This is a genomic window from Streptomyces griseocarneus, assembly GCF_014655595.1.
Lineage (GTDB): Bacteria > Actinomycetota > Actinomycetes > Streptomycetales > Streptomycetaceae > Streptomyces > Streptomyces griseocarneus.
Genome location: NZ_BNBL01000007.1, coordinates 15,909 through 131,251 on the forward strand (window position 1 = coordinate 15,909; position 115,343 = coordinate 131,251).

Annotated in this window: 97 protein-coding genes (1 of these 97 only partly in view); 63 read left to right on the forward strand and 34 right to left on the reverse strand. The window is 73.8% G+C overall.

The annotated features are described in order from the left end of the window. Nucleotides 1–245 precede the first annotated feature (245 nt). Nucleotides 246–992, forward strand: coding sequence for a hypothetical protein (locus tag IE295_RS18740; protein ID WP_190064844.1), 747 nt, complete (start codon nt 246–248; stop codon nt 990–992). Between the two features lie 135 nt (nt 993–1,127). After that, nucleotides 1,128–2,246, forward strand: a complete 1,119-nt coding sequence (locus tag IE295_RS18745) for a glycosyltransferase family 4 protein (RefSeq protein ID WP_190064845.1) — start codon at nt 1,128–1,130, stop codon at nt 2,244–2,246. A gap of 369 nt (nt 2,247–2,615) precedes the next feature. Here IE295_RS18745 and IE295_RS18750 read toward each other — a convergent pair whose 3' ends face one another. After that, nucleotides 2,616–4,280 carry a PucR family transcriptional regulator gene (locus tag IE295_RS18750; RefSeq protein WP_190064846.1) on the reverse strand — a complete coding sequence of 555 codons (1,665 nt, stop codon included), beginning with the start codon at nt 4,278–4,280 and terminating at the stop codon, nt 2,616–2,618. 73 nt (nt 4,281–4,353) lie between these two features. After that, a complete protein-coding gene (locus IE295_RS18755; RefSeq protein WP_190064847.1) occupies nt 4,354–6,156 on the reverse strand; it encodes a glycoside hydrolase family 15 protein in 1,803 nt (600 codons plus the stop codon). A gap of 449 nt (nt 6,157–6,605) precedes the next feature. Between IE295_RS18755 and pyrG the strand changes: the two genes are divergently transcribed. From pyrG to IE295_RS18800, 9 genes are all read left to right on the forward strand, one after another. Continuing rightward, complete coding sequence (gene pyrG / locus IE295_RS18760; protein ID WP_263453598.1) at nt 6,606–8,258, forward strand: CTP synthase; 1,653 nt, start codon at nt 6,606–6,608, stop codon at nt 8,256–8,258. Between the two features lie 75 nt (nt 8,259–8,333). Then, entirely contained in the window at nt 8,334–8,963 is a 630-nt protein-coding gene (locus IE295_RS18765; RefSeq protein WP_190064848.1) for an NUDIX domain-containing protein, read from the forward strand. A gap of 219 nt (nt 8,964–9,182) precedes the next feature. After that, entirely contained in the window at nt 9,183–11,312 is a 2,130-nt protein-coding gene (locus tag IE295_RS18770; RefSeq protein WP_224323195.1) for a tetratricopeptide repeat protein, read from the forward strand. 176 nt (nt 11,313–11,488) lie between these two features. Further along, a complete protein-coding gene (ald, locus tag IE295_RS18775; RefSeq protein WP_190065138.1) occupies nt 11,489–12,604 on the forward strand; it encodes an alanine dehydrogenase in 1,116 nt (371 codons plus the stop codon). Nucleotides 12,605–12,936: 332 nt separating this feature from the next. Beyond that, on the forward strand, nt 12,937–14,064 hold the full coding sequence (locus tag IE295_RS18780; protein ID WP_190064850.1) for a ParA family protein: 1,128 nt from the start codon (nt 12,937–12,939) through the stop codon (nt 14,062–14,064). Then, on the forward strand, nt 14,049–14,591 hold the full coding sequence (locus IE295_RS18785) for a hypothetical protein (protein ID WP_190064851.1): 543 nt from the start codon (nt 14,049–14,051) through the stop codon (nt 14,589–14,591). The genes IE295_RS18780 and IE295_RS18785 overlap by 16 nt, the downstream gene beginning before the upstream one ends. A gap of 84 nt (nt 14,592–14,675) precedes the next feature. Continuing rightward, nucleotides 14,676–15,599, forward strand: coding sequence for a segregation and condensation protein A (locus IE295_RS18790; protein WP_190064852.1), 924 nt, complete (start codon nt 14,676–14,678; stop codon nt 15,597–15,599). Then, nucleotides 15,596–16,255 (forward strand): SMC-Scp complex subunit ScpB, encoded by a 660-nt coding sequence (gene scpB, locus IE295_RS18795; RefSeq protein WP_190064853.1) that lies wholly within the window; start codon nt 15,596–15,598, stop codon nt 16,253–16,255. The genes IE295_RS18790 and scpB overlap by 4 nt, the downstream gene beginning before the upstream one ends. Beyond that, a complete protein-coding gene (locus IE295_RS18800; RefSeq protein ID WP_190064854.1) occupies nt 16,255–17,598 on the forward strand; it encodes a pseudouridine synthase in 1,344 nt (447 codons plus the stop codon). Before scpB ends, IE295_RS18800 begins: the two co-directional genes overlap by 1 nt. A 40-nt stretch (nt 17,599–17,638) precedes the next feature. On the opposite strand, the gene IE295_RS18805 is transcribed toward IE295_RS18800, so the two are convergent. Beyond that, nucleotides 17,639–18,001 (reverse strand): DUF952 domain-containing protein, encoded by a 363-nt coding sequence (locus IE295_RS18805; protein WP_190064855.1) that lies wholly within the window; start codon nt 17,999–18,001, stop codon nt 17,639–17,641. Between the two features lie 32 nt (nt 18,002–18,033). On the opposite strand from IE295_RS18805, the gene IE295_RS18810 reads away from it, so the two are divergent. From IE295_RS18810 to der, 4 genes are all read left to right on the forward strand, one after another. After that, nucleotides 18,034–19,119 carry a prephenate dehydrogenase gene (locus IE295_RS18810; RefSeq protein WP_190064856.1) on the forward strand — a complete coding sequence of 362 codons (1,086 nt, stop codon included), beginning with the start codon at nt 18,034–18,036 and terminating at the stop codon, nt 19,117–19,119. Nucleotides 19,120–19,213: 94 nt separating this feature from the next. Beyond that, nucleotides 19,214–19,927, forward strand: a complete 714-nt coding sequence (gene cmk, locus IE295_RS18815; protein WP_190064857.1) for a (d)CMP kinase — start codon at nt 19,214–19,216, stop codon at nt 19,925–19,927. Between the two features lie 44 nt (nt 19,928–19,971). Further along, nucleotides 19,972–20,559, forward strand: coding sequence for a lysophospholipid acyltransferase family protein (locus IE295_RS18820; protein WP_190065139.1), 588 nt, complete (start codon nt 19,972–19,974; stop codon nt 20,557–20,559). Nucleotides 20,560–20,647: 88 nt separating this feature from the next. Beyond that, a complete protein-coding gene (der, locus tag IE295_RS18825; RefSeq protein ID WP_190064858.1) occupies nt 20,648–22,108 on the forward strand; it encodes a ribosome biogenesis GTPase Der in 1,461 nt (486 codons plus the stop codon). 95 nt (nt 22,109–22,203) lie between these two features. On the opposite strand, the gene IE295_RS18830 is transcribed toward der, so the two are convergent. Next, on the reverse strand, nt 22,204–22,683 hold the full coding sequence (locus tag IE295_RS18830; protein WP_190064859.1) for a hypothetical protein: 480 nt from the start codon (nt 22,681–22,683) through the stop codon (nt 22,204–22,206). Next, complete coding sequence (locus IE295_RS18835; protein WP_190064860.1) at nt 22,680–23,456, reverse strand: DUF8842 C-terminal domain-containing protein; 777 nt, start codon at nt 23,454–23,456, stop codon at nt 22,680–22,682. The genes IE295_RS18830 and IE295_RS18835 overlap by 4 nt, the downstream gene beginning before the upstream one ends. Nucleotides 23,457–23,709: 253 nt before the next feature. Here IE295_RS18835 and IE295_RS18840 point away from each other — a divergent pair, with 253 nt between their 5' ends. Together IE295_RS18840 and IE295_RS18845 are read left to right on the forward strand one after the other, a co-directional pair. Then, on the forward strand, nt 23,710–24,960 hold the full coding sequence (locus tag IE295_RS18840) for a glycosyltransferase family 4 protein (protein ID WP_190064861.1): 1,251 nt from the start codon (nt 23,710–23,712) through the stop codon (nt 24,958–24,960). After that, nucleotides 24,957–25,943 carry a hypothetical protein gene (locus IE295_RS18845; RefSeq protein ID WP_224323194.1) on the forward strand — a complete coding sequence of 329 codons (987 nt, stop codon included), beginning with the start codon at nt 24,957–24,959 and terminating at the stop codon, nt 25,941–25,943. Before IE295_RS18840 ends, IE295_RS18845 begins: the two co-directional genes overlap by 4 nt. A 15-nt stretch (nt 25,944–25,958) precedes the next feature. On the opposite strand, the gene ctaD is transcribed toward IE295_RS18845, so the two are convergent. Then, nucleotides 25,959–27,638, reverse strand: coding sequence for an aa3-type cytochrome oxidase subunit I (gene ctaD, locus IE295_RS18850; RefSeq protein ID WP_190064862.1), 1,680 nt, complete (start codon nt 27,636–27,638; stop codon nt 25,959–25,961). 489 nt (nt 27,639–28,127) lie between these two features. Between ctaD and IE295_RS18855 the strand changes: the two genes are divergently transcribed. After that, on the forward strand, nt 28,128–28,343 hold the full coding sequence (locus IE295_RS18855) for an I78 family peptidase inhibitor (RefSeq protein ID WP_190064863.1): 216 nt from the start codon (nt 28,128–28,130) through the stop codon (nt 28,341–28,343). 70 nt (nt 28,344–28,413) lie between these two features. On the opposite strand, the gene IE295_RS18860 is transcribed toward IE295_RS18855, so the two are convergent. Next, nucleotides 28,414–29,445 (reverse strand): phosphatase PAP2 family protein, encoded by a 1,032-nt coding sequence (locus IE295_RS18860; protein ID WP_190064864.1) that lies wholly within the window; start codon nt 29,443–29,445, stop codon nt 28,414–28,416. A 260-nt stretch (nt 29,446–29,705) separates the two neighbouring features. Next, nucleotides 29,706–30,869: a glycosyltransferase family 39 protein gene (locus IE295_RS18865; RefSeq protein WP_190064865.1), complete on the reverse strand. Its 1,164-nt coding sequence runs from the start codon at nt 30,867–30,869 to the stop codon at nt 29,706–29,708. Between the two features lie 169 nt (nt 30,870–31,038). Here IE295_RS18865 and IE295_RS18870 point away from each other — a divergent pair, with 169 nt between their 5' ends. Then, nucleotides 31,039–32,631, forward strand: a complete 1,593-nt coding sequence (locus IE295_RS18870; protein ID WP_190064866.1) for an MFS transporter — start codon at nt 31,039–31,041, stop codon at nt 32,629–32,631. A 90-nt stretch (nt 32,632–32,721) separates the two neighbouring features. Continuing rightward, on the forward strand, nt 32,722–33,906 hold the full coding sequence (locus tag IE295_RS18875; RefSeq protein ID WP_190064867.1) for an acyl-CoA dehydrogenase family protein: 1,185 nt from the start codon (nt 32,722–32,724) through the stop codon (nt 33,904–33,906). 82 nt (nt 33,907–33,988) lie between these two features. On the opposite strand, the gene IE295_RS18880 is transcribed toward IE295_RS18875, so the two are convergent. Continuing rightward, nucleotides 33,989–34,426: a cell division protein SepF gene (locus tag IE295_RS18880; RefSeq protein ID WP_190064868.1), complete on the reverse strand. Its 438-nt coding sequence runs from the start codon at nt 34,424–34,426 to the stop codon at nt 33,989–33,991. Nucleotides 34,427–34,701: 275 nt separating this feature from the next. Between IE295_RS18880 and IE295_RS18885 the strand changes: the two genes are divergently transcribed. The 7 genes from IE295_RS18885 to IE295_RS18915 all read left to right on the forward strand — a co-directional run bounded on the left by IE295_RS18885 (nt 34,702) and on the right by IE295_RS18915 (nt 44,541). After that, nucleotides 34,702–35,961, forward strand: a complete 1,260-nt coding sequence (locus IE295_RS18885) for a DUF5685 family protein (protein WP_190064869.1) — start codon at nt 34,702–34,704, stop codon at nt 35,959–35,961. A gap of 379 nt (nt 35,962–36,340) precedes the next feature. After that, nucleotides 36,341–38,245: an FAD/NAD(P)-binding protein gene (locus IE295_RS18890; RefSeq protein WP_190064870.1), complete on the forward strand. Its 1,905-nt coding sequence runs from the start codon at nt 36,341–36,343 to the stop codon at nt 38,243–38,245. Between the two features lie 159 nt (nt 38,246–38,404). Beyond that, nucleotides 38,405–39,442, forward strand: a complete 1,038-nt coding sequence (locus IE295_RS18895) for an LLM class flavin-dependent oxidoreductase (protein ID WP_190064871.1) — start codon at nt 38,405–38,407, stop codon at nt 39,440–39,442. Next, nucleotides 39,439–40,797, forward strand: a complete 1,359-nt coding sequence (locus IE295_RS18900; protein ID WP_190064872.1) for an NtaA/DmoA family FMN-dependent monooxygenase — start codon at nt 39,439–39,441, stop codon at nt 40,795–40,797. The genes IE295_RS18895 and IE295_RS18900 overlap by 4 nt, the downstream gene beginning before the upstream one ends. 363 nt (nt 40,798–41,160) lie before the next feature. Next, nucleotides 41,161–42,075 carry a S1 family peptidase gene (locus IE295_RS18905; protein WP_190064873.1) on the forward strand — a complete coding sequence of 305 codons (915 nt, stop codon included), beginning with the start codon at nt 41,161–41,163 and terminating at the stop codon, nt 42,073–42,075. Between the two features lie 226 nt (nt 42,076–42,301). After that, nucleotides 42,302–43,294, forward strand: coding sequence for a slipin family protein (locus IE295_RS18910; protein ID WP_190064874.1), 993 nt, complete (start codon nt 42,302–42,304; stop codon nt 43,292–43,294). A 278-nt stretch (nt 43,295–43,572) separates the two neighbouring features. Beyond that, nucleotides 43,573–44,541 (forward strand): S1 family peptidase, encoded by a 969-nt coding sequence (locus IE295_RS18915; protein WP_190064875.1) that lies wholly within the window; start codon nt 43,573–43,575, stop codon nt 44,539–44,541. Between the two features lie 92 nt (nt 44,542–44,633). Here IE295_RS18915 and IE295_RS18920 read toward each other — a convergent pair whose 3' ends face one another. Further along, entirely contained in the window at nt 44,634–45,083 is a 450-nt protein-coding gene (locus IE295_RS18920; protein ID WP_190064876.1) for a subtilase-type protease inhibitor, read from the reverse strand. A 423-nt stretch (nt 45,084–45,506) separates the two neighbouring features. On the opposite strand from IE295_RS18920, the gene IE295_RS18925 reads away from it, so the two are divergent. Genes IE295_RS18925 through IE295_RS18940 form a run of 4 tightly spaced genes read left to right on the forward strand, consistent with a single transcriptional unit; the run spans nt 45,507 to nt 50,948 of the window. Beyond that, on the forward strand, nt 45,507–46,478 hold the full coding sequence (locus tag IE295_RS18925; RefSeq protein WP_190064877.1) for an ABC transporter permease: 972 nt from the start codon (nt 45,507–45,509) through the stop codon (nt 46,476–46,478). Nucleotides 46,479–46,515: 37 nt separating this feature from the next. Beyond that, nucleotides 46,516–48,297, forward strand: a complete 1,782-nt coding sequence (locus IE295_RS18930; RefSeq protein WP_190064878.1) for an ABC transporter substrate-binding protein — start codon at nt 46,516–46,518, stop codon at nt 48,295–48,297. A gap of 6 nt (nt 48,298–48,303) precedes the next feature. Then, complete coding sequence (locus IE295_RS18935; RefSeq protein WP_190064879.1) at nt 48,304–49,296, forward strand: ABC transporter permease; 993 nt, start codon at nt 48,304–48,306, stop codon at nt 49,294–49,296. Further along, nucleotides 49,293–50,948 (forward strand): dipeptide ABC transporter ATP-binding protein, encoded by a 1,656-nt coding sequence (locus IE295_RS18940; protein WP_224323193.1) that lies wholly within the window; start codon nt 49,293–49,295, stop codon nt 50,946–50,948. Before IE295_RS18935 ends, IE295_RS18940 begins: the two co-directional genes overlap by 4 nt. Nucleotides 50,949–51,028: 80 nt before the next feature. Here the strand turns inward: IE295_RS18940 and IE295_RS18945 are convergent, their stop codons facing one another. Then, nucleotides 51,029–52,066, reverse strand: coding sequence for a YhgE/Pip domain-containing protein (locus IE295_RS18945; protein ID WP_190064880.1), 1,038 nt, complete (start codon nt 52,064–52,066; stop codon nt 51,029–51,031). Nucleotides 52,067–52,222: 156 nt separating this feature from the next. On the opposite strand from IE295_RS18945, the gene IE295_RS18950 reads away from it, so the two are divergent. The 3 genes from IE295_RS18950 (at nt 52,223) to IE295_RS18960 (ending at nt 57,754) form a co-directional block, all read left to right on the forward strand. Continuing rightward, nucleotides 52,223–55,696 carry a DNA polymerase III subunit alpha gene (locus IE295_RS18950; RefSeq protein WP_190064881.1) on the forward strand — a complete coding sequence of 1,158 codons (3,474 nt, stop codon included), beginning with the start codon at nt 52,223–52,225 and terminating at the stop codon, nt 55,694–55,696. After that, the gene (locus IE295_RS18955; protein ID WP_190064882.1) at nt 55,693–56,718 is read left to right on the forward strand and encodes a DNA polymerase Y family protein; all 1,026 of its coding nucleotides are present in this window, start codon (nt 55,693–55,695) and stop codon (nt 56,716–56,718) included. The genes IE295_RS18950 and IE295_RS18955 overlap by 4 nt, the downstream gene beginning before the upstream one ends. 154 nt (nt 56,719–56,872) lie before the next feature. Next, nucleotides 56,873–57,754, forward strand: coding sequence for an esterase/lipase family protein (locus IE295_RS18960; protein WP_190064883.1), 882 nt, complete (start codon nt 56,873–56,875; stop codon nt 57,752–57,754). Nucleotides 57,755–57,775: 21 nt separating this feature from the next. Here IE295_RS18960 and IE295_RS18965 read toward each other — a convergent pair whose 3' ends face one another. Then, nucleotides 57,776–58,996, reverse strand: coding sequence for a cytochrome P450 (locus tag IE295_RS18965; protein ID WP_190064884.1), 1,221 nt, complete (start codon nt 58,994–58,996; stop codon nt 57,776–57,778). Between the two features lie 235 nt (nt 58,997–59,231). Between IE295_RS18965 and IE295_RS18970 the strand changes: the two genes are divergently transcribed. The 16 genes from IE295_RS18970 to IE295_RS19045 all read left to right on the forward strand — a co-directional run bounded on the left by IE295_RS18970 (nt 59,232) and on the right by IE295_RS19045 (nt 77,542). After that, nucleotides 59,232–59,732: a ribonuclease FAU-1 family protein gene (locus IE295_RS18970; protein ID WP_190064885.1), complete on the forward strand. Its 501-nt coding sequence runs from the start codon at nt 59,232–59,234 to the stop codon at nt 59,730–59,732. A 12-nt stretch (nt 59,733–59,744) separates the two neighbouring features. Further along, nucleotides 59,745–61,289, forward strand: a complete 1,545-nt coding sequence (locus tag IE295_RS18975) for a carboxyl transferase domain-containing protein (RefSeq protein ID WP_190064886.1) — start codon at nt 59,745–59,747, stop codon at nt 61,287–61,289. A gap of 81 nt (nt 61,290–61,370) precedes the next feature. Further along, nucleotides 61,371–62,405 (forward strand): FecCD family ABC transporter permease, encoded by a 1,035-nt coding sequence (locus tag IE295_RS18980; protein WP_372478917.1) that lies wholly within the window; start codon nt 61,371–61,373, stop codon nt 62,403–62,405. Further along, nucleotides 62,402–63,460, forward strand: a complete 1,059-nt coding sequence (locus tag IE295_RS18985) for a FecCD family ABC transporter permease (protein ID WP_190064887.1) — start codon at nt 62,402–62,404, stop codon at nt 63,458–63,460. The genes IE295_RS18980 and IE295_RS18985 overlap by 4 nt, the downstream gene beginning before the upstream one ends. Next, nucleotides 63,457–64,281, forward strand: coding sequence for an ABC transporter ATP-binding protein (locus tag IE295_RS18990; RefSeq protein ID WP_190064888.1), 825 nt, complete (start codon nt 63,457–63,459; stop codon nt 64,279–64,281). Before IE295_RS18985 ends, IE295_RS18990 begins: the two co-directional genes overlap by 4 nt. Before the next feature lie 41 nt (nt 64,282–64,322). Continuing rightward, complete coding sequence (locus IE295_RS18995) at nt 64,323–65,333, forward strand: ABC transporter substrate-binding protein (RefSeq protein ID WP_190064889.1); 1,011 nt, start codon at nt 64,323–64,325, stop codon at nt 65,331–65,333. Nucleotides 65,334–65,461: 128 nt separating this feature from the next. After that, nucleotides 65,462–66,685 carry an ATP-grasp domain-containing protein gene (locus IE295_RS19000; protein WP_190064890.1) on the forward strand — a complete coding sequence of 408 codons (1,224 nt, stop codon included), beginning with the start codon at nt 65,462–65,464 and terminating at the stop codon, nt 66,683–66,685. Then, nucleotides 66,682–68,436 carry an IucA/IucC family protein gene (locus IE295_RS19005; protein WP_190064891.1) on the forward strand — a complete coding sequence of 585 codons (1,755 nt, stop codon included), beginning with the start codon at nt 66,682–66,684 and terminating at the stop codon, nt 68,434–68,436. The genes IE295_RS19000 and IE295_RS19005 overlap by 4 nt, the downstream gene beginning before the upstream one ends. Then, nucleotides 68,433–69,674 (forward strand): MFS transporter, encoded by a 1,242-nt coding sequence (locus IE295_RS19010; RefSeq protein ID WP_224323192.1) that lies wholly within the window; start codon nt 68,433–68,435, stop codon nt 69,672–69,674. Before IE295_RS19005 ends, IE295_RS19010 begins: the two co-directional genes overlap by 4 nt. 1 nt (nt 69,675) lies before the next feature. Further along, nucleotides 69,676–71,442, forward strand: a complete 1,767-nt coding sequence (locus IE295_RS19015) for an IucA/IucC family protein (RefSeq protein ID WP_190064892.1) — start codon at nt 69,676–69,678, stop codon at nt 71,440–71,442. After that, complete coding sequence (locus tag IE295_RS19020) at nt 71,439–72,626, forward strand: type III PLP-dependent enzyme (protein WP_224323191.1); 1,188 nt, start codon at nt 71,439–71,441, stop codon at nt 72,624–72,626. The genes IE295_RS19015 and IE295_RS19020 overlap by 4 nt, the downstream gene beginning before the upstream one ends. A 181-nt stretch (nt 72,627–72,807) precedes the next feature. After that, a complete protein-coding gene (gene asnB, locus IE295_RS19025) occupies nt 72,808–74,664 on the forward strand; it encodes an asparagine synthase (glutamine-hydrolyzing) (protein WP_190064893.1) in 1,857 nt (618 codons plus the stop codon). Between the two features lie 81 nt (nt 74,665–74,745). Further along, nucleotides 74,746–75,120, forward strand: a complete 375-nt coding sequence (locus tag IE295_RS19030; protein WP_190064894.1) for a GntR family transcriptional regulator — start codon at nt 74,746–74,748, stop codon at nt 75,118–75,120. 84 nt (nt 75,121–75,204) lie between these two features. Continuing rightward, nucleotides 75,205–76,596, forward strand: a complete 1,392-nt coding sequence (locus IE295_RS19035; RefSeq protein WP_224323190.1) for a GH39 family glycosyl hydrolase — start codon at nt 75,205–75,207, stop codon at nt 76,594–76,596. A gap of 56 nt (nt 76,597–76,652) precedes the next feature. Continuing rightward, entirely contained in the window at nt 76,653–76,907 is a 255-nt protein-coding gene (locus IE295_RS19040; RefSeq protein WP_190064895.1) for a hypothetical protein, read from the forward strand. Then, nucleotides 76,907–77,542, forward strand: coding sequence for a hypothetical protein (locus tag IE295_RS19045; protein WP_190064896.1), 636 nt, complete (start codon nt 76,907–76,909; stop codon nt 77,540–77,542). Before IE295_RS19040 ends, IE295_RS19045 begins: the two co-directional genes overlap by 1 nt. A 34-nt stretch (nt 77,543–77,576) precedes the next feature. Here IE295_RS19045 and IE295_RS19050 read toward each other — a convergent pair whose 3' ends face one another. From IE295_RS19050 to IE295_RS19075, 6 genes are all read right to left on the reverse strand, one after another. Beyond that, nucleotides 77,577–81,080 (reverse strand): lipopolysaccharide biosynthesis protein, encoded by a 3,504-nt coding sequence (locus IE295_RS19050; protein ID WP_224323202.1) that lies wholly within the window; start codon nt 81,078–81,080, stop codon nt 77,577–77,579. Nucleotides 81,081–81,186: 106 nt separating this feature from the next. After that, on the reverse strand, nt 81,187–82,002 hold the full coding sequence (locus IE295_RS19055) for a polysaccharide deacetylase family protein (protein WP_190064898.1): 816 nt from the start codon (nt 82,000–82,002) through the stop codon (nt 81,187–81,189). After that, nucleotides 81,999–83,045, reverse strand: coding sequence for a glycosyltransferase family 2 protein (locus IE295_RS19060; RefSeq protein ID WP_190065146.1), 1,047 nt, complete (start codon nt 83,043–83,045; stop codon nt 81,999–82,001). The genes IE295_RS19055 and IE295_RS19060 overlap by 4 nt, the downstream gene beginning before the upstream one ends. Before the next feature lie 26 nt (nt 83,046–83,071). After that, entirely contained in the window at nt 83,072–83,896 is an 825-nt protein-coding gene (locus IE295_RS19065) for a glycosyltransferase family 2 protein (protein ID WP_190064899.1), read from the reverse strand. A gap of 435 nt (nt 83,897–84,331) precedes the next feature. Continuing rightward, complete coding sequence (locus IE295_RS19070) at nt 84,332–85,426, reverse strand: GNAT family N-acetyltransferase (RefSeq protein ID WP_190064900.1); 1,095 nt, start codon at nt 85,424–85,426, stop codon at nt 84,332–84,334. A 1-nt stretch (nt 85,427) separates the two neighbouring features. Next, on the reverse strand, nt 85,428–85,772 hold the full coding sequence (locus IE295_RS19075) for a hypothetical protein (RefSeq protein WP_224323189.1): 345 nt from the start codon (nt 85,770–85,772) through the stop codon (nt 85,428–85,430). A 472-nt stretch (nt 85,773–86,244) separates the two neighbouring features. Here IE295_RS19075 and IE295_RS19080 point away from each other — a divergent pair, with 472 nt between their 5' ends. Next, the gene (locus tag IE295_RS19080; RefSeq protein WP_190064902.1) at nt 86,245–87,048 is read left to right on the forward strand and encodes an SGNH/GDSL hydrolase family protein; all 804 of its coding nucleotides are present in this window, start codon (nt 86,245–86,247) and stop codon (nt 87,046–87,048) included. Here the strand turns inward: IE295_RS19080 and IE295_RS19085 are convergent. Then, nucleotides 87,045–88,670, reverse strand: coding sequence for a serine/threonine-protein kinase (locus IE295_RS19085; protein WP_190064903.1), 1,626 nt, complete (start codon nt 88,668–88,670; stop codon nt 87,045–87,047). The two genes, IE295_RS19080 and IE295_RS19085, sit on opposite strands and share 4 nt — an antisense overlap. Nucleotides 88,671–88,908: 238 nt before the next feature. Between IE295_RS19085 and IE295_RS19090 the strand changes: the two genes are divergently transcribed. Continuing rightward, nucleotides 88,909–89,205 carry a hypothetical protein gene (locus tag IE295_RS19090; RefSeq protein ID WP_190064904.1) on the forward strand — a complete coding sequence of 99 codons (297 nt, stop codon included), beginning with the start codon at nt 88,909–88,911 and terminating at the stop codon, nt 89,203–89,205. A gap of 145 nt (nt 89,206–89,350) precedes the next feature. On the opposite strand, the gene IE295_RS19095 is transcribed toward IE295_RS19090, so the two are convergent. The 3 genes from IE295_RS19095 to IE295_RS19105 all read right to left on the reverse strand — a co-directional run bounded on the left by IE295_RS19095 (nt 89,351) and on the right by IE295_RS19105 (nt 92,168). Continuing rightward, nucleotides 89,351–90,100 carry a GntR family transcriptional regulator gene (locus tag IE295_RS19095; protein ID WP_190064905.1) on the reverse strand — a complete coding sequence of 250 codons (750 nt, stop codon included), beginning with the start codon at nt 90,098–90,100 and terminating at the stop codon, nt 89,351–89,353. A 55-nt stretch (nt 90,101–90,155) separates the two neighbouring features. Continuing rightward, nucleotides 90,156–91,487, reverse strand: coding sequence for a homogentisate 1,2-dioxygenase (gene hmgA, locus IE295_RS19100; RefSeq protein WP_190064906.1), 1,332 nt, complete (start codon nt 91,485–91,487; stop codon nt 90,156–90,158). 156 nt (nt 91,488–91,643) lie between these two features. After that, nucleotides 91,644–92,168 carry a DUF2165 domain-containing protein gene (locus IE295_RS19105; RefSeq protein ID WP_190064907.1) on the reverse strand — a complete coding sequence of 175 codons (525 nt, stop codon included), beginning with the start codon at nt 92,166–92,168 and terminating at the stop codon, nt 91,644–91,646. Between the two features lie 130 nt (nt 92,169–92,298). Between IE295_RS19105 and IE295_RS19110 the strand changes: the two genes are divergently transcribed. After that, nucleotides 92,299–92,919, forward strand: coding sequence for a TetR/AcrR family transcriptional regulator (locus IE295_RS19110; protein ID WP_190064908.1), 621 nt, complete (start codon nt 92,299–92,301; stop codon nt 92,917–92,919). A 15-nt stretch (nt 92,920–92,934) separates the two neighbouring features. Continuing rightward, nucleotides 92,935–93,384: a redox-sensitive transcriptional activator SoxR gene (gene soxR, locus IE295_RS19115; protein ID WP_190064909.1), complete on the forward strand. Its 450-nt coding sequence runs from the start codon at nt 92,935–92,937 to the stop codon at nt 93,382–93,384. 60 nt (nt 93,385–93,444) lie between these two features. On the opposite strand, the gene IE295_RS19120 is transcribed toward soxR, so the two are convergent. Both IE295_RS19120 and IE295_RS19125 read right to left on the reverse strand, forming a co-directional pair. Then, nucleotides 93,445–94,056: a hypothetical protein gene (locus IE295_RS19120; RefSeq protein WP_190064910.1), complete on the reverse strand. Its 612-nt coding sequence runs from the start codon at nt 94,054–94,056 to the stop codon at nt 93,445–93,447. Nucleotides 94,057–94,254: 198 nt separating this feature from the next. Next, a complete protein-coding gene (locus IE295_RS19125; RefSeq protein WP_190064911.1) occupies nt 94,255–95,607 on the reverse strand; it encodes a serine-threonine protein kinase in 1,353 nt (450 codons plus the stop codon). Between the two features lie 224 nt (nt 95,608–95,831). On the opposite strand from IE295_RS19125, the gene IE295_RS19130 reads away from it, so the two are divergent. Beyond that, nucleotides 95,832–96,641: an SDR family oxidoreductase gene (locus IE295_RS19130; protein ID WP_224323188.1), complete on the forward strand. Its 810-nt coding sequence runs from the start codon at nt 95,832–95,834 to the stop codon at nt 96,639–96,641. Nucleotides 96,642–96,690: 49 nt separating this feature from the next. After that, the gene (locus IE295_RS19135; RefSeq protein ID WP_190064913.1) at nt 96,691–97,302 is read left to right on the forward strand and encodes a TetR/AcrR family transcriptional regulator; all 612 of its coding nucleotides are present in this window, start codon (nt 96,691–96,693) and stop codon (nt 97,300–97,302) included. A gap of 72 nt (nt 97,303–97,374) precedes the next feature. On the opposite strand, the gene IE295_RS19140 is transcribed toward IE295_RS19135, so the two are convergent. The 5 genes from IE295_RS19140 to IE295_RS19160 form a co-directional block, all read right to left on the reverse strand. Then, the gene (locus IE295_RS19140) at nt 97,375–98,607 is read right to left on the reverse strand and encodes an acyl-CoA dehydrogenase family protein (protein WP_190064914.1); all 1,233 of its coding nucleotides are present in this window, start codon (nt 98,605–98,607) and stop codon (nt 97,375–97,377) included. A gap of 5 nt (nt 98,608–98,612) precedes the next feature. Further along, a complete protein-coding gene (locus IE295_RS19145) occupies nt 98,613–99,635 on the reverse strand; it encodes a phosphotransferase family protein (RefSeq protein WP_190064915.1) in 1,023 nt (340 codons plus the stop codon). A 45-nt stretch (nt 99,636–99,680) separates the two neighbouring features. Beyond that, on the reverse strand, nt 99,681–100,919 hold the full coding sequence (locus IE295_RS19150) for a Shedu anti-phage system protein SduA domain-containing protein (RefSeq protein ID WP_190064916.1): 1,239 nt from the start codon (nt 100,917–100,919) through the stop codon (nt 99,681–99,683). Between the two features lie 46 nt (nt 100,920–100,965). Beyond that, nucleotides 100,966–101,913, reverse strand: coding sequence for an MBL fold metallo-hydrolase (locus tag IE295_RS19155; RefSeq protein ID WP_190064917.1), 948 nt, complete (start codon nt 101,911–101,913; stop codon nt 100,966–100,968). A gap of 78 nt (nt 101,914–101,991) precedes the next feature. Then, nucleotides 101,992–102,432: a MarR family winged helix-turn-helix transcriptional regulator gene (locus IE295_RS19160; RefSeq protein ID WP_190064918.1), complete on the reverse strand. Its 441-nt coding sequence runs from the start codon at nt 102,430–102,432 to the stop codon at nt 101,992–101,994. A gap of 150 nt (nt 102,433–102,582) precedes the next feature. Here IE295_RS19160 and IE295_RS19165 point away from each other — a divergent pair, with 150 nt between their 5' ends. Both IE295_RS19165 and IE295_RS19170 read left to right on the forward strand, forming a co-directional pair. Continuing rightward, nucleotides 102,583–104,133, forward strand: coding sequence for an MFS transporter (locus IE295_RS19165; RefSeq protein ID WP_190064919.1), 1,551 nt, complete (start codon nt 102,583–102,585; stop codon nt 104,131–104,133). Beyond that, nucleotides 104,130–105,047, forward strand: a complete 918-nt coding sequence (locus IE295_RS19170; RefSeq protein ID WP_190064920.1) for an NADP-dependent oxidoreductase — start codon at nt 104,130–104,132, stop codon at nt 105,045–105,047. Before IE295_RS19165 ends, IE295_RS19170 begins: the two co-directional genes overlap by 4 nt. 42 nt (nt 105,048–105,089) lie before the next feature. On the opposite strand, the gene IE295_RS19175 is transcribed toward IE295_RS19170, so the two are convergent. After that, a complete protein-coding gene (locus tag IE295_RS19175; RefSeq protein ID WP_190064921.1) occupies nt 105,090–105,620 on the reverse strand; it encodes an NUDIX hydrolase in 531 nt (176 codons plus the stop codon). A 45-nt stretch (nt 105,621–105,665) separates the two neighbouring features. Then, nucleotides 105,666–106,550: a DMT family transporter gene (locus IE295_RS19180; RefSeq protein ID WP_190064922.1), complete on the reverse strand. Its 885-nt coding sequence runs from the start codon at nt 106,548–106,550 to the stop codon at nt 105,666–105,668. Between the two features lie 382 nt (nt 106,551–106,932). On the opposite strand from IE295_RS19180, the gene IE295_RS19185 reads away from it, so the two are divergent. From IE295_RS19185 to IE295_RS19195, 3 genes are read left to right on the forward strand one after another with little or no spacing between them, the layout of a single operon-like run. Further along, a complete protein-coding gene (locus tag IE295_RS19185) occupies nt 106,933–107,889 on the forward strand; it encodes a hypothetical protein (RefSeq protein WP_190064923.1) in 957 nt (318 codons plus the stop codon). Nucleotides 107,890–107,924: 35 nt separating this feature from the next. After that, nucleotides 107,925–109,475, forward strand: a complete 1,551-nt coding sequence (locus tag IE295_RS19190) for an APC family permease (protein ID WP_190064924.1) — start codon at nt 107,925–107,927, stop codon at nt 109,473–109,475. After that, nucleotides 109,472–111,415 carry a primary-amine oxidase gene (locus IE295_RS19195; protein ID WP_190064925.1) on the forward strand — a complete coding sequence of 648 codons (1,944 nt, stop codon included), beginning with the start codon at nt 109,472–109,474 and terminating at the stop codon, nt 111,413–111,415. The genes IE295_RS19190 and IE295_RS19195 overlap by 4 nt, the downstream gene beginning before the upstream one ends. A 30-nt stretch (nt 111,416–111,445) precedes the next feature. Here IE295_RS19195 and IE295_RS19200 read toward each other — a convergent pair whose 3' ends face one another. From IE295_RS19200 to IE295_RS19210, 3 genes are all read right to left on the reverse strand, one after another. Then, nucleotides 111,446–111,850, reverse strand: a complete 405-nt coding sequence (locus IE295_RS19200) for a (2Fe-2S) ferredoxin domain-containing protein (protein ID WP_190064926.1) — start codon at nt 111,848–111,850, stop codon at nt 111,446–111,448. A 59-nt stretch (nt 111,851–111,909) separates the two neighbouring features. Continuing rightward, entirely contained in the window at nt 111,910–112,698 is a 789-nt protein-coding gene (locus tag IE295_RS19205; protein ID WP_190064927.1) for a ferritin-like domain-containing protein, read from the reverse strand. 213 nt (nt 112,699–112,911) lie between these two features. Further along, nucleotides 112,912–113,961 carry an LLM class F420-dependent oxidoreductase gene (locus IE295_RS19210; RefSeq protein WP_190064928.1) on the reverse strand — a complete coding sequence of 350 codons (1,050 nt, stop codon included), beginning with the start codon at nt 113,959–113,961 and terminating at the stop codon, nt 112,912–112,914. 149 nt (nt 113,962–114,110) lie between these two features. Here IE295_RS19210 and IE295_RS19215 point away from each other — a divergent pair, with 149 nt between their 5' ends. Both IE295_RS19215 and IE295_RS19220 read left to right on the forward strand, forming a co-directional pair. Then, nucleotides 114,111–115,094 carry an aldo/keto reductase gene (locus tag IE295_RS19215; protein ID WP_190064929.1) on the forward strand — a complete coding sequence of 328 codons (984 nt, stop codon included), beginning with the start codon at nt 114,111–114,113 and terminating at the stop codon, nt 115,092–115,094. Then, nucleotides 115,091–115,343, forward strand: the 5' portion of a protein-coding gene (locus IE295_RS19220; RefSeq protein ID WP_372478890.1) for a helix-hairpin-helix domain-containing protein. 1,850 nt of this gene lie beyond the right edge of the window; the window shows 253 of its 2,103 coding nt (coding positions 1–253); the start codon lies at nt 115,091–115,093; the stop codon falls past the right edge of the window. Before IE295_RS19215 ends, IE295_RS19220 begins: the two co-directional genes overlap by 4 nt.

The following is a 115,343-nucleotide window of genomic DNA, read 5'->3' on the forward strand; positions in this document are numbered from 1 at the left end:
GGATTATTTACGGCCCGGAGCCGTCAACCGGATGCGGTGCCCCGGACTTGGGCCGCAAATAACCCTGACGCCCCTACCAGGGCCCGGCCCCTCCCACCCCGGCCCCTCCGGTGGACGGCCGACTACCGCCGCCCTGTTTGTGGGCAGTCGTTCCGCTGGGCTGGGGGCACCTCCCAGCGGTAGCTGGGGGAGGGTGGGCACAAACCCGACCACCGGGCCGCACCCTGGCCACGTACAGTCCCCCTATGGGGATGGGGACGGCCGCGCTGTTGGCGCGGGGAACATACGAGGCGTTGCGGCGCACCCGGCCCGGAGGGGCCGCTCGGTGGGACCGGAAGAACCGAACGGGGCGGACCGTTGATTTGTGCGCCGGACCCGCCGCGGTGATCGGTACGGCGGTGGCCGTAGCGACGGCGCCCGCGCTGCCGGCCCGGCAACGGGCTGCCGGGGCGGTGGCGGTGCTCGTGGCCGGTGGGTGCGGGGCGTACGACGACCATGCCGGCGCCGGGGACCCCCGGCGGGGATTCCGGGCGCATCTGTCGGCGCTGCGGCGGGGGGACGTGACCAGCGGGGCGGTGAAGCTGCTGGGGATCGGGGCGGCGGGGATCGCGGCCGGGGTCGTGCTGAAGGAGCGGCCGCTCGACCGGTTGCTGGCCGGGGTCGTGATCGCCGGTGCGGCGCACGCGGTCAATCTGCTCGACGTGCGGCCGGGCAGGGCCGGTGCGGCGGTGCTCGTGCTCGGTACGGGCGGGATGCTGCGCGGCAGGGCGGCCGGGCAGGTGGCGGCCGGCCCGGTGGGTGCGGCGGCGGCCCTGATCGCCGACGACCTCGGCGAGCGGACGATGCTCGGCGACGCGGGCGCGCACGCGCTCGGCGCCGGCCTCGGGCTCGCCGTGGTGGCGGGCAACGGCCGGGCCGGGCTGGCCGTGCACGCCGCCGTGTTGACCCTCGCGGCGGTCGTGGCGGACGCGGGGAATCCCCAAAGTGGGTGAATCCGGAGATCTGTTAGCGAGGTGGGACGGGCCGACCTCGGAACGGTGGTGCCGGGATGTCAGTGGAGGCTGGCATCCTGGCCTCAGCACCTCGCCGTACGCCCCGCCCGACGTCGACCCAGGAGCTTCCCCCGCGTGAGCAGCACACCCGGCCCCTCGCACGGGCGGCCGCCCCTGCACGCTGTTCAGGTCCTGGGCAGCGGGAGCGCGGGGAGCGGGGCACATGTGCGGTCGCTGGCCGACGGGCTCGTGGCACGCGGGCTGCGGGTGACGGTGTGCGGGCCGTGGGGGACGGGCGAGAGATACGAATTCACGGACACGGGTGCGGCCTTCACCCCCCTGGGCACGGGGACGGGCGCCCTGACCGTCGCCGAGATCCGGGCCGCGAGCGCCGGCGCCGACGTGGTGCACGCGCACGGCCTGCGGTCCGGCGCCCTGGCCGCGCTGGCGCTGCGGGGCCGTGCGACGCCGCTGGTGGTCACCTGGCACGCCCGGGTACGGGCCGAGGGGGCGCGGTCCCATCTCGTACGGCTGATGGAACGCCAGGCCGCGCGGACGGCGGCCGTTCTGCTCGGCACCTCGTCCGACCTGGTCGATCAGGCGCGGCGGCGGGGCGCGCGGGACGCCCGGCTGGCCCCGGTGGCGTTGCCGGCGCCGCGCACGCGGCCGGACGAGGACGAGTGTGTACGGCTCAAGGCCCGGGCCGAACTGGGCGCGGTGGCCAGGCCGTTGATCGTCACCGTGGGACGGCTCGAGCCCGGCCAGGGGCACGGGTTCCTGCTGGACGCCGCACGGCTCTGGCGGGAGCTGGACCCCGAACCCCTGCTGATCATGGCGGGCGAGGGCAGCGGACGGGCCGCGCTCCAGCGCCGGATCGAGGACGAGCAGCTGCCGGTCCTGCTGGTGGGGCGCCGCGACGACGTCCCGGAACTGCTGGCGGCGGCGGACGTGGCGGTCCTGCCGAGCCGCTGGGAGGCGCGGTCCCTGCTGGCCCAGGAGGCCTTGCACGCGGGCGTGCCGCTGGTCGCCACCGCTGTCGGCGGGGTGCCGGAGCTTGTCGGCGACGCGGCGGAACTCGTCCCCTACGGGGACGCGGCGGCGTTGGCGGGGGCGGTGGCTCGTCTGCTGGATGATCCGGTGCGGTGTGCGGAGCTTGTGGGGGCGGGGTGGGCTCAGGCGGCCACGTGGCCGTCCGAGGACGACACTGTGGCTCATGTTTTGAGCGTGTACGACGAGCTCAGTCAGAGGAGTTGACGACCGGGCGGTGGGGGGGCGGCGGTTGCGGTGCGGGTGCGGCCCGGTGGGCCGGGTTTGTGCCCACCCTCCCCCAGCTACCGCTGGGAGGTGCCCCCAGCCCAGCGGAACGACTGCCCACAAACAGGCCGGCGGGGCGATTGCCCACCCCGCCACCCCACCCACCCACCCGCCCACCCACCGGCCGTCGGTCGGCTGACGGCGGGAGGGGCCGGGGTGGGAGGGGCCGGGCCCTGGTAGGGGCGTCAGGGTTATTTGCGGCCCAAGTCCGGGGCACCGCATCCGGTTGACGGCTCCGGGCCGTAAATAATCCAGCCCCGGAAGGGCCCGGCCCCTCCCGCCCCGGCCCCGCCCCACGCAACGAACACCTCACCCCACATGCCGCCGAGCCCGCAACGCCAGCCCCAGCGCCAGCACCGCCTCCGGATCCTCCAGGTCCGTACCGAGCAGCCGCCCGATCCGCCCCAGCCGGTCGTACAGCGTCTGCCGGTTCAGGTGCAGCTCCCGCGCCGTCTCCGCCTTGCGGCCCGCATGGGCCAGGTAGGCCTCGAGCGTCGGCAGCAACGCCGGCCGCGAGGCCGCGTCGTGTGCCAGCAGGGGTCCGATCACCCGCTGCACGAACGCCGCCAGGTCCCCGTGCGAGCGCAGTCGCCACAGCAGCACGTCCACGTCCAGCCGCCGCACGTCGTACCAAGACGTGCCCCCCGGCTCCCCCGGCTCCGCGGCCTGCGCCGCTTCCGCCGCGTGCCGCAGCCCCGCCCCCGCCGTCTCCCACGTGGCCGGTGCGCCCACGACCACCACAGGCGGCCGGAAGCCCGCCCGCCCGGCCCCCGCCCGTAGCGCCTCGGCCACCCGGTCCGCCACCGCCGGCCGGTCCTCCTCGCCGCGCAGCCCCACCAGCAGCGGCACGCGGCCCTCCGGCAGCCGGACGCCCAGCAGTACGGGGGCGCCCACGCCCGCCAGCTCTTCCTGCAGGGCCGCCGCCAGTACGGCCCAACTCTCGGCGGGGACGAGGTCGTTGGCCGTCCGCATCACCACCGGCAGCAGGGGCCCCGGCCCCGGCCGGAAGCCGAGCACGCGGGCCAGGGCCGCCGCGTCGGACGCGCCGGACGCGTCCACGGCGTCCAGCCGTCCCTCGGCGAGGTCGGTGAGGAAGTCGCCGCGGCCCCGGGCGGCCAGCTCCTCCTCCTGCCGGGCCCGCATCAGGACGACGGCCAGCAGCCCGGCAGCGCGGTCGGCGGCGATCCGGTGGACGGGCGCCAGCGGCCCGTGCACCGGCAGCACGACCAGCCGGGCCCGCACCGCGTCCGTGCCACCCCCCGCAGCACCCCCCGCACCACCCCCCAGGCGGCCAGGGCCGCCCGGAATGTCGGCGAGGACGCTCCCCGGCAGCCCGGCGGCCGAGGCGCGCAGCCCGGCCCAGACCTGCAGCGGGTCGGCGGTGCCCGGGGCGGGCGGGGGCGTGTGCGGCCCGGCCGCGTAGAGCAGGCGGCCGTCCGGGGTCTCGAGGAAGACGGGGTTGCCCGCGAAGTCGGCGAAGAGCCGCAGCACCTCCGGCACCCCGCCGCCGCCCAGCAGCACCTCCGTGCAGCGCCGGTGGACGTCCTCGGCGCGGCGCAGCAGGGCGTAGTGGGCGTTGACGAGCTCGGTGTGGATCTCTTCGGTCACGGCCACGAAGGGGACCTCCCGGTGCAGCTGCACCAGGGGCAGTCCGCACGAGCGGGCGGTGTCGGCGACCGCGGCCGGGAGGGTGGTGAAGCGGGAGCCGAGCTCGACGACGAGGGCGGCGATGCCGCGGTCGGCCAGGCCCCGGACGAAGGCGCGCTGTTCGGCGGGCCGGCTGCCCAGGCCCAGGCCGGTGGTGAGGAGCAGCTCGCCGCCCTTGAGCAGGGCGGCGATGTTGGGTGCCTCGCCGGCGTGGACCCAGCGCACGGGGCGCCGCAGCGCGTCGCCGCCGACGAGCACCTCGGGGAGGCCGCGCCGCAGGGTGGGCAGCGCCAGGGCTTCCGCCACGGTGATCGTGCCTTGTTCCATGGCGGGGAACCTAACAGGGCGGCGTGCCGCCCCCGGGGCGCGGCCGACGGCGGACGGCGGCGGACGGCGGCGGCTAGCCGCCGAACGCGCTGGAGGCGGTGAGCCGCAGCGCGGTGTCGATGAGCGGCACGTGGCTGAAGGCCTGCGGGAAGTTGCCGACCTGCCGCTGGAGGCGGGAGTCCCACTCCTCCGCGAGCAGTCCCAGGTCGTTGCGCAGGCCCAGCAGCTTCTCGAAGAGCTGGCGGGCCTCGTCGACGCGGCCGATCATCGCCAGGTCGTCGGCGAGCCAGAAGGAGCAGGCCAGGAAGGCCCCCTCGTCGCCCTCGAGCCCGTCCACGCCCGCGTCAGTGCCGGCGGTGGGGTAGCGCAGCACGAAGCCGTCGGGGGTCGACAGCTCGCGCTGGATCGCCTCGATGGTGCCGATGACGCGCTTGTCGTCGGGCGGCAGGAAGCCCATCTGCGGGATGAGCAGCAGGGAGGCGTCGAGCTCCTTGGAGCCGTAGGACTGGGTGAAGGTGTTGCGCTCCTTGTCGTAGCCCTTCTCGCAGACGTCCCGGTGGATGTCGTCGCGCAGCTCGCGCCAGCGCTCGAGGGGGCCGTCGACGTCGCCGGACTCGATGAGCTTGATGGTGCGGTCGACGGCGACCCAGGCCATGACCTTGGAGTGGACGAAGTGGCGGCGCGGGCCGCGCACCTCCCAGATGCCCTCGTCGGGCTCGTTCCAGTGGTCCTCGAGGTAGCCGATGAGGCGCAGCTGGAGTACGGAGGCGTAGTCGTTGCGGGCGAGCCCGGTCATGTGGGCCAGGTGGAGGGCCTCGATCATCTCGCCGTAGACGTCGAGCTGGAGCTGGCCGGCGGCGCCGTTGCCGACGCGGACGGGGGTGGAGTTCTCGTAGCCGGGCAGCCAGGGCAGCTCGGCCTCGCCGAGCTCGCGCTCGCCGGCGATGCCGTACATGATCTGCAGGTTCTCGGGGTCGCCGGCGACGGCGCGCAGCAGCCATTCGCGCCAGGCGCGGGCCTCCTCGCGGTAGCCGGTGCGCAGCAGCGAGGAGAGGGTGATGGCGGCGTCGCGCAGCCAGGTGTAGCGGTAGTCCCAGTTGCGGACGCCGCCGATCTCCTCGGGCAGGGAGGTGGTGGGGGCGGCGACGATGCCGCCGGTGGGGGCGTAGGTGAGGGCCTTGAGGGTGATCAGCGAGCGGATCACGGCGTCCCGGTAGGGGCCGTGGTACGTACAGTGGCTGACCCACTCCCGCCAGAACTCCTCGGTGGCCTCCAGGGACCCCTCCGGGTCGGGGAACGCGGGCGGCTCGCCGTGCGAGGGCTGCCAGCTGATGGTGAAGGCGACGCGCTCGCCGGGGGAAACGGTGAAGTCCGAGTAGGTGGTCAGGTCCTTGCCGAAGGTGTCGGCGGTGGTGTCGAGCCAGACCGAGTCGGGGCCGGCGACGGCGACGGTGCGGTCGCCCACCTTGTGCACCCAGGGCACGACCCGCCCGTAGGAGAAGCGCATGCGCAGGGCGGAGCGCATCGGTACCCGGCCGCTGACGCCCTCGACGATCCGGATCAGCTGGGGCGCCCCGTCGCGCGGGGGCATGAAGTCGATGATCCGGACGGTGCCGCGCGGGGTGTCCCACTCGGATTCGAGCACGAGGGAGTCCCCCCGGTAGCGGCGGCGGTCCGCGCGTGGTGGCGCCGCCCCCGAGGGGTGCGCCGGGCCGATCCGCCAGAAGCCGTGTTCCTCCGTGCCGAGCAGGCCCGCGAACGCCGCGTGGGAATCGAATCGGGGCAGGCACAGCCAGTCGGCCGTGCCGTCCCGGCAGACCAGGGCAGCGGTCTGCATATCGCCGATGAGTGCGTAATCCTCGATACGCCCGGCCACGTCATCTCCAGTCGAACGGCATCCAGGACCCCTTCAGGGGTCGAACGGCATCCAGGACCCTGCGGGGCCCTTTGCTGGTCAAGCGATCTTCGACGAGCTCTGCTGCCGGAGTGGGGGCCCTTCCCAGAGGTAGCTGGGGGAGGGCGGGATGGTGTCGTGCCGGCCGGCTCGCTGCGTGTGTCCGAGCAGGATACGACGCCCAGTTGGCAGACGCGCGACGGTTGGCCGGGGAACTTGTGCCGAATGGGTGGCCTGTGACGACCCGCCGTGACGCAGGGTCGGCCGGGTCGTCGCGCCGCGTCACAGGAAGCGTCCGGGCCCGGGCGCTGATACCCTGGTACCCCGTGGACCGGTGGGCGCAAGACCCCCCAACCGCAGCGACGGCACCCCCGAAAACAACCGGGTGATCGCCGGAACGCACCCTCACTCGCGACCACGGGAGCCCCCCTTTGGCCATTGCCGCAAAGCCCACGACGACCAAGCACATCTTCGTCACCGGGGGTGTCGCCTCCTCGCTCGGCAAGGGACTGACCGCCTCCAGCCTGGGCGCGCTGCTCAAGGCGCGGGGCCTGCGGGTGACGATGCAGAAGCTCGACCCGTACCTGAACGTCGACCCGGGCACGATGAACCCGTTCCAGCACGGCGAGGTGTTCGTCACCAACGACGGCGCCGAGACCGACCTGGACATCGGCCACTACGAGCGCTTCCTCGACGTCGACCTCGACGGCTCGGCGAACGTCACCACCGGCCAGGTCTACTCCACCGTGATCGCCAAGGAGCGCCGCGGCGAGTACCTGGGTGACACCGTGCAGGTCATCCCGCACATCACCAACGAGATCAAGCACCGCATCCGCCGCATGGCGACCGACGACGTCGACGTCGTGATCACCGAGGTCGGCGGCACGGTGGGCGACATCGAGTCGCTGCCCTTCCTGGAGACCGTGCGCCAGGTGCGCCACGAGGTCGGCCGCGACAACGTCTTCGTCGTGCACATCTCGCTGCTGCCCTACATCGGCCCGTCCGGCGAGCTGAAGACCAAGCCCACCCAGCACAGCGTGGCGGCCCTGCGCAACATCGGCATCCAGCCCGACGCGATCGTGCTGCGCGCCGACCGCGACGTGCCCACCGCCATCAAGCGCAAGATCTCGCTGATGTGCGACGTGGACGAGGCCGCCGTGGTCGCCGCGATCGACGCCCGCTCGATCTACGACATCCCCAAGGTCCTGCACACCGAGGGCCTGGACGCCTACGTGGTGCGCAAGCTGGACCTGCCCTTCCGCGACGTGAACTGGACCCAGTGGGAGGACCTGCTGGACCGCGTCCACAACCCCGACCACGAGGTCACCGTGGCGCTGGTGGGCAAGTACATCGACCTGCCCGACGCCTACCTGTCGGTGACCGAGGCCATCCGTGCCGGCGGCTTCGCCAACCGCGCCAAGGTCAAGGTCAAGTGGGTCGCCTCCGACGACTGCAAGACGCCGGCGGGCGCCCAGGAGCAGCTGGGTGACGTGGACGCGATCTGCATCCCGGGCGGCTTCGGCGACCGCGGTGTCAACGGCAAGGTCGGCGCGATCACCTACGCCCGCGAGAACAAGGTCCCGCTGCTGGGCCTGTGCCTGGGCCTGCAGTGCGTGGTCATCGAGGCCGCCCGCAACCTGGCCGGCATCGAGGGCGCCAACTCCACCGAGTTCGACCCCGCCACCGCCCACCCGGTGATCTCCACGATGGCCGAGCAGATGGACATCGTCGCCGGTGAGGGCGACATGGGCGGCACGATGCGACTGGGCATGTACCCGGCCAAGCTCGCCGAGGGCTCCATCGTCCGCGAGGTCTACGGCGACCAGCCGTACGTGGAGGAGCGCCACCGCCACCGCTACGAGGTCAACAACGCCTACCGTTCGGAGCTCGAGAAGAAGGCGGGCATCCTCTTCTCCGGCACCTCCCCGGACAACAAGCTCGTCGAGTACGTCGAGTACCCCCGTGACGTCCACCCCTACCTGGTGGCCACCCAGGCCCACCCGGAGCTGCGCTCCCGGCCGACCCGCCCCCACCCGCTCTTCGCGGGCCTGGTCAAGGCGGCCGTCGAGCGCCTTCAGGGCTGATCTGTACGGTTGACCGGGGTGAGGGCCTCCGCTACGGCGGCCCTCACCCCGGTTTCGTATTTCTGGAGGACGCAGATGGACAGCATCACGGACACCCCCGCCGAGTGGCGCGTCAAGGCGAGCGCCACGCCGTTCCGGGGCAACAAGACCAGCGTGCGCACGGACGAGGTGGTCATGCCCGACGGCACCACCGTCACCCGTGACTACCAGGTCCACCCCGGTTCCGTGGCCGTCCTCGCCCTCGACGACCAGGACCGGGTGCTGGTCCTCAGCCAGTACCGCCACCCCGTGCGGCAGCGGCTGTGGGAGATCCCGGCGGGCCTGCTGGACGTGCCCGGCGAGAACCCGCTGCGCGCCGCGCAGCGCGAGCTCTACGAGGAGGCGCACGTCAAGGCCGAGGACTGGCGGGTGCTGACCGACGTCTACACCACCCCGGGCGGCTGCGACGAGGCCGTGCGCATCTTCCTGGCGCGCGGCATCTCCGACGTCGAGGGCGAGCGCTTCGAGGTCGAGGACGAGGAGCTGGACATGGAGCTGGCCCGGGTTCCGCTGGCGCTGCTGGGGCGCGGAATCCTCAAGGGCGAGCTCCACAACAACTGCCTGGTCGTCGGCGTCCTGTCGGTCATGGCCGCGCTGGCGGGGGACGGCCTGGACGCGCTGCGCCCGGCCGACGCCCCCTGGCCGGCCCGCCCCTTCGAGGCGTGAGCGCCGGATGAGTTCCGGGCACCCCGCGGCGCGCGAGAAGGCCGCCGCGGGGTGCCCCCGGACGGGTGTCGCGGTCCGGTCATCGGTCAACCCGAAGAGGTGATCTTCGGCATGGCGGGTCGGCGTTACCCGGAGTGCGGCGGGCGGTGAACTAGGCTCGATATGTTCCCGCCGCGGCCGCGGCGGGCTCGCGCGTGCAGGTGGAACGGGAGTGGACCCGTGGCGGAGCGGACGGTGGAGACCGGCGGACCGGCGGCGGCCCCGCCCGAGCGGCGGCTGCCCGCCCCCGGAATGAGCCCCCGTCAGACGGCCGTCGCCGCGCCGTCCCTGGCGGACCGTCCGTTCGTCGGCCGGCAGCGCGAGCTCAAGGAGCTGCGCGCCGACATCATCCGCACCGGCCTGGACACCCTCTCCGGCCGCAAGCAGCCGCGCGGCCGGGTCCTGCTCATCGCCGGCCGGCCCGGTTCCGGCCGCACCGCCCTCGCCGAGCAGCTGGCCCGCCAGCTCACCGGGGAATACCCGGACGGAGTACTGCGCGCCCGCCTCACGGGCACCGACGGCTCACCCGTACCCACCGAGCGCACCGCCCGCGCCCTGCTCGCCGCGCTCGGCGCGCCCGTGCCGGCCGGGGCCGAGGAGGACGAGCTGACGGCGGCGCTGCGGGCCGCGCTCGACGGCAAGCGGGCGTTGCTGCTGCTGGACGACGCGGCGGGCGCCGAGCAGGTGGACCCGCTGCTGCCGGACGAGCCGGAGTGCCTGGTCGTCGCCGTCTCCCGGGGGCCGTTGACGGGGGTGCCGGACGTACGGCCGTGCGCGCTCGGCGGCCTGGACAAGGCGGCCGCCGTCGACCTGCTGGAGTGGTACGCGGGCCCCACGAGGATCACCTGCGACCCGGTGGCCGCCGGCGCCGTCGTCGAGGAGTGCGGCGGCCAGCCGGCCGCGCTGGTGCTCGTCGGCGGCTGGCTGGCCGCCCACCCGAAGATGTCGGTGGTGGACGCGGCCAAGCGGCTGCGGGAGCCGCCGCCCACCGGGCGGACCGAGAGCGCGGCCCGGCCGCTGGCGCGGGCGTTCTCACTGGCGTACGAGGCCCTGCCGCCCACCGCCGCCCGCACCCTGCACCTGCTGGCGCTGGCCCCGGCCGGGCTGGCCGACGCGCACGTCGCCTCCGCGCTGGCGGGCTGCTCGCTGACCACCGCCCAGTCCGTGCTGGAGGACCTGACGGCCCGTGGCCTGCTGCGGCTGGAGTCCCCGGAGGGCGAGGGCGGCGTGCTGCCCGCGCAGTACCGGGTGCCCGGCTGCCTGGCGCCCATCCTCACGGCGCTGCTGCAGGCACAGGAGCGGCCCGCCGAGACGGAGCTGGCCCGGGCCCGGATGCTGGAGCGGACGGTGCGGCAGCTGTACTCCTGCCGCGCGGTCACCGAGCGGAACGATCCGGCGGTCCGCCGCAGGATCGAGCAGCTGCCCAGACCCCTGCGCTTCCCCTCGCCCCGCGCCGCCGGGGAGTGGCTGCGGGCCCGGCTGCCCGCCCTGCTCGCCGCGGCCCGGCTGGCGGTGGAGGACGGCCGGCTCGACACCCTGGCCCGCCGGCTGGTCTCCGCGCTGACCCGGGCGCTGACGGCCCATCTGGGCCCGGAGGCCGCCGCGCCCGAGCTCTACGGTCTGCACCAGCTGGTCCTCGACGTGGCCCGGCGCTGCGAGATGCCGCTGGAGAAGGCTGCGGCGCTGCTCAACCTCGGCGACCTGGACGCCCGGGCCGGGCGCACCGCGGAGGCCCTCGAGCGCTACCGCCAGGCGCTGGACTCGGCGCGGGAGGCGGGCGATCCGTACGCCGTCAGCCGGGCGCTGGAGTCGGTCGGCGCCGCGCACCAGGAGCTGGGGGACTGGCAGCGGGCCGCCGACTGGTACCGGCGCGGCCTGGAGCTGCGGCTGACCCGGGGGGAGCTCGCCGACGAGGCGCGGCTGTACGGGCGGCTGGGCGCGGTGCACGCCTACGCGGGCCAGTGGACGGAGGCGCTGCGCGACTGGCGGGCCGCGGCCGCGGCGTGCCGCCGGCTGCGGGACGTGCCCGGGCACGCGCGGGCGCTGAGCGAGGCGGCGCGGGTGCTGGAGCACGCGGGGCGGCCGAGGGAGGCGCTGCGCACGTTCCAGGAGGCGGTGGAGTGCGCGCAGCAGGCGGGCGACGCCCGGCTGGAGGCCGCGGTGCGGACGCGGCTGGCGGACACCCTGGAGCGGGCGGGCGACGTCCCGGGCGCGGGGGCGCAGCGGCAGGCGGCCGAGCGGCTGCTGGAGCAGGCGGGTCGCGTCCCGTCGCAGGACGCCGCGTCACCCATAGGGGGCAACGCAGGGTAACCGATCACCGACCTAAGAAACAGATGGCGTAACGCTCAAAGATTGGTGCATTGCAAGGCTAGACAGCGGGGGATCCTTCATTAGACTGGCAACGCCGCGATCGACGCGGTCTGCACTGGTGTGCCCGGGCATATCAGGAATAGCCTGTCATTCTCTGAACAAGGACCGTGATCGACGTGAAGGTCGGCATCCCCCGCGAGGTCAAGAACAACGAATTCCGCGTGGCCATCACCCCCGCCGGGGTGCTCGAGCTCGTGCGCAACGGCCACCAGGTCTTCGTGGAGAAGGGAGCCGGTCTCGGCTCCTCCATCACCGACGCCGAGTACGTCGGCGCCGGTGCCGCCATCCTGGACACCGCTGACGACGTCTGGGCCACGGCCGACCTGCTGCTGAAGGTCAAGGAGCCGATCGCGGAGGAGTACCACCGCCTCCGCAAGGGCCAGACGCTCTTCACCTACCTGCACCTGGCCGCCTCCCGCGAGTGCACGGACGCCCTGCTGGAGTCCGGCACCACCGCCATCGCGTACGAGACCGTGGAGCTCGCCAACCGCGCGCTGCCGCTGCTCGCCCCGATGTCCGAGGTCGCGGGCCGGCTGGCCCCGCAGGTCGGCGCCTACCACCTGATGCGCTCGGCCGGCGGCCGCGGCGTGCTGCCGGGCGGCGTCCCGGGCACCCACGCGGGCAAGGCCGTCGTCATCGGCGGCGGCGTCTCCGGCTGGAACGCCGCGCAGATCGCCGTCGGCATGGGCTTCCACGTCACCCTGCTCGACCGTGACATCAACAAGCTCCGCGAGGCGGACAAGGTCTTCGGCACCAAGGTGCAGACGATCGTCTCCAACGCCTACGAGCTGGAGAAGGCCGTCGTCGAGGCCGACCTGGTCATCGGCGCCGTCCTCATCCCGGGCGCCAAGGCCCCCAAGCTGGTCACCAACGAGCTCGTCGCCAAGATGAAGCCCGGAAGTGTACTTGTCGACATTGCGATCGACCAGGGCGGCTGCTTCGAGGACTCCCGTCCCACCACCCACGCGGAGCCGACCTTCCAGGTCCACGACTCCGTCTTCTACTGCGTCGCCAACATGCCGGGCGCGGTGCCGAACACCTCCACCTACGCGCTGACCAACGCCACGCTGCCCTACATCGTGGAGCTGGCCAACCGCGGCTGGCAGGAGGCGCTGCGCCGTGACGCCGCGCTGGCCAAGGGTCTCAACACCCATGAGGGTCAGGTCGTTTACGGCCCCGTCGCCGAGGCGCACGGCCTGCCGCACGTCGAACTGAGCACCCTCCTCGGCTGAGTCGGCGCACGCCGTCGGCAGTCGACGAAAGAACAGCACTTACCCGGCCGGGCCTTGTCGAGCAAGGCCCGGCCGGGGTGTTTCGCCATGGTTTCGCCCGACCGTGATTCTTCCGGGTTAGGGGCCGTACACCCTTGACAGAAGCCTGTTCGATTGCCGACACATCGTGCCGTCTCCGGCGGATTGTGTTGCTGCGGACCGCCGACACGCCATAGAGTCGCCAACCGTCGGCATGGTGCCACGCTGACCTATCTAGATGTTTCCTGGTCACCAAGGAGGTAGGACGACTTGTGAATGAGTCGACATTTGCTCCCGGGGGTGGTCACCCAGGAATGCCTGCGCTGGGCCAGAGTCCCGTGGGACTCCAAGCTGTCGGCTCCGTCGCTGTCCACACCTTCGCAGCCCACCAGAACATCCAGAGCATGACGACAGCCCACCAGAGCATGGACGGTCAACACGTGAACGCCATGGCCGGCAACCGGGGCGGGGCGGAATCCACCCGTCTCGCCGAGTACGAGGAAGTGCCGGACGGTCACTTCTACGACCCCGACGCGGAGTACGAGCCCGACCCCGAGTACGCGGCGACCCTCGCGCCCGACGCCGCCCGCCAGCGCCGCGAGCGCATCGGCCCCACCGGGCGTCCCCTGCCGTACTTCCCCATCCCCGGTCCGCTGGCCGACCACGGCCCGGCGAAGATCATCGCGATGTGCAACCAGAAGGGCGGGGTCGGCAAGACCACCTCGACCATCAACCTGGGTGCCGCGCTCGCGGAGTACGGGCGCCGGGTGCTGCTCGTCGACTTCGACCCGCAGGGCGCGCTGTCCGTCGGGCTCGGAGTCAACCCGATGGAGCTGGACCTGACGGTCTACAACCTGCTCATGGAGCGGGGCATGCAGGCCGACGAGGTGCTCCTGAAGACGGCCGTGCCGAACATGGACCTGCTGCCCAGCAATATCGATTTGTCAGCGGCCGAGGTCCAGCTCGTCAGTGAGGTCGCCCGCGAGTCCACCCTCCAGCGGGCCCTGAAGCCCCTGATGGCGGACTACGACTACATCGTCATCGACTGCCAGCCCTCGCTCGGCCTGCTCACCGTCAACGCCCTGACGGCCGCTCACAAGGTGATCGTGCCGCTGGAATGCGAGTTCTTCGCGCTGCGCGGCGTGGCCCTGCTCACCGAGACCATCGAGAAGGTCCAGGAGCGGCTCAACCCCGAGCTCGAGCTCGACGGCATCCTCGCCACGATGTACGACTCGCGCACCGTGCACAGCCGCGAGGTGCTCGCGCGCGTGGTCGAGGCGTTCGACGATCACGTCTACCACACGGTCATCGGCCGTACGGTCCGCTTCCCCGAGACCACGGTCGCGGGCGAGCCGATCACCACGTACGCGTCCAACTCCGTGGGCGCCGCCGCCTACCGTCAGCTGGCCAGGGAGGTGCTCGCCCGGTGTCACGCCGAGTGAGTCTGCCCGGCGCCGACGAACTGTTCCGCACCACCGGCGGCATGGGGCTGCAGTCCTCCTCCCCCCGCCGGAAGGCGAACGGCGAGACGCCGCCGAGGGTGCCGGGGCCGGGCGACGGCCCCGACGGCGAGCGTCCGGGCAAGGCGGCGGAACGGGACGGGCGCGCCCCGGCGGCCCCCGCCGCGGCCGGCCCGGAGCAGGACGGCGAGCGGCGCCCCGCCCCGCCGGAGCGCGACCGCACCGGCGCGACCGCCCGTACGGCCGCCGAGCCCGCCACGGGCAAGCGGCGGGGCCGCGGCGCCGGCCGCCGGCCCAGCGGCCGCGAGCGGCACGACGAGAAGATCACCGTCTATGTCTCCGCCGAGGAGCTCATGGACCTCGAGCACGCCCGGCTGGTGCTGCGCGGCGAGCACGGGCTCGCGGTGGACCGGGGCAGGATCGTCCGGGAGGCCGTCGCCGTCGTCCTGGCCGACCTGGAGCAGCGCGGCGACGCGAGCATCCTCGTACGGCGCCTGCGCGGCCGCTGAGCGGCTCCGCCGCGCTAGCCTCCTGCCGTACGCCCCTTCGGTCCGTACGGCCCCTTCCGCACCCGCACCACCTGGAAAACGTCGATGCCCGCAGTCCCCGCCACCCCGGTCCGCCGTGCCCTGGGCCACGGCCCGGACGGGCCGCCGCCCCCGCCGGAGCGGGAGCCGGAGGAGACCGGGGAGGCCGGGAGCGAGGCCGGTGACGGCCGGTTCACGGTGCGGCTGGACAACTTCGAAGGGCCGTTCGACCTCCTGCTGCAGCTCATCGCCAGGCACAAGATGGACGTCACCGAGGTCGCCCTGTCCAAGGTCACCGACGAGTTCATGGCGCACATCCGCGCGATGGGTCCGGACTTCGACCTGGACCAGACGACCGAGTTCCTCGTCGTCGCCGCGACCCTCCTCGACCTCAAGGCCGCCCGGCTGCTGCCCGCCGCCGAGGTCGAGGACGAGGCGGACCTCGCCCTACTGGAGGCCCGCGACCTGCTGTTCGCGCGGCTGCTGCAGTACCGGGCGTACAAGCGCATCGCGGAGATCTTCAGCGACCGGCTGGCCGCCGAGGACCGCCGCCGGCCCCGCACGGTCGGCCTGGAGCCGCACCACGCAGAGCTGCTGCCGGAGGTCGTCCTCGGCATCGGCCCCGAGCGCCTGGCCGAGCTGGCCGTCAGGGCGATGCGGCCCCGGCCGGCGCCGCAGGTCTACGTCGACCACATCCACGCGCCGCTGGTCAGCGTCCGCGAACAGGCGGAGGTCGTCGTCGCCCGGCTGCGCGCGGAGGGCGAGGCGGCCTTCGGCCGGCTCATCGAGGACGCCCCGGACACCCTGACCGTCGTGGCGCGCTTCCTGGCCCTCCTGGAGCTCTACCGCGAGCGCGTGGTGGTCCTGGACCAGGACGAGGCGCTGGGGGCCCTGATGGTCCGCTGGACGGGCGCGGAGGATGCCGCCCCGCTGGTGACCGACGAGTTCGACCGGGAGCCGGAGACCGAGCCCGAGGAGGGAACGGCGTGAACGAAGAGACACCAGCGACCGGGGAGGCGCCCGCGGGGGCGCCGGCCGTGGCGCTGCTCGACCTGAGGCCGGCCCTGGAGGCCGTGCTCATGATCGTCGACGAGCCCGCCACCGAGGAACACCTCGCCGAGGTCCTCCAGCGGCCCCGCCGGGAGGTCGCCGCCGCCCTGCGCGAGTTGTCCGGCGACTACACCGCCCAGGGCCGGGGCTTCGACCTGCGGCAGGTGGCCGGGGGCTGGCGCTTCTTCACCCGCGCCGAGTACGCCGACGCCGTGGAGGCCTTCGTCCTCGACGGGCAGCAGACCCGCCTCACCCAGGCCGCGCTGGAGACCCTGGCCGTGGTCGCGTACCGTCAGCCGGTCAGCCGTTCGCGGGTCTCGGCCGTCCGCGGAGTGAACTGCGACGGCGTCATGCGCACCCTCCTCCAGCGCGGTCTGGTGGAGGAGGCGGGGACGGAACCCGAAACAGGTGCGATCCTGTACAGGACGACGAATTACTTTCTGGAGCGCATGGGCCTGCGCGGCCTGGACGAGCTCCCGGAGCTCGCCCCCTTCCTCCCCGAGGCGGAAGCGATCGAGGGCGACACTCAGGAAGGTGTGCCGTCGTTCGATCCGGACGCACCGGACACCGACGCAGACGACAAGACGGAACTTTGATGCGAAGCAGCGGCAGGAACAGCGGAAGCGGCAACCGGGACGACCGGGGCGGTCGGGCAGGGTCTTCCCGCCCGGCGTCCGGGGGCGGGCGCGCGGGCGGCGGCCGTTCCGGCGGCGGACGCCCCGAGAGCGGCGGCCGCTCCGGTGGCGGGAGCTACGGCGGCGGTCGCTCCGGCGGCGGCAGCTACGGCGGCGGCGGTCGCTCCGGCGGTGGCGGCTACGGCGGCCGCTCCGAGGGCGGTCGTTACGAGGACCGTCGCGGCGGGGACCGGCGCGACGACCGCCGGGACGACCGGCAGCAGGAGCGTCCGCGCCGTCCGCGCCCCGAGGAGCGCCGTTACGACGTGGGCCCGGACGCCGAGCGCACCCGCGGCGGCGCCACCAGCGGCCGCCAGAGCGGTCCCACGAGCGGCCGCGGCGCGGCGGCCCGCGGCGGTGCCAAGGGCGGCCCCAAGCGCAGCTCCACGGCCGGCTCCGGCGGCCGCAGCAGCGGGCCCGCCCGCGGCCACGGCTACGCCCCCTCCCGCCCGCGCGAGCTCGATGCCAAGATCGAGGAGCGCAACCGGGAGCGGCACAACAAGCCGCAGGTCAAGACCCCCAAGACCTTCCCCGGCGCCGAGCAGGAGGGCGAGCGCCTGCAGAAGGTGCTGGCCCGGGCCGGCATGGGCTCGCGGCGTGCCTGCGAAGAGCTCATCGAGATGGCGCGCGTCGAGGTCAACGGCGAGATCGTCACCGAGCAGGGCCTGCGCGTGGACCCGGAGAAGGACGAGATCAAGGTCGACGGCCTGACGGTCGCCACCCAGTCGTACCTCTTCTTCGCGCTCAACAAGCCGGCCGGCGTCGTCTCCACCATGGAGGACCCCGACGGCCGCCAGTGCCTCGGCGACTACGTCACCAACCGCGACACCCGGCTCTTCCACGTCGGCCGTCTCGACACGGAGACCGAGGGCATCATCCTGCTCACCAACCACGGTGAGCTGGCCCACCGCCTCACGCACCCCAAGTACGGCGTGCAGAAGACGTACCTGGCGGCCATCACGGGCCCGCTGCCGCGTGACATCGGCAAGCAGCTCAAGAGCGGCATCCAGCTGGAGGACGGCTGGGCCCGCGCCGACAACTTCCGGGTCATCCAGCAGACCGGCAAGAACTACCTCGTCGAGGTGACCCTCCACGAGGGCCGCAAGCACATCGTGCGCCGCATGCTCGCCGAGGCCGGCTTCCCGGTCGAGAAGCTGGTCCGCACCGGCTTCGGCCCGATCCCCCTGGGCGACCAGAAGTCGGGCTGGCTGCGCCGCCTGACCAACACCGAGGTCGGCATGCTGATGCGCGAGGTGGAGCTCTAGCAGGCCCCTCCCGGGGCTCCGGCCCCGGGAGCCGGCCCGGCTACGACCAGAGGGCCAGCCCCGTCGCCCGGCCCTCCTCGTCCCGTTCGATCTCCATCATCCCCTCGACCGCGTCGCGGGTGATGCGCCCGAAGACGTGCGGGAAGAGGGTGCCGGGGTCCACCCCCGGCGGCGGGGCCGGGTCCGCGCTCTCCCAGCGGACCATCACGTCGAGCTTGTGCTCGTCGATCAGCAGGACCATCAGCGGCCCCGGCACGTCGCGGTAGAACGCCGTCGCCACCGCCAGCGTGGTCGCCTCGTCGGGCGAGCAGTGGACGAAACCCTCCTCGGCCAGGGACGCGGGGGAGTAGGGGCGGTCGGGCACGGCAAGCCAGTCGTCCAGGGGAACCACGTGAAAGATCATGGGAAGGTTCTACCCCGACTAGGCTGGCCGGTGTGAGAACCGCCCTTGTGATCGGAACCGGACTGATCGGCACGTCCGCCGCCCTCGCCCTCGCCGGCCGCGGCGTCCAGGTGCACCTCGTCGACCACGACCCCGCCCAGGCCCGTACGGCCGCCGCCCGCGGCGCCGGCACGGACCAGGCGCCCGAGGGACGCGTGGACCTCGCCGTCGTCGCCGTACCACCCGCGCACGTCGCCGACACGCTCGCCGAGGCCATCCGGGGCGGGCTCGCCCGCGCCTATCTGGACGTCGCCAGCGTCAAGGGCGGCCCCCGCCGCGAGCTCGAGGCGATGGGCTGCGACCTCACCGGCTACCTCGGCACCCACCCGATGGCCGGGCGCGAGCGCTCCGGCCCCATGGCGGCCACCGCCGACCTCTTCGAGGGCCGGCCGTGGGTGCTCACCCCGACCCACGAGACCGACACCGAGGTCCTCAACCTCGCCCTCGAGCTCGTCGCGCTGTGCCGCGCGGTCCCCGTCGTCATGGACGCCGACGCCCACGACCGGGCCGTGGCGCTCGTCTCGCACACCCCGCAGCTGGTCTCCAGCCTCGTCGCCGCCCGCCTGCAGGACGCCGACGAGACGGCCGTGCGCCTGTGCGGCCAGGGCATCCGCGACGTGACCCGGATCGCGGCCTCCGACCCGCGCATGTGGATCGACATCCTCTCCGCCAACCCCGGGCCCGTCGCCGACGTCCTCGCCGGCATCGCCGCCGACCTCGACGAGACCGTCACCGCCCTGCGCGCCCTGGAGTCCGCGGACGAGGACCAGCGGCTGGGCGGCGCGACCGGCATCGAGGACGTGCTGCGCCGCGGCAACGCGGGCCGCTCCCGCGTGCCGGGCAAGCACGGCCAGGCCCCGGCGGCCTACGAGACGGTGACCGTCCTCATCGGCGACCAGCCGGGCGAGCTGGCCCGGATCTTCGCCGACGCCGGCCGGGCGGGCGTCAACATCGAGGACGTCCGCATCGAGCACGCCACCGGCCAGCAGGCGGGCCTGATCCAGCTCATGGTCGAGCCCCGCGCGGTGGCCGGTCTCACGGCGGCCCTGCGCGACCGGGGGTGGGCGGTGCGGCAGTAGCCCGGCCGCCCGCCGGTCCGGGCCGGTCCGGCGAGACAGTAACCTTGTGTGAGCTGATATGGATCGCTATTTCTCCACCCCGTGCACAAGGAAGGTGTCTGACACCGTGGAAACCGCCGCCCGGACCGCCCCGGCAGCTGTCATCGTCGGCATCGACGGCCCCTCCGGCACGGGGAAGTCCAGCACCTCCAAGGCCGTCGCCGCCAAGCTCGGCATGCGCTACCTGGACACCGGCGCCCAGTACCGGGCGATCACCTGGTGGATGCTGAGCAACGGCATCGACGTCAACGACGCCGCCGCCGTGGCCGACGCCGCCGGCAAGCCCGAGATCGTCTCCGGCACGGACCCGTCCGCCCCGGCCATCACGGTCGACGGCGCGGACGCCTCCGGGCCGATCCGCACCCAGCAGGTCACCTCCGCCGTGAGCGCGGTCAGCGCCGTGCCGGAGGTGCGCACCCGGATGACCGAGCTGCAGCGGGCCATCGCCGCCGGCGCCCCGGAGGGCATCGTCGTCGAGGGCCGCGACATCGGCACCACCGTCCTTCCGGACGCCGACGTCAAGATCTTCCTGACCGCCTCGCCGGAGGCCCGTGCCGCCCGCCGCAGCGGCGAGCTCAAGGGCAAGGAGGCCACCGACCTGGCCGCCACCCAGGCCGCCCTCGTCCGGCGGGACGCGGCCGACTCCGGCCGCAAGACCTCGCCGCTGGCCAAGGCCGCCGACGCCGTCGAGGTGGACACCACCGAGCTCACGCTGGAGCAGGTCATCGAGTGCGTCGTGACGCTCGTAGAGGAGAAGCGGTCGGCGTGACCCTCTCCGGTGCCGCCGTCGGGCGGCGGATCGGCATCGGCCTGATGTACGGGCTGTGGAAGCCGCGTGTGCTGGGCGCCTGGCGGGTGCCCGCCGCGGGGCCCTGCATCCTGGCCGTCAACCACACCCACAACATCGACGGCCCGATGCTGATGGGCACCGCGCCCCGGCCCGTGCACTTCCTGATCAAGAAGGAGGTGTTCGTGGGTCCGCTCGGCCCGTTCCTGCGCGGGATCGGCCAGCTCGAGGTGGACCGCACGGGCGCCGACCGCGCCGCGATCACGGGCGCGCTGAAGGTCCTCGAGGACGGCGGCGTGCTGGGCATCTTCCCCGAGGGCACCCGGGGCGAGGGCGACTTCGCCTCGCTGCGCGCGGGCCTGGCCTACTTCGCCGTACGGTCGGGGGCACCGATCGTGCCGGTGGCGGTATTGGGGAGCGCCGAGAAGGCCGGACGTGTCATAAAGGGTCTGCCGCCGCTGCGCAGCGGGGTCGACGTGGTCTTCGGCGATCCCTTCGCGGCCGGCGACGGCAGCGGCCGCCGTACGCGCAAGGCGCTGGACGAGGCGACCGTGCGCATCCAGGAGCACCTGGGCGCGCACCTGGCGGACGCCAAGCGGCTGACCGGCCGCTGAACGAGACTTTCAGTAGCGGACCGCAGGGTCCGCCGATGACGAACCACGCGGCGGCAGCCGCATATGGAAGACGTGAGGAACCGACTTCATGAACGACCAGATCCACTCCGGCGACGAGCACGGTGAGCTTGGCGACGCCGAGTACGCGGAGTTCATGGAGCTCGCGGCGCAGGAGGGCTTCGACGCCGAGGAGGTCGAGAGCGAGCTCGCCGCCGCCGGCCACGGCCCGCTGCCCGTGCTCGCCGTCGTCGGCCGCCCCAACGTCGGCAAGTCGACGCTGGTGAACCGCATCATCGGCCGCCGCGAGGCCGTCGTCGAGGACAAGCCCGGCGTCACCCGCGACCGCGTCACCTACGAGGCCGAGTGGGCCGGCCGCCGCTTCAAGGTCGTCGACACCGGCGGCTGGGAGCAGGACGTCCTCGGCATCGACGCCTCGGTCGCCGCCCAGGCCGAGTACGCCATCGAGGCCGCCGACGCCGTGGTCTTCGTGGTGGACGCCACCGTCGGCGCCACCGACACCGACGAGGCCGTCGTCAAGCTGCTGCGCCGGGCGGGCAAGCCCGTCGTGCTGTGCGCCAACAAGGTCGACGGCCCCTCGGCCGAGGCCGACGCCGCCATGCTGTGGTCGCTGGGCCTCGGCGAGCCGATGCCGGTCTCCGCGCTGCACGGCCGCGGCACCGGCGACATGCTGGACGAGGTGCTCAAGGCGCTGCCCGAGGCCCCCGCCCAGACCTTCGGCAACGCCGTCGGCGGGCCGCGCCGCATCGCGCTGATCGGCCGCCCGAACGTCGGCAAGTCCTCCCTGCTGAACAAGGTCGCGGGCGAGGAGCGGGTCGTCGTCAACGAGCTGGCCGGCACCACCCGCGACCCGGTCGACGAGCTGATCGAGCTCGGCGGGGTCACCTGGAAGTTCGTGGACACCGCGGGCATCCGCAAGCGCGTCCACCTCCAGGAGGGCGCGGACTACTACGCCTCCCTGCGCACCGCCGCCGCGGTCGAGAAGGCCGAGGTCGCGGTCATCCTCATCGACTCGAGCGAGAGCATCTCGGTCCAGGACCAGCGCATCATCACCATGGCCGTCGAGGCCGGGCGCGCCATCGTCATCGCCTACAACAAGTGGGACAACCTCGACGAGGAGCGCCGCTACTACCTCGAGCGCGAGATCGAGACCGAGCTCCAGCAGATCGCCTGGGCCCCCCGGGTCAACGTCTCGGCGCGCACGGGCCGGCACATGGAGAAGCTGGTCCCGGCGATCGAGACGGCGCTGGCGGGCTGGGAGACGCGGGTGCCGACCGGGCGCCTGAACGCCTTCCTCGGCGAGCTGGTGGCCGCCCACCCGCACCCGATCCGCGGCGGAAAGCAGCCCCGCATCCTCTTCGGCACCCAGGCGGGCACCAAGCCGCCGCGCTTCGTGCTCTTCGCCTCGGGCTTCCTCGAGGCGGGCTACCGCCGCTTCGTCGAGCGCCGGCTGCGCGAGGAGTTCGGCTTCGAGGGCACGCCGATCCACATCTCGGTGCGGGTCCGCGAGAAGCGCGGCCGCAAGAAGTAGCGGGAACCGCCGACGGCGGTCACCGGCCGGTCAAGCCCCGGGCCCGCATGCGGGGTCCGGGGCTCCGTCGTAAGCGATTACGGCGGGAGCCGCGGCTAGAAGCCGCGCGTACGGCCGTCGCGCTGGCCGGGCGGCAGGGCGGGCAGCGCGCTGCCGCGCCGGCCGCCGTAGTAGGAGTCCCAGACGGCGTTGTAGCCCGAGGAGCCCTGGTAGGGGGAGTTCCCCGGGGAGAGCTGGCCGGCGTGGCCGCCGTACCCGCCCGGCCGGGGGCCGAAGTCCTTGAACCGCAGCTCCTCCTCGCCCGAACGGTCCCCGGGCAGGGCCCGGAACGACCGGCGGTACTCGGAGCACAGAGCGTCGTAGATCGGGGTTACCGAGCCGGGGTGACCGTCCGGGGAGGCGTCGCGGGGTGGCCGCATGCCGGGGATGTAGTTCTGGTACGAGGTCCGGGCGGGTTCGTATGAGTACACATCCCTGCCAACGACCTCGAGGCCCGTCGGATGCGGTCCCGGACGCGAATGGCCCGCCAGGACGATGTCCGTGGAGTGCACGGTGCGCGTGCCGTCGTCGTTCATGTGCCCGCCAGCGGCATGGTGCCGCCCACCAGCCGGCCCGTCGCCGCGGCCCGGTCCAGGGCGGCGCGCAGCAGGTCCTCGCGCGGCTGGGCGCCGATCGTGCCGGCCGGGGCGGCGAAGACCAGCACCCTGCCGGACTTGTTGACGGCGGCCCGCCATTCGTCGGCGACCTGCATCGGGCGGTGCGCCTGCCACCAGGCCTGCGCCGGGGCACCGGCGACGGCCGGCTGGAGGACCGCGTGCAGCTTGCCCAGGGCCACCAGCACCGACCAGCCCGGCAGCTGGGCGGGGAGCTGGTTGACGTCGGCCACGGGGGCGAAGCCCTGCTCGCGCAGCAGGTCCAGGAAGACGTCGACGGGACCGGTGGTGCCGGGGCGGGCGATCGGGCCGAGCGGCTCGACGACCAGGGCCGGGTGGACGTCCCCGCCGGCCAGCACCAGGCCGCTGGTCACGCCGAGCTCGGCCTGCAGCGGCACCTCGGCCTCCACCCCGCCGCCCTCGCCGGTGATGGACCGCACGGCGCCCTGGAGCTGCTCCTCCGAGACCGGGACGACCTGGGAGGGGATGCAGGCGGCGTGGGCGAAGGCCAGCACCGCGGTCTCGTCACCGACGAACAGCACCGTGCTGGTGCGCTCCCGCTCGGTGTTCCCGGGCGTGCGGCAGGAGGTGCAGTCGTAAAGGCCCGGGGCGTTGTTGCCGCCCAGCAGGCGCTCCGCCTCTTCGTCGCCGATCTCGGCGCGTACTTCGTCGCTGACATCGAGCATGCGCGGCACGGGGGCTCCTCGAACTCGGGGTGTTGTGCTTCGGTGCGGGGGCGCCGGGTGCGTCCCGGCTCCTCTGGAGACAACGGAGGACCCCTGGCCGGGGTCACGCCCCGGAAAAGTTCCCGGATCCGCTACCGATTCCTCATCGCTTGGGGAACGAGTTGGCGATCAAGGCCAACCCGGCGGCCCGCGCCACGGTCTAACCTCTCAGTGGAGGCGGGCTACCGGGAATGTCCGCGGCACACCGGCTGCATGGGGACGAATGCACATCTCATTCCTGATTCACAACGCGTACGGGATCGGCGGCACGATCCGCACCACGTACAACCTCGCGGGCACCCTCGCCGAGCACCACGACGTGGAGATCGTCTCCGTCTTCCGGCACCGTGACGAGCCCGTCTTCGCCCCCAGCGGCAAGGTGCGGCTGCGCCACCTGGTGGACCTGCGCAAGGGCAGCCCCGACTACGACGGCGACGACCTCGAGTACCGCACGCCCGCCTCCTTCTTCCCCGCCACCGAGGGCCGCTACAAGCAGTACAGCCGGCTCACCGACCGGCGGATCGCGGAGCACCTGCGGAACCTGGACTGCGATGTGGTCGTCGGGACCCGGCCCGGCCTCAATGTGCACATCGCCCAGCAGGCGCGCCGCGGCCCGGCCCGCGTCGGCCAGGAGCACCTGACACTGAGCACCCACTCGTCGCAGCTGAAGCTGACGCTGCGCACCCACTACCCCCGCCTCGACGCGGTCACCACCGTCACCGAGGCCGACGCCCGCACCTACCGCAAGCTGATGCGGCTGCCGGGCGTGCGGGTCGAGGCCGTGCCCAACAGCATCCCCGCCCCGGCGCTGGCCCCCGCCGACGGCAGCGGCAAGTGGGTCGTCGCCGCCGGCCGGCTCGCGCCCGCCAAGCGCTACGACGTCCTCATCCGCGCGTTCGAGAAGGTCGTCGCCGAGCGTCCCGACTGGCGGCTGAGGATCTACGGCGCCGGGGCAGAGCGCGGCAAGCTGCGCGCCCTGATCGACAAGCGCGGCCTCTACAACCACGTCTACCTCATGGGCCCCGCCACTCCGCTGGAGCCGGAGTGGGTCAAGGGCTCCATCGGCGCCGTCACCTCCAGCCTGGAGTCGTTCGGCATGACGATCGTCGAGGCCATGCGCTGCGGCCTGCCCGTGGTCTCCACCGACTGCCCGCACGGCCCCGGCGAGATCATCGACGACGGCGTCGACGGCCTGCTCGTCCCCGTCGGCAAGGTCGACGCCATCGCGGCGGGACTGCTGAAACTCATCAACGACGACGACCTGCGCCGGCGGATGGGCGCCAAGGCCCTGGAGAACTCCGCGCGCTTCGACCCCGGCGAGGTCGCCGGCCGCTACGAGAGCCTCTTCGCCGACCTCACCGGCCGCGGCGGCCTGCGCGGCTCGCTGCACCGCACCCGGGGCGCCCTGCTCAGCAGCGCCTTCCAGGCCAAGGACAGAAGCCGCTCCGCCCTGCGAAGGGTGCGTGCCGCATGACCCCTTCCACCGCGCCCGGCGACGCCGGCGACGGCCTGCCCGCAGCGGCCCCCACGACGGGCCGTCCGATCCCCACCTCCGAGGAGTGCGCCACCGTGTCTGCCCCTCCCCTGGCCTTCGGCGCGGGGAACCCCAGCGCCGACTGCATCGCGGACTCCGCGGGCGGACTCACCTTCGACCTCGACGTTCCCGGACAGTCCGCCGCCGACGCCGCGCACTGGTCCGCGGCGCTGGTGCTGCGCCGCCGGGACGCCGGCGACGCCGAGAGCCCCGAGGAGGAGGTGCGGCTGCCGCTCACGCCCAACGGCGAGGGCCGGCTGCGCGCCGTGCTGCCCAGCACGGTCGCCCTGCCCGAGGGCCGCTGGGACGTGCACGTCGCCTGCGGTGAGGCCCCCGCCCAGCGCCTGGTGCCCGGCATCGCCGACCTGCGCTCCCTGGTCGACCGCAGACCCGGCCCGAGCACCTCGCCGCTCGCGGTCCGCATCCCGTACGCGACCAAGCACGGCAACCTCTCGCTGCGCAGCTGGCTGCGCGGCCCGCACGCCGAGGCCGGGGACCTGCGCGTGGAGGCCACCGGGATAACCGGCCGGGGCACCCTCCACCGCGTCGAGCACCCCGGGGCGTGGCTCGCCGGCGCGGTCCTCGAGGCCCGCTGCCGCCGCGCCCCGGAGCTGGTGCGCACCGTGCCGGTGACCGCCGACGGGCCGGACTTCTCCTTCACCCTCCCCTTCGCCGCGCTGTGCGAGGAGTGGCGGGGCGGGCCGGAGGTCTGGGACCTGTGGCTGCGCGGCGGCCCGGAGGGCGCCGAGGAGGTCCGCGTGGCGCGGATCCTCGACGACGTCGCCGACAAGAAGCAGATCTTCACCTACCCGGCGCGGGACGTCGCCGCCTCCTACGCCCCCGCCCAGGTGGGGCCGTACTACACCGTCGACAACGACCTCTCGGTCCGGATCGACGAACGGCCGCCGGTGGGCGGCAAGTAGACGGAGCGGGGAGGATCAGCCGGCGGGCCCGGCCGCCACCGGCGGCTCGGCCCGCCGCACCGTCTCGGGGTGGTGCAGGTCGAAGGCCGGCGACTCCGAGCGGATGCGGGGGATGGCGGTGAAGTTGTGGCGGGGCGGCGGGCAGGAGGTCGCCCACTCCAGCGAGCGGCCGTAGCCCCAGGGGTCCTCGACCTCGACCCGCCTGCCGTAGCGGGCGGTCTTCCAGATGTTGTAGAAGAACGGCAGGTTGGACAGGCCCAGCAGGAACGCGCCGATCGAGGACACGGTGTTGAGAGCGGTGAAGCCGTCGGCCGCCAGGTAGTCGGAGTAGCGGCGGGGCATGCCCTCGGCGCCCAGCCAGTGCTGGACGAGGAACGTGGTGTGGAAGCCCGTGAAGAGCGTCCAGAAGTGCATCTTGCCCAGCCGCTCGTCCAGCATCTTGCCGGTGAACTTCGGCCACCAGAAGTAGAAGCCGGCGAACGTCGCGAACACCACGGTCCCGAACACCACGTAGTGGAAGTGCGCGACGACGAAGTAGGTGTCGGTGACGTGGAAGTCCAGCGGCGGCGAGGCCAGGATCACCCCGGTCAGCCCGCCGAAGAGGAAGCTCACCAGGAAGCCCACCGCCCACAGCATGGGCGTCTCGAAGGACAGCGATCCCTTCCACATCGTGCCGATCCAGTTGAAGAACTTCACCCCGGTGGGCACCGCGATGAGGAACGACAGGAACGAGAAGAACGGCAGCAGCACCGCGCCCGTGGCGAACATGTGGTGGGCCCAGACCACCAGCGACAGCGCCGTGATGGTCATGGTCGCGCCGATCAGCGTCAGGTAGCCGAAGATCGGCTTCCTGGAGAAGACCGGGATGATCTCGGTGATGATGCCGAAGAACGGCAGCGCGATGATGTAGACCTCGGGGTGGCCGAAGAACCAGAACAGGTGCTGCCACAGCAGCGCCCCGCCCCACTGGGCCTCGAAGACCACGGCCCCGAACCGCCGGTCGGCCTCCAGGCACAGCAGCGCGGCGGCGAGCACGGGGAAGGCCAGCAGGATCAGGATCGAGGTGAACAGCACGTTCCAGGTGAAGACGGGCATCCGGAACATCGTCATCCCGGGCGCGCGCATGCCGATGACGGTGGTGAGGAAGTTGACCGCGCCGAGGATCGTGCCGAAGCCGGACAGGGCCAGCCCCAGGATCCACATGTCGGTGCCGATGCCGGGTGAGCGGACCATGCTGCTGAGCGGGGCGTAGCCGGTCCAGCCGAAGGTCGCGCCGCCCTGGGGCATCAGCAGGCTCGCGACGACGATCAGGCCGCCGAAGAGGTAGAGCCAGTACGAGAGCATGTTCAGCCGGGGGAACGCCACGTCCGGCGAGCCGATCTGCAGCGGCATGATCGCGTTGGCGAAGCCGGCGAAGGCCGGGGTGGCGAACAGCAGCAGCATGATCGTGCCGTGGGCGGTGAAGGCCTCGTTGAACCGCTCGTTGGTCAGTAGCTGCAGGCCGGGACGGGCCAGCTCGGCGCGCATCACCATCGCGAGCAGGCCCGCGACGAGGAAGAAGCCGAACGAGGTGATCAGGTAGAGGTGCCCGATCTTCTTGTGGTCGGTGGTCGTCAGCCAGTCCACGATGATCCGGCCGGGACGCCGTGCCCGGGCCGGGCCTGCCGTGGCGGCCTGCGCGGTGTCGGTCCCCATCCCTGCCCCCTCGCTGTCGGCTCGCACGGGCTGCCCCGCCGTGGTGCGCGCGGAGGCAGTCGGGCACCCGCCATGATGCTCGCCGCGGGGCACTCCGCGCGAGAGTGCCTCGCGGACGGGCCGTCGAATCCGGCGCCCGGGGCCGGGGCCGATGTTCCCGGAATTTTATATTCCGGCCGGTGTGCGGGGACGGAAGCGGAAGGACCGTCAATTCCCGGGGCGCGCCGTGGCGTACGGCCGGGACATCGAATTCACCGGGAGTTTCCGTCGAACGCCGGCGAAACGCGGGAAAAGCGCGAGGAATTCACCGCAGGGGTATTGCGAAGACTTCGGCGGGGGTGCGGAAAGGCACGTATGAGTGATGCGCGGCGCGGCAAACCCCGACGAGTTCACTGTGACAGAAGTGTGACCAGTGGCGGACCGGGCGGGGACGGAAGTGTGCGGGGGCCCGGCTTCCGCGCCGGCGCCGCGGCGCCTACGGTGGCTGCCATGGCACCTCTTCCCGATCTCCCCGCAGAGCCGGACGACGACCTCGACGCCTACGTCGGCCTCGACGCCGAGGCCGCCGCCGACCGGGCCCGCGCCCGGGGCTGGACGGACGTACGGACGCTCGCGCCCGGCACGATCATCACCCTGCAGTACGTCTTCGGCCGGCTGAACTTCGAGGTGGAGGCCGGTACGGTGCGGCGCTGCTGGAAGGGCTGAGGCACCGGCGCCCGTACGCGAAGGCGGCCCCGGACGGTGTCCGGGGCCGCCTTCGGCGTGTGCGTCCGGGTCAGCCGCCCGCGGTGCCCGCCGTGCGGCCGCGGCCCGTCGCCGGGCCGAGCGGCGTGGTGCGGGGCACGCGGTCGGCATGCGGCGGGCGGCGGCTGCCGGTCGGGGTGACCGGGGTCCGCTCGGAGCGGATGGTGTGCGTCCGGGGGGACAGGTGCGGCCGGCCGTCCGTGACGCGGGACGGCGTCCCGCCCGGCCGGCCGCCGGCGCCCACCGGCTCGCGGACGGGCAGTTCGTCGTCGGCCGGAGTGCGCGGCGCGCCCAGCGCGACGGCCGCCGGGACCGGGACCGGGGCGAGGGTGACGCGGCGCTCGCGCAGCCGCCGCCACAGGGCCAGCAGCGTCGCCTCGGCGCGGGCCATCAGCGGCTCGAACCAGGGCAGGACCAGCAGCACCATCAGGCCCGCGGTCCAGCCGAGGGTCACGTCGCTCATCCAGTGCGTGCCCAGGTAGACGGTCGTCATCCCCACGCCCAGCGCCAGCAGCGCGGCGATCACCGAGGCGATCCGGCGGGTGTGCGGGGTGGTGGCCAGGTAGGCGAGGACGCCCCAGGTCACCACCGCGTTCGCGGTGTGGCCCGAGGGGAATATGTCGCCGCCGGCGAACATCTCGTTGGAGCCGATCGAGGTGGCGTAGTGCGGGCCGAGCCGGCCCATGCCGATCTTCGCGGCGCCCACGGTCGCGTTGAGCAGCAGCAACGACGTCCCCAGCACCAGCAGCGGGCGCAGGGTCTTCTGCTTGTGCGTGCACCAGCCCAGCCACGCGGCGACCGCCACGGCGGTCGGGCCGCGCTGGCCCAGCACCACGAAGTAGTCCAGGAAGGTGTGGATCTCCGGCCACTGCTTGTACGGCCGGAAGAGCATGACCTGCCAGTCGAACCGCACCGGCCAGGACGTGGTGAGCACGCCGACCACGATCGCCACATAGACCACGGAGGTCGCCACGAAGATCCCCAGGCGGGTCCGGGTCATCCGTGGTCGCACGGGATCGGTCGGGCGCTCCTCCGCTGGGACGAGCTCGTCGTTGGTACGCACTCAATCGACGTTACATTGCGTGACGGGAAGCTTCGGCCGATCGAGGCTCTTTGTGATGACGATGTGATGTGGAATGCGTCTCAATCGTGGCGCACCGCAGGTTTGAAGCCGCGGAATAAGAAACGGCTAAAGGTGCGTCAGCAACGCCTTAGGTCATTGCCCGGCCGTTTAATTCTTTTATGTACGGCGGAGTTTATCGGTGATTGGCCGGGCGGTTCCGCCGCGTTTCCCGCCGGCGGCCGCCCCGCGCCGAATTACGATCATGGCGGGCCGGAGCCGTGCAGCCAGAACGCTCCGTAGACGGCCGAGACGAGTGCCACCGCCGACACCACCGCCGCCGCGCGTACGGTGCGTAGCCGGGCCAGGGCCACCGCCAGGGGCAGCAGCAGCGGGAAGGCAGGCATCATCAGGCGCGGCTTGGAGCCGAAGTACCCCTTCGCCGTCAGCGCCAGCAGCAGTACCGTGCCGCCGTAGACCAGCAGCGGCAGCGGCTGTCCCTGCCGCACACCGGCCCAGTACAGCCGCAGCACCAGGGCGACGCCGATCAGCAGGCCCACCCCGGCCGGGAACGCCGGGGACGCCAGCATCTTCCCGACGAAGGAGCCGAACGCCAGCCCGCCGTCGAAGCCGTTGCCCCAGCCGCCCTGGACGTCCAGATAGCCCGTCGGGCTGCCGGTCCGCACGCCGACCCAGACGAAGTACGCGAGCCAGCCCAGCGGCGCCAGCGCCACGCCGAGCAGCAGCCGGGCCGTGGGGGGCCGTTCCCCGCCCCGGCGCGCCCGGACCAGGGCCGCGGCCGCGGTGATCCATACGGCCGCGACCACCGCCGCGCCCACCGGCCGGGTCAGCCCGGCCAGCGCCGCGAAGGCGCCCGCCCACACCCAGCGGCCGCTGATCACGGCGTACACGCTCCACGCCGCCAGCGCCGTGAAGAGCGACTCGGAGTAGGCCATCGACTGCACGACGCCGACCGGCAGCGCCGCCCACAGCACGACGAGCAGGACGCCGGCCCGCCGCCCGTAGAGCCGCTCGCCGACCGCGAAGATCCCCCAGGCGGCGAACAGCGAGGCCACGCCCGCGACCACCAGGCCCGCGTCGTTCGCCGAGAGCGGCACGAGCGCCGACAGCGCCCGCTCCAGCCACGGCAGCAGCGGGAAGAACGCCAGGTCGGAGTGGACCTTGCCGCCCGCCAGATGGAGGGTGTAGCCGTAGCCGTCCTCGGCGATGCGGGCGTACCAGAGGGAATCCCAGCGCGCCGACAGCAGCCGGTGCGCGCTCTTGCCGTCCGCCAGGCCCCACAGGGCCAGCGCCACGATGCCCAGCACCCGCACCGCCGCGTACAGCAGCAGGGCGGGGGCGGCCCGGCGCAGGGCCCGGCCCCGGGGCGGGGCGGCCGTGCCGGCGGGGGTGGCGAGAGTGGTCATCCGTCGATTGTCCCAGCACCGGCGACGTGCGATGTCGTGTGAGAGCTGCCACGTGGGTTCCGGCGGGACTCGCGTACTCTGTCGACTCACTCGCCCCTCGACACCGCCGGGGCCCCAGTTCCCCCCAGGCCGGCGAGCGGCCGCGAGCGCATGACACGGAGGTGTGTGGATGTCCGGGACGACCACGGCCGGACCCCGTCGGCCGGTCGGCGTTCCCCGGCAGCGGCTCCGGCCGCGCCGCACGGAGGGCCACGGCGTCCCCGGGGTGAGCCGGTGGACCGTGCTCGTCGTCCTGTGCGTCAGCCTGCTGCTCGTCGCCGTCGACGCCACCGTGCTGCACGTCGCGGTGCCGGCCGTCACCGAGGACCTGCGGCCGGGCGCCATCCAGCTGCTGTGGATCGTCGACGTCTACCCCCTGGTCTGCGCGGCCCTGCTCATCCTCTTCGGCACCCTCGGCGACCGCATCGGCCGCCGCCGGGTGCTGCTGCTCGGCTACGGGCTCTTCGGGGTGGCCTCCGCGCTCGCCGCGCTCGCGACCGCCCCGGAAGTCCTCATCGCCGCCCGCGCGCTGCTCGGCGCCGGCGGCGCGATGATCATGCCGGCGACGCTGTCCATCCTCCGCCAGGTCTTTCCCGACCGGCGGGAGAGGGCCCTGGCCATCGGGGTGTGGAGCGCGGTGGCCGCCGTCGGCGCGGCCGCCGGACCGCTGCTCGGCGGCTTCCTGCTGGAGCACTTCTGGTGGGGCTCGGTCTTCCTCATCAACATCCCGCTGATGGCGGTCAGCCTCCCGGTCGGGCGGTGGCTGCTGCCCGAGTCGACCGGCGACCGCGACGGCCCCTGGGACGTGCTCGGCGCGCTGATGGCGGCGTTCGGCCTGTTCGGCGCGGTCTACGGCGTCAAGCGCATCGGCGGCGCCGACCCGCTCTCCCTGGGCACGCTCGTCCCGGCGGCGCTCGGCATCGCGCTGCTCGTCCTCTTCGTCCGCCGCCAGCGGCGCCGCCGCCACCCGCTCGTCGACCTCACGATGTTCGCCCGGCCGGCCTTCGGCACATCGGTCGGCTGCATCGTGCTGGCCATGCTGGCGCTGGTCGGACTGGAGCTCGTGGCGGCGCAGTACCTGCAGCTCGTCCTCGGTCTCACCCCGCTCGAGACGGGCCTGCGCCTGCTGCCGCTCACGCTCGCCGCGATGGCGGCGGGACTCGCGGGCTCCCGCATGCTGCAGCGCTTCGGGCCGCGCACGATGGTCGCGACGGGGTTCGTGCTGACCGCGATGGCCGTGCTCTCGCTGACCGTGATGGGCAGCCAGGACCAGCCCGCCGTCATGGTCGCGGGCTTCGTCGTGCTGGGCTTCGGCCTGGAGACCACCCTCTTCGGGGCGTACGAGTCGATGCTGAGCGAGGCCCCCGCGAAGACCGCGGGCGGCGCCGCCGCGATCGGCGAGACCTCCTACCAGCTGGGCGCCGGCATCGGCATCGCGCTGCTCGGCAGCGTCATGAACGCCGCGTACACGCCGGGCGTGGAGGCCGTCCCGGGCGTGCCCAGCGCGGCGGGCGCCTCGGCGCGGCACTCGCTGGGCGAGGCCTACGCCGTCGCCGACCGGCTGGGCGGCGCGCCGGGTGCGGCGCTGCGCGCCGCCGCGCGCGACGCGTTCGTGCACGGCCTGCACGTCACCCTGGCGGTGAGCGCCGGACTGCTGTTCCTCGGGGCACTGGCCGCGCTGCGCCTGCCGCGCGTCATGGACTGCGGGCGGCCCACGGACTGACGGGCCCCCGGCCGGCCCCGCCCGGCCGGGTCTGGACGAGCGGGGTTACCCGGCCGTAGCGTCTGCGGTGACCGATGATCACCGCACCCCGTGCCGGAGGCTGACGTGTTCGACCCCCATGATCCGCTCGGCATCGACGACCTGCTCACCGACGAGGACCGGGCGATCCGCGACACCGTCCGCGCCTGGGCCGCCGACCGCGTCCTGCCGCACGTCGCCGACTGGTACGAGCGCGGCGAGATCCCCGGCATCCGGGAGCTCGCACGCGAGCTCGGTTCGCTCGGGGCCCTGGGCATGCAGCTGACCGGCTACGGCTGCGCGGGCTCCAGCGCCGTGCAGTACGGGCTGGCCTGCCTGGAGGTGGAGGCCGTCGACTCCGGCATCCGCTCGCTGGTGTCCGTCCAGGGCTCGCTGGCGATGTACGCCATCCACCGCTTCGGCTCCGAGGAGCAGAAGCTGCGGTGGCTGCCCGGGATGGCGGCCGGGGAGATCATCGGCTGCTTCGGCCTCACCGAGCCCGACCACGGCTCGGACCCCGCGGGCATGCGCACGTACGCCAAGCGCGACGCCGGCGGCGACTGGGTGCTGACCGGGCGCAAGATGTGGATCACCAATGGTTCCGTCGCCGGGGTCGCGATCGTCTGGGCGCGGACCGACGAGGGGATCCGGGGGTTCGTCGTCCCCACCGACCGGCCCGGCTTCTCCGCACCGGAGATCCGGCACAAGTGGTCGCTGCGCGCCTCGGTCACCAGCGAGCTGGTGCTGGACGAGGTCCGGCTGCCCGCCGACGCCGTGCTGCCGGAGGTCACCGGGCTGCGCGGGCCGCTGAGCTGTCTGAGCCACGCCCGCTACGGGATCGTCTGGGGCGCCATGGGCGCCGCGCGCACCTGCTTCGAGACGGCACTCGCGTACGCGCGGAGCCGGGAGCAGTTCGGCCGGCCGATCGCCGGCTTCCAGCTCACCCAGGCCAAGCTGGCCGACATGGCGGTGGAGCTGCACAAGGGGATCCTGCTGGCCCATCATCTGGGGCGGCGGATGGACGCGGGGCGGCTGCGGCCGGAGCAGGTGAGCTTCGGGAAGCTGAACAACGTGCGGGAGGCGATCGAGATCTGCCGCACCGCCCGGACGATCCTCGGCGCGAACGGCATCTCCCTGGAGTACCCCGTCATGCGCCACGCGACGAACCTGGAATCGGTGCTGACCTACGAGGGCACCGTCGAGATGCACCAGTTGGTGCTGGGCAAGGCGCTGACCGGCGTCGACGCGTTCCGGTGAGGGCCGGCCCAGCACTCGGCTCCGCTCGCCGCGCACACCCGGGGGGCGTTCCCCCGGGCCCCGGGCCGAAAGCGCCGGCGGCTCAGCTCTGGTTGAAGAAGCCGCCGTTCGCGCGGCCCATGGGCTCGCCGCTGACGACCTTGTAGTCGGCGGGGGTGAGCAGGAAGACGCGGTTGGCCACCCGCTCGATCGAACCGCGCAGCCCGAAGGTCAGGCCGGCGGCGAAGTCCACGACCCGCTTGGCGTCGCTGGGTTCCATGCCGGTGAGGTTGACGATCACCGGGACGCCCTCGCGGAACAGCTCGCCGATGCCCCGGGCGTCCCGGAAGCCGTCCGGGGTGACCGTGGCGATGCGGGTGCCCTGCTCCTGCGCGACCTCGTCGGCCACCCGGACCTTGGGGTTGGTCACCCAGGAGTCGCCGGGCTCGGGCCCCTCTGCGTAGTCGTCGTCGTAGTAGCGCTCGTCATCGCTGTCGTCGACGAGGCCAAGCCAGGCACTCGCCTTGCGCACCGATCCCATGGACGCCTCCTCTCACACGCGGTGTGTTCCGCCCGCTCCTCTATGGTCGTCCATGATGCGGATGATGTGCCAAGTGGATGGCGGCCATGCGGGGATTTCGTGACGCATCTGGTGCAAAGCGGGTGGCGGTGCGTCAGAAACTCCTATGAGTGGACCGCAGGCGTTGGACCTGGGCATATGCGGCATGCTGCGGACGGGGCGGGTTCCGGCCGAGCACGATTGTCCCCGGTGAATAGGATGCCCGGGCACATCGACACCACACACGGGGGCACGTTTTGTTCGGGATCATCAGGCCATGCCGTCACCGGCTGTCCGAGACCATGCGAACGGAGTGGATGGCCCATCTCTGCGGCCTCTGCCTGGCACTGAAGGGCGATCACGGGCAGCTTGCTCGAATAGCCACCAACTACGACGGTCTGGTCATATCCGTGCTGGTCGAGGCGCAGTCGTCGCGCGCCGACGGCCCGGAGGGCGCCGCCGCCTGGCGGCGCACGGCAGGGCCCTGCCCGTTGCGCGGAATGCGCTCCGCGCCCGTGGCGCGGGGCGAGGGCGCGCGGTTGGCCGCGTCGGTCTCGCTCGTCCTGGCATCCGCGAAGATGCGCGACCATGTCGCCGACGGGGACGGGATGTTGGCGCGCCGTCCGGTCGCGGCGGCCGCCCGCCGCGTTGCCGCCGTGTGGGACCGCGCGGGCGCCCGTACGGGATCGGAACTCGGCTTCGACACGGCCGTTCTGGTCGACGCCGTCGAACGGCAGGCAGGGCTCGAGGCGCTGGCCACGGCCGGCACCCCGCTGCTGGAGGTGACCGAGCCCACCGAGACGGCGACCGCCGCCGCCTTCGGGTACACCGCCGTCCTGGCGGGGCGGCCGGGCAACCGCGAACCGCTCGAGGAGGCGGGCCGGCTCTTCGGCCGGCTCGCCCATCTGCTGGACGCCGTCGAGGACCTGGACGAGGACGCCCGTACCGGCGCGTGGAACCCCATCGCCGCCACCGGCGCCCCGCTCGACGAGGTGCGCAGGCTGTGCGACGACGCGGTGCACGGCGTGCGCCTGGCGCTGCGCGACGTCGAGTTCGCGAGCAAGGCGCAGGGCAGGCTCGCGCACATCCTGCTGGCGCACGAGCTGGAACGTTCCGTCGACCGGGCGTTCGGGGCGAGCGGGTGCGCGACGGGGGGAGGCCATGAGCACCGCGGTGACCACGCGCACGCGCCCGAGGGCTCCTACGCTCCCTACGGCGCACCGCCGATGCCGCCGCCGCCCGGCCCGCCGCGGCCGCCGAGGCGCCGGCGCGGGCTGATCGCCGGATGCGCGGTGTGGACGGGGATGTTCTGCACCGGACAGATCTGCTGCAGGGATCCCTACCCGGACCCGTGGACCGGGGAGTCGCGCGAGGGCTGGTGCGCCAAGTGCGCTGACAAATGCGACGGCTGCGACGGTTGTAACAACTGCGACAGCTGCTGCGACTGTTGCAACTGCTGCGGTGGCGATGGTGGTGGGTGCGATTGCGGTTGTGACGGCTGCGGTTGCGACTGCTGAGGAGACGAACCGGCTGAGCGGGCGAGGGGAGGGCGCGGCCGAACGGCCGCGCCGGTGAAGGCAGCGGGGCCGGGCGCCCGGAGGCGCGGCCGGGGGAGGGCGGGGTCAGCGCGTACAGGAGGCGGACCACACCCGACCGAAGTCGATGTGGTCGCGGGTGACCAGCCGCTGCCCTTGTCGCATGTGCCAAGTGGAGCAGCCATCCGTTTCGCCGTCAACTGCCGCGAGACGCGCGGTCCATAGTGTGGACGGTGTTCCGGACAGGCTTGACAGCGAGCCGTGGCCCCGGCTTAGCCTCGACGTCCGGCCGTGCTGAGGGGCGCGGTCCATGTGAAGGCAGAACGTCCCGTGTTCGATCCCGCATCCACGGAGCCTTCGCATGCCCGCACACCCCCGTCCGCCCGCGGACGCCCCCGCTCCCGCCTCCGCCCCCTCCTCTGACTCCGCCTCTGACTCCGTCCCGTCCCTCGTCGTCGTCGGCGCGGGCCCCCGGGGCACCGGCCTCGTCGAACGCCTCGCCGCCAACGCGCCCGAGCTCTTCGGGACCGCCCGCCTCGACCTGCACCTCGTGGACCCCTACCCGCCCGGCGGCGGCCGCATCTGGCGGCGCGACCAGTCGCCGCTGCTGTGGATGAACTCCATGGCCGAGGACGTCACGATGTACACCGACGACAGCGTCGAGCAGGCGGGCCCGGTGCGCCACGGGCCCTCGCTCGCGGAGTGGGCGGCCCGCGTCCGCGACGGTGAGGAAACGATTGCGCTCGATCCCGGGACCGCCGCCGAGGCCCGCCGCCTCACGCCGCGGGGCTTCGCCGGGCGGCGGCTGCAGAGCGCCTACTTGTCCTGGGTCCGCGAGCGAGCGGTCGCCGCCCTGCCGCCGGGAATCACCGTCCACGAGCACCGCCGGCGCGCCGTGCGGCTCGCCGGGCCGCCCGACGGCAGGCAGCGCCTGTGGCTGGAAGGGCGCACCGAACCGCTCCACGCCGACCTCGTCGTCCTCGCGCTCGGCCACCTCGACGCCGAGCCCGCACCCCGCGAACAGGCCCTCGCCACCTTCGCCGCCGACCACGAACTGACCTACCTGCCACCCCAGTTCACCGCCGACAGTGACCTCGGCGGCCTGCGCCCCGGCGAGCCGGTGCTCGTCCGCGGCCTCGGCCTCGCCTTCGTCGACCTGATGGTGCTGCTGACCGAAGGCCGGGGCGGGCGCTACACCGCCGACGACAACGGAGCCCTCACCTACCACCCCTCCGGCCGCGAACCCGTCCTGCACGTCGGATCGCGGCGCGGCGTGCCGTACCGCGCCAAGCCCGGCTACGCCTGGCACGGCGAACGGCCCCCGCTGCCCCGCTTCCTCGGCCCGGCGCAGGTCGAGGAGCTGCGCCGCCGCCCCGGCCCGGCCGCCCGCCACCGCGACCTGTGGCCGCTCATCGAGAAGGAGCTGGGCTTCGCCCACTACCACCGCCTGTTCACCGCCCACCCGGCACGCGTGAGCGTCGGCTGGGCCGACTTCGAGGAGAAGTACGCCGCCTGCGAGCCCGGCAGCGCCGAACTGGACACGCTGGTCGCCGCGTCCGTGCCCGACCCGGCCGACCGCCTCGACCTCGCCGCCCTCGACACCCCGCTCGCCGGGCTGCGCTTCCCCGGCGAGGATTCGCTGCAGGACGGCCTGCGCGCGCACATCGAGGCCGACCTGGCGCGGCGTCACAATCCCTGCCACAGCCCGGATCTCGCCGTCTTCCAGGCGCTGTTGTCCGTCTACGGGCAGCTGGCGGCGCTCGGCGACACCGGCCCCCGGTGGCACGGCTTCTTCAGCTATCTCGCCTCCGGGCCGCCCGGCCCCCGGCTGCGGCAGCTGCTCGCGCTCTCCCGGGCCGGGCTGGTGCGCTTCCTCGGCGCGGACATGGACGTCGAGACCGATCCGGTGCGCGGAGTGTTCCGGGCGCGCAGTGCGAGCGTGCCGGGGCGGGCGGTCGAGGCCCGGGCGCTCGTCGAGGCGCGGCTACCGGAGCCGTCGGTCGGGCGGTCGCGGGATCCGTTGCTGCGGGGGCTGGCGGGCGAGGTCCGCGTCACCGGCGGGGGGTTGCTCGCCGTCCGTCCCGAGGACGGGCGTCTGCTGGGGCGGGACGGGCGGCCGCACGCGCGGCGCTTCGCGCTGGGGCCGCATACGGATGCGCGGGGGTCGGCGGCGTTCGCGCGGCCGGGCGGGAACGCGGCGGCGTTTCGGCAGAACGATGCGGCGGCGCGGGCCGCGCTTGGGTTTCTGCGGGGGTGCCGGGGGTGAGGCCGGTGCCGGGGCTGAGGCCGGTTGTCGTCTGCGGGCCAGTTGTGCCCACCCTCCCCCAGCTACCGCTGGGAGGTGCCCCCAGCCCAGCGGAACGACTGCCCACAACTTTCTTTCAAGCGGAACGGCCGCCCACAACTTCTCTCAAGGGACCTCTACATGCCTGAACCCACCCGTCCTCTCCATCTCGCCGTTGCCCTGGACCGTGTCGGTACGTACGACGCCGGGGCCTATGTGCGGGCCGCCCGGCTTGCCGAGCGGGGGAGGTTGGACTTCGTCACGCTCGGCGACTCGTTCGGGCCGCCCCGGCGGGGGGCCGGGCGGCTGGATGCCGTCGGGGTGCTCGCCCGGGTCGCGCCGGTCACCGAGCGCATCGGCCTGGTGCCGACCGTCACCACCACCCACACCGAGCCGTTCCACGTCTCCTCCTCCCTCGCCACGCTGGACTGGGTGAGCCGGGGCCGCGCCGGCTGGACCGTGGCCGTGTCCTTAGGCGAGGACGAGGCCCGGCACTTCGGCCGGCGCCCGGCGCCCACCGCGGAGGCGGCGTGGCGCGAGGCGGACGCGGTCGCCGACGTCGTCGCCCGGCTCTGGGACAGCTGGGAGGACGACGCCGAGATCCGGGACGTGGCCACCGGGCGGTTCGTCGACCGCGACAAGCTGCACTACGTCGACTTCCAGGGCCCCGGCTTCGGCGTCCGCGGGCCCTCCATCGTCCCCCGGCCCCCGCAGGGCCACCCCGTCATCGCCGTCGAGGCGGGCGCCGGGCCGTCCCGGGAGGCCGCCGCCCGGCACGCCGACGTGGTCTTCGTGCGCGCCGAGCACGCCGGCGACGCCCGCAGGGTCCGTGCCGTCCGCGACGATCTGCGCCGGCGTGCCCGGGACAACGGCCGCGACCTCGCCGGCGGCGGGCGGATCGTCGTGCTGGCCTCCCTGCCCGTCGCGCTGTACGCGGCGGCCGACGCCGTCGCCCTCGCCGACCTCGTCGGCGACTGGTACGCCGACGGCGTGGCCGACGGCTTCCACTTCCGGCCCCGCGACCCCGACCGGGACCTCGCGCTGCTCGTCGACGGGACCGTGCCCGTACTCCAGCACCGAGGCCTGTTACGCGCCTTCTATCCGGGCGGCACCCTGCGCGAGCACCTGTGCCTGCCCCGGCCCGCCAACCGCTACGCCTTCGCGAAGGAGACGGCATGACGCCCCCGCAGGCGCCCCGGCGGATGCACCTCGCCGCCCACTTCCCGGGCGTCAACAACACCACCGTGTGGGCCGTCCCACCCGCCGGCCCGACCACCACCCCTGCCGGAGGCGCTGCGCGCCGCCCCCCTCATTTCGGCAGCCAGATCGACTTCGCCTCCTTCGAGCACCTCGCCCGCGTCGCCGAACGCGGCCTGTTCGACTTCTTCTTCCTCGCCGAGGGGCTGCGGCTGCGCGAGCACAAGGGCCGCATCCACGACCTCGACGTCGTCGGCCGCCCCGAGTCGCTCACCGTGCTCGCCGCCCTGGCCGCGGTCACCGAGCGGCTCGGGCTCGCCGCGACCGTCAGTGCCACCTTCAACGAGCCCTACGAACTCGCCCGCCGCCTCGCCTCCCTCGACCACCTCAGTGGCGGGCGCGCGGCCTGGAACGTCGTCACCTCCTCCGACGCGTTCACCGGCGAGAACTTCCGCCGCGGCGGCTACCTCCAGCACGCCGAGCGCTACGCCCGCGCCGCCGAGTTCGTCGCCACCGCGCGCGAGCTGTGGGACTCCTGGACGCCCGAGGGCGTTCCCCGCCCCTTCGCCCACCACGGGCGGCACTTCCGGGTGTCCGGGGAGTTCGACGTCCCGCGGCCGCCGCAGGGGCACCCCGTCGTCATCCAGGCCGGGGACTCCGGCGAGGGCCGGGAGTTCGCCGCCGCTGCCGCCGACGTCGTCTTCAGCCGGCACGGCACCCTCGACGAGGGCCGTGCGTTCTTCGCCGACGTCAAGCGCAGGCTCGCGGCGTACGGGCGCGCCCCCGGCGACCTGAAGATCATGCCCGGGGTGACCCACGTGCTCGGCGACACCGCCGCCGAGGCCCAGGAGCGGGCCGCCGAGATCCGCAGGCAACAGGTCTCCCCGCAGACCGCCCTGCTGACCCTGGAACAGGTCTGGGGCCGCGACCTGTCCTCCTACGATCCCGACGGGCCGCTGCCCGCCGTCGACCCCGATCCCGGCGGCGAGGTCTCCCACGGCCGGGTCCGCCACCACGACCGGCTCGCCGTCGCCGCCCGGTGGCGGGCGCTGTCGGAGGCCAAGGGGCTCTCCATCCGGCAGACCGTGATCGAGACGACCGGCCGGCAGTCCTTCATCGGCACCCCGCGCCAGGTCGCCGACGAGATGGCGCGCTTCGTGGCCGCGGAGGCCGCCGACGGCTTCATCCTCGTCCCGCACCTCACCCCCGGCGGGCTCGACGAGTTCGTCGACCGCGTCGTCCCCCTGCTCCAGGAGCGCGGCGCGTTCCGTACGGAGTACTCGGGCCCGACCCTCCGCGACCACCTCGGGCTGGCCCGGCCGCGTGAGCGGACGTGACACCCCCCGGTACGCACCGGCTCGCCGGCACGCCCGACGGTCGGATTCCGGCCTTCCCCGGGCGGTGGCCCGAGGGTCCCGGGGACGGCGGGGGAGCGGAACCCCCTCGCGGGCCGAGGCGTCGAAGCGGCACGGCGGGAGCCCGCCGAGCGCGGTCCCGGCGGCCGGGAGAGCCGTCGGGGCGCCTTGGCGTGCGCCGGGGCGCGTCCGAAAGAGGCTCTTGCGCTGTGCCCCCTTGCGCCCGAATACTCCCGAGCAGCGCTTGTCAGGGGCACGGCGAAAACGGAACCCGGTGTGCCTTTTGGCCGCGCCTCACGGGCCCGTGCACGCCTCGGACCCCCGACCCCACTCGGGAGGAACAACGTGAGGAACAGGCGCACCACCCCCCGTACCGGCATCACCGGACGAGCCAGGATCGTCACCGTGGCGGCCGCCCTCGTCGCCGCCTCCGGCCTCGCCGCCACCGACGCCGCCCGGGCCGAGCCCGCCGGATTCTCGGCGGCGACGCTGTCCGCCGCGAGCGCGGCCGTGGAGTCGGCGGACGTCGCGGGCACCGCCTGGGTCGTCGACCCCGCCACCCGTACGCTCGTGGTCACCGCCGACTCGACCGTCTCCCCGGCGGACATCGCCAGAATCAGAGCGCAGGCGGGGCCGGACGCCGACGCGATACGCGTCGAGGTCGTGGCCGGAGCCTTCAAGAAGCTCATCGCGGGCGGCGACGCGGTCTACGCGCCGAGCTGGCGCTGCTCGGCCGGCTTCAACGTGCGCAAGGGAAGCACCTACTACTTCCTGACCGCCGGGCACTGCACCGAGGGCAAGCCGCCGTACTACGCCAACTCCGGTCACACCACGAGCATCGGCCCCACGACCGGGACCAGCTTCCCGGGCAACGACTACGGCATCGTGCAGTACACCAACGGCTCGCTTCCCCACCCGAGCGAGGTCAACCTCTACAACGGCCGCTCCCAGCGCATCACCGGCGCGGGCAACGCCTCCGTGGGCCAGAGCGTCCAGCGCAGCGGCTCCACGACGGGGCTGCACGGCGGCAAGGTCACCGGGCTGAACGCCACCGTCAACTACGGCAACGGCCAGGTCGTGCGAGGTCTGATCAAGACCAATGTGTGCGCCGAGCCGGGCGACAGCGGCGGCGCCCTCTTCGCCGGGTCCACCGCCCTGGGCCTCACCTCCGGCGGCAGCGGCAACTGCCGCTCCGGTGGCACCACCTTCTTCCAGCCGGTCACCAAGGCCCTCAGCGCTTACGGAGTGAGCATCTTCTGACGCTCCCGGTGACCGCCCCGGCCCCTTCGGGCCCGCAGACGTCTGACCGCGAGCGTTCCGCCCTTCCCCAGCCTGCGGCCAGCAGCACAGGAGCCCCCGGCCCCCTCGAGGACCGGGGGCTCCACCACGCCCGCCACGGGCCGGGGCGCCGCTTTGCTCGACCGCGGTGCGGCGCGGGCATACCGTGGACGTATCACCTGACGTGCACGGCGGCAGGGGGCGCGTGATGGTCGAAGACTTCGTGGTGGCGGCGGTCGCCGCCGTCTCGGCGGGCGCGGTGTACCTGTGCGCCGCGGCCCGGGTGGTCCGGCAGTACGAGCGCGGAGTGGTGCTGCGCCTGGGGCGGCTGCGCCACGAGATCCGCCAGCCGGGGCTCACGCTGATCGTTCCGGTCGTGGACCGGCTGCGCAAGGTGAACATGCAGATCGTCACCATGCCGGTGCCCGCCCAGGAGGGCATCACCCGGGACAACGTCACCGTCCGGGTGGACGCCGTCGTCTACTTCAAGGTCGTGGACCCGGCCGAGGCCGTCATCATGGTCGAGGACTACCGCTTCGCGGTCTCGCAGATGGCCCAGACCTCGCTGCGGTCCATCATCGGCAAGAGCGACCTGGACGATCTGCTGTCCAATCGCGAGAAGCTCAACCAGGGGCTGGAGCTGATGCTCGACAGCCCCGCGGTGGGGTGGGGCGTGCACATCGACCGGGTGGAGATCAAGGACGTCTCCCTGCCGGAGACGATGAAGCGCTCGATGTCGCGGCAGGCGGAGGCGGAGCGGGAGCGCCGGGCCCGGGTGATCAACGCGGACGCGGAGCTGCTGGCGTCGAAGAAGCTCGCCGAGGCGGCGCAGACGATGTCCTCCCAGCCGTCGGCCCTGCAACTGCGGCTGCTGCAGACGATCGTGGCCGTCGCCGCGGAGAAGAACTCCACGCTGGTGCTGCCCTTCCCCGTGGAGCTGCTGAGGTTCCTGGAGCGGGCGGGCCAGCCGCCGCCGGCGGCGCCGGGAGAGGCGGCCCCCGCCCCCGCTGCCGCCGAGGCCGTCCCGGAGACCACACCGGAGGTCACCTCGGAGGCCGTACCGGGTCTGAGCCCCGCTCCCGAGCCGGAGCCCGAGCTGCCGGCCGGGCGTGAGGCGGAGCTCGAGTCCGGGCTGCCGCCCCGGCGTGAGACCGAGCCCGAGCCCAAGGCCGAGCCCGAGCCTCCGGTGGGGCCCGACTAGGACCGGGCCGGCCGGGGGTGCCGTGACGCCGTAACCGGCGGCTTGCGCCCCGCCCCTCCCGTCCACGACAGGCGTCGGCGTGCGGCCCGCCATGGGGGCGCGCGTATGAAAATACGCGCGACTGGAAGTCGCCCTTGTGCACTCCCTGGCCCGATCGGGACACTCGACGGACCAACTTGGCATGGACGCGACCTCCTATCGGGGGTGCGGCTGTGTCGTTCGTCCTCCGGGTCCGCGTCCTGCGCGCGCGGACCCAACCCCCCACCGGAGGTGCCGAGTTGAAGCTTCGTCGGATGCCCGTGCGCGCCGCCCTGGCAGGTGCGGCCATCGCCGCCCTGGCAGGCGCGACCCTTGCTCCACAGCAGGCCCAGGCGGCGCCCGGGGACGGCGGGGGCGGCGGGCTCGTCGCCGGTGTCGTCGACACCCTCGACCGGGTGACGGGTGCGCACGCCGGGCGGGTGCGGATCGGTCAGGCCCGGCTGGAGTCGGCCCGGGCGACGCTGGACGACCGCGTCGCGATCCCGGGCACCGCCTGGGTGACGGACCCCAGAGCCGACCGCGTCGTCGTGACCGCCGACCCCACCGTCACGGGCGCGAAGCTGGCGAAGCTCAAGGAGGCCGTCGCCGGACTCGGCGAGGCGGTGACGGTCCGCAGGACCACGACCAGGCTCACCCGGTTCATCGCCGACGGCGACGCCGTCTGGGGCCCGAACGCCCGCTGTTCGCTGGGATTCACCGTCAAGCGGGCCGGCAAGCCGGACGGCTTCCTCACGGCCGGCCACTGCGGCAACGCCGTGACCACCTGGTCCGCGACGCAGGGCGGACCCGCGATCGCGAAGACCGAGGCGTCGACGTTCCCGGGCGCCGACCACGCCGTCGCGGGATACACCGCCGCCGTCGACCACCCCGGCGTCGTGAACCTCTACGACGGCACCTCGCAGCCCATCACCGGCGCCGGCGCGGCGACCGTCGACGAGGCGGTCCGGCGCAGCGGCTCCACCACCGGGGTGCGTTCGGGGCGGGTCACCGGCCTCAACGCCACGGTCAACTACCCCGAGGGCCAGGTCAGAGGGCTGATCAAGACCAATGTCTGCGCCCAGCCCGGCGACAGCGGCGGGCCGCTCTTCGACGGCCCCAAGGCGCTGGGGCTCCTCTCCGGCGGCAGCGGCAACTGCACGCTCGGCGGGGAGACGTACTACCAGCCGGTGCAGGCGGCCCTCGCCGCCTACGGGGCGACGCTCGGCTGATCGCGCCGGCGCCCCCGCACATGCCGCGGCCCCCGGACACACCTCCACGGTGTCCGGGGGCCGCTTCCCGTGCCGGGGCCGGGCGGCCGGTCCTAGAACTCGAAGACCGTGCCCTTGCCCGCCTTCAGCTCACAGGGGTTGGCGAAGGTGCGCTCGAAGCTGACCCGGCGGCCTTCCCATACGCCTTCGGCCGTCACCGTGCTCGGGTTCCACTCCCGAGTACAGGCGGTGCCCTCCTTGACCTTGGTGACCTTGTCGAAGTCACCGCCGGCCATGCGCAGCTGGGCGCAGGCACCGCGGGTGTTCGGGTGGGTTCCGTCGGCCTTCGGTGTGCACGTGAGGGTCACGGCGCGCTGGACGCCGGCGGAGGCCGCCGATTCGCCCTGACCGATGGTCAGTACGAGCGCTGAGGGCGCGTACAGACTCTGGGTCTGTGCCGCGGGTGCGGGCGTGGGCGCGGCGGTCGCCGTCGTTCCGGCTCCCGCCAGGCCGCCCAGTGCCAGCGCGGCTCCCAGCGCGATCCCCCCAGTGATGTACCGCATTCCGAACACTCCCTTGTTCGTCGGTGCAGATAACGGACGGAAGTCTTGCCGAAGTTGTGCATGAACGCACCTCGAACGAACACTTTCAGTCGCTTGTTGAAAACTCTGTGTAGTGCTGTCGCGTGGCCGGATCCGGTGTGAGGCAGGTCTCCCCGAGGGGTTCGGGATGTGGGGCGGACTCGGGGGCATGTCCGACTTGGGGTGGAAGGTGGGGAATTAATGTTTCAGGGATGTTGACCAGCACAGATCCCTTGTAATCGTTGATGAAATATCAAACTAGCCTGCGAAAACATGATTTGCGATGCGTTAAACCACTGGATCTAATGATCCTCACGCCGGGCGGGGAGACCCCAGCAGCCCGGCCGAAAAGGGGCTCGCCCGCCCTGCGCGCGGCGGCCGGAGCGTTTTTGGAGCGTCGCAGCAATGGCCGAAGACCACTCAGACCGACTGTTCGGTCTGCCTCCCCGGGGGCCCTTCGCCACCGCCGTACGGGCCTTCCGCCGCGACCGGACCGGCATGGCCGCCCTCGCCGTCGTGGCCTGCTGCGTCCTCCTCGCGCTCGCCGCGCCGCTGCTCTGCGCGCTCTACGGCAAGGACCCCACCTCCCACTACGGGCAGGACACCCCCGGCCTGCTGAGTGCCGAAGGGCTGCCGGTGCTGCCCAACGGCGGGATCTCCGCCGAGCACTGGTTCGGCGTCGAACCCGGCCTCGGCCGCGACGTGCTCGCCCAGCTCCTCTACGGCATGCGCACCTCGCTGCTGGTCGCCACCGCCTCGGTGGCCGTCATCGCCGTCACCGGCGTCGTCCTCGGCGTCACCGCCGGCTACCTCGGCGGCCTCGCCGACCGGGCCTTCGGCTTCGTGTGCGACGTGCTGCTGGCCTTCCCCACCCTCCTGCTGCTGCTCGCCCTCGGCCCCGTCGTACGGACCCGCTTCGTCGGCCCCGGCGAGAACGAGCCCGCCTGGATGCAGTTCACCGTCCTCGTCCTGGTCTTCGCCGCCTTCGGCTGGGTGCCCCTGGCCATGGTGCTGCGCACGACCGTGCGGGCCCTGCGCGAGCGGGAGTTCGTCGAGGCGGCCCGGGCGGCCGGGGCGAGCCGGCGGCACATCGTCTTCCGGGAGCTGCTGCCCAACGTCTGGGCGCCGGTGCTCGTCCACGTCACCCTCGCCCTGCCGGGCGTCGTCACCGCCGAGGCCGCGCTGTCCTTCCTCGGCGTGGGCATCGACGAGCCCGTCCCCGACTGGGGCCGCATGATCTCGCGCGGCTCCGAGGTCTTCTACGACGACCCGACCTACATGGTCTTCCCCGGCGTGACGATCCTCGTCTTCGTCCTCGCCTTCAACCTCCTCGGCGACGCCGTGCGGGACGCGCTCGATCCGCGCACCGCGCGCTGAGTCCTTCCCTTCCCCGATCCTCAATCCGGAGTTCACCATGGTCCGAATCAGCCCGCGCACCGCAGTCGTCCCGGCGCTCGCCACTGCCGCCGCCCTGCTGATGTGCTCCTGCTCGGCCGGCGCCGGTGCGGACGGAGGGGATCAGGGGAAGGGCGTGGCCGCCGTGAAGAGCGGACAGCGGCTGACCGCCACGCTCGGCACCGCCAAGGACAGCCAGGGCCCGGCCCCCGCCGTCGAGGGCGCCCGGTCCGGCGGCACGATCCACGTCGCCAACCTCAACGACTACGCGCACCTGGACCCGCAGAAGATCTACGCGGGCGAGGGCTACAGCACCTCGCTGCTGTGGGGACGGCAGTTGACGCAGTACCAGGTCGTCGACGGCAAGCCCAAGCTCGTCGGCGACCTCGCCACCGACACCGGCACCTCCTCCGACGGCGGCCGCACCTGGACGTACCGCCTCAAGGACGGCATCGCCTGGGAGGACGGGGAGCCGATCACCGCCGAACACGTCAAGTACGGCATCGAGCGCACCTTCGCGCCCGGCTTCGAACTCGGCCCCAGCTACTGGCCCGAGTGGCTCACCGGCTCCGAGGACCGCTCCGAGGCGGTCAAGAAGTACGGCGGCCCGCGCGACGGCGACCTCGACGCGATCGAGACGCCCGACGACAAGACCATCGTCTTCCACTTCCCCCGGCCGCAGTCCGACGTCCCCTACATGGCGGCCCAGTCCTCCTCGTCCCCCGTGCGCAAGGACAAGGACACCGGCACCGGCTACGACGTCAGGCCGTTCGCCAGCGGCCCGTACCGCATCACCGGGCACCAGCAGAACCGCGGCCTGACGCTGGAGCGCAACCCGCACTGGAAGGCGGAGACCGATCCCATCCGCCACCAGTACCCCGAACGCTTCGAGTTCACCTTCGGCAAGAAGGGACTCAACACCGCCCAGGAGGTCCTCAACGGGCGCGGCGCGGGCCCCGACACCGTCACCACCCGCGACGAGGTGCCGCCGGAGCTGTTCGCCGAGGCCGGGCGCGACCCGAAGAAGCGGGAGCTCGTCGTCGCCGGCAGCCAGGGCGCGTACACCAGCGACCTCTACATCAAGAACAGCCGCGTCACCGACCCCGAGGTCCGCAAGGCGATCCACTACCTCTTCCCCCGCGAGCAGGCCCGGCAGGTCCTCGGCGGGCCGCGCGTCGGCGACTTCGCCACCACGCTCTCCTCGCCCGCCGTCGTCGGCTGGAAGAAGTACGACCTCTACCCCGTCGCACCCGCCGGCGACATCGCCAAGGCCAAGGAGCACCTCGCCCGGGCGAAGCACAGGCCCGCCACCCTGACCTACGCCTACGAGAGCGGCACCCCCGAGAAGGACCGGCTCGCCCAGGTGCTCGTGGAGGCCTTCGCCAAGGCGGGCGTCAAGCTCGTCACCCGCCCCATGGACAAGGCCGCCTTCAACGACCAGGTCTTCCGCGGCGACGCCCCCTACGACCTGTGGCTGTCCACCAACTCCGTCGACTGGCCCACCCCGGCGACCCTGCTGCCCGACGGCTACCACAGCAGGCTCGACGCGCTCTCCAACTCCACCCGCTACGCGAACGCCGAGGTGGACAGGGAGCTGGAGCGCATCGCCCGCATCGGCGACGCGCAGGAGAAGGCCGACGCGCTCATCGCGCTGGAACAGGTCGTCATGAAGGACGTCCCGGTCGTGCCCTTCCTCTACACCAGCGTCTCCCAGTTCCGCGGCCGGAACATCGGCGGCGCCTCCATCCACCCGGTCTACGGCTCCATCGCGGCGTCCGCCCTCTACCTGAAGAAGTCCTGACCCACCATGACCGGATACGTCCTGCGACGTGCCCTCCAGGCCGCGGCGGTGCTCCTCGCGATCACCGCCGCCGCCTTCGGGCTCTTCTACGCCGCCCCCGCCGACCCCGCGCTGATCGCCTGCGGACCCAAGTGCGACACCGGACAGGTCGAGGCCGTGCGCCACAGCATGGGCCTGGACCAGCCGCTCGCCGGGCAGTACACCGACTACCTGCGCGGCCTCGTCGCCGGGCGCGTCATCGGCGACGTCGACGGCACCCCCATCGACTGCCCCGCGCCCTGCCTCGGCTACTCCTACACCCTCCACCAGCCCGTCCTCGACGCCATCGGCGACCGGTTCCCCGTCACCCTGTCGCTGGCCGCCGGCGCGCTGGCGGTCATCCTCGTCCTCGGCGTCGGCACCGGCTTCGCCGCCGCGCTGCGCCGCGGCACCCGCACCGACCGGCTGCTGTCCGGCTTCACGCTGATCGGCGCGAGCGTGCAGATCTACTTCCTCGGCTACGCGCTGCAGTACCTGCTCGTCTACTCCACCGGCCTCTTCCCGGTGCCCCAGTACGCGCCCTTCGGCGCGGACCCCGGCGCCTGGGCCACCGGGCTGCTGCTGCCGTGGCTGGTGCTGGGCTTCGTCAACGCCGCCGTCTTCGCCCGGCTCGCCCGCTCCCAGATGCTCGAGACGATGCACGAGGGGTACGTGCGCACCGCGCGCGGCAAGGGGATGAGCGCGCTGCGGGCCCACCTGAAGTACACCGCGCGCGGGGCGGCCGCCCCGCTGGCGCAGCTGCTCGGGCTGGAGGCCGGCGCGCTGTTCGGCGGCGCGTTCATCACCGAGACCGTCTTCGGGCTCGGGGGCATCGGCAAGCTCGCCGTCGACGCGGTCGTCCAGAACGACCTGCCGACGGTGGTCGGCACGGTGCTGCTCGCCGCCTTCTTCGTGGTGCTCTTCGTCGCCCTCGCCGACCTGGTGGTGGCGCTGCTCGATCCGAGGGTGAGGCTCGCGTGAGTGCCGTACTGCGGGTGCGTGATCTGACGGTGTCCTTCCCCGGCCGGGGAAGCGCCGGCGCGGTGACCGCCGTCGACGGGGTCTCCTTCGACCTCGCCCGGGGAGAAGTCCTCGGGCTGGTGGGGGAGTCCGGGTCCGGGAAGTCCACGGTGGGGCTCGCCGCGATGGGGCTGCACGACGCCGCCCGCACGCGGGTGAGCGGCAGCGTGCGCGTCGGCGGCACGGAGGTGGTCGGCGCGCCCGAATCCGAGGTGCGCGCCCTGCGGGGTGCGCGGATCGCGATGGTCTTCCAGGACGCGCTGGCGGCGCTCTCGCCGTTCCACGGCGTGGGGGAGCAGCTGGCGGAGGCGTTCCGGATCCACCACGCGGGCGCCTCGCGCCACGAGGCGCGCGACGCGGCCGTCTCGATGCTGGAGCGGGTCGGCATCCCGGCGGCCCGGGCGCGTGACCACCCGCATCAGTTCTCCGGCGGCATGCGGCAGCGCGTGATGATCGCCATGGCGCTGATCAACGCGCCGGACGTGCTCGTCGCGGACGAGCCGACGACCGCGCTGGACGCGCGCGTGCAGCGCCAGGTCCTCGAGCTGCTGGAGGAGTTGCGGCAGGAGAGCGGCACGGCGGTCGTGCTCGTCACGCACGACGTGGGGGTGGTCGCCGGGACCTGCGACCGCATGCTGGTCATGCGGGGCGGGCGGGTGGTCGAGGAGGGCCCCACGGCCCGGCTGATGACCGCCGCCGAACACCCGTACACCCGGGCCCTGATCGGCGCCACGCCCTCCATGGACTCGGTGCCGGGGACCCGGCTGGCGACGGTGGACGGCGTGCCCGCCGCCGCGCGGTGGGACGCTCCCGCCCGCCCGGCCGGCACCCGCACCCTCGCCGAGGTCGTGGACCTGCGCGTGGAGTTCCCCGGGCGGCGGCGCGGGGTGTTCGGGCGGCACGAGCCCGTCCGGGCCGTCCGGGGCGTCAGCCTGCGGGTCGCGGCCGGCGAGACGCTCGCCCTGGTGGGGGAGTCCGGGTCGGGCAAGTCCACCACCGCGCGGGTGCTGGCCGGGCTGCGCCGGCCCACCGGCGGGGAGGTCCGCTTCGACGGGCGGGACATCTCCCGCGCCGCCGTCGACGCCCGGCTGCGGCGCGAGATCGGCCGTGAGGTGCAGCTGGTCTTCCAGGACCCGTACGCCTCGCTCAACCCGCGGCGCACGATCGAGGAGATCGTCGGCACCCCGCTGCGGGTGCACACCGCGCTGGACGCGGGGGAGCGCCGGGAGCGGGTGGCCGGGCTGCTCCGGCAGGTGGGCCTGGACCCGGCCCATCTCGGGCGCTACCCGCACGAGTTCTCCGGCGGCCAGCGCCAGCGCGTGGGCATCGCCCGCGCGCTCGCCTCGCGCCCCCGGCTGATCATCGCGGACGAGCCGGTCTCGGCGCTCGACGTCTCCGTGCAGGCGCAGGTCCTCAACCTGCTCATGGACCTGCGGGAGGAGCTGGGGCTCTCCCTGCTCTTCGTCTCGCACGACCTGGCCGTCGTACGGCACCTGTGCGACCGCGTCGCCGTGATGCGGGCCGGAACGATCGTGGAGAGCGGCCCCCGGGACGAGGTCTTCGACGACCCGAAGGCCCCGTACACCCGGGAGCTGCTCGCGGCCGCGATGTAGGGCTCCGCGCTGCCGCCCGTGAAACGGAGGGGAACGGGCGGCGGCGCGGCGGATCAGCGGGGTCGGCCGGGTCAGCCGGGTCAGCCGGGACCGGCGGGGCGGCCGCGGGCCCGCCGGGCCGCGCTGCCCAGCGTGACGGCCGCACCGACCGCTGCCCAGGCGGAGAGCACCAGCAGCGGGCAGGTCAGCGCGTTGCCGTGGAAGTAGGCGATGGAGCGGGCGGACCAGGTGCCCGCGCCCGGCGGCAGGGCCGGGCCGATGGCGCGCCAGAACGGGGGCAGCAGGGGGTAGGGGTACGCCCCGCCCGCGCTGGGGTTGCCCAGCACGACGACGACGGCGATCGCCAGCCCGATGCCCACGATCCCCGCGAGGCCCTGGAAGGCCAGGGTGAGGGCGCCGACGGCGAAGACCACCAGCGCGCCCAGCCCCCACAGCCCCAGGATGCTGCCCGGCAGCGCCCCCAGCACCGGGCCCGCGATGACGGCGCCCAGCAGTCCGGCGACGATCGCGTAGACGGCGACCGCCCCCAGCCGGATGACCGCACGGTGGGGGTTGGCGGGGCGGGCTCCCGCGCTGACGGCGAGGATCGCGGCGCACAGATAGCCGCCCACGCACCAGCCGACGACCAGGTAGAACGAGCTCAGCCCGCGGGCGTCGCCGGCGGCCGCCGGGTTCACGTCGACGACCTTCAGGGTGCGTCCCTCGGCCTTCTCGGCGCGGGCGACGACCGCTTCGGTGGCCTGGGCGAGCGAGGCGCCGGAGCCGCCGGCGACCAGCAGGGTGTCCGTGCTGCCGCGCGGGTCGACGATCAGGGCCGCGTCGAGGTCGCGCTCGCGGATCCGCCGGAGCGCCGCCGCCTCGTCGCGGACCGCGTGCGGGTCGAGGGGGTCGCCGGGCAGTGCGGCCAGCTTGTCCACCAGCGAGCCCGTGATCTGCCGGGGGGCGACCACCCCGATCGGGATCTCCTTCGGCTTCGGGCTGTGGAAGGCGCCGATGTAGGAGGTGATGAACGCGAGCTGCAGCACCAGCGCGCCGATCACCAGCAGCGCCGCCCGGCCCGTCACCGCCTCCCGGGTCTCCTGCAGGAAGCGGGTGCCGCCGCTGGGAGTGCTGACCATGCCTCGAGCCTGCGGGGTGCGGTGGGCCGGCGCAGGCGGTGGGGGCCGTTCGGGTGGGCGCCCCCAGTGATTCGTACGAACGTTCGAGAAGTGGTTTATGGTGGAGATGAAGGGGCGGTTTTCAGCCATGGGGGTGAGCGAGCGGCAGGAGGTGCGATGGCTGCGTTGTCGACGGCTTCCGCGTTCGCGCACCTGCACACCGCCTCGGGCTTCTCGATGCGCTACGGCGCCGCCCACCCCGAACGGCTGGCCGAGCGGGCCGCCGAGCGCGGCATGGACGTGCTCGCCCTCACCGACCGCGACAGCCTGGCCGGGGCGGTCCGCTTCGCCCGGGCCGCCGCCCGGGCGGGGGTGCGGCCGCTGTTCGGCGTGGACCTGGCCGTCCGCGAGCCGCTGCCGGAGGCCGGGCCCACGGTCCGCCACCGCGCCCCCGTCCGCGGAGGCGCCTTCGTCGACGAGTCCGCACCCCGCGTCGTCTTCCTCGCCCGGGCCGGCGCGCCCGCCTGGGCCGCGCTGTGCGGGCTGGTGTCCGCCGCCCACGCCGGGGGCACCGAACGGCCGGAGCTGGCCCGGGAGGACCTCGCGGCCGCCGCCGGCGGGACCCGCACCCCGCTGACCGTCCTGCTCGGACCGGACTCCGAGGTCGGCCGCGCGCTGTCCGCGGGACGCCCCGACCGGGCCGCACGGCTGCTGCTGCCCTGGCGCGAAATGTACGGTGACGCGCTGCGCCTGGAGGCCGTCTGGCACGGCCGCTCCGGCACCGGCCCCGGCTCCCTGCGGCTCGCCGCCCGCACCGTCGGCTTCGCCGCCGACCAGGGCGTGCGACCCGTGCTGACCAACGCCGTCCGCTACGCCGACCCCGGCCACGGGCCCGTCGCCGACGTCCTGGACTCGGCCCGCCTGCTGGTGCCCGTCGACCGCCGCAGGCCCGGGGCCCTCGACGGCGGGGAGCGCTGGCTCAAGGACCCCGCCGCCATGGCCGCCGTCGCCGAGCGCGTCGTGGAGGCGGCCGGATTCCGCCGCGCCGCCGCCCGCCGGCTGCTGGCCGCCACCGAGGACACCGCCGCCGAGTGCCTCGTCGACCCCGAGGACGACCTGGGCCTGGGCTCCGTCCACTTCCCCGAGCCGCACCTGGTCGGGGCCGGCCGCCGCACCGCCGCGCGCGTGCTGCGCTCCCGCTGCGCCGCGGCCATGGTGCTGTGCGGATACGACCGCGACCGCCGCCACTGGGACCGGCTGGAGGAGGAGCTGCGCATCATCGAACAGCGCGGCTTCCCCTCGTACTTCCTCACCGTCGCCCAGGTCGTCGACGACACCCGGGCCCTCGGCATCCGCGTCACCGCCCGGGGCTCCGGCGCGGGTTCGCTGGTCAACCACCTGCTCGGCATCGCCCACGCCGACCCCGTCGACCACGGCCTGCTGATGGAGCGCTTCCTGTCCACGCGCCGGCGGGCGCTGCCCGACATCGACATCGACGTCGAGTCCGCGCGCCGCCTCGAGGTCTACCGCGCGATCTTCGACCGCTTCGGCGCGGAGCGGGTCGCGACCGTCTCCATGCCCGAGACCTACCGGATCCGGCACGCCGTGCGTGACGTCGGCGCCGCCCTCGGCATGGACCCGGCCGAGGTGGACGCCCTCGCCAAGGCCTTCCCGCACATCCGGGCCCGCGACGCCCGCGCGGCGCTCGCCGAACTGCCCGAGCTGCGCGGCGTCGCCGCCGGACCGCACGGCATCGCCGACGCCCGGCTGTGGCAGCTGGTCGAGGCGCTGGACGGGCTGCCGCGCGGCATCGCCATGCACCCGTGCGGGGTGCTGCTCTCCGACGCCACCCTGCGCGGGCGCACCCCCGTCGTGCCGACCAGCGGCGAGGGCTTCGCGATGTCGCAGTTCGACAAGGACGACGTGGAGGAGCTGGGGCTGCTCAAGCTCGACGTGCTGGGCGTGCGGATGCAGTCCGCCATGGCGCACGCGGTGGGGGAGATCGAACGGGTCACCGGGCGCCGGATCGACCTCGACGACCCCGCGCAGGTGCCGCCGGGCGACGAGAAGACCTACGAGCTGATCCGCTCCACCGAGACGCTCGGCTGCTTCCAGATCGAGTCGCCGGGCCAGCGGGACCTGGTCGGACGGCTGCAGCCCTCGACCTTCCACGACCTCGTGGTCGACATCTCGCTCTTCCGGCCGGGGCCGGTCGCAGCCGACATGGTCCGCCCCTTCATCGAGGCCCGGCACGGCCGCGCCCCCGCCCGCTGCCCGCACCCCGACCTGGCGGGGGTGCTGAGCGAGACCTACGGCGTGGTCGTCTTCCACGAGCAGATCATCGAGATCCTGCGGATCATGACCGGCTGCGACCGGGGCTTCGCCGACGAGACCCGGCGCGCGCTGTCCGACGCGAGCCTGGTGGGCCGGGTGCGGGCCTGGTTCGCCGAACGGGCGCGCGAGCGCGGGTACGCGACCGACGTCGTCCGCCGCACCTGGGAGATCGTCGAGGCGTTCGGTTCGTACGGCTTCTGCAAGGCGCACGCCGTGGCCTTCGCCGTGCCGACGTACCAGTCGGCCTGGCTCAAGGCCCACCACCCGGCGGCCTTCTACGCCGGGCTGCTCACCCACGACCCCGGCATGTACCCCAAGCGGCTGCTGCTCGCGGACGCGCGGCGGCGCGGGGTGCCGATCCTGCCGCTGGACGTGAACCGTTCGGGGGCCGCCTATTCAATCGAACTGGTGTCCGGGAATCGGGGTCTCTTCGGCATCCGCCTCGCCCTCTCCGAGGTACAGGGCATCTCCGGGGCCGAGGTGCGGCGGATCGTCGACGGACGCCCGTACACCTCGCTGACGGACCTGTGGCGGCGCGCCCACCCAGCGCGGCCCGTCGCCGAACGGCTGGCGCGCGTCGGCGCGCTGGACGCCTTCGGCGCCAACCGCCGGGACCTGCTGCTGCACATCGCCGAGCTGCACCACGGGCAGCGCCGCCGGGACGCGGCCCAGCCCACCCTGATCGACGACGCGCGGGCCGAACCCATCGGCCTGCCCGACCTCGACGCGGAGGAACGGCTCGGCGCCGAGCTCGGCGTGCTCGGCATGGACGCCTCCCGGCACCTGATGTCCGGCCACCGGGCCTTCCTGACCGAACTGGGCGTCACCCCCGCCCGGCGGCTCCGCGACGCGCGGCACGGGGAGACCGTCCTGGTCGCGGGCGCCAAGGCCGCGACCCAGACGCCGCCGGTCCGCTCGGGCCGCCGGGTGATCTTCACGACCCTCGACGACGGCACGGGCCTGGTCGACTGCGCGTTCTTCGACGACAGCCACGCGGCGTGCGCGCACACGGTCTTCCACTCCTGGCTGCTGCTGGTCCGCGGCGTGGTCCAGCGGCGCGGGCCGCGCAGCCTGAGCGTGGTGGGGGCGGTGGCGTGGGATCTGGCGGAGCTCGCGCGGCTCCGCACGGAGGGCGGCCTGGGAGCGGTGGCCGAGGTCCTTGCCGAGGGCGCGGCCCCCGCCGCCGCGGAGCCGGGCCGGCGCATCCGGCTGTCCACCGGCTACGCCCTGCACCCGTGGGCGGACCTCCGGCCCGCCGGTGAGGGGGCGGCCACGGGGCGCAAGCTGTGGCACGCGAGTCCGGGGAGTGCGGGATGACCGGTATCGAGCCCGTCCGAACAGCCGGGGGAACGGCCGTCCTGTACGTGCACTTCCATCCTGCCTGCGGGACCGCTCTCGACGAGGAGACCTACGACGGCCTGCTCGCGCTGCTCGCCGAGATCACGCCCGTCGTCCAGGCCGTGCCGCCCGACGCCGCCCTCATGGACGTCCGCGGCGCCCTGCGCTACTTCGGGCACGACCCCGCCTGGCTGGCGGAACTGCTCCGGGTCCGGGCCCTCGCCCGGTACGGGGCCGACTGCACGGTCGGCATCGCCGGCAACCCGATGCTCGCGCGGATGGCCGCGCAGGACGGCCCGCCCGGGGCGGTGCGCGCCCTGCCGGGCGCGCCGGAGGCCGTGGCCGCGTTCCTGGCGCGCAAGCCGGCCGCCGCGCTGTACGGCGTGGGGCCGGCCACCGCCCGGACCCTGTGCTCGTACGGGCTCGACAGCGTCGGCCGGATCGCCGACGCGCCGCCGGCCGCGCTGCAGCGCATCCTCGGCGCGGCCGCCGGGCGGCGGATCCACGAGCGGGCGCACGGCATCGACCCGACGCCCGTCACCCCGGACGCGCGGGCCCGCTCGATGGGCGCCGAACACCGCTTCGGCGGCGACGAGCTGGACCCCGAGCGGCGGCGGCACGCGCTGCTGGCGCTCGCCGACGGGCTGGGCGCCCGGCTGCGGGCGGGCGGACAGGTCGCCCGCGGCCTGAAGCTCACCGTCCGGTACGCGGACGGCTCGACGACCACCCGGTCGAGGACCTTCGCCGAACCCACCGCGCACACCCCCGAGCTGACCGCCGCGGCCTACGCGCTGCACACCGCGCTCGCCCTGCAGCGGGCCAGGGTGCGGGCGGTGGCGCTGCGCGCCGAGGGGCTGTGCGACGCCGGACGCACAGCGCACCAGCTGACGTTCGACCCGGCGGACGAGAAGGCGCGGCGCGTCGAGGCGGCGGTCGACCGGGCGCGGGCGCGCTTCGGCATCGCCGCGGTGGGGCCCGCCGCGACGCTGGATGTGGCGTAATCACGCCACCCCCGATTCCGGTGAATTTGCTTGACGCAAGCACTCATATCGCCACACCCTACTCGCAAGTAAGTTAACGACCTTTTAATGCGCCGGTAACACCCCTTGCCGGTGCTCTTCGGCATACCCACCCCCCACCTGCGAGGAGTCCAAAGTGAAGCTGCGCCGCAGATCCTGGAAGTCACTCCGCTCCGTATGCACCGCACTGGCTCTGACCGCAGCCGTCGCCGCCGTGCCGACGACCGCGAGCGCCGCGCCGGCCGCCGCGACCACCGTCAGCAGTGGCTGGAACGACTTCTCCTGCAAGCCCTCCGCGGCCCACCCGCGCCCCGTCGTCCTCGTCCACGGAACGCTGGAGAACTCCACCACCAACTGGTGGGCGTTCGCCCCCTACCTGGTGAACCGCGGCTACTGCGTCTTCTCCTTCGACTACGGCAAGCTGCCCGGCGTCCCCGCCTTCTACGGCCTCGGTCCCGTCGCCAAGTCGGCCGAGGAACTGGCGGGCGACGTCGACAAGGTGCTGGCCGCCACCGGCGCCGACAAGGTCGACATCGTGGGCCACTCGCAGGGCGGGATGATCCCCCGTCAGTACATGAAGTTCAACGGCGGCGCGAAGAAGGTGGGCGCCCTGGTCGGCATCGCCCCCAACAACCACGGCACCACGCTGTCCGGGATCACCAAGCTCCTGGACATCGTCCCCGGCGCGCGCGGCGTGATCAGCGCCACCGCCCCCGGCCTGACCGACCAGGTCGTCGGCTCGGACTTCATGAAGCGCCTCAACGAGGGCGGCGACACCGTGCCCGGCGTCCGCTACACCGTGATCGCGACCCGCTACGACGAGGTCGTCACGCCCTACGAGACCCAGTTCCTCTCCGGCCCGAACGTCCGCAACGTCACGGTCCAGGACCTCTGCCCGGTCGACATCTCGATGCACCTGACCGTCGGCACGATCGACCGCGTCGCCTTCCACGAGGCCGCCAACGCCCTCGACCCCGCCAACGCCACCCCGGCGAACTGCGCCTCGATGGTGAGCTGACGGGGCCTCGGACCCCGTACGTCAGGCCGGTTCCACGTCCCAGGTGACGGGGAGCCGGCGCACCCCGTAGAGGCTCGCGTCGGGCGCGCGCAGGGGCACCTCCCCGGGCGGGACGGCCAGGCGCAGGGTCGGGAAGCGGGTGAAGAGGGCCGGCAGGGCGACCCGCATCTCGACGCGGGCCAGTTGCTGGCCCAGGCACTGGTGGACGCCGTGGCCGAAGGCCAGATGGCCGGTGGCTCCCCGGCGCAGGTCGAGGGTGTCGGGCTCGGCGAAGCGCGCCGGATCCCGGTTGGCGGCCTGGATCGAGACGGTGACCGACTCACCGGCCCTGACGAGCCTGCCGTCCACCTCGACGTCCTCCAGGGCCGTCCGGACCCCGGTGTGGGCAATGCTCAGATAGCGGAGGAGCTCCTCCACCGCCTGGTCGGCGAGGGAGGGGTCGGCGCGCAGGGCCCCGGCCTGCTCGGGATGACCGAGAAGGGCGAAGGTGCCCAGGGCGATCATGTTGGCGGTGGTGTCGAGCCCGGCGGCGAGCAGGAAGCCGCCGATGCCGGCGAGTTCGGCGTCGCTGAGATCGGTGGCGGTCAGATCGCTGAGGATGTCCTCGGTGGGGGCGGCCCGCTTGGCGAGGACCAGCTCGTGCACGAACTCCCCGAGCCCGTTCATGGCGGCGAGCCGCTGCTCCGGGGCCGCGTCCGGGTCGCCGATCGCCGCGGCACGTCGGGTGAAGGCCTCGCGGTCGGCCTCGGGCACGCCCAGGAGTTCGCAGATCATCAGCGCCGGGACGGGGTGCGCGTACGCCTCCACCAGGTCCACCGCCGGACCGTGCCGCTCCATGGCGTCGAGGTGGTCCGCCGCGATCCGCTCGACGCGGGCGGTCAGTTCGCGCATCCGGCGGACCGTGAACTTCCCCGCCAGCAGCCGCCGGTAGCGGGTGTGCTCGGGCGGGTCGATCCCGGTGAGGTCGCCGACCGGCGCCGGAGGAAGCTCGGTGAACTCCGCGCCCGGGACGGGATAGTGCATGAGCTCGTACCGCGAGCTGAAGCGGGAGTCGGCGAGTATCGCGCGGACCGTGGAGTGACCGGTGGCCAGCCACCCTAAGTGGCCGTCGGGGTAGCGCATCCGCACGAGCGGCTGCTGCTCGCGCACCTCCGCCAGTCCGGCGGGCGGGTCGAAGGGACAGCCCGTGGGACGGTCCAGCGGCAGAGCTGTCAGGTCGTCGACATGGCGTGTGGGTTCCATGGCGCCATCGTGGCATCATGATGGCATCACAAGCAAGGGGGTGGTGGCGCATGTGTGGCACCAAGTTCGGCACCCTCATGTGTGAGTCGTGAGTCGTCCTTTGGCGCACGCCCATCCGCGTGGCCCAGTGGGCCGCTCTCGTCTTCACCCCACCGCCCGGGCGGCGTTCATCGCCGCCCTGCGGTAAGCCGTAAATCGCTGGCGACACCGCCCTGGTCCGGGAGACGCTGCGATCATGACTGACGCACTCACGCCCGGCGGCATCTCCGTCACCCTCACCAAGGCCGGCCGGACCAAGGTGAGCTATCCCGCCGAGGTCGTGTACGACGACGGCACGCACGCCGTCGTCACGGCGCCGTGGGCCGGGGACGGGACGCGTGACTTCGGGTTCGTGCGGTTCGAGCACGGTGACGTCTTCACCGAGCACTACTGGCGCGACCGTTGGTACGCGGTCAAGGAGGTCCGGGACGCGGGCGGGGTGCTCAAGGGCTGGTACTGCGACGTCACCCGGCCCGTCGTCGCCTCGCGGGGCGCGCTCGTCGTGGAGGACCTCGACCTCGACCTGTGGGTCTCGGCGGACGGGGCGAGCGTCCTGCGCCTGGACGAGGACGAGTTCGCCGCCAGTGGCCTGGCCGGGCGCGACCCGGAGGCCGCCGAGGCTGCCGTGCGGGCGCTGGACGAGCTGGAGGTGCTGGCCCGTTCGGGCGGCTTCGGTGGTCTTCTGGCCATGGCGTGACAGGGTGACGGCATGACCGATACCGGCAAGCGCACCTCCGCCCTCGACCTCGTCCTGGCCGTCGTGGACCCCGGCAGCTGGCGCTGCTGGGACGAGCCCGTCGCGCTGACCACGGACGATCCGGACTACCGCGCCGATCTGCTCGCCGCCCGGGAGCGGACCGGGCTGGACGAGTCGGTGATCACCGGTGAGGGGAGGGTGCACGGCCGCCGAGTGGCCCTGGTGGCCTGCGAGTTCCGTTTTCTGGCGGGGTCGATCGGCGTGGACGCGGGGGAGCGGCTGGTGCGGGCCGTGGAGCGGGCCACCGCCGAGGGGCTGCCGCTGCTGGCGGCGCCGGCCTCGGGCGGGACGCGGATGCAGGAGGGGACGATCGCCTTCCTGCAGATGGTGAAGGTGGCCGGTGCGATCACCGATCACAAGGAGGCGGGCCTGCCCTACCTGGTGTATCTCCGTCACCCCACCACCGGTGGCGTGCTCGCCTCGTGGGGCTCGCTCGGCCATCTCACCGCCGCCGAACCGGGCGCCCTCATCGGCTTCCTGGGCCCGCGCGTGCACGAGGCGCTGTACGGCGAGGAGTTCCCGCCGGGCGTCCAGGTCGCCGAGAACCTGCTGGCGAACGGGCTGGTGGACGCGGTGCTGCCGGCCGGACGGCTGGCGGAGGTCGCGGCGCGGGCGCTGTCCGTGCTGTGCGCCGACGGCGACGCCGCAGCCGCCGGTGAGCGCGAGGGCGCCCCGCCCGCCGAGGACGCCGCGCCCGTGGCGTACGAGGACGCGCCGCCGGTGGAGGAGTCGATCCGCCGGTCGCGGCGGCCCGACCGGCCGGGCGTGCGCGAGTTCCTGCGCGCCGCCGCCACCGATGTCACGCTGCTGAGCGGTACGGGCGCGGGCGAGCGCGACCCCGGGCTGCTGCTCGCGCTCGCGCGCGTCGGCGGCACCGCGTGCGTGGTGCTCGGCCACGACCGGGGCAGTCACCCCGACCCGGCCGCCGGGCAGGCGCTGGGGCCCGCCGGGCTGCGGGCGGCCCGGCGCGGCATGCGGATCGCGGCCGAACTGGGCCTGCCGCTGCTCACCGTGGTGGACACGGCCGGTGCCGCGCTCTCGCGGGAGGCCGAGGAGGGCGGGCTCGCCGGTGAGATCGCCCGCTGCCTCGCCGACCTGGTGAACCTCCCCGCGCCCACCCTGTGCCTGCTGCTGGGGCAGGGGGCCGGCGGCGCGGCCCTCGCGCTGCTTCCGGCGGACCGGGTGGTGGCGGCCCGGCACGCCTGGCTCTCGCCGCTGCCGCCCGAGGGCGCCTCGGCGATCCTGCACCGTACGACGGACCGGGCGTACGAGATCGCCGCCCGTCAAGGGGTGCGCTCCGCCGACCTCTTGGCGAACGGAATCGTGGACCGCATCGTAGAGGAAGGACAACCGGAGGACAGGGACTTCCTCATGGTTCTCGGGCGGGTGATCGGAGGGGACATGGCTGCTCTGACGGCGCGTGACCAGCGGGAGCGGCGCGCGGCGCGCCGGTCGCGCTATCGGCGCCTCGGCGGCACGGGTGTTGTTCAACCCTAAAGAAAAGGGATCATTCGGGGTATACGTTCAGGAGGAATTGACAAGGTTAGGTTTGCCTAACCTAAGGTCGTCCCCGTGAACGTGACCGATGCCCCGCCGGACCGGGCGTCGCGGTCCGCCGCCGGCCGGCCCGCGACAACGCGCAGGACGCTCCTCCTCGTTGGGGGAGCTGCCCTGCTCGTCGCCTGCGCGGCCCTCAGCCTCGCGGCGGGCTCCCGCTCCGTGCCCCTGGCCACGGTGTGGCACGCCCTGACCGACGGCGACCAGAGCCGCGACGGCCTCGTCGTCACCGGCCTGCGCGTCCCCCGCACCGTGATCGGCGTCGTGATCGGCGCCGCCCTCGGCGTGGCGGGCGCCGTCGCCCAGGGCGTCACCCGCAACCCGCTCGCCTCGCCCGCGACACTGGGCATCAACCACGGCGCCGGATTCGCCGTGGTGGTCGCGAGCTACGCGCTGCACCTCACCCACCCCGCCCAGTACCTGCCCTTCGCCTTCGCCGGCGCGGCGCTCGCCACCCTCGCGGTCCTCGCCCTCGCCCGCCGGGCCGGCGACCTGGACCCCGTACGCCTCGCGCTCGGCGGCACCGTGCTGGACGCCGTGCTCATCTCCTGGACCTCCGCGGTGATGCTCACCAGCCACCGCACCCTGGACGAGGCCCGGTTCTGGCTGGCGGGCTCGCTCGCCGGACGGCAGACCGGCATCCTGCTGCCCGTGGCCGTGCCGCTGGCCGTCGGCCTCCTCCTCGCCCTGGCCATCGCGCCCGCGCTCAACGCCCTCGCCCTCGGCGACGAGACCGCCCAGGCGCTCGGCGTCCCGGTCGCCAGGATCCGCGCCGCCGGGGGCGTCGCGGTCATCCTGCTCGCCGCCTCCTCCGTCGCCGTCGCCGGCCCCCTCTCCTTCGTCGGCCTCGCCGCCCCCCACCTCGTACGCAAGGCCGTGGGCGCCGACCACCGCTGGCTGCTGCCCGGCTGCCTGGTCGCCGGCCCGCTGCTGCTGCTCACCGCCGACATCCTCGGCCGCGTCGTGCTGCGCCCCGTGGAGCTGGAGGTCGGCATCGTGACCGCCCTGCTCGGCGCGCCCATGCTCGCCTTCCTCGCCCGGAAGGTGGCGCGATGACCTCCCCGACGACTGCGACGGCCCCCCGCGCGACGGGCGGCGCGCTCGCCCGGCAGCGCCGGCGGACCGCCCTGCTGAGCACGGTCGCCGTGACCCTCCTCATCGCACTCATGGCGGTGGGGCTCGGCACCGGCGAGGTGTCCGTCCCGCCCCTGGACGCGCTGCGCGGCCTGGCCGGGCTCGGCGACCCCGGCACCGTCATGCTGGTCCAGGAACTGCGCGCCCCCCGCGTGCTCTCCGCCGCCACGGCGGGAGCGGGGCTGGCCGTCGCCGGCGCCATCCTGCAACGGGTCGCCCGCAACCCGCTCGCCTCCCCGGACGTGGTCGGCGTGACCGGCGGCGCCTCCCTGGCCGCCGTGGCCGTCATCGCCTCCGGCGCCCCGGCCGCGCTGATCTCGCCGGCCGCGCTCGGCGGCGGCCTGCTCGCGGCCGTGCTGCTCGGACTGCTGGCCTGGCGCGGCGGGTTCACCGTCTCCCGGCTCGTCCTCGTCGGCCTCGCCGTGCAGTCCGGCCTCGCCGCCGCCGTGAACCTCCTCATCGTCCGCTTCCCCGCCGAACTCGCCTCCTCCGCCCTGCAGTGGACCACCGGCTCGGTCTACGGACGGACCTGGACCGAGGTCGACGCCGGGGGAGCGGTGATCCTCGCCGGCATCGCCGCCGCCCTGCTCGGCCACCGCCAACTGTCCGTCCTCGACCTCGGCGACGACAGCGCGGGCGCGCTCGGCCTGCCCCCGAAGACCGCCCGGCTGCGCCTGCTGCTCCTCGCCGTCGTGCTGGCCTCCGTCGCCGCCGCCCTCACCGGGCCCGTCGGCTTCGTGGCCCTGGCCGTACCGCACATCACGCGGTTCCTGGCCGGGCCGCCCACCGCCGGCACGCTCGTGCTGACCGCGCTCACCGGCGCCGTCCTGCTGCTGGGCGCCGACCTCGCCGTCCTGCACCTCCTGCCCGTCCACGGGCTGCCCGTCGGCGTCCTCACCGCGACGCTCGGGGCGCCCTGGCTGCTCGTACTGATGCTGCGCCACATGAAGCCCAACGCTGGGAGTGCCACCCGATGAGCGCGACGAACGCCAACCAGCTCGCGGCCCAGCGCCTGACGCTCGGCTACGGCGCCACCGTCATCGTCGACGGAGTCGACCTGACCCTCCCCGGCGACGCCGTCACCGCCGTCGTCGGCCCCAACGCCTGCGGCAAGTCCACCCTGTTGCGGGGCCTCGCCCGGCTGCTCGCCCCCACGGCGGGCACCGTCACCCTCGACGGCGCCGACATCCACCGGATGTCCGCCCGCGCCCTGGCCCGCCGCATGGGACTCCTCCCGCAACAGGCCGTCGCCCCCGAGGGCATCACCGTCGAAGCGCTCGTACGCCTGGGCCGCTACCCCCACCAGCGCATGCTCACCCCCTGGTCCGCCGCCGACCAGGCCGCCGTGGAGGAGGCCCTGGCCCGCACCGGCACCGAAGCCCTGCGCGACCGGGCCGTCGACGAACTCTCCGGCGGCCAGCGCCAGCGCGCCTGGATCGCCCTCGCCCTCGCCCAGGACACCCCGCTGCTGCTCCTGGACGAGCCCACGACCTTCCTCGACCTGCGGCACCAGCTCGACGTGCTCGACCTGGTCGAGGAGCTCAACACCGAGGCCGGCCGGACCGTGGTGATGGTCCTGCACGACCTCGGCCAGGCCGCCCGCTACGCCGACCACCTGGTCGTCATGCGCGACGGCCGCCCGGCCGCGGCCGGGCCCCCGGCGGACGTCCTGACCGCCGAACTCGTCGAGGAGGTCTTCCGGGTCCCCTGCCGGGTCGTCCCCGACCCGGAGACCGGCACCCCCCTGGTCGTCCCGCGCGGCCGTTCCCGCAGACGCGTGACGCCCGCGGCCTCCTGACCTCCCCCCACCTCCAACCGCTCGAAGAAGGAACCCCCGCCATGACCGTGCCCCGACCCGCCCCGAAGAGAATGCGCAGAGTGTCCACGGCGCTGCTCGCTGTGATCATCGGCAGCTCGGCGCTCGCCGCCTGCGGTGGCGACGACAAGAACGAGGCCGAGGGCGCGGACAAGCCGGCCGCCTCCGGCGCCGGCTTCCCGCGCTCGGTCACCCACGCCATGGGCACCACCGAGATCAAGAAGAAGCCGAAGCGCGTCGTCGTCCTCGACACCGGCGAGCTCGATGACGTCACCATGCTCGGCATCACACCGGTCGGCGCGGTCTCCCCCCACATGAAGACCGAGGGCGGCTTCCCCTCCTACCTCTCCGCCAAGGTCAGGAGCACCAAGGACGTCGGCCCCATGGCCGAGCCCAACATCGAGCGCATCATGTCGCTCAAGCCCGACCTGATCCTGTCCTCCAAGGTCCGCCACGCCAAGGTCTACGACAAGCTCAAGGGCATCGCCCCCACCGTCTTCACCGAGACCACCGGCGCCCCCTGGAAGGACAACCTCAAGGTCCACGCCAAGGCGCTCGGCCTGGAGAAGGAGGCGGCCTCGGCCATGGACGCGTACGAGAAGCGCGCCAGGGCCCTGGGCGAGGAGATCAAGAAGAAGAACGACGGCAAGATGCCGACCGCCTCCGTCGTCCGCTTCGTCGCCGGCCCCACCCGCCTCTACCAGAAGCAGTCCTTCAGCGGCATCGTCCTGTCCGACACCGGCCTGCGCCGCCCCGAGTCGCAGGACGTCGACAAGCCGATGCTCGAGGTCTCCCCGGAGCAGATCGACAAGGCCGACGCCGACATGGTGTTCGTGACCGTCGCCGACGACCCCAAGAAGACCCAGCAGGACGCCGTCCAGGAGAACCCGCTCTGGAAGGGCCTGGGCGCCGTCAAGAACGGCAAGGTCGTCCAGGTGCCCGACGAGACGTGGATGTCCGGCATCGGCGTCCAGGCCGCGAACCACGTCCTCGACGACATCGCCAAGGCCGCCGGCGTCGACGCCCCCAAGTAGCCCGCCCCGGCGGCCGGCACCCCACGGCCGCCCCGCACCACCCTCCTCCCCACCGCTCGTGCCGCGCCGCGCATGCGGCGCGGCCGGCACGAGCGCCCCGACACCCCTGCCTCCCGAAAGGTGCCCCCGTGCGGCTGCATCTTCTCGCGCTCAACCCGACCGACTCCGTCACCGAGGGCTATCTGCCCGCCGCCGCCCGCCTGGGCCTGGCGGTCACCCTCCTGACCGACCAGCCCGAAGCCCACCGGCGGGCGTACGCGCGCCACGTCGCCGACGGCGGCGATCCCCTGCCCGAACTCGAGCTGGTGCACTGCGACGTACGCGACTTCCGTGAGGTCATCGGCCGCGTCTCCGAGCTCGGCCGGCCCGACGCCGTGTTCACCAACAGCGACCACCTGCAGACCCAGGCGGCCCTGGCCGCCGACTACTTCGGCCTGCCCGGCAAGGACTGGAAGGCCGCCCACAACGCCAAGGACAAGGCCCAGCTGCGCCGGGCCCTGGCCGCCGCCGGCCTGGACGCCGTCCGCTCGGTGGAGCTGCGGCCCGAGCAGGACGTCACCGAACTGGCCGACGCCGCCCTGCCCTTCCCCTGCGTGGTCAAGCCCCGCGAGGGCGTCGCCAGCGAGGACGTCGTCCTCGTGCACGACGCCGCCGAACTGGCCGAACGCTGCCGGGAGATCCGCGCCCGCCGGCCCGGGGCGGCCCTCGTCGTCGAGGAGTACCTGGACGGCGAGCTGCACACCCTGGAGACCCTCGGCGACGGCACCACCCTGCACCCCTACGCCGCCTTCCGGACACAGCTCTCCCCGCTGCCGTACTTCATCGAGGAACGCCTCGACCTGCTGCCCGAGCCGCCCCGACCGCACACCGGGCAGGTCCTCGACCAGCTGCGGGCGCTCGGCGTCGGCTTCGGCGTCTGCCACACCGAGTACGTCGTCCAGGGCGACCGCGCCCGCCTCATCGAGGTCAACTACCGCTCCATCGGCGACCAGTGCGACCTCGTCCTCGCCCAGCTGCTGGACATTCCGCTCTTCGAACACGTCCTGCGCACCCACCTCGGTGAGCCACTCCCGGCCGAACTCGGTGCGCGCACCGACGGCCGGGTACGTATGGAGTACGTGTGCGCCGGGCGCGGCGGCGTCCTCAAGGCCGCGCCCGGGGCGAGCGACACCGAGCGCGACGGGGTCGAGCTGGTCTACCGGCCACTGCGCGAGCTCGGCGAGGAACACCCGCACTACCGCACGAACCGCGACTACCTGGGGGTGTTGCGGGCGACCGGTACCGATCAGGACCGGATCGACCGTGCCGTCGCGGAATTCCTGGCTGCCCGGCGATGGGAGATCGTCTCATGAGCGCGGCCGAGACGACCGCACCGGCGCGCGACGCGCTGGAGGAGGAGCTCCTCGGCAGGGTGCTCAGCACCCTGCTGCGCGAGGACGCCTACCAGCTGCGCTCCAAGGCGGTCGCCGAGAGGCGTCCCGACGGCGACTGGCTCCGGCTCCCCGTCACGGGGGAAACGTTGCTGCTGCCGGTCGGGCCCGAGGGCTTCCAGTGCGAGGTGCGGGCCCGCGAGGCCGTCCTGGAGACCGCCGAGGGCCCGGTGCGGGGCCTGCGCCCCGCCCTCGCCCGGCTGCGCGCGGCGGCCGCCCCCGAGGACCGGGCCGGCTTCGACGCCTTCCTCGCCGAGTGCGACGAGGCCCTCGCCGCGCTCCGGCTGCACGGCCGGGTGCGCGACGGCGTCGTGGAGCGGCTGGCCGACGCGTACGGCCACTCCACCGCCGGCTGGACCGGAATGCGCGGCTCGCTCGCCTTCGACACCCTGGCCGCCTTCCGCGACCACCCCGTCTACCCCACCGGACGCGCCCGCTCGGGCCTGGCCGAGCACGAACTGCGCGCCTACGCCCCCGAGTTCCACCCCTCCTTCGACCTGCGCTGGCTCGCCGTGCCGCACGCGGCGGTCACCGGCGACCGGGCCGGGCTGCCGCACTGGTGGCCCACCCCCGCGGCCCTCGGCCTGCCGCACCTGGACACCACCCACCTGGCGCTGCCCGTCCACCCCCTGACCGCCGGCGCCCCGCTCGCCGAGGCGCTCGCCGCCACCGGGCTCACCGGCTCCGCCCACCTCGCCGACAAGCCCTGGCTGGAGGCGACGCCGACCCTGTCGATGCGGACCGTCGCCGTCGCCGACGACCCCGACACCCATCTCAAGCTCCCGCTGGCCACCGCCACCCTGGGCCTGCGCAACCGGCGCACCATCAAGCCCGGCACCCTCCTGGACGGCGAGGTCGGCCAGCGGCTGCTCGAGGAGATCATCGCGGCCGAGCCGCGCTTCGCCGGCGCCGTCCTGATCGCCGACGAACGCACCCACCTCGGCGCCGGCCACGAACTGCTGGCCGCCCTGGTCCGCCGCTACCCGGCCGGGCTCGCCGGCGCCCACGTCGTCACCGTCGCCGGACTGCTCGCCCGCACCCCCGACGGACGCCTGGTGGCCGACGCCCTCGCCGAGCGGTACTACGGCGGATCGCTCGTCGCCCTGGTCGACGCCTACCTGACGCTGCTGCTGGACTGGCACACCACCCTCTTCTCGTACGGCATAGCCCTCGAGTCCCACCAGCAGAACACCTCCGTCGTCCTCGACGAGATCGACGGCCGGCCCCGGATGCGGCTGCTGCTGAAGGACAACGACGGGCCGCGCGTGCACTCCGTCCGGCTCGCCGCACGCCTGGGCGGCGAGGCCGCCGACCTGCTGGGCTTCGACGACCGGCGCATCCTCGTGGCCGGCGACGGCCCCGTCGCCGACGTCTTCGCCACCATCACCGTCCACCTGTGCGCGGGCGCCCTGGCCTTCGAACTCGCCCGCCTGGGCCGGGGAACGCTGGAGCAGTGGCTGCGGCAGCTGCGCGAACGGCTCGCCCAGGCGGTGGAGCGGCTCACGCCCGGCCCCGCCGCCGTGCTGCGCGCGCGGGTCCTGGACGCCGACCGGCTCCCCGTCAAGGCCATGATCACCGCGGGCACCCTGCTCACCAAGGAGCGCTCCGGCGCCGCCGACATCAACAAGCACTACGTCGACGGCCCCAACTACCTGCGCGGGGCTGCCCGGTGACCGCCGTCCTGGAGCGCACCGAACGGCAGGCACCCGCCGGCCTGCGCACCCGGCAGATCCACGCGGTGGCGGCCTGCTACTTCGTCGCCTCCTTCGCCGCGCTGGGCCTGCCGCCCTACCTCACGGCGATCCTGCCCTCGCTCGGCGACACCGAGGCCCGCTGGGCCGGGCTGCTCTACATCGTGCCGACCGTCTTCGGCGCGCTCGGCGCCCCCCTGTGGGGGCGGCTCGCCGACCGCTACGGCCGCAAGCGGCTGCTGCTGCGCGCCCAGCTGGGCCTCGCCGTCTCCTTCCTCCTCGCGGGATGGGCGGACAGCCTGGCCGCCTTCACCGCCGCCCTCGTCCTGCAGGGCGTCCTCGGCGGCACGTTCGCGGCCTCCAACGGCTACCTCGCGGCCGCCCTCGACGGGCACCGCCTGTCCTGGGCGCTGACCCTGATGCAGGGCGCCGCCCGGCTCGCGCTCGTCGCCGCCCCGATCGTGGTGGGCTCGCTCTCTCCGTGGGTCTCGCCGCACCGCCAGTACGCCCTGCTCGCCGTGCTGCCGCTGGCCGCCGCGCTGATGCTGGCCGCGCTTCCCGAGCCACCGCGCCCCGCGCCCGGGACGCCGGCCGCCGGTGACGCGGAGGCCGGGAACGCGGAGAACAGCGGCGCGGAGAACGGCGACGCGGAGGAAGGCCGTGCGGCCACCGGCTCGCTACGCGCCCTGTTCGCCCTCGAGTTCGCCTTCGTGCTGGCCACCGTCATCTCCTACCCGTACCTGATCACCCTGGTCGAGGAGCGGCTGCCCGGGCTCGGGTCCTTCGCGAGCGGCGTCCTCTTCGCCCTGCCGCACGTCTGCTATCCACTGCTGGCCCGGCCCGTGCACACCGCCGTCGCCCACCGCCCGCTGCTCGGCGCGGTCAGCGGCTTCGCCCTGGTGGCCGTGGCCCTCGCCGGGCACTGGGGCGCCGGCACCGTGGTCTCCTTCGTCGCACTGCGGCTACTGCTCGGCGCCGGCATGACCCTCGGCCTGGTGAGCCTGTCCGCGCTCGCCGCCGACGCCTGCCGCGGCCGCGGGCCCGGCCGGATGTTCGGAACCCTGGAGTTCATATCCAAGGCCGGGGCCGTCGTCGCGGGGTCGGTGGCCGCCGTCTCCAACGACGTCTGGGGCCCGGCCGCCCCCATTCTCGCGGGATCCGCCGTCGCAGCCCTGACGGCGCTCGTCAGCACGCCAACCCTCCTCCGCTGGAGTCGCTGAAATGTCCTCCTCCGCTTCCTCCGCCGCCTCCCTGCGCCCGCGCCCCCCGGCGGCGCCCGCCGGCCTGCCCGGCGCCGACCACGTGGTCGCCCACACGCTCCTGAACTGCCTGCTGCGCGAGGTCTCCGGCCCCGAGCACCAGACCGCCGTCACCGACGGACACCTGCTGCTGCGACTGCCGCGCGGCGGGGCCCTGCTGCGGGTCCGGCTGCGCCGCGCCTCCCTGATCGGCGCCCACCGCTTCACCGGACCGGTCACCGAACAGCGCGACGGAGTCTGGACGGAACTGCCCTGGCGGACGCTGGCCGAGTACATCCACCACGAACTGGAACTGCGCACCGGCGTGCGCAACGACGAGTTCCTCGGCCAGGTCGCCGCCGGCCACGCGGGCGTGACCGCCGCCCTCGAGGCCTGGCGCCCCGCCGCCGGCGACCTCACCCCCGCCGGGCGCTACCTGGACTCCGAGCAGTCCCTGCTCCTCGGCCACCGCTTCCACCCCACCCCCAAGGCGCGCACCGGCTCCCCGGAGGACTGGGCCCGCTACGCCCCCGAGGCGCGCGCCTCCTTCCCCCTGCGCCACCTGGCCGTGCGCCGCGAGCTCGTCCGCGAGGAGGCGGCCCGCCCGGGCGCCCTGGCCGCGCTCGACCGGCAGGGGAGCGTGCCCGAGGGCTACGTCCTGCTGCCCGCGCACCCGTGGCAGTACGCCATGCTCGAGGGCCACCCCGCGCTGCGGGCGGCCAGGGAGCGCGGCGACGTCCTCGACCTCGGCGAGCGCGGGGCGGACTTCGCGCCCACGGCCTCGGTGCGCACGCTCTACGACGGCCGGGACTTCCTGAAGTTCAGCCTCAACATCCGCATCACCAACTGCCTGCGCAAGAACGCCGAGTACGAGCTGACCGGCGCCGTCGCCCTGACCCGCCTGCTGGAGCCGGTGGCCGGCGACCTCGCCGCCCGCTTCCCCGGCGCCGCCCTGCTGCGCGAACCCGGCTACCGCACCCTGGACCTCGGCAGCCGCGAACTCGCGGAGGGCTTCGGCGTCATCGTCCGCGAGGGCCTCGACGCCCGCCTCGCGCCCGGCCTGACCGCCCTGCTGGCCGGAGCCGTCGCCGACGAGTACCCCACCACCGGCGCCCAGGTCTCGCGGCTGCTCGAGGGCACCGGCCCCGACGGCGCGCTCGCCTGGTGGGACGACTACCTGTGGCTGCTCGTCCCGCCGGTGCTGGCCGCCTACTTCGACCACGGCGTCGTCCTCGAGCCCCACCTGCAGAACGTCGTCGTGGGCGTCGACGGCGACGGCATGCCCCGCCAGGTCCTGCTGCGCGACCTGGAGGGCACCAAGCTGCTCCCCGAGCACCACGCGGCGGCCCTCGCGGAGCTCGCCCCCGAGGTGGCCCGCCCGATGACGTACGACCGCGAGCGCGGCTGGGACCGCGTCGTGTACTGCCTGCTGGTCAACCACCTCGCCGAGGTGCTCGCCGCCCTCGCCGACCGCCACCCCCACCTCGAGCCCGAACTGTGGTCCGCCGTACGCCGGGTGCTCGCCCGGCGCGCCGAGGCGCACGGCAACCCGCCGCTGCTGCGGGCCCTGGTCGCCGGGGTGCCGCTGCCCGCCAAGGCCAACCTCCTCACCCGCTGGGAGCGCAAGGCCGACCGGCACGCCGGCTACGTCCGCATCGGCTCGCCCCTGGTGTCGGACCTGCTGTCGGTGGCCCGCGGCGGTCAAGGCCCGACGGAATCCCGCACCGAACCCTGGAGCACCGCGCAGTGATCACCCCCCGAGCCGCCGCCCACGCCGAACGCCTGCCGGCCGGCGAACTGCCCGCCTACCTCTACGACCTCGCCGCCCTCGACGAGCACGCCGAGCGGGTACGGGCCGCCCTGCCGCCGGACGTGGAGCTGTACTACGCGGCCAAGGCCAATCCCGCCCCCGAGATCCTGCGGGCCCTCGCCCCGCACGTCAGCGGCTACGAGGTCTCCTCCGGCGGCGAGCTGGCGCACGTCCGCCGGGCCGTGCCCGGCCTCCCGCTCGCCTTCGGCGGCCCCGGCAAGACCGAGGACGAGCTGCGGTTCGCCCTCGACCTGGGCGTCGAGCGCCTGCACGTGGAGAGCGAGAACGAGCTGCGGATGCTGGCACGGCTGGCCGCCGGACGGCCCGGCGCGGCACCCCCCGTGGACGTCCTGCTGCGCGTCAACCTCCCCGTGGGGGACGGCGACCTGGGCGGTGCGGCGCTCGCCATGGGCGGCCGGCCCAGCCCGTTCGGCCTCGACCCGCGCCGCGCCGAGGCCTGCGTGCCGCTGCTGGGCTCGGGGCTGCGGCTGCGCGGCGTCCACGCCCACCTCGCCAGCGGCCTCGACGCGCCCGCGCAGCTGGCCCTCGCCGCCCGGATCACCGCCTGGGCGCGGGAGTTCGGCGACCGGCACGGCCTGGGCGCGATGGAGGTCAACGTCGGCGGCGGCATGGCCGTCGACTATGCCAGGCCGCACACCCGCTTCGACTGGGCCGGCTACGGGCAGGGGCTCGGCACGCTCCGCGAGCGCCACCCCGACGTCACCCTGCGCATCGAGCCGGGCCGGTCGATGACCGTCCACGCGGGCTGGTACGTCACCGAGGTCCTGGACGTCAAGCACAGCCACGGCGAGGCCTTCGCGGTGCTGCGCGGCGGCACCCACCACATGCGCACCCCCGCCGCCAAGGGCCACGACCACCCCTTCACGGTGCTGCCCGTCCAGGACTGGGACCGTCCCTGGCCGCGCCCGGCGGCCCTGGACGAGCCGGTGACCCTCACCGGGCAGCTGTGCACGCCCAAGGACACCCTCGCCGCCCGGGTGCCGGTGGCGGAGCTGCGGGTGGGGGACCGGGTGGCGTTCTCCATGGCGGGCGCGTACGCCTGGAACATCTCGCACCACGCGTTCCTGATGCATCCCGCCCCGTCCTTCCACTTCCTGTCCTGAGCCCGCCGCCGCGGGGCCGCGCCCGCCGTTCCCCCGCCGCCCACCAGCCGGTTCCCGGCCGTTTTACCGACCATAGATGGTGGCTGCATCTATGTGGGCGTAGCGTCGTCGGCACGGTCCGCCGCACCCACGGCGGACCGTGCCCCACGGGGGATCGCCTACCGAGGAGGGACACCCGCCCATGTGCGGAATCACCGGCTGGATCTCCTACGACCAGGACCTCACCACCGCCCGCGGCACGCTCCGGGCCATGACGGACACCATGGCCTGCCGCGGCCCCGACGCCGGCGGCACATGGCTCGACACCCACGCCGCCCTGGGCCACCGCCGGCTGGCCGTCATCGACGTCGAGGGCGGCCGCCAGCCCATGCTCGCCGAGCACGGCGGCCCCACCCCGCTCGCCCTCACCTACAGCGGCGAGGTCTACAACTACCGCGAGCTGCGCGCCGAACTGCGCTCCCACGGCCACGTCTTCCGCACCGACAGCGACACCGAGGTCGTGCTGCGCGCCTACCTCCAGTGGGGCGAGGCCTTCACCGACCACCTCAACGGCATGTACGCCTTCGCCCTGTGGGACCCGCGCACCGAGGAACTCCTCCTGGTCCGCGACCGCATGGGCATCAAGCCGCTGTACTACCACCCCACCGCCGACGGCGTGCTCTTCGGCTCCGAGCCCAAGGCGATCCTCGCCCACCCCGCCGTACGCCCCGCCGTCGACGCCGAGGGCCTCGCCGAACTGCTGGCCTTCACCAAGACCCCCGGCCACGCCGTCTACAAGGGCATGCGCGAGCTGCGCCCCGGCCACATCGCGCGCGTGGGCCGCCAGGGGCTGACCGTACGCCGCTACTGGGCCCTCGAGGCCCGCGAGCACACCGACGGCCTCCCCGCCACCGTCGCGCACATCCGCGAACTGCTCGAGGACATCGTCGCTCGCCAGCTCGTCGCCGACGTGCCCCTGTGCACCCTGCTCTCCGGCGGACTCGACTCCTCCGTCATCACCGCGCTCGCCGCCGAGGGGCTGGCCGGGGCCGGGCGGGGACCGGTGCGCTCGTTCTCCGTCGACTTCACCGGCCACACCGAGAACTTCCGGGCCGACGCCCTGCGCCCCACCCCCGACGGCCCCTACGCCCACGCCCTCGCCGAGCACGTGCGCTCCGACCACAGCGACATCGTGCTCGACACCGCAGACCTCGCCGACCCGGCCCACCGCGACGCCGTCCTGAGGGCCCGCGACCTGCCCGTCGCCGGCTTCGGCGACGGCGACACCTCGCTCTACCTCCTCTTCAGGGCCATCCGCGAACAGTCCACCGTCGCCCTGTCCGGGGAGTCGGCCGACGAGGTCTTCGGCGGCTACTCGTGGTTCCACAACCCCGCCCACGTGGCCGCCGACACCTTCCCCTGGATCGCCGCCCGCGTCGCCGACCACTTCTCCGGAGAGGGCAGCGGCGGCCGCACCGGGCTCCTCGACCGAGGACTTCTGGCCAAACTCGACCTGCCCGGCTACACCGACGCCGGCTACCGCGACGCCCTCGCCGAGACCCCCCGCCTGCCCGGCGAGAGCGGCCGGCAGAAGCGGATGCGGGAGATCAGCCACCTGCACCTGACCCGCTTCGTGCAGATGCTGCTCGACCGCAAGGACCGGGCCAGCATGGCCACCGGCCTCGAGGTGCGGGTGCCCTTCTGCGACCACCGCCTGGTCTCCTACGTCTTCAACACCCCCTGGTCGATGAAGACCTTCGACGGCCGCGAGAAGTCCCTGCTGCGCGCCGCCACCCGCGACCTGCTCCCCGCCGCCGTCGCCGACCGGGTCAAGAGCCCCTACCCCAGCACCCAGGACCCCCGCTACGCCGCGGCCCTGCGCGCCGAACTCGGCCGGGTGCTCGCCGAGCCGGACGCTCCCGTACGCCCCCTCCTCGACACCGCCGCCGTCTCCGGCGCGCTCGCCGGGGACGCCGGCGAATCCTTCCGCGCCGCCACCGAAGTGGCCCTCGGCCTCAACACCTGGCTGACGTCCCACGGCGTGTCCCTGGAGCTCTGAAACCCAGCGGGCCTGCGGGCACGGTGGGCACGCCTGGCGCACAATGGACGGCACACCGCCCGCCCAGCCAGGAGTCCCACCGTGGCCTTGCAGATGACCGTCGACCCGGACGCCGCCGAGCCCCCCTTCGAGCAGATCCGCGCCCGCATCGCCGAGCGCGCCCGCTCCGGCGCCCTCCCGGTCGGCTACAAACTGCCGACCGTACGCGGCTTCGCCGAGGAACTGGGCCTGGCCGCCAACACCGTGGCCAAGGCCTACCGCGCGCTCGAGGCGGACGGCGTGATCGAGACCCGCGGCCGCAACGGCACGTTCATCGCCGCGCGGGGCGACACCGCCGAGCGCGAGGCCGCGGCGGCCGCCGCCGCGTACGCCCAGCGGGCGCACCGCCTCGGCCTGGACCAGGAGGCCGCCCTGGCCGCCGCCCGGGAGGCGCTGCGGGCGGTCTACGAACGCTGAGCCCGCGCGGGCGGAAGACCCTTCGGCGTCCCGCCTGCCGCGAAGGTGCCGCACGTCCGATCCGCCCCGGTTACCCTTTCCGTGATGGGACGTCATGGTGGATCTCGGACGTCGCCGCGGGCGACGTCATGGCGGTCGTGGACGCCGCGGGCACGGCTCGTCGTCCTGCTCGCGACCGCGGTCGCCGCCCTGGTGGTGGTGGTCACCGTGAGCCTCGCGGTACGGCCCGGCGGGGCCGGGGACGCCAAGGGCCGCCCCGGCGGGGCAGCCGCCGACATCGGCTGGGGCTTCACCCACACCCAGTACAGCGCCGACCTCGGCCAGGCCGACGCCCGCCGCACCGCCGCGCGCACGCTCTCGGGCGACCGGCTGCCCCAGAACCAGCACATCATGGGCTGGGGCGTCGACAACCCCGAGCCGAAGAAGGGGCGTTACAACTTCACCGACCTCGACCGGCGCGTCGCGCTCATGCGCGCGACCGGCACCACGCCCGTCCTCACCCTGTGCTGCGCCCCCGACTGGATGAAGGGCGGCGACGAGCACACCGACTGGTCCCAGAAGTCCCTGGAGAAGGCCCCCGACCGGGCCCACTACAAGGACTTCGCCAAGCTGGCCGGCGTCGTCGCCAAGCGCTATCCCGAGGTCCGGCACTTCATCGTCTGGAACGAGTTCAAGGGCTTCTACGACGAATCGAGGAAGCGCTGGGACTACGAGGGGTACACCGAGCTGTACAACCTCGTCTACAAGGAAGTGAAGAAGAGGAACAAGCACGCCCTCGTCGGCGGCCCGTACGTCGTCATGGACAGCGAGGCCCCCGGCGCCGGCTCCAACGCCTCCCGGGTGAGCGGCCCCTGGGGTGCGGTGGACCAGCGTGCCGTCGACGCGGTGGAGTACTGGGACGAGCACAAGGAGGGGGCGGACTTCGTCGTCGTGGACGGCGCCAGCTACACCCGTACGGGCAGCAGGACCGTGCCCGACGAATTCCGGGCCACGGGCAAGTTCTCCGACGTCACCGCCTGGCTCAACCGGACCACGGGGCTCCCGGTGTGGTGGGCCGAGTGGTACGTCGAGCCCGCCGACGAGCACGACCAGCGCAAGACGTGGAGCGAGACCCACCGCGTGGCCGTGCAGGCCAGCGCCCTGATGCGGCTGGCCGAAGCGGGCGTGGCGGGCGCCTTCTACTGGAACCCCGAGGAACAGGGCGCCGACTGCCCCGGCTGCCTGTGGCGCAGCACCGAACTGGGCGACGGGGGAGGGCAGCTGCCGATGCTGGACCTGCTCACCCGCTTCGCCAGAGCCTTCCCGCCCGGCACGGAGCTGCGGGAGGTGGACGTGGGCGGCGACGGCCGCTCGCAGGTCCAGGTGCTCGGCTCCGCCGACGTGGTGCTGGCCGTCAACACCCGGGACCACAAGGTCGCGGCCCTCATCGACGGCCGCGAGGTCGAGCTCGGGCCGTACGAGACCCGCTGGCTGTGAATCCGGCGGCACGCCCCCGCCTCAGCGACGCCCCACCGAGCGAAAGGACGACCGTCATGCCCGAGGACGCGAGCCAGGCACTGGTCATCGCCGACGCGGAGAACAACTACTACGTCCTGCCCCGCGAGGTCGTCGAGATGGCCAGGGCGGCGCCCGAGGCCAGGGCCGTCATCGAGGAGCACCTCGGAGCGCAGGGCAGGGTCCCGCTCGCGGACGGCTACACCTTCGTCGGCGTGCTGCGGCTGCGGGCCGAGGGGGAGATGACCCACTACACCACCGAGGCCTCCTGGCCCGTGGCCACCGCGCCCTGATGGCGGCCGCCGACCCGCCGCTCCCGCTGCGTGCCACGGTCACCCGGGCCCAGCAGCGCGCCTTCGCGGCCCAGGGGTACGTCCCGCTGGCCGGGCTGTGGGGCCGGGCCCTGGCCGAGGCCGTCGCGGAGGAGGGCCGGCGGCGGCACGCCGTCGCCGAGGTCCCCCGCGGCGGCCCGCGCACCCCCGTCCCCGCCCGCCGCGTGCCGCGCCGGGCCACCCCCGCCGCGAGCGGGCCGCTGCTGGCCCGGGTGCACCTGGCGCTGGTCGGCGCGGCCCGCGCGCTCACCGGGCGGCTGCTCGTGCCGACCTTCGCGGCGTACGGCTACTACGAGGGCGACGACGAGGTGTTCCTGCACGTCGACACCGAGCAGTGCGATCTGACGCTGCTGACCGTCGCGTTCGGCGAGGTCGGCCCGCTGCACGTGCATCCCGGCCTGATCGGCAGCACGATGGAGCGGCTGGGCGAGCTGGAGGGCGACCCCGGCTGGGACCGCACCGGCGGCATCCGCGTCACCTACCCCGACACCGGGGTCACCGCCCTCAACGGCCACGTCCTGCCGCACCACCGGCCCGGCAGCCCGCGTCCGGGCCTCCACGCGGTGGCCGCCCTGTGCTACCGCTCCCTGTTCTGACGCTTCCTGTTCCGACGCCTTGGGGACGGCCGGCTCACGAGAGCGTCACCAGCCGCCACACCAGGGACCCCAGCACCACCACCAGCAAGGGCAGCGCGAACCAGAACGAGCCCTGCAGCCACCGCAGCTGCCGCACCCCCGGCCGCATCCCCACCCGCACCAGCTCCCTGGCCGCCAGCAGCGCCAGCAGCACCACCGCGGCCAGGGCGCCGACCACCGACACCGGCGTCCAGGTCACCCGCGGTCCCGCCGGACCGGGCCGCGGCTCGGGGGCGGTGCCGGCGGGCTTGTCCTTCAGCTCGTACAGCACCGCGTCGTCGTTGGCGAGCACCCGGCGCAACTGCGGAAGCTCGTCGAGCGAGCGGCGCAGGCGCTGTTCCCAGCCGGGGGCGTACCCCGCGCTGAGCTCCAGGTAGACGGACGGGCCGCGGCTGACCATCAGGTAGGCGTGGGGCCCGGCGGCGCGCAGCCTGTCCACGAGAGCGGGTGCGTGCGCCGGGTCGCGCGGGGCGAGCGTGGGTTCGTACAGCACCCGTTCCATGTCGCGCGCTCCCCACGGTATGGCGGGGGTGACGTCGTTGACCGTGTCGCTGCTCATCCACAGCAGCCGCACGGTGGGCCGGTCGTGGCGGTAGACGTACTCCATGGCCGCGACCTCGCCGGGACGCACGCGCTCGAAGGGTTCGTTGCCCCAGCGGGCCACCAGGAAGCCGAGCACCAGCACCAGCCCGGCCAGCAGCGCGGCCAGCGGGGCCCGCCACGCCGCGCCGTCCCGTGCGCCCGCGCCGTCCCGGGCGGCGGGGCGGGGGAAGAGCGCGAGGGCGGCCAGGGCGCAGGCGCCCGGCAGGGCGAACAGGAAGACGCGCAGGGCGACCTCGCCGCCGTAGGACTGCATCCCGAAGGCGAGGAACGGCACGCAGGCGAGGACCAGCAGCGACCGGTCGCCGACGCCGGCCCGGCGCCGCCGCCACCAGCCCAGGGCGGCGAGGGCCAGCACGCCGCCCGCGAGGGCGACGCGGACGTAGAGCACCGCCTTGTGCGTGGCGCTGCCGCCCTCGATGCGCCCGGACACGGACGAGGAGACGTTGCCGCCGAGCGAGCCCAGCCCGCCGAAGAGGTCGTCGAAGTGGCCGGACCAGTACGGCTCGGCCAGGAAGCCCACCCACACCGCGAGGGTCACCGCGCACAGCAGGGGCAGCCCGGGCAGCGACAGCCGCCGGGCCAGGGCGAGTGCGGTCACCACGCCCAGCATGACGAACGGGGTCAGCTGGTGGCTCGCGACGGAGGCCGTGAACAGGGCCAGCAGCAGGGCCAGCAGGACGACGGCCTCGCCGCGGCCCACCGGCGCGACCTCGCGCTCGCCGGGCAGCAGTCTGCCGCGCAGCTGCCCGGGCCAGCGGAACCACACCAGCAGCACGGCGACGAAGAGCAGATAGAACAGGTAATTCAGCGACTGGGGGGAGAAGTAGTCCTGCCCCACCCAGCCGCTCAGCGCGAACAGCCACAGCGCGGTCCACTTCGCCCGCCGGCCGGCCCGTACCGCGCGCAACAGCAGCGCCAGCGGGGCCAGGCTCAGCAGCTGGATCGCCAGCGGCCACCAGCGCAGCACCGCCTCGAGGTCGTCCACCCCGCAGGCCCGGGCGGCGAACGCGGCCAGCGCGAAGAATCCCGGCCAGCTCCAGCGGGCGTCCAGGTCGGGCGCGGCCGTGCCGAAGCGGTCGATGTAGTCCAGGAAGCCCAGGTGCTGCCAGGCCGTGGCGAAGCGCGGCCGGTCCTCCAGCACGGCGGGCACGGCGTGCAGGGACACCACGGTCGCCAGCAGCACGGCGGCCGGCAGTAACCGGCCGGGCCGCGGCAGCCACAGCGTCCAGGCGAAGGCGGCCACCAGCAGCCCCGCGCCCAGCAGCGTCGCCACCGGCAGTACGGACACCAGCCCGAACCCGCCCATGCCGTCCAGGTCCACCCCGCCGACGGCCGTGAGCGGCACCCAGTACAGCGCCAGCGCGGCCGCCAGCAGCAGCCAGACCCCCGCCGCGGGCCGGCGCCACCAGCGCGCGGGGTGCGGCACGGCGCCCCCGGCGGGGGCCGGGGGCGCGGGGGTTCGCACGGCCGCCCCGGAGGCGGGCCTGACATCGGGGCGCCGCTCCGGATGGTCGATGTCCAGCCGCACCCCCAGCGGCAGCGTGTCCGCGTCGAGCGCCGAGCGCAGCGCCCGGTGGGTACCGAAGGCGCCGCCCTCGCGCTCGCCGGGCCGGTCGTCGCCGCGGTCGCCGTGCACCGCGAGATCGGCCAGGTCCCCGTCGGGCGGGGTCTCGGCGTCCCGGGGCGTGGCCTTGCGCTCCGCCCGCAGCACCGAGCGCAGCTTGACGGCGGCGATGGTGACGATCACCGTGAGGCTGCAGATCTCCGCCACCCCCGCGCCCACGAGTCCCATCCGCGGCAGCAGCACCAGGGTCAGCCCCAGCACCAGCGCGCACAGCAGCCCCTGCAGATACGCCAGTCCGGCGGTGCGGCTCTGCGCCCGCAGCACCGCGAAGTAGACCTCCATCACCACGCGCAGCGCCGTCCCGACCGCGAACCACCGCAGCAGCGGGGTGGCCGCGTCGGCGTACCCCCGGCCGAAGACCCGCAGGATGTAGGGCGCGAGCAGGAAGAGCAGCACGCACACCGGCACCATGATCTTGGCCATCCGGCGCAGCGCCGCCCGGCAGTTCTCCGCCAGCCGCGCCGGGTCGTGCGAGCCCTCGACGGTCAGGGAGGCGCCCATGTTGATGGCGAGCAGATTGACCGTGCCGGCGATGGTGGAGGTGATGTAGAAGTAGGCGTTGTCGGCGGGGCCGACCTGCGCGGCGACGAGCACCGGCACCAGATAGACCACGGCCAGCGAGAACAGCGAGCCCGTGCAGTCCCCCGCCAGGAAGCGGCCGATCTCGCGGTAGGAGGCCGGGCTCGCCGACTTTTCGGTCGCCGCGACGTGCGCGGGCACCAGCCGCCGGAAGACCAGCCAGCCCAGCGGCAGCACCGACACCGCGATCGAGACCACCCAGGAGACGAACACCCCGGACACCGGCAGCGCCACCGCCAGCCCCACCAGGAGCGCGAGCTTCACCACCGAGAAGACCGTGTTGCCCACCGGCACCCAGAGGGCGTTGCGCAGCCCGGTCAGCACCCCGTCCTGCAGGGTGAGCACCGACCAGGCCACGGCGGCCGCGACGAACCCCAGCCCGGCGAGCGGCCCGTGCAGGAAGCGGTACGACGGGCCCCACTGGTCGAGCGTGAGCACGAAGACCCCCGCCGCGACCGCGACGAGCAGCGAACTCCCGGCGTACGTGCGCCAGACGAGAGAACCGGTCGTCCGCCCCGCCACCGGGATGAAGCGGGCCAGCGCCCCCGTGAGGGTGATGGCCGTCAGGCCCGCCAGGAGCTTCATCGCGGCGATGGCCGCGGAGCCCTGGCCGACCGACTCCTCGGTGTAGTAGCGCGCGGCGGCCAGCCAGAAGCCCAGCCCCAGGACACCGCTGATGCCCGTGTTGAGCATCAGCGCGAAGGCGTTGCGGAACAGCGGGGTGCCGCTGCCGCGCCCGGGCAGCCGCAGCCGCCGGGCGGCCGGCTCCACGGCTCTTTCCTCGGGCCGGGTGGACGTTTCAGGCACGGGATTCGGTCGCTTTCCTGATGCCGCTGTTCCTGACGAGGCTGCGGGTTCTGCGGACGACGGCGTACCCCTTGGTCAGCGCCCGGTCCCGGGCGAAGAGCCGGCCGATCGCCCGGCCCTCGACGAGCCGTTCGAACTCGGCGAGGCCCGTGGTGCGGCGCACGGTCACCCGCTCCAGGGCGTACGGCCCCTGGCGGCGCGCGGCCAGCGCGTTCCCCACGGCGAGGGACACCCCGAACCCGGCCGCGCGCACCGTATCGCGCACCCGGCGGCTGGAGTAGCCGTAGGGGTAGGCGAACGACTCGGGCGGGTGACCCAGTTCGGACGCCAGTACGTCGCGGCAGTGCCCCACCTCGAACCGCAGTCGGTCGTCGGTGAGCTGATCGAGCTGGGGATGGGTGTGGCTGTGCCCCCCGATCTCCAGCCCGGCCGCCGCCAGCTCCCGCACCTGCTCCCAGCTCAGCATGAGGTCCAGGGCGCCCCCCGTCTCGTGCCGGCCGCGCAGCCAGCCCGTGGAGGCGAACAGCGTGGCGGTGAAGCCGTGCCCGGCGAGGACGGGGAGGGCGTAGCGGTGCACGCCCTCGTAGCCGTCGTCGAAGGTGATCAGCACGGGCTTGGGCGGCAGCGCGCCGCCCGTGCGCCAGGCGGCGGCCAGCCGCTCCGTCGTCAGGGGCGTGAAGCCGTTGCGGGCCAGCAGCCCCATCTGCTCCCCGAAGGAGGCCGGCGAGACCGACAGCCCGTACGCCGCGCGGGCGGGCGAGTGGGCCACGGAGTGGTACATCAGGATCGGCACCGGGCCGTCGCTCATGCGCCCGCTCCTTCGGGCGCCGCCGTCCCGCCCGGCCCCGCCCCGCCCGCCGTCACCGGCTCCACCGCCGCCACCGCGAACCGGCCGCCGCCCCGGCGCGCCCGCAGCGTGCCCAGGGCGTAGCCCCCGGCCGCCGCGGCCACGCCGGCCACGATCGCCCCGGCCCGGCCCGCGCCGCCGGGCCGCCCCAGCAGCGCGTCCCGCACCCCGCGCCCGACGCCGGCCGGAAGCACGCGGGTGGTGTAGCGGCGCTCGGTCGCGAGCCCCTCCTGGGCGCCCACGCTCCGCGCCACCAGGGCCTTCGAGAGGCCTTCGGCGTACGCCCGGGTGCGGAAGTAGCGGAACCGCTCGCGGACCGGCGGCACCCGGTGGTGGATCACCGAGCGGTCGTCGATCAGCAGCACGGCGCCGGGCAGCGCCCGGGTCAGCCGGATGCACAGCTCCGTCTCCTCGCAGCCCAGCGGCAGCCGGTGGCCGTCCCGGCCGATGCCGGCGGCGAAGCCCCCGGCGACCTCCAGGGCCCATCTGCGGAAGGAGGCGTTGCCGCCGAGGACGTTGCGCACCGCCACCTTGCCCGGCGGCAGCCCCCGGTACGTACAGCCCACGACCCAGTCGAACTCCTCCGGGAACCAGGCCGGACGGCGGCGGGACGCCCACACCGGCTGGGTGCGGCCGCCCACCGCCATCACCCGCGGGTCGGCGTAGCCCTCGGCGAAGTGCAGCAGCCAGTCCCGCTCGGCGACCGCGTCGTCGTCCAGGAAGGCGACGACCTCGCCGGCACAGGCGGCGACGCCGGTGTTGCGGCCCGCCGACAGGCCGCGGGGGCCCGCGTTGGCGAGCACCCGCACCGGCCGCGCCCCCGCGCCCGCGCCGTCGTCGCCGTAGGCCTTGGCGAGGCGGCGCAGCAGCGCGGGGTTGTGGTCGACCACGAGCAGCGTCTCCAGGGCGGGGTAGGACTGGTCGCGCACCGATGCCACCGCGGCGAGGATGTCGCCCCAGCGGTCCTCGGTGTAGACGCAGATCACCACCGAGACGGTCGGCATGCCGGTGCGTGGCGTGGGCACTGTGCTCAAGACACTTCCCCGCGGCTGGCGGCGGGCGCGATGGCGAGCGTCCCGCGTCGGCTCTGGGAACGGCGACCGGTGCCGCGTTCGCGCAGGATGACCTTCAGCACCCGCAGTCCGTCGCGCACGGCCCGCAGGTTGCTGGTGCCGTGGATGCGGACGAACTCGTGGCTGGGAATCTCCTGTACGCGCAGCCCGGCCTTCACCACTCTGATGTTCATCAGGGTCTCGACCTCGAAGCCGGCGCAGTCGAGGGCGATCTCGTCCAGGCAGTGCTTCCAGAACGCGTTGTAGCCGTAGCACAGGTCGGTGTAGCGGGCACCGAACTTGTGGTTGACCATCGAGGTCAGCACGCGGTTGCCCAGCTTGCGGATCAGCGTCATGTCGTCCGTGCCGCCGCCGTTGGCGAAGCGGGAGCCCTTGGCGAAGTCCGCGCCCCCCACCAGTGCGGAGACATAGCTGACGATCTCGGCGCCGTCCGCGGAGCCGTCGGCGTCGACCATCACGATGATCTCGCCCGTGCAGGCGGCGAAGCCGGTGATCAGCGCGTCGCCCTTGCCCTTGCCGAGCTGCTCGACGACCTTGACCTCCGGGTAGAGGTCGCGGGCGACCCGCACGGTGTCGTCGGTGGAATTGCCGTCGACCAGAACCACTTCGTGGATCCAGTCCGGCAGGGTCTTGAAGACGTACGGAAGGTTCTCCGCCTCGTTCATGGCGGGAATGACGACGCTCACCGGTGGCGCTATCGCGAAGTGCGACGTCACCGGACGGTAGCGGCCTGATGTCTCCGGATCCTCTTCACTGGCCGCCGGCCGCAGGAACGCACTCATGTGTCTTCTTTCCCTCTCGTCCGGTGGACCGCCTGCCCCAGCGGTCCAATCGTGTATCCGGTTCGAAAAGGGGGTACTCGCCTTGCCCGCCCGGCATGGAAGACCATGCGGACAGGGCGAGTTGGCAAGTATCACCGAGCCGCGCGACACGCGACCCGGCGCTGTTGACTGGCCGAGCGCGACACCCCCTGCCGCGCCCCGCGCCGGACATCATCGCGACGCTGTAGCCCTCCCCGAGCCGCTTGGAGATGATGGGCCGATGCGGGTAGATGTACGACGGTATTGAAGCTTGAGACTGTATGGCAAGAGGTGGGGCGGAGACTCCTCCTTTGGTGTTTTTTGCGCCTATGCAACTACCCGTACGGTCTCAGCTCTTGACGACGGCTTCGCCGGGTCCGGCACGCCGAGTCCGTCTCCGCCCGGCCGCCGGGCGCGTCACTCGCCGTGCCGGATGCGCCCCACGCGCTTGAGCAGCCGGTCGGCCGGCTCGAACAGCTCCGGCCGCGACAGCACCGTGTTGCGCAGCGCGCGCACCGGCGCCCGCCGGGCCCGGTACCCCAGCGCCACCGGGTGCCGCCGGGTCACCCAGCCCTCCGAGACGCTGAGCTCCCGGGTCTTGAGCGAGTCCTTGTACGCCTTCCCGCCCCGGCCCAGGTCCAGGTAGGCCAGCCCGTCCGCGGCGGCCCCCTCGGCCATCCGCATGTGCAGCACCAGTCCGGGGGAGTAGCGCGCGAACTCCGGGTCGTACGCCGGGAACCAGCAGGCCAGCACCGTGGTCGAGCGCAGCCCGAAGTGGGCCGCGACCGGCCGCCCGGCCGCGTAGAGCACCGACAGCAGCCCGGCGAACGACTCCGTGCGGGTGTGGAACAGCTGCTCGACGAGGTGGGATATCCAGGGGCGCGCGAAGCGGTCCGCACGCCCTGTTCTTCGGTACTGCGCCGATTTCCAGCCGGTCAGGACCCGCAGCACGGCCGGATCCCGCTCGTCGTGGACGTACCGGATCTCACCGAAGTCGCGCGCCAGCCGCCGCTCCTTGGCCAGCGTGGTGCGGGTGAACTTCGGCGACTGCTTGCGCAGGGCCGCCAGATAGCGCTCGTAGCCCTGGTCGACGTCGATGACGGGCGAGGCGTACGAACCGGAGGCCGCCATCTCGAACGGCTTCTGCCCCTCCACCAGGTGGTCGAACTCCCACAGCGACAGCCCGCAGGCGAGCAGCAGCTCGCGGGTGTCCCACTGGAAGCCGGGCCGGTGCACCAGGCCCTGGGCGTCGGAGACGCCCAGCCCGATGGCCCGCCCCACCCCCAGCGAGGAGCGCTGGAAGGGGAAGAACGCCACCGGCTCCCCGTCCTCCCGCACGACCGCTATCCGCGCCCCGCGCCGGCAGCGGCCCACGGCCAGTGCGAACTCCGGAGCGAGGAAAGGATTCGCGAGCTGCGGCGACCCGTCCTCCACGGCCCTCGCCTGCATCGCCGACCACGCCGCCCGGTCGGCCGCGGTGAGCTCACCGGGCCGGTACACGCTGATGTCCACGTCACGAAGCCCGACTTCTCGCGGCGCGGCCCCGATGGCGCCACGCGTGTGCCAGCAGGAACACCAGCAGGCTGACCGCCGCGACCGCCGCGACGCCGCCCCGCACCGTCCAGGCGTGCAGCGCCAGCATGACCTGGGCGATCAGCAGGTCGACGGCCACGGCCGCGCCCGCGGCCACCACCGACCGGCTGAGCGGGTCCAGGCCGCGCAGCGCGGCCGCCACGGCGCACGCGGGCGCCATGATCAGGAAGAACAGCGTGAACGGCGCGCGCAGGGGCGATCCGATGTCGGCGAGCGCCAGCACGCCGCCCACCCCGGCGATGGCCGCGGCCGCGCCCGCCACCACGGGGAGCGAGTCCCCCGCGGGCGCCCTCCTCCCGCCGCCACCGTCGCCCGTATCGTCCCGTTCCGCCGAATCGTCAAGACCGGTGAGATCAGTGAAGCTCTGCATTGGCGACTTAGCCCCCCGAAGCGCCGGATGCCGGGCTTCAATGTCGCGCAACGGGCAAAGGCACGTCAAGATGTGAAGGCCGTGCGAACAGCCCCCGAAGGGTGCGCCCGCCACAACCGGAGGCTGTCCGTCAGATGAACAGTCGGTGTGCCGGGACGACGATCCGACGGTGCGTCAATCAGGGATCCCCCGGGGCGGGTTGACAGCCTCCGACGAGTTCAACTGCTTCTAGCGGAATGTCATATACGCGACAGGAATCGGCCATCCTCCTAGGGTGTTGATCACCCGGTTTTGGCATGGACACTTCCAGCAACGCCGGGCCGCTGCTACCACGGTGGTGGCAGAAAACCCTGCTAAGGGAGATTCCATGAAACTGTCCCGGGTCGCGGGTGCCGCATCCGCGCTGTCCCTCACCGCCGCCCTCGCCCTCGGCGGGGCCGGCGTCGCGCACTCTGCCGAGCGAGCGTCAACCCCCGCCTACGTGGCGCTCGGTGACTCCTACTCCTCCGGCGTCGGCGCCGGCGGCTACGACTCCGCGAGCGGCTCCTGCAAGCGCAGCACGAGGTCGTACCCCGCCCTGTGGGCGGCGCGGAACGCCCCCTCCTCCTTCGCCTTCACGGCGTGTTCCGGCGCCCGAACGGGTGATGTTCTCGCCGGTCAGCTCGGCCCGCTCAACTCCTCCACCGGACTGGTGAGCATCAGCGTCGGCGGCAACGACGCCGGCTTCGCCGACACGATGACGGCCTGCGTCCTGGGCGGCGACAGCTCCTGCCTGAACCGCATCGCCACGGCCCGCGCGTTCATCCAGAACGAACTGCCCGCCAAGCTGGACGGCGTCTACTCGGCCATCAGATCCAGAGCCCCACGGGCCCAGGTCGTCGTCCTGGGCTATCCCCGCTTCTACCGGACGGGCGGCGTGTGCGCCGGCCTGAGCGACACCAAGCGCAAGGCCATCAACGCGGCCGCCGACCACCTCGACACGGTCATCGCCAAGCGGGCCGCCGACCACGGCTTCGCCTACGGGGACGTCAACACGACGTTCGCCGGGCACGAGCTGTGCTCGGGCAGCGCGTGGCTCAACAGCGTCTCCCTGCCGGTGGACGAGTCGTACCACCCGAACGCCACCGGTCAGGCGAGCGGGTATCTGCCGGTGTTCGCGAAGGCGGCCTAGCCTCCGGTTCCTCCGTACAGGCCCGACCCCGCCGACCCCGCCGACTCCGACGGCCCCGGCCCGGACGGGCTCGGCGGGCTCGGCGGGGTCGCCGAGGACGACGCACCGCCCGTCGGAGCCGGGGCGCAGCTCACCGTGAACGGCACCCGCTCCGAGGTCGCCTTGCGGGGGCTCCTGACCTCCACCGCGATCCAGTCCTTGGCCGGATCCCCGGTGCGGTGGCCGGTCTCCACGTGCTCCACGAGCTGCGTCAGCCCCGCCCCCGCGCCGAAGCGCAGGGTCTTCCACCCGCCGTCGCTCACCCGGCCGCTGCCCGTCACCCACCGGTAGACCACGTCCACCGGAACCCGGTCCACGGCGATGCCCGCCTGGAAGGAGGGAGCCGAGGAGCGCGGCGGCGGGCAGGAGCCGGAGTAGCTGTCGCGCAGCGCGGTCACGACGGCGTTCACCGCGGACGTGCCCGCGCCGGCGCCCGGCCCGGAGGCAGGCCCGGAGGCGGCGGCGGACGCCCCGGCCTTCCCGCCGCCGGCCGAGGACCGGCCCGCGTCCGGACCGCCGTCGCCGCCGCCGCGGGTCAGCCCCCACACCAGACCGGCCGCCGCCAGCGCCGCGACCAGCACGCCGGCCACCACCGCCGTCGTCCGCCCGCGCCGCCCCCGGGGCGCGGGAGCGTCTCCCGGTTCTCCCGGTGCGGGCGGCCCCGTTCCCCGCGCGGGCGGGGCCGGCTCGGCCGGCGCGCCGGCGACCGTCGGGGTGTACGCCCCGCCCGCCGCTCCCGGGGCGCTCGGCCCCGGACCGCCCGCGGCCACCGTCCGCAGCATGTTCTCCGCCTCCGCCACGCCCGGCCGTTCGGCGGGATCCTTCCGCAGCAGCGCCGCCAGGACGGGAGTGAGGGCACCCGCGCGCCGGGGCGGCGGGAGTTCGGTGTCGACCACGGCCCGCAGCGTGCTCAGCGGGGTGTCCTGGCGGAAGGGGGTGTGTCCCTCTACGGCGGCGTAGAGGGTGACGCCGAGCGACCACAGGTCCGACTCCGGGCCGGGCGGACGCCCCAGCGCCCGCTCGGGCGCCAGGAACTCCGGCGAGCCCACCAGCTGCCCGGTCGCCGTCAGCGCCGAACTGCCCTCGAGCGTCGCGATGCCGAAGTCGGAGAGCACGACACGCCCGTCGTTACCGATGAGCACGTTTCCCGGTTTCACATCGCGGTGGAGTACGCCCACGGCGTGCGCGCCCCGGAGCGCGGCCAGTACCTCCGCACCGATACGTGCGGCGCGGGCCGGGTCCAGGGGGCCCTCGGCCTCGAGCAGGTCCGCGAGCGACACGCCGCGCACGAGCTCCATGACGATCCACGGGCGGCCGTCGTCGCCCACCACGTCGTGGACGGTGACGACGTTGCGGTGCGACACGCGGGCCGCGGCCCGCGCCTCCCGCTCCAGCCTGGCGTACAGCCGGCTGACCTCGGGGCCGGGCATCCCGGCGGGCGCCAGGACCTCCTTGACCGCGACCTCCCTGCCCAGCACCTCGTCCCGGGCCTGCCACACCACGCCCATGCCGCCGTGCCCCAGCCGTCGCTGGAGCCGGTACCGGCCCGCCAGCAGTCGTCCCGTGCCGGAACTCCCGTCCATGACGTCCGTCCCTCCCCCGAGAGCGATTCGGGGTGAATGTACCGCAACGGAGCGTGATTGCCCCCTGTGCGGTACCGGAACGTCCCGGCCAACTCGCGCTGGGTGACGGCAGGTTCACGCCAGGCTCGTCAACGCCCTTGACGGGGTGGTGAATCCGACCCGCGGATGCGCGGGTGACGCGATGGGGCGATAGGGTTACTCTGCCTGGGCCGGGTGCCTCGTACGGGTGGGGAGTCTCATGGATCAGATAGCAATGCGCAGCAGGGCGCGTGTACCTGCCGTCAGCTACGGAAACGGCGCGTCCAGCGCGCGCCTCGACCGTCACCTCGCGGTGCTCGGCGGTCCCGCCGTGCCGCAGCGCGAGGCCGAGGGCGCGACCGTGCTGATGCGCGAGCTCACCGCGCGTGATCACACCCGTGCCGGGCAGAGCCGGACCGCCCGGGTCTCTCTGCTCGCCCCGCTGAAGCGGCTGCGCCGTTCGCTCTTCGGCAGTCACAGCGGCCCCGCCACCAGCACCGGCAGCAGCCCCGCCTGACGGTCCCCCCGGCCCGTACTCCTCAGCGGCCCGCCCTCATCCCCAGGGGCGGCCGACTCCACCGGCACTCCGCCGTCCCCTTCCTCCGGCGGCCCGCCCGTATCCTCCGACGGCCCGCGTCACCACGCCCGGGCCCGGCGCGGCGTCAGTGCGCGTCGAGCGTGACCGTGAACGAGAACCGGTCGCCGCGGTAGCGGATGCGGGCCACGTCGACGGGGCGGCCGGAGTCGTCGTAGGTGACGCCCGTGTAGTGCAGGATCGGGCTGAGCAGCGGCACCTGCAGCAGGCGGGCCGTCTCCGGGTCCGCCAGGCGGGCCTCCACGGTGTCCGTGATCCGGCTGATGCGCACCCCGACCGCGTCGCGCAGCACCTTCGTCATCGGCCAGCGGGCCAGGTCCGCGAGGTCGATGCGCTCGGCCACCTCGGGGCGGACGAAGTTCTCCGCCCAGTTCGTCGGCTCGCCCGACGTCTCCTCGGACCGCAGCCGCCGGTAGGCCATCGCCTCGTCCAGGCCGGGGAAGTGCTCGGCCAGGTCGGCCGGCACCGCCACGAGGCCGTGCTCCAGGACGGCCGTGCGCTCGCCGGACTGCTGGGCGACGATCGTGTCGACCGAGCCCAGCAGCCGTACGGGCGAGCCGCGCCGGGCGCTCGGCTCGATGAAGGTCCCGCGCCGGCGGTGCCGGCTGATGAGCCCCTCCGCCTCCAGCTCCTTCAGTGCCTGCCGCATGGTCAGCACGCTCACGCCGTAGTGGGTGGCGAGGGCGTCCTCGGTGGGCAGGCGCAGCGGGTCGTCCGGGCGCCGCCCGAGTATCGAGGCGCGCAGCGACTGTGTGACCTGGTACCACAGCGGGAGCTTGCGGTTGAGTGCGAGGGAGTCGGGGGCGAAGGTCGTCACGGGGAACTCCGGGATGGGGTACCACCCATGCCGTTCGGGCCATGGGGGAGGGACGTCAGCGGCTGAAGTGGCGCTCCAGACCCTGCCATACCCCGTCGTAGCCGCTTTGAAGGTGGTCGGCCTCCGCCGCCTGCCGCGTCAGCGTCACCGGCCAGCGGGTCTCGAACATGAAGGCGAGGCCGTCGTCCACCTTGTGCGGCTTCAGCTCGGCCGCGCTCGCCCGGTCGAAGGTCTCCCGGTCCGGGCCGTGCGCCGACATCATGTTGTGCAGCGATCCGCCGCCCGGGACGAATCCCCCCTCGCCGGCGGTCTTGGCGTCGTAGGCGCCCTCGATCAGGCCCATGTACTCGCTCATCACGTTGCGGTGGAAGTACGGCGGCCGGAAGGTGTCCTCGCCGACGAGCCAGCGCGGCGCGAAGACCACGAAGTCCACGCCGGCCAGGCCCGGGGTGTCCGACGGCGAGGTGAGCACCGTGAAGATCGACGGGTCCGGGTGGTCGTAGCTGACCGAGCCGATGACGTTGAAGCGGCGCAGGTCGTAGACGTAGGGGACGTGGTTGCCGTGCCAGGCGACGACGTCCAGCGGGGAGTGGTCGTAGGTCGCCGACCAGAGGTTGCCGCAGAACTTGTTGACCACCTCGACGGGGCCTTCGACGTCCTCGTAGGCCGCGACCGGGGCAAGGAAGTCCCGGGCGTTGGCCAGTCCGTTGGCGCCGATGGGGCCGAGGTCGGGCAGGACGAAGGGCTGCCCGTAGTTCTCGCAGACGTAGCCGCGGGCGGTCGCGTCCAGCAGCTCGACGCGGAAGCGGACCCCGCGCGGGATCAGCGCCACATGGCCGGGCTCGGCGCGCAGCAGCCCGAACTCCGTACGCAGCAGCAGCCCGCCGCGCTCGGGGACGATCAGCAGCTCGCCGTCGGAGTCGCTGAACACCCGCTCCATGGAGGCGTTGGCGTGGTAGAGGTGCACGGCCATGCCCGTGCGCTGGGTGGCGTCGCCGTTGCCGCCCACGGTCCACAGCCCGGCGAGGAAGTCCGTCCCCGCGGCGGGCTCGGGCTGCGGGTTCCAGCGCAGCCGGTTGGGGTCGGGGACGGTCTCGGTGAAGGGCGCGCCGCGCAGCGCGCCGCCGTCCACCCGGGTGAACGGCGGGTGGGCGGCCGAGGGGCGGATGCGGTACAGCCACGATCTGCGGTTGTGCCGGCGGGGCTCGGTGAAGGCGGAGCCGCTGAGCTGCTCGGCGTACAGGCCCAGCGGCGCCCGCTGCGGGGAGTTGCGGCCCTGCGGCAGCGCGCCGGGCACGGCCTCGCTGCTGTGCTCGTTGCCGAACCCGGACGAGTACGCCAGCGCCTCGGCCGTCTTCCGTGCCTGCTCGTTGCCCGTACCGCTCATCGCGTGCTCCCGCTGCCGGTGGATCGCCCAAGGATTCGATTCCTATGGATGACCGTAGGATTCCTGGGCGGGCACGTCAATGGATCAGCTGCGACAGGAGGGGACGCTGCCCGGAAACGGTCGTCGCGGCGGCCGGAACCCCCGGCCGGGCACCGCTCAGGACCCGGGCCGGCCCCGGTGCCACTGCGGGGACGGCAGATGGATCAGTATGAGCGCGAATCCGGCGAGGGTGACGTTCCGGACGGCGGCCGTCAGGCCGTTCCACTTGGCCGACTGCCACATCGCGAACCACTCGCCGCCTATGGCCATGAAGCCCAGCCCGAACAGCAGCAGGAGCATCACCAGCCCCACCGTGGTGGCCCGCCGGGCCCGGTCGAAGCCCCGCCCGCCGGACCCGAGGTCGCGCAGCCACAGCAGCGTGGCCGCGAGGAGCACCAGCGCGGCCAGCGCCTCCCAGCCGATGATCGCGACGTAGACGGCGTCCTGGACGGTGCGGTCGGTGATCGCCCGCCACATCAGGTCCTCGTCCTGGAAGGTGGTGTCCATCGCCAGGACGTGCCGGACGAACTCCTGGTTGGTGCCGAAGTCGGTGATGTTGCCGAAGGCGACGAGCGTCATCAGGACCGCCGCCGTGGCGGTCAGCGCCGTGGCCGCCGCCGGCAGGGTGCGCTCAGCGGTCATGGCGGTATGCATGCCCGGGCGGCCGGTCCCGTACGCACCCCTAAGCGCTTGCTCAGGAGGCGGGGTATGGTGTGCGTTCCCTTCCGTCGGCGAACAGGGCCCGCAGCGGGCCCGGAGAGCGGGGCACGCTATGGGCGCGCAGGCGCAGCGCACCGAGGAGTGGGCCGACGTCACGCCCGACGCCGCCCGGAGGCTGCTCACCGCGGCCGTCGAGGCCTTCGCCGAACGCGGCTACCACGCCACCACCACGCGGGACATCGCCGGCCGCGCCGGCATGAGCCCCGCCGCACTCTACATTCACTACCGCACCAAGGAAGAGCTGCTCTACCGCATCAGCGGCGTCGGCCACCGACTCGCCCTCGGCATCCTGCGCCAGGCCCGCGACGGCGCCGGCACCCCCGCCGAGCGGCTCGCCGACGCCGTGCGCCGCTTCGTGCGCTGGCACGCCGAACACCACACCACCGCCCGCGTGGTGCAGTACGAGCTCGGGGCGCTCGGCGAGGAGCACTACGCCGAGATCGTCGCGCTGCGCCGGGACACCGACGGCGCGGTGCGCGACATCATCGAGGACGGCGTCGCGGCGGGCGACTTCGACGTCCCCGACGTGCGCGGCACGACGCTCGCGGTGCTCTCCCTGTGCATCGACGTCGCCCGCTGGTTCAACGCGGACGGCAAGCGCACCCCCGGAGAGGTCGGCGAGCTCTACGCCTCCCTGGTGCTGCGCATGGTCGGCTGCGCCGAGGACAGCTGACGTACAGTCGGATCCGTGCCCCAGATTCCACTGAAAGTCCACGAGCTGACGGTCGGGCAGCTCTCCGCCCGTAGCGGCGTCGCCGTCTCGGCCCTGCACTTCTACGAGGCCAAGGGGCTGATCACCAGCCGCCGCACCAGCGGCAACCAGCGTCGCTACGGCCGTGACGCGCTGCGCCGGGTCGCCTTCATCCGCGCCTCCCAGCGGGTCGGCATCCCGCTCGCCGCGATCGGGGACGCGCTCGCCAAGCTGCCCGACGGACGCACCCCCAACCGGGCCGACTGGGCCCGGCTCTCGGAGGACTGGCGCACGGAACTGGACGAGCGGATAACGCGGCTGATCAACCTGCGCGACCGCCTCGACAGCTGCATCGGCTGCGGCTGCCTGTCCCTGGACTCGTGCGCGCTGTCCAACCCCGAGGACCGCATAGGCGACCGCGTCAACGGCTCGTTCCTGGGCGGCTGAGCCGCGGCGGGGCGGGACCGCCGGGGGCCGGCGCTCCCCGGTCGCGCGGGGAGCGCGCCCTCACACCGTCGCGTACCGTCCCGCGAAGGCGTACCGCCGGGCCGCGAGCAGCGCGGCGGGGGTGAGCACGGACACCGGGACCACGATGCCGCAGTCGGTGCAGACGGGTCCCTCGAGCGGGTAGCGCTCCAGGTCGGTGCGCCATTCGATGCGCTCCTGGGCGCACACCGGGCAGGCCTCGCCGGGCGCGGACTCCATCGCCGCCATCACCCGGCGCAGGACGTCGGCGAGCCGGGCGTCCGGCGTCACGTCGGGCGACGCGCACGGCACGATGTCACAGCCGCCCCAGGTGTTGCGGTGCCAGTCGTCGACGGCGCTGGGCTGGCGGATGCCGTCGTGCTTCTCGCGGCGGCGCCGGCCCGCGAACCCGGCCTCGTACGCCAGCCAGACCTCGCGCGCCTCCTCCAGCTCGGCCAGCGCGGCGATCAGCAGCGCGGGGTCGGGTGCGCGGTCGTCGGGGGCGAGGCCGGCGCGGGCGCACAGATGTCGCCAGGTCGCCCGGTGTCCGTAGGGGGCGAAGCGCTCGAGGCATTTGCGCAACGAGGTCCGCCGTAGCGCGATGGTGTTGCGGGGATTGCGGACCTCTCGGGCCAGTGCTCTGAAACCTGCCACTGCATCCCACCTCCGGCGGCGCGGACTCGGATCGTCATGGAAGGGACGTATCCCGTCGCCCATCGGATCCATCCGATCTTCGGATCCTCCGGACACGCGTACGTCCGACTCCGGTCTGCTACCCCCAAAGGGCGCACAGATGTGAGGGTCCGCGAAGGTGGCGGATGATCGCCCACCGGCCGGACGGCCGCCCGGCGGTCAGCGGACGAGCCGCCCGGCCAACAGGATCAGGCGCGCCAGCTCGCCGTGGCAGATGTCGCTGTGGGCGCCCGAGGGCGGGCCGCCGCGCCGGACGACCGCCGCGACGTCGACGTTCACGCACCCCTCGGCGGGCAGCGCCGCGAGGGCCCGGTCGAGCCGCAGGCTCTCGGTGCCCTCCACGGCCTGGACGCCGTCGTGGCCCATCGCGCCCCAGCGGGCGTCGCGCGGGCCGAACGCCGAGGCGGGGTCGCGGGAGACCTGGGAGGCGAGGGGATAGAGCAGGCCCAGCGCCTGGTCGTGGTGCGAGTGGCAGCACACCACCGGACCGCGCACCCTGCTCTGCAGCCCCTTCAGGGCGCCGCCCCGGCCGGCGTCGAAGGGCAGCCGGGGCGCGAAGGCGTAGTGCGAGAAGGCGCCTTGAAGCAGGGTGAGGGAGTGCACGCAGCCGGTGCGCTCCGGAAGCGCGCCGAGCGCGAACGCCATGAGCCGCGCGCCGAAGCTGTGCCCCACCAGATGGACCCGCAGCTCGGGGGCGGCCTCGGCGAGCAGCCCCAGCACCGGCCCCAGCCCCGCGCCGCCGACCGTGCCCGCGCGCCGTTTCATCTCCCAGTACGAGCCCTGGCGCAGCAGCTCGAGGGCGCCGCTCCACAGCCGCCGGCCGAGATCGCCGAAGAGCTCGGCCCTGCCCGGGTCGGCCGCCGCGCCGGGGGGATCCTCCATGGCGGCCAGCGCGTCCGCGAAGCGGCCGCACACGCGCGCCGGGTCGTCGGCGAACATCACCGGCTCCGCGGCGGCCTCCGCGTCCGGCTCCATGTCGTGCGCGGACGGGCCCGCGGCGGCCGCCGCACCCGGCCGGCGCGGGGCGACCAGCCGGCGCACGAGGGCCGCGAACTCCTCCAGCCGCGCCGGGTCGTCGGGCCGCCGCTCGAGCAGTTCCGCCAGCCGGTCCAGCAGCGTCTCGTTGCCGGGGAAGGCCCGGGCCAGCGCCCGCAGCGTCGCGGGCTCGAGGCAGGGCGCGGCGGCGGGCGCGGCGGCCGGTGCGGCGGAGGGCGCGGGGAAGTCCGGAATCGGCTCGTCCGCGAAGCGCATGGACGGCCAGATCACGCCGGCGTAGCCGAGGCGCGCGGGGCTCCCGCTCTCCCTGAGAAGGGCGGGGAAGGGGGCGAGGAAGCGGTCGTAGAGGAGGGTGGCGGTCGGCCGGTCGTTGTTCCAGCCGTGCGCGAAGACCACCAGGTCGGTGAGTCCCCGCTCCGGCACCTCCCGTACCAGGGCGTCCCGCTCGCCCGCGTCGGGATCCCCCTCGGCGTCGAACGTCAGCTCCCAGTACGGCTCCACGGATATGCCCGCCATGGCGCGTCCCCCTGCCCCGGTCCGGTGTGCGCGCATCTTCCTGCCGTCAAGAGGACATGTCCAGTCTCTCCCGTGCCGGTTCACCCGTCCGTGAGTCACGCGCCGAAAGCCCGTGTGCGGGGTCAGGTGTACGGAAACGTGCGGTGGGGGCCGATCGGCCCCTACCGCCACGACATACCGACCGGTTAGTCTGCGCGGGCCGTCGGTGCGAGGGAGGTACGAGCGTGAAGTCCGTACGGAACGCGGGAGTTGTGGTCACCGGGGCGGGCGGCGGCATCGGCGCCGCGCTCGCCCGCCGGTTCGCCGCCGAGGGGGCCCGCGTCGTGGTCAACGACCTCGACGCCGCCAAGGCCGCCGCCGTCGCCGACGAGACCGGCGCCACCGCCGTCCCCGGCGACGCCTCCGCGGTCCTGCCCGCCGCCCGCGAGGCCCTGGGCGGCGTGATCGACGTCTACTGCGCCAACGCCGGCGTCGCCCACACCGGCGGCCCCGAGGCCGGCGAGGACGCCTGGGCCGAGGCCTGGGACGTCAACGTCATGGCCCACGTCCGCGCGGCCCGCGGGCTGCTCCCCGGATGGCTCGAGCGCGGCAGCGGGCGCTTCGTGTCCACGGTCTCCGCGGCCGGCCTCCTCACGATGGTCGGCTCGGCCCCGTACAGCGTCTCCAAGCACGCCGCCCTCGCCTTCGCGGAATGGCTCTCGCTCACCTACCGCCACCGCGGCGTCGACGTGCACGCCATCTGCCCGGCGGGCGTCCGCACGGACATGCTGCGCGACGCCGGGGCCGTGGGCGACCTCCTCCTGCGGCCCACCGCCGTCGACCCCGCGGCCGTGGCGGACGCGCTCTTCGAGGGCATGGCCGCGGGCCGCTTCCTGATCCTCCCGCACCCCGAGGTGGCCGGCTTCGCCGCCGCCCGCGCGGCCGACCCCGACCGCTGGCTCGAGGGGATGAACCACCTCCAGCGCAAGGTCGAGGACCTGGCCCCGCCCCCGGACCGGCCGGCACCGGACTCGGGCGGGCGGCCGCGGGACTAATGTGCGGGACGTGCACGGGGCACAGCGGCGGAAGGGCGGGTGGCGGGCGATGACGACCAGGACGGCGACGGCCGGGGTGACGGACAGCGGCGGAAGGCCGGTGCCGCGGCGGCTGCTGGCCGCCGCCACCCGGCTGTTCGCCGAACGGGGCTACGACCGTACGTCCGTACAGGAGATCGTGGAGGCGGCGGGCGTCACCAAGGGCGCGCTGTATCACTATTTCGGGTCGAAGGACGATCTGCTGCACGAGGTCTACGGGCGGGTGCTGCGGCTCCAGCAGGAGCGGCTCGACGGCTTCGCGGGCGCGGACGCGCCGGTGGAGCAGCGGCTGCGGGCCGCCGCGGCCGACGTCGTGGTGACGACCATAGAGAACCTCGACGACACGAAGATCTTCTTCCGGTCCATGCACCACCTCGGCCCCGAGAAGTGCAAGCAGGTGCGCGCCGAACGCCGCCGCTACCACGAGCGGTTCCGGGCCCTGGTCGAGGAGGGCCAGCGCACGGGCGTCTTCAGCTCCGCGACCCCGGCCGACCTGGTGGTGGACTACCACTTCGGCTCCGTCCACCACCTCGGCAGCTGGTACCGCCCGGACGGCGCGCTCACGCCCCGGCAGGTCGCCGACCACCTGGCGGACCTGCTGATGCGGGCGCTGCGACCGTAGGGCCGGGGCCCGGGCCTCTTCGGCCCCGGGCCCCTGCCCCTCGGCTTCCCCTCAGTTCCGCTCGGCTTCCCCTCAGCGGTATTGCGCGAGCTCCCGGCGGGCCAGCGAGCGCTGGTGCACCTCGTCCGGCCCGTCGGCCAGGCGCAGCGTCCGCGCCGCGGCCCACAGCTCCGCCAGCGGGAAGTCCTGGCTCACCCCCGCCGCCCCGTGCAGCTGCACCGCCTTGTCGAGGATGTCCACGACCGTGCGCGGGGTGGCGATCTTGATGGCCTGGATCTCGGTGTGGGCGCCCTTGTTGCCCACGGTGTCCATGAGCCACGCGGTCTTCAGCACCAGCAGCCGCAGCTGCTCCACGGCCACGCGCGCGTCCGCGATCCACTCCCGCACCACCCCCTGCCGGGCGAGCGGCTCGCCGAAGGCCGTACGGGTCAGCGCCCGCCGGCACATCAGCTCGATGGCCCGCTCGGCCATGCCGATCAGGCGCATGCAGTGGTGGATGCGGCCGGGGCCCAGCCGGGCCTGGGCGATGGCGAAGCCGCCGCCCTCCTCGCCGATCAGGTTGCCCGCGGGCACGCGGACGTCATCGAAGACGACCTCGGCGTGACCGCCGTGGTAGTGGTCCTCGTAGCCGTAGACCGTCATGGCCCGCCGGATCTCCACGCCGGGGGTGTCGCTCGGCACCAGCACCATCGACTGCCGGCGGCGGACGTCCGCGGCGCCCGGGTCGGTCTGGCCCATCACGATGAAGATCCGGCAATTCGGGTGCAGGGCGCCGGAGATGTACCACTTGCGGCCGTTGATGACGTACGTGTCGCCGTCCCGCTCGATGCGCGTCTCGATGTTCGTCGCGTCGGAGGAGGCCACCTCCGGCTCCGTCATCGCGAAGGCCGAACGGATCTCGCCGGCGAGCAGCGGGCGCAGCCAGCGCTCGCGCTGCTCCCGGCTGCCGAACTGCGCCAGCAGCTCCATGTTCCCGGTGTCGGGCGCCGCGCAGTTGAGGGCCGTGGGGGCCAGCTGCGGGCTGCGGCCGGTGATCTCGGCCAGCGGCGCGTACTGCAGGTTGGTCAGCCCGGCGCCGCGCTCCTCGCCGGGCAGGCCGTCCCCGTCCGGGAGGAACAGGTTCCACAGCCCTTGCCGGCGCGCCTCCGCCTTGAGCTCCTCCACCACCGGCGGCACGTCCCACGGGGAGGCGAGCTTCGCGCGCTGTTCTGCGGCGGTGGCCTCGGCCGGGTGAACGTGCTCGTCCATGAAGGCCAGCAGCCTGCCGCGCAGTTCCTCGGTACGGGCGTCGAATGCGAAGTCCATGGGACTCAGCCCTCCTCGAGGGTGGTCAGGCCGTTGCGGACGAAGAGCGGGACCAGCTGCCCGATGCGGTCGAAGCCCGCGCCGACGGTCTGCCCCAGGGTGTAGCGGTAGTGGATGCCCTCGAGGATCACGGCGAGCTTGAAGTAGGCGAACGCGGTGTACCAGGGCAGCGCCGTCACGTCGCGGCCCGAGCGGGCGGCGTACCGCTCGACGATCTCGGCCGGCGTGGGATGGCCGGGCGCCTCGCGCGTGGTGCCGACGGGGGAGCCGGCGACGGCCCGCTGCTCGCTGTACATGACCAGCAGGCCCAGGTCGGTGAGCGGGTCGCCGAGCGTGGACATCTCCCAGTCCAGGACGGCCGCGACGGTGTCGTCGGCGCCGACGAGCACGTTGTCGAGCCGGTAGTCACCGTGCACGACGGCCGGGGCGGGAGAGCGGGGCAGCGCCGCGCCCAGCGCCGCGCGCAGCTCGTCGATCCCGGCCAGCTCACGGCTGCGGGAGGCCTCGAGCTGCTTCCCCCACCGCCGCAGCTGCCGCTCCAGGAACCCCTCGGGCCGCCCGAAGTCCGCGAGCCCGGCCGCCTCCGGGTCCACGGCGTGCAGCTCGACGAGCGTGTCGGCGAGCCCCAGCACGACCTCGCGCGTACGCCGCGGGCCGATCGCGGCGAGCTGCCCGGCGGTGCGGTACGGCGTGCCCTCGACGAACTCCATGACGTAGAAGGGCGCCCCGATCACGTCCTCGTCCTCGCACAGCAGCACCGCCCCCGGCACCGGGACCGCCGTCCCCCGCAGCGCGCTGATCACCCGGTGCTCGCGCCGCATGTCGTGCGCGGTCGCCAGCACGTGCCCGAGCGGCGGCCGGCGGACCGCCCACCGCGACGTCCCGTCGGTGACGGCGTACGTGAGGTTGGACCGGCCCCCCTCGATCAGCCCGGCCGTCAGCTCCCCGCCCACCAGCCCGGGCAGCACCCGGTCCAGATGGGCCCGAAGCCGCTTCGGATCGAGTCCGGGGGGATTGCCCTTGCTCATCGCACGCTCCTCGTCAGGGGAGTTGGCCGCCACGTCCGGAGGCCATCATGCCGACCGGTCGGTATGTCGTCCAGGGGTCTCCTCGGCCTCGTGTCCCAGAGAACGCTCCGCGTTGTCGATGAGCTCCTTGTAGGTCAGCACCTCCACCCGGTTCCGGTGGGTGTTGTGGACGCGGAGCGTTTCGTTGATCTCGCTCTCCGGAATTCCGGGATGGGCGTCGGGGTGCCCGATGAGGACGACGCCGGTGGCGCGGCGGGTCTCGTAGCCGAACTCCTCACGGATCCGCTCACGGTGCTCATCCAGCCCCACCAGGTAGTGGACCACCTGTCCCACGGCATCGTTGACGTGATGGGAGGGCACCCATCCGTTGCGATGCCGCTTGACGAGCCCGTCACCGAGCCGCGCCGCTTGCTTGAGCTCCACGACGTGCAGCGCGCCGTCCCCGCGGATGAGCGGGATGTCGACTTCGTTTCCCGGCACGAGGCGGCGGTGCGCCGCCTCGCCGACGAAGCGGCCGCCGAAGATCCAGTACTGGCCACGCAGGGCGCGCTGGAGGTCGTGCTCCGAGGCCAGGGGGTCCTCGGCCACCTGCCGCAGGTGGGCGAGCGCCGCCGATCGGCGCTGCCATTCGGCCGCTTGCAGGACGAGCCGCCCGTCCTCGTCGGCGGCCAGGACGGCCAGGGCCTCGGGTGACGACACGATGCGGCGGGCCGCTTCCTTCGCATCGATCTCCACCCTGCGCTGCAGGACGCGCTCCATCCAGAGCGCCATTTCGGCTCGGCCACGGGGTATGCGGTACCGGGCCGGCTCTTCGGCAGGTGCCTCCAGGAACGGCACGTCCAGGCTCTGTGCCTCGATGTGGGCGAGAAGCTCGCCGGCCGAGGCCTCCGGCTGCTCGTCCACGAAGGTGCGGCCCACTTCCGTCCAGAACTTGCTGCTGGCGCGGAGGGTCGCCGACAGCCAGTTCCGGACGTTGTCGTTGCGCGGCCCCTGCTGGAACAGGCGGTACTTTTCCTCGAAATCGGGTCGGAGCAACCGTCCCTGGGCGTAGTAAAGGCAGTCCTGCAGGACGCGCAGCACCTCCCAGTCCTCGGCCTCGCTCGCGCTCTTGCGAGCCTCCCCGAGCAGATCCAGCAGCCGCCGGCCACCTCTGCGGTTCCCCCCGGCCCCGCCGTTCATATGGCGACGCGCGGCGTCGATGCGGTCCTTGACCGCGGTGGCTGACGCCGCTTCGTACGTCTTGTCGAGAACCAGCTCCAGCGCCCAGTCCGATCTCACGTCCATGCGCCGCATTGTGGTACCGGGCACTGACAATGCGGCGCCGCAGGCGTCACGCGTGGCAGGCGATGGGGCGGCCGCCGTTCATCGTCTGCATGTCGGCGAGCACGGTGGGGGCGTCGAGCGGGGCGCCGAGGGGGAGGCCGTCCAGTTCGGCGTAGGCGCGGTGGAGGTTGGCGACCAGGCGCTCGCTCTCGCGCAGGGACGCGAACTCGCCGAGGTCGGCGGTGCGGGCGGCCTCCAGTGGGGTGCGGCCGGCGGCGTGGGAGGTGCGGGCCAGGTCCTCGACGAAGCGCAGGTAGGCCTCGACGGTGTCGTAGACCCCGGGGTCGGTGACCCGGCCGTGGCCGGGCACGACGACGGGGGCGTCGAGGGCGCGCAGCCGCTCCACGGCGCGCAGCGAGCCGCTGAGCGAGCCCATCATGAGGAACGGCGTGCCGCCGTGGAAGACGAGGTCGCCGGTGAAGACGATGCCGTGGGCGGGCAGCCAGGCGATGGTGTCGCCGACGGTGTGGGCGACGCCGGGGTGGATCAGGCGCACCTCAATCTCGCCGATGTGCAGGGTGAGGGTGTCGCTGTAGGTGAGCGTGGGGGCGGTGACCTCGACGTGGCCGTAGTCGACCTCGGGCCACAGGGTGTGCAGCTGCAGGCCCGCGGCGAGGACCTCGCGGCGGCAGTCGTCGTGCCCGATGACGGTGGCCTCGGGGGTGAAGACGCAGTTGCCGTAGGTGTGGTCGCCGTGGTGGTGGGTGTTGACCAGGAGGGAGGGGCGCGGGGCGCCGCTCGCCGCCACCGCGTCGCTCAGCAGCAGGGCCCGCCGCTCGGTGGGCGCGGTGTCGATCAGCAGGGTGCGTCCGCCGCCGGTGACGATGCCGGCGTTGTTCAGGCACCAGCCGCCGTCGGGCTGCACGAAGGCGCTCACCCCGGGGGCGAGCGGGACGGTGTAGGGCTCGGTGCCCTCGGCTCCCGGGGCGGGTGCGGTGGTGCGCGTGCTGGTCATGCGAAGGCCTCCCGTGCCGTCCGCCGCCCGGCCGGGCGGATCCGATCACCCGTCAGAATACGGGCGGGCGGCGCCGCTTCACCCCCGGTGCTCGAGTCCCGGCCGCAGGCGCGCGAGGAGGTCGTACAGGGCCGTGCGCTCGTCCTCGTCGAGGGCGTCGAGCGCGCTGTGCGTGGCCTGCATCTCGGCGCGCACGCGGCGGATGGTCTCGTGGCCCTCGTCGGTGGCGACCACGTTCTTGACCCGGCGGTCGGACGGGTCGGGCTCCCGGCGCACCAGGCCGCGCGCCTCCAGCCGGTCCACGATGCCGGTGACGTTGGAGGCGTCGCACAGCAGCAGCGCGGCCAGGCCCCGCATGGGCACCGGGCCCTTGAGCTGGGCCAGCAGCTTGGCCTGGACGGAGGTGAGGCCGTGGCGGGCGGCGGCGGCCGCGAAGTCCTGCCACTGGGCGGTGCCGAGCGCGGCCACGAGCTCCAGGAGCTGGGCCTTGGTCGGGGGGTGCGGGGTGGGGCCGGTCATGGCTTCGAGTGTACTCAAGAGCTTTATGTCATTAACCATTAACTTGACTACCTGAAGTATCCCCGCCTACCGTGGTCCGAGTTGCTTGACGATCTCAAGCATCCATGTCGTGAAGTAACGCTGAGCAACTCGAAGGAACACCCCCGCCCCATGACCTCCCAGGCCCCCGCCGCGCCGGGCAGCCGGCGCAACGAGACCGTCGTCGTCTTCGCGCTGAGCCTCGCCGCCATGGTCGTCTCGATGATGCAGACCCTGGTCGTGCCGATCCTCGGCCTCATCCAGAACGACCTCGAGACCACCTCCGCCAACGTCAGCTGGGTCACCACCGCGACCCTGCTCTCCGCCGCCGTCTTCACCCCGCTGCTCGGCCGCTTCGGCGACCAGCACGGCAAGAAGCAGACCCTGGTCGGCGTGCTGATCGTCATGGTCGCGGGCTCCGTCCTCGCCGCCGTGACCCACTCCCTGCTCTGGCTGATCGTCGGCCGGGTCCTGCAGGGCGCCGCCACCGCGATCTTCCCGCTCGCACTGTCCGTGCTGCGCGAGGAGATCCGCCCGGCCAAGCTGCCCGGCGCCATGGCCATGGTCAGCGGCACCCTCGCCTTCGGCAGCGGCCTGGCGCTCGTGGCCACCGGCCTGCTCACCTCCGGCGACAACCCCGACTACCGCAGCGCCTTCTGGCTGGCCACCGGCCTCGCCGCGCTCGCCCTGATCGCCGTCGTCGCCCTCGTCCCCGCCACCCGCGAGACCACCGGCGGCCGCACCGACGTCCTCGGCGCCCTCACCCTGGCCGCGACCCTGGTGCTGCTCCTGCTGCCCATCACCCAGGGACACGAGTGGGGCTGGTCCTCCGCCCGTACGCTCGGCTGCTTCGCCGGCGCCGTGGTGATGGCCGCGCTCTGGACGCTGGTCGAGCGGAAGGTGCGCGAGCCGCTGGTGGACATGCGGATGTTCGCCCACCGCCCGGTGCTCTTCGCCAACGTCGCCGGCCTGCTCGTCGGCTTCGGCTCCTTCGCCCTGTTCATCGGCGTCTCCTACCTCGTCCAGATGCCGTCGAAGGTCGCCGGCTACGGCTTCTCCGCCAGCGTCCTGCGCGCCTCCGTCGAGTACCTGCTGCCCAGCACCATCGTCTCGCTGCTCGCGGCCCCCGTCGGCGGCCAGCTCGTCCGCCACAAGGGCCCGCGCCTGGTGCTGCTGCTCGCCTCGCTGATCGGCACCGCCGGCTTCGTGTGGATCGCCCTCGACCACGAACACGCGTTCTCCGTCATCGCCGCCGGCATGCTCGTCGGCGCGGCCATCAGCTTCGGCTACGCCGCCATGCCGGCCGTGATCGTCGCCAGCGTGCCGCACCAGCAGACCGGCATCGCCAACGGCATCAACTCCATCTCCCGCTCGACCGGCAGCGCCATCGGCAGCGCCATGATCACCACGGTCCTGGCCTCCAAGAGCGTCGAGCACCTGCCGCCGGGTGCGCCCAAGCTGCCCGCCGAGAGCCAGTTCACCCTCACCTTCGTGATCGCGGGCACCGCGTTCGCCCTGGTCGCCCTGGTGGCCTGGGCCGGCCTGCGGAAGATCCACACCCTGCGGGCCGCCGCGGTGGCGGCCGCGGCCCCGGCGGCCGACGCTGGGACGGGCGGCCCGCTCAAGGCATCGACCGACGCACCGAGCGACAACGCACCGAGCGACAAGGAGACGGCACGATGAAGGCTGTCAGTTACCGCACCTACGGGGGCCCCGAGGTGCTGGAGTACGGCGAGCTGCCCGACCCCCGCCCCGGTCCGGACAGCGTCCTGGTCCGGGTCAGGGCCGCGGCGGTCAACCCCGTCGACTGGAAGGCCCAGGCCGGCTACCTCGCCGGCATGATCGAGCCGGTCTTCCCCGTCGTTCCCGGCTGGGACGTCTCCGGCGTCGTCGTCGCCCTGGGCGCCGACACCCCCGAGTTCCAGGTGGGCGACGAGGTCATGGGCTACGTCCGCGAGGACTTCCTCTCCCGCGGCACCTTCGCCGAGTACGTCGCCGCCCCGGTGCGCACGCTCGCCCGCAAGCCCGCGGGCCTCTCCTTCGAGGAGGCCGCGGGCCTGCCCCTGGCAGGGCTGACCGCCTACCAGGCCCTCAAGGCCGCGCGGGCCGGCGAGGGCGACACCGTCCTCGTCCACGCCGCCGCCGGCGGCGTGGGCTCCATGGCCGTCCAGCTCGCCCGGCACCTCGGCGCCCGCGTCATCGGCACCGCCAGTGAGCGCAACCACGACTACCTGCGCTCGCTGGGCGCCGAGCCCGTGACGTACGGCGACGGCCTGAACGAGCGGGTACGGGCCATGGCGCCCGGCGGCGTGGACGTCGTCCTCGACTTCGTGGGCGGGGTCGTCAAGGACTCGGCCGCGGTGACCGCCGACGGCGCCCGCCTGGTCTCCATCACCGACCCGGAGGTCAACGAGCTCGGCGGCCGCCTGCTGTGGGTCCGCCCGGACGTCGCGGACCTCACCGCCCTCGGCCACCTGGCCGAGCAGGGGGTGCTGTCCGTGGAGGTCGCCCAGGTCTTCCCCCTGGAGAAGACCGCCGACGCCCAGCGCCTCAGCGCCGAGGGCCACACCCGCGGCAAGATCGTGGTGACGCCCTAGGGCGTGTCCTAGGCGGTACGCCCGTGCCGGACGGGCCGGCGCTCAGCCCGTCCGGCGGCGGTGTTCCCGCAGCCGGGCGTAGGCCGCCAGCCCGTCCGGCACCCACTCCCACGCGTCCAGGCGCGCTTGCAGCTCTTCCTCCGGGAGGAAGTCCCACCAGGCCACCTCCTCCTCCTGCGGCGCGACCGGCAGGTCGCAGCGGACCTCGTAGACCGCCGACCACCACCGCCCGCCGGGCCCCTCGTACAGGAACCGGAACAGCGGCGTGGGCGCCGGCAGCCCGCTGACCCCCAGCTCCTCCTCCGCCTCGCGCAGCGCGGCCCGGTCGTAGGACTCGCCGGTGCCGAGGACCCCGCCCACGAACATGTCGTACCGCGAGGGGAAGACGAGCTTGCGGTCGGTGCGGCGGTGCACGAAGATCCGCCCCCGCGCGTCCCGGGCCTGGACGAACACGCAGCGGTGGATGAGGCCCTTCGCGTACACCTCGCCGCGCGGCGCCCGCCCGACGACCCGGTCGTGTTCGTCGACGACGTCCAGCACCTCATCGGCCGCCAGCGGCTGCTGATCACTCATGCGGCCATCCAACCAGGGCCGCCCGGGCGGCACACCGCCCCCGCGTCAGTGCGGCTGCAGGTCCCGCACCCGCCCCTGCGGGGTCATCCCCGACGGCATCGCCGGATGGCGGCCGATCAGCACGATCCCGCACACGATCGCCACCAGGCCCGCCACCTCCCAGGCCAGTGCCCCGGGCGTGGTGCGCAACTGGTCGCCGAGGAAGCCCACCCCGCAGGCGATCCCGGCCAGCGGCTGGGCGGCGGTGAGCGCGGGCAGCGACATCCGCAGCGGCGCCGTCTCGAAGGCGCTCTGCACCAGCAGCAGCGCCGTGAGCCCGAGGGCCGCCACCGCGTACGGCTGCCAGCTGGTCAGCAGCGCCGCCGGGCCGTGGCGGCCGAAGCGGTCGCCGGTCACGCGGGTGAGGGCGTCCTGGACGCCGTAGAGCAGCCCGGCGGCGACGGCCAGCAGGGCGGCCTCCGTGCTCATCCGCACCCGTTTGGAGACGGCCGCGAGCAGCAGCGCGCCGCCCACCATCACGCCGACGATCAGCCAGTGCCGCAAGGGGTCGGTGATCGTGGCGCCGCCGCGCGGCCGGCCCGCGACGACGAACGCCGCCACGCCGCCCGCGAGCAGCCACAGCCCGGCCCAGCCCGCCAGGCCCAGCGGCTGCTTGGTCTGCCAGCGGGAGAGGGCCATCGCGAACAGCAGGTTCGTCGCCATCAGCGGCTCGACCAGCGACACCTCACCCCAGTTGAGCGCGAGGGCGCCCAGCAGCATGCCGCAGACCATGAACGCGATGCCCGCCAGCCAGCGCGGCATGCGCGCCAGGTCCAGCAGCAGCCGGAAGGAGAGGAAGTCGCTCATGGGGGCCCGCTGCGCGGCGTTCTGCTGCAGGACGAACCCCACGCCCAGACAGCACGCCGCGCCCACGGCGAAGGCGAAGACCATCACGTCGCACCTCAAGACCGTGCGGTCGTAGGAGACTTGGCAGGAACGATAGCCGCCCTGGGGGCGGTGTGACGGCCGAGTACCCCCCTTTCGTCCGTTCATCCGGAACAGCCGTACGCGCCCCAATGGGATCGAACGTCAGTGCGTCGAGCGTGCGTGCCCCTGTCGGGCTCGCGCCGGGCCGGCCCGCACCCTGCCGGCACCCGTCGGGTCCGGCAACTTGTGTTGACGGTACGTTACTTGACGTTATGTCAGCATCAAGATCGGTCTTGACGCGGAGCTGTGACTACCGGTTTGCTGTGCGTGATCGAGAAAGCTTGTTTCACCGGCGCCCCCGACCCGGCGCCCGGAGGGGGACGCACGCCGTGGAGGAAGCCTGCAGATGACGCCCCCACCCCCCTTGGGCCGCCCCCGGAACAAGGACGGGCTGACCTTCGACGCGGCCCTCGACGACCACGAGCTGGCCACCGTCCGGGACGCACTGGCCCGGGGGCGCTGGGCCGACGCCCGGCACCTCCTCGCCCGCACCGGCGACGACTGGGACCGCCGCGGCCACCGCCTCGTCGTCCTCGCCGAGGGCCCCACCAGCGCCGCCTGGGCCCGCGAATGGCAGCTCGCCGAGCCCGACAGCCCCGACGCCGCCGCCCTCCTCGCCTGCGCCACCGTCTTCCGGGCCGTCCACGGCAGGGACAACCCCGCCGCGGCCCGCGCCCTGTGCCTGGCCGCCGCCACGATGGCCCCCCGCGACCCGACCCCCTGGCTCGGCATCCTCATCCTCGCCCGCAGCACCGGCACCGACGGCGAGCGCGTCCGCGCCTTCGACCAGGTGCGCGCCCGGCACCGGGACCACCACCACGCCCACCACCTGATGGCCGCCTGCCTGGCCGAGCACCAGGAGGGCGACCGCGACGACCCGCTGCACGAGGTCTACGACTTCGCCTCCTGGGCCGCCGAGCAGGCCCCCGCCGACTCGCCGCTGGCCGTCCTGCCCGTCGTCGCCCACGCCGAGCGCTACCGCGTCCTCGCCCGCGCCGGCCTCGAGCCCGCCGACCCCGCCCGGTCGGGGCACTGGGGCACCCGCCGCGCCCGCCAGGTGATGAAGGCCGCCTTCGACTGGTGGCTGGAATGGGACGTCGACGACGGCACCGCCCACCCCCGGCGCAAGGTCGACCTCAACTTCCTCGCCCATGCCAAGCTCCACGAGGGCCGCCCCGCCGAGGCCGCCGCCCTGCTCACCCGGATCGGACCGCACGCCACCCACGCCCCCTGGTCCTACCCCGACCGGGACCCCAAGAAGGCCTTCAGGGCCGCCCGCCGCGCCGCCCTCGGCGCCGCCTGAGCCGGCCCCCACCCCATGGAAGGACCACTTCCGCCATGTCCACGGGCACCACCAGCGAGATCAGCACCTTCAAGGGCCAGACCAGACGCCTGCGCTCCGACCGCATCGGCGCGGCCGGCCTGCTGCTGTCGGTCGTCGCCGCCAGCGCCCCCCTGATGGTGACGGCGGGCGTCATGCCCACCACCTACGGGACGATGGGCATCGTCGGACAACCCCTGCTCTACGTCATCCTCGGCGCCGTCCTGACCCTCTTCTCCTTCGGCTACGCCGAGATGAGCCGGCACGTCCACAACGCCGGCGCCTTCTACGCCTACATCGCCCGCGGCCTGGGCGGCACCGCCGGAGCCGCCGCCTCCGTCGTCGCCCTGGTCGCCTACAGCGCCATGCAGGTCGGCATCTACGGCATCTTCGGATACGAGCTGTCCACCCTCCTCGGCGACCACCTCGGGGTGAGCGTCGCCTGGTGGGTGCCCGCGCTCGCCGCCGTCGCCGTCACCGGCGTCCTCGGCTGGCTCAAGATAGACCTCAACGTCAAGGTCCTGGGCGTGCTGCTGCTCGTCGAGTGCGCCATGGTCGCCGTCTTCGACGTCGCCTCCGTGGGCAGCCCCGGCGCCGACGGCCTGTCGTTCCGGGCCTTCGACCCCGCCACCCTCTCCGGCGCCGGCCTCGGCACCGCGCTCTGCTTCACCATCGCCTCGTTCGTCGGCTTCGAACAGGCCGCCGTCTACGCCGAGGAGACCAGCCGCCCGCAGGTCGTCGTCGCCCGCGTGACCTTCCTCGCCGTCGGCTTCGTCGCCCTCTTCTTCGCGGCCGGCTCCTGGGCCCTGACCGTGGCCACCGGCCCGTCCCGGATCGTCGGGGCGGCCCGGGACGCCGGCCCCGGCCTGCTCTTCACCCTCACCGAGGACCGGCTCGGCAGCGGCTTCACCGACGTCATGCACCTCTTCTACGTCACCGGGATGTTCGCCGCCCTGCTCAGCTTCCACAACGTCGTCGCCCGCTACGCCTTCGCCATGGGCCGCGAGGGCCTGCTGCCCGCCGCCGTCAGCCGCACCGCCCGCACCAGCGGCGCCCCCGCATACGGCTCGCTGCTGCAGACCGCCGTCTCGCTCCTCGTCGTCACTGCCTTCGCCGCCACCGACGACCGCCCGCACGGCGACCCCACCGTCCCCGTCACCCGCCTGTTCACCTGGACCGGCAACGTCGGCGCGCTCGGCATCCTCCTCCTCATGGCCGCCACCAGCGCCGCCGTCATCGCCTTCTTCGTGCGCCGCGGCGCGGCCCGCGCCCAGGCCCCGCGCCTGGCCGCCGCCGCCGTCGCCGGCCTGGCGCTGCTGGTCATCACCGGCTACGCGGTCGGGGACTTCGGCGTCCTGCTCGGCGCAGGCCCCGGCTCCGCCCTGCGGTGGATCCTGCCCGGCGTCATCGGCCTCGCCGCCCTGGCCGGAGCGGTCCTCGGGCTGGTGCTCAAGGTCCTGCGGCCCGGGGTGCACGCCCGGATCGGGCTGGGCAACGAGGCCTTCCAGCTGGAGCGCGCGGCCGAGGCCGCGACGGACTCCGCCCCCTCGCGAAAGGTTTCCTCATGACGTCCTGCCACGCCGGGAACCCGGCGGCCGCCCCGCACCCCCTCGACCCGCTGAGCGCCGAGGAGATCACCACGGCCCGGCGCGTGCTGACCGAGGCGGGCAAGGTCACCGCCTCCACCCGCTTCCCGCTGGTCCTGCTGGACGAGCCCGGCCGGCACGCGGCCGCCGCCCACCGGCCCGGCGACCCGGTCGTGCGGCGGCTGCGGGTCACCCTGCTGGACTCGGCGACCGGCGCCGCGGCCGAGGCGCTCGTCGACGTCACCGCCGGCCTGCTGCTCTCCCACCGCGAGCTCGACGTGGCCGCCGAAGGGCAGCCGCAGGTCACCTTCGAGGAGTACGAGATCGTCGAGGAGGTCGTCAAGGCCGACCCCGGCTGGCGCAAGGCCATGGCCGAGCGCGGCGTCGACGAGGTACGGCTGGAGCTGGCCGTCTGTGCCCCGCTGGGCGCCGGTGGCCTCCTCACCGACCGGCCCGGCCGCCGCCTGCTGCGCTCGCTGACCTGGCTGCGCTGCGACGCCACCGACAGCCCCTGGGCCCACCCCGTGGGCGGGCTCGTCGCCGACGTCGACGTCATCGAACGCCGGGTGATCCGCCTGACCGACACCGGAGCGGTGCCCATACCCGCCGAATGCGGGCGCTACGCACCGGAGTCCACCGGCCCGGCCCGCACGGACCTGCGGCCGCTGGAGATCACCCAGCCCGAGGGCCCCTCCTTCCGCCTCGACGGCCCCCTGCTCACCTGGCAGAACTGGAGCTTCCGCGTCGACTTCAACGCCCGCGAGGGACTGGTCCTGCACCGGATCACCCACCGCGACGGCGACCGCGAACGCCCCGTCCTGCACCGCGCCTCCCTCGCCGAGATGGCCGTCGCCTACGGCGAGGCCGAGGAGTCCCGCAACTGGGTGGCCTTCCTCGACGCGGGGGAGTACGCCCTGGGCCGCAACGCCAACGCGCTGCGCCTGGGCTGCGACTGCCTCGGCGAGATCCGCTACCTGGACGCGGTCGTCGCCGACGACTTCGGCGTCCCCCAGACGCTGCCCAACGCCATCTGCGTCCACGAGGAGGACGCGGGCCTGCTGTGGAAGCACACCGACATCTTCAACGGCATGGCCGCCGAGAGCCGCCGCTCCCGCCGTCTGGTGATCTCCTACATCGCCACCGTCGGCAACTACGACTACGGCTTCTACTGGTACTTCCAGCAGGACGGCACGATCGCCTTCGAGGCCAAGTCCACGGGCATCGTGCAGACGTCGGCCGTCCACCCGGGGGCGGGCTCGCCGCACGGCACCGAGGTCGCGCCGGGCCTGCTGGCCCCGTACCACCAGCACCTGTTCTGCGTACGGCTGGACGCCGCCGTCGACGGGCTCGCCAACACGGTCGAGGAGGTGGACGTCGTTCCCCTGCCCGAGGGCCCCGGCAACCCCGCCGGCAACGCCTTCACCACCCGTACGACCGTGCTCGCCGACAGCGCGGACGGCGGCCGGATGGCCGACACCACGGCCGGCCGGCGCTGGCGCATCACCAATCCCGGCTCCCGCAACCGCATGGGGCAGCCCGTCGCGTACACGCTCGTGCCGCGGCCGGGGCCCGTCGTCCTGGCCCGCCCCGGCTCGTCCGTCGCCCGCCGCATGGCCTACGGCACCCGGCACCTGTGGGTCACCCGTCACCGCGCGGACCGGCGCTACCCGGCCGGCGACTACCCCAACCAGCACCCCGGCGGGGCCGGCCTGCCGCAGTGGACGGAGGGCGGCGAGTCGCTGGAGAACACCGAGCTGACCGTCTGGCACACCTTCGGGCCCACCCATCTGCCCCGGCCCGAGGAGTGGCCGGTGATGCCGGCCGATCCCACCGGCTTCTCCCTCAAGCCCACCGGCTTCTTCGACCGCAACCCCGCGCTCGACCTGCCCCAGGAGGCCGGCGGCGGGCACTGCCACGCGTGAGCGGGCGGGGCGGGGCGCCCGGCCGGCTCCTCAGCCCTCGAGCGCCTTGCCCACCCGCCGCGAGACGGTGAACTCGTACAGGTCCAGTACCCCCGGCGGCTCGGCCAGCCCCGGGCCGCCGGCCCGCACCCAGGCCGCGATGTCCGCCAGCGCCTCGTCGTCGTTGACCAGGCCGAGCCATACGGGCCGGCCCCCGGCCGCCCGGCCCGCCGCGGATGGCTGCACCACCATCACGTTCGCCTGGTCGCACACGTCCAGGCACTCCGACGCCCGCACCGGCGCCGCGTCTCCCACGGCCCGGCGCAGCCGTCCGATCTGCCCGGCGTGGTCGACCCCGGGCACCTTGCCCGGATCGCCGCAGCAGCAGCCCCGGCACACCGTGATGCGGCAGGGCGCGGCGGAAGGGGCGGGAACGCGGGCACTGTTGGAGATCATCCGGCAGATGATACGCACGGCGTGCGAACGGCCTTCCGGCCCGTGCGCGACCGTGCGCCTCAGGCGAACTCCGGTTCCGCCGTGGCCGGACCGCCCAGGGCGTCGCGGCGGCGGGGCATCCGCAGGGTGACCATCCGGCGCCAGCCGCCGAGGCGTTCGTAGGCGTACAGCGCGTGGATGCCCGCCGCGAGGGTGGCCGACTTCGCCCGGGGCCAGCGCAGGATGCCGCCCATGCGGGCCATGACGGCGAGGCTGACGTCACGGTAGATCGTGATCTCGGCGAGCGCGCTCTCGCGCAGCAGGTCCCGGATCAGCCGCCCGTGGCCCGCCGCGGCCAGGCGCAGCAGCTCCTCGTGGCAGTAGGCGAGGTGGTTGACCTCGTCCTGGCAGATCATCCGGAGGGCCCTGCCGATCTCCGGATGGTCGCCGAAGTGCGCGGTGAGCATGTTCATCTGGTCGGAGGCGCGCTGCTCGGTGACCCGGCTGTGGGCGAGGTAGGCGATGACGTCGCGCTCGGTCAGCGGGGCGTCGGCGCGGAGCTTGGCGTGCGGCAGGCCGATGCCCCGGCGCTCGAGGATCATCGTGTAGTCGGTCTCCGGCGGGACGTCGACGGGCGGCAGGCCGCGCTTGCGCAGCAGGGCCTCGAAGATCCGGCCGTGCTTGTCCTCGTCCGCGCCGTGCCGGGCGATCCTGGGGGCGAGCTCCCGCTGGCTCTCCGGCACCAGGGCTGCGATGCGGCCGTTCTCCCAGCCGCCCTGGTGCTCGCCGCTCGCGGCGATGGAGCAGAACAGCCGGTAGGAGTCGTCGTTGTCGAGGATCTCCTGGAACAGACTTCTGGCCGTGAGCATGGCCGTCACCTCCGTAGGCACTCAGTCAAGTGCCCCGCATGGGGCGCGGCAATCAGGGGCCGCCGCGCGCTCGGCCGAACGGAGGATTTCGTACGGAGATTCACCGTGCGCCCGGCGCGTAACCGCCGGGGCGCACGGGCGTTGTGCTCGGTGTCGGCCGTGGCGGGGAAGACGACCCCCGAGCCCCCACCACGGCCGCGGCCCCTCCCGGCGTTACGCCAGGCCGGCCCGCTCGAGGGCCTCGACGCCGGTGCGCAGGCCCGCGATCCGCTCGTCCAGAGTGAATCCCGCCGGGGCCAGCGACAGGGTGGTCACGCCGGCGTCGGCGTAGGCCTGCATCCGGTCGGCGATGCGCTCCACGCCGCCCAGCAGGGCGGTGGAGTCGATCAGCTCGCGCGGCACGGCCGCGGCGGCGCCCGCCTTGTCGCCGGAGAGGTACTTCTCCTGGATCTCGGCCGCCTCCTTCTCGTATCCCATGCGGCGCGCGAGCTTGTTGTAGAAGTTCTGCTTCGCGCTGCCCATGCCGCCCACGTAGAGGGCGGTGTACGGGCGGAAGATGTCGGCGAGCGCGTCGACGTCGTCGCCCACGGCCATGGGGACGGTCGGCGCGACGTCGAAGCCCTCGAGGTCCTTGCCCGCCTTGGCGCGGCCGGCCCGCAGGGCGCCCAGGGTGGTCTCCTCGGCGTGCTCCGGGGCGAAGAAGATGAGCAGGGCGCCGTCGGCGATCTCGCCGGTCTGCTCCAGGTTCTTCGGCCCGATGGCCGCGATGTACAGCGGGATGCGCTCGCGCACCGGGTGCACGGTGAGCTTGATGGGCTTGCCGGGGCCGCCCGGCAGCGGCAGCGTCCAGTGCTCGCCGTCGTGGGTGACGCGCTCGCGGGCCATGGCCTTGCGGACGATCTCGACGTACTCGCGGGTGCGGGCGAGCGGCTTGTCGAACTTCACGCCGTACCAGCCCTCGGAGACCTGCGGGCCCGAGACGCCGAGGCCGAGGCGGAAGCGGCCGCCGGAGAGCGAGTCGAGGGTGGCGGCGGTCATCGCCGTCATGGTGGGCGTGCGGGCGGGGATCTGGAAGATCGCCGAGCCGACGTCGATCCGCTCGGTCTGCGCCGCGACCCAGGACAGCACGGTCGGCGCGTCGGAGCCGTACGCCTCGGCCGCCCAGCAGACCGCGTAGCCCAGGCGGTCGGCCTCGCGGGCGACGGCGAGGTTGTCCGCGTCCATCCCGGCTCCCCAGTAGCCGAGGTTGATTCCGAGCCTCATCCGACTCATCCGGGGCACCCCTTACTGATCAGTAACGTCGTCGTTGCGGGGACTCTAGCGCGCCCGCCGGGGGTACGTCATCGGCGAGTTGTCCACAGGCGGTGGCGGCATGGCGACGCGTCGCGGCCCGGACAGTAATCTCAGCGCTCATGGAACAAAGGCATCTCGGCCGCACGGGCCTGCGGGTATCCCGGCTCGGGCTCGGCACCCTCACCTGGGGCCGGGACACCGGGGAGCACGACGCCGCCGAGCAGCTCAAGACGTTCCGGGACGCGGGCGGCACGCTCATCGACACCGCCGACGTCTACGCCGACGGGGGCGCCGAGTATCTCCTGGGCCGGCTGCTGCGGGACCTCGTCCCGCGCCGGGACGTCGTGATCGCGACCAAGGCCGGCAGCGTCCTGGACCCCCGGCGGCGGGTCGACTGCTCCCGGGGCCACCTGCTCGCGGCCCTCGACGCCTCACTGGACCGGCTGGGCACCGACTACGTGGACGTGTGGCAGATACACGCCTATGACCCGGCCACACCCGTCGAGGAGACGCTGCAGGCCATCGACCTCGCGGTCGGCAGCGGCCGGGCCCGCTACGCCGGCGTCTCCAACTTCTGCGGCTGGCAGCTCGCCAAGGCCGCCACGTGGCAGCTCGCCGCGCCGGGCTCGCGCACCCGGCTGGCCTGCACGCAGATGGAGTACTCCCTGCTGCAGCGCGGCATCGAGCGCGAGGTGCTGCCCGCCGCCCGCGACCTGGGGCTCGGCGTGCTGCCCTCCTCGCCGCTGGGCCGGGGCGTGCTGACGGGCAAGTACCGCCGCTCCACCCCGTCCGACTCCCGCGCCGCCTCCGAGCATCTGGCGCCCTTCGTCGAGCCCTACCTCGACGAGACGGCGACCCGCATCGTCGACGCCGTCGCCACGGCCGCCGACGGCCTGGCCACGACGTCCCTGCAGGTGGCCCTCGCCTGGATCCGCGACCGCCCCGGGGTCGTCGCCCCCATCGTCGGCGCCCGCACGGCGCGGCAGCTCGGAGAGGCACTGTCAGTGGAGGCCCTTACGCTTCCGGACGAGATCTGCCAGGCGCTCGACGACGTGTCGGCGCCCGTGCACCGCTACCCGGACCAGGACTGGAGCACGCTGTGAACGACGACCGCCTTGCCGGCGAGGCCGCCGACGCGGCCACTACGGTGGCCGCCGAGGAAGGCGGCGGGCCGGGCACGCCCCCGGGCCCGGACGGGCCCGCCGGGCCGAGCGCGTCCACCGAGCCGGGTGCGTCCGGCGGTACGGACGAGGGTGCACCGGAGTCCGCCCCGGGATCCGCTCCGGAGCCCGGTCCGGCCGCCGAGGAGCCGGGGGCGGGCCGGCGGTCCGCCGTCGCCGAGGCGCTCGCCG

Excerpts from the sequence above, each read along its gene's own strand:
- IE295_RS18935 (WP_190064879.1), top strand. The coding sequence starts at position 48,304 with ATGACCGGATACGTCCTGCGACGTGCCCTCCAGGCCGCGGCGGTGCTC.
- IE295_RS18945 (WP_190064880.1), bottom strand. The coding sequence starts at position 52,066 with ATGGTCAGCACTCCCAGCGGCGGCACCCGCTTCCTGCAGGAGACCCGG.
- IE295_RS18870 (WP_190064866.1), top strand. The coding sequence starts at position 31,039 with ATGTCCGGGACGACCACGGCCGGACCCCGTCGGCCGGTCGGCGTTCCC.
- der (WP_190064858.1), top strand. The coding sequence starts at position 20,648 with ATGAACGACCAGATCCACTCCGGCGACGAGCACGGTGAGCTTGGCGAC.
- IE295_RS19080 (WP_190064902.1), top strand. The coding sequence starts at position 86,245 with ATGAAACTGTCCCGGGTCGCGGGTGCCGCATCCGCGCTGTCCCTCACC.
- IE295_RS18780 (WP_190064850.1), top strand. The coding sequence starts at position 12,937 with ATGCCTGCGCTGGGCCAGAGTCCCGTGGGACTCCAAGCTGTCGGCTCC.
- IE295_RS18855 (WP_190064863.1), top strand. The coding sequence starts at position 28,128 with ATGGCACCTCTTCCCGATCTCCCCGCAGAGCCGGACGACGACCTCGAC.
- IE295_RS18930 (WP_190064878.1), top strand. The coding sequence starts at position 46,516 with ATGGTCCGAATCAGCCCGCGCACCGCAGTCGTCCCGGCGCTCGCCACT.
- IE295_RS19190 (WP_190064924.1), top strand. The coding sequence starts at position 107,925 with ATGTCCACGGGCACCACCAGCGAGATCAGCACCTTCAAGGGCCAGACC.
- IE295_RS19085 (WP_190064903.1), bottom strand. The coding sequence starts at position 88,670 with ATGGACGGGAGTTCCGGCACGGGACGACTGCTGGCGGGCCGGTACCGG.
- IE295_RS18955 (WP_190064882.1), top strand. The coding sequence starts at position 55,693 with ATGACCGGTATCGAGCCCGTCCGAACAGCCGGGGGAACGGCCGTCCTG.
- IE295_RS19170 (WP_190064920.1), top strand. The coding sequence starts at position 104,130 with ATGAAGGCTGTCAGTTACCGCACCTACGGGGGCCCCGAGGTGCTGGAG.
- IE295_RS18765 (WP_190064848.1), top strand. The coding sequence starts at position 8,334 with ATGGACAGCATCACGGACACCCCCGCCGAGTGGCGCGTCAAGGCGAGC.
- IE295_RS19185 (WP_190064923.1), top strand. The coding sequence starts at position 106,933 with ATGACGCCCCCACCCCCCTTGGGCCGCCCCCGGAACAAGGACGGGCTG.
- IE295_RS19140 (WP_190064914.1), bottom strand. The coding sequence starts at position 98,607 with ATGGACTTCGCATTCGACGCCCGTACCGAGGAACTGCGCGGCAGGCTG.
- IE295_RS19205 (WP_190064927.1), bottom strand. The coding sequence starts at position 112,698 with ATGCTCACGGCCAGAAGTCTGTTCCAGGAGATCCTCGACAACGACGAC.
- IE295_RS18805 (WP_190064855.1), bottom strand. The coding sequence starts at position 18,001 with ATGATCTTTCACGTGGTTCCCCTGGACGACTGGCTTGCCGTGCCCGAC.
- IE295_RS18845 (WP_224323194.1), top strand. The coding sequence starts at position 24,957 with ATGACCCCTTCCACCGCGCCCGGCGACGCCGGCGACGGCCTGCCCGCA.
- IE295_RS18970 (WP_190064885.1), top strand. The coding sequence starts at position 59,232 with ATGACTGACGCACTCACGCCCGGCGGCATCTCCGTCACCCTCACCAAG.
- IE295_RS19035 (WP_224323190.1), top strand. The coding sequence starts at position 75,205 with ATGGGACGTCATGGTGGATCTCGGACGTCGCCGCGGGCGACGTCATGG.
- IE295_RS19045 (WP_190064896.1), top strand. The coding sequence starts at position 76,907 with ATGGCGGCCGCCGACCCGCCGCTCCCGCTGCGTGCCACGGTCACCCGG.
- asnB (WP_190064893.1), top strand. The coding sequence starts at position 72,808 with ATGTGCGGAATCACCGGCTGGATCTCCTACGACCAGGACCTCACCACC.
- IE295_RS18965 (WP_190064884.1), bottom strand. The coding sequence starts at position 58,996 with ATGGAACCCACACGCCATGTCGACGACCTGACAGCTCTGCCGCTGGAC.
- IE295_RS18865 (WP_190064865.1), bottom strand. The coding sequence starts at position 30,869 with ATGACCACTCTCGCCACCCCCGCCGGCACGGCCGCCCCGCCCCGGGGC.
- IE295_RS19200 (WP_190064926.1), bottom strand. The coding sequence starts at position 111,850 with ATGATCTCCAACAGTGCCCGCGTTCCCGCCCCTTCCGCCGCGCCCTGC.
- hmgA (WP_190064906.1), bottom strand. The coding sequence starts at position 91,487 with ATGAGCGGTACGGGCAACGAGCAGGCACGGAAGACGGCCGAGGCGCTG.
- IE295_RS18985 (WP_190064887.1), top strand. The coding sequence starts at position 62,402 with ATGACCTCCCCGACGACTGCGACGGCCCCCCGCGCGACGGGCGGCGCG.
- IE295_RS18920 (WP_190064876.1), bottom strand. The coding sequence starts at position 45,083 with ATGCGGTACATCACTGGGGGGATCGCGCTGGGAGCCGCGCTGGCACTG.
- IE295_RS19160 (WP_190064918.1), bottom strand. The coding sequence starts at position 102,432 with ATGACCGGCCCCACCCCGCACCCCCCGACCAAGGCCCAGCTCCTGGAG.
- IE295_RS18880 (WP_190064868.1), bottom strand. The coding sequence starts at position 34,426 with ATGGGATCGGTGCGCAAGGCGAGTGCCTGGCTTGGCCTCGTCGACGAC.
- IE295_RS19110 (WP_190064908.1), top strand. The coding sequence starts at position 92,299 with ATGGGCGCGCAGGCGCAGCGCACCGAGGAGTGGGCCGACGTCACGCCC.
- IE295_RS19065 (WP_190064899.1), bottom strand. The coding sequence starts at position 83,896 with ATGAGTGCGTTCCTGCGGCCGGCGGCCAGTGAAGAGGATCCGGAGACA.
- IE295_RS19090 (WP_190064904.1), top strand. The coding sequence starts at position 88,909 with ATGGATCAGATAGCAATGCGCAGCAGGGCGCGTGTACCTGCCGTCAGC.
- IE295_RS18820 (WP_190065139.1), top strand. The coding sequence starts at position 19,972 with ATGTACGGGCTGTGGAAGCCGCGTGTGCTGGGCGCCTGGCGGGTGCCC.
- IE295_RS19105 (WP_190064907.1), bottom strand. The coding sequence starts at position 92,168 with ATGACCGCTGAGCGCACCCTGCCGGCGGCGGCCACGGCGCTGACCGCC.
- IE295_RS18890 (WP_190064870.1), top strand. The coding sequence starts at position 36,341 with ATGCCCGCACACCCCCGTCCGCCCGCGGACGCCCCCGCTCCCGCCTCC.
- IE295_RS18925 (WP_190064877.1), top strand. The coding sequence starts at position 45,507 with ATGGCCGAAGACCACTCAGACCGACTGTTCGGTCTGCCTCCCCGGGGG.
- IE295_RS18830 (WP_190064859.1), bottom strand. The coding sequence starts at position 22,683 with ATGAACGACGACGGCACGCGCACCGTGCACTCCACGGACATCGTCCTG.
- IE295_RS19150 (WP_190064916.1), bottom strand. The coding sequence starts at position 100,919 with ATGGACGTGAGATCGGACTGGGCGCTGGAGCTGGTTCTCGACAAGACG.
- IE295_RS18990 (WP_190064888.1), top strand. The coding sequence starts at position 63,457 with ATGAGCGCGACGAACGCCAACCAGCTCGCGGCCCAGCGCCTGACGCTC.
- IE295_RS18790 (WP_190064852.1), top strand. The coding sequence starts at position 14,676 with ATGCCCGCAGTCCCCGCCACCCCGGTCCGCCGTGCCCTGGGCCACGGC.
- IE295_RS18840 (WP_190064861.1), top strand. The coding sequence starts at position 23,710 with ATGCACATCTCATTCCTGATTCACAACGCGTACGGGATCGGCGGCACG.
- IE295_RS19060 (WP_190065146.1), bottom strand. The coding sequence starts at position 83,045 with ATGCCGACCGTCTCGGTGGTGATCTGCGTCTACACCGAGGACCGCTGG.
- IE295_RS18800 (WP_190064854.1), top strand. The coding sequence starts at position 16,255 with ATGCGAAGCAGCGGCAGGAACAGCGGAAGCGGCAACCGGGACGACCGG.
- IE295_RS18900 (WP_190064872.1), top strand. The coding sequence starts at position 39,439 with ATGACGCCCCCGCAGGCGCCCCGGCGGATGCACCTCGCCGCCCACTTC.
- IE295_RS19040 (WP_190064895.1), top strand. The coding sequence starts at position 76,653 with ATGCCCGAGGACGCGAGCCAGGCACTGGTCATCGCCGACGCGGAGAAC.
- IE295_RS19215 (WP_190064929.1), top strand. The coding sequence starts at position 114,111 with ATGGAACAAAGGCATCTCGGCCGCACGGGCCTGCGGGTATCCCGGCTC.
- IE295_RS19135 (WP_190064913.1), top strand. The coding sequence starts at position 96,691 with ATGACGACCAGGACGGCGACGGCCGGGGTGACGGACAGCGGCGGAAGG.
- IE295_RS19175 (WP_190064921.1), bottom strand. The coding sequence starts at position 105,620 with ATGAGTGATCAGCAGCCGCTGGCGGCCGATGAGGTGCTGGACGTCGTC.
- IE295_RS18910 (WP_190064874.1), top strand. The coding sequence starts at position 42,302 with ATGGTCGAAGACTTCGTGGTGGCGGCGGTCGCCGCCGTCTCGGCGGGC.
- IE295_RS18895 (WP_190064871.1), top strand. The coding sequence starts at position 38,405 with ATGCCTGAACCCACCCGTCCTCTCCATCTCGCCGTTGCCCTGGACCGT.
- IE295_RS18975 (WP_190064886.1), top strand. The coding sequence starts at position 59,745 with ATGACCGATACCGGCAAGCGCACCTCCGCCCTCGACCTCGTCCTGGCC.
- IE295_RS18750 (WP_190064846.1), bottom strand. The coding sequence starts at position 4,280 with ATGGAACAAGGCACGATCACCGTGGCGGAAGCCCTGGCGCTGCCCACC.
- IE295_RS18740 (WP_190064844.1), top strand. The coding sequence starts at position 246 with ATGGGGATGGGGACGGCCGCGCTGTTGGCGCGGGGAACATACGAGGCG.
- IE295_RS19195 (WP_190064925.1), top strand. The coding sequence starts at position 109,472 with ATGACGTCCTGCCACGCCGGGAACCCGGCGGCCGCCCCGCACCCCCTC.
- ctaD (WP_190064862.1), bottom strand. The coding sequence starts at position 27,638 with ATGGGGACCGACACCGCGCAGGCCGCCACGGCAGGCCCGGCCCGGGCA.
- IE295_RS19155 (WP_190064917.1), bottom strand. The coding sequence starts at position 101,913 with ATGACCAGCACGCGCACCACCGCACCCGCCCCGGGAGCCGAGGGCACC.
- IE295_RS19165 (WP_190064919.1), top strand. The coding sequence starts at position 102,583 with ATGACCTCCCAGGCCCCCGCCGCGCCGGGCAGCCGGCGCAACGAGACC.
- IE295_RS19005 (WP_190064891.1), top strand. The coding sequence starts at position 66,682 with ATGAGCGCGGCCGAGACGACCGCACCGGCGCGCGACGCGCTGGAGGAG.
- IE295_RS19050 (WP_224323202.1), bottom strand. The coding sequence starts at position 81,080 with ATGCTCAACACGGGCATCAGCGGTGTCCTGGGGCTGGGCTTCTGGCTG.
- IE295_RS19145 (WP_190064915.1), bottom strand. The coding sequence starts at position 99,635 with ATGAGCAAGGGCAATCCCCCCGGACTCGATCCGAAGCGGCTTCGGGCC.
- IE295_RS19125 (WP_190064911.1), bottom strand. The coding sequence starts at position 95,607 with ATGGCGGGCATATCCGTGGAGCCGTACTGGGAGCTGACGTTCGACGCC.
- IE295_RS19210 (WP_190064928.1), bottom strand. The coding sequence starts at position 113,961 with ATGAGGCTCGGAATCAACCTCGGCTACTGGGGAGCCGGGATGGACGCG.
- IE295_RS19015 (WP_190064892.1), top strand. The coding sequence starts at position 69,676 with ATGTCCTCCTCCGCTTCCTCCGCCGCCTCCCTGCGCCCGCGCCCCCCG.
- IE295_RS18995 (WP_190064889.1), top strand. The coding sequence starts at position 64,323 with ATGACCGTGCCCCGACCCGCCCCGAAGAGAATGCGCAGAGTGTCCACG.
- IE295_RS19180 (WP_190064922.1), bottom strand. The coding sequence starts at position 106,550 with ATGGTCTTCGCCTTCGCCGTGGGCGCGGCGTGCTGTCTGGGCGTGGGG.
- IE295_RS19055 (WP_190064898.1), bottom strand. The coding sequence starts at position 82,002 with ATGAGCGACGGCCCGGTGCCGATCCTGATGTACCACTCCGTGGCCCAC.
- IE295_RS18950 (WP_190064881.1), top strand. The coding sequence starts at position 52,223 with ATGGCTGCGTTGTCGACGGCTTCCGCGTTCGCGCACCTGCACACCGCC.